Annotated in this window: 104 protein-coding genes and 1 pseudogene (1 of these 105 running past the window's edge); 39 read left to right on the top strand and 66 right to left on the bottom strand. The window is 65.2% G+C overall.

What is annotated here, in order from left to right; translation table 11 throughout:
* A protein-coding gene (locus tag AWB78_RS07840; RefSeq protein WP_062603874.1) for a Zn-dependent hydrolase crosses the window boundary here: on the bottom strand, positions 1 to 453 show its beginning. It extends 828 nt beyond the left edge of the window; 453 of the gene's 1281 nt are visible here — the first part of the coding sequence; the start codon lies at positions 451 to 453; its stop codon lies off the left edge, out of view.
* A 376-nt stretch (positions 454 to 829) separates the two neighbouring features.
* On the opposite strand from AWB78_RS07840, the gene AWB78_RS07835 reads away from it, so the two are divergent.
* Positions 830 to 1537, top strand: a complete 708-nt coding sequence (locus AWB78_RS07835) for a TetR/AcrR family transcriptional regulator (protein ID WP_062603870.1) — start codon at positions 830 to 832, stop codon at positions 1535 to 1537.
* 190 nt (positions 1538 to 1727) lie between these two features.
* On the opposite strand, the gene AWB78_RS07830 is transcribed toward AWB78_RS07835, so the two are convergent.
* The 17 genes from AWB78_RS07830 to AWB78_RS07750 all read right to left on the bottom strand — a co-directional run bounded on the left by AWB78_RS07830 (position 1728) and on the right by AWB78_RS07750 (position 18056).
* The gene (locus AWB78_RS07830; protein ID WP_062604029.1) at positions 1728 to 2051 is read right to left on the bottom strand and encodes a DUF4148 domain-containing protein; all 324 of its coding nucleotides are present in this window, start codon (positions 2049 to 2051) and stop codon (positions 1728 to 1730) included.
* A gap of 333 nt (positions 2052 to 2384) precedes the next feature.
* The gene (gene hutG / locus AWB78_RS07825) at positions 2385 to 3188 is read right to left on the bottom strand and encodes an N-formylglutamate deformylase (RefSeq protein ID WP_062603869.1); all 804 of its coding nucleotides are present in this window, start codon (positions 3186 to 3188) and stop codon (positions 2385 to 2387) included.
* Positions 3189 to 3197: 9 nt separating this feature from the next.
* Positions 3198 to 4589 (bottom strand): formimidoylglutamate deiminase, encoded by a 1392-nt coding sequence (locus tag AWB78_RS07820; RefSeq protein WP_062603867.1) that lies wholly within the window; start codon positions 4587 to 4589, stop codon positions 3198 to 3200.
* A 56-nt stretch (positions 4590 to 4645) separates the two neighbouring features.
* Entirely contained in the window at positions 4646 to 5224 is a 579-nt protein-coding gene (locus tag AWB78_RS07815) for a HutD/Ves family protein (RefSeq protein WP_062604024.1), read from the bottom strand.
* On the bottom strand, positions 5221 to 5916 hold the full coding sequence (gene hutC / locus AWB78_RS07810; protein ID WP_062603865.1) for a histidine utilization transcriptional repressor HutC: 696 nt from the start codon (positions 5914 to 5916) through the stop codon (positions 5221 to 5223). Before hutC ends, AWB78_RS07815 begins: the two co-directional genes overlap by 4 nt.
* Positions 5913 to 7442, bottom strand: a complete 1530-nt coding sequence (hutH, locus tag AWB78_RS07805; RefSeq protein ID WP_062603863.1) for a histidine ammonia-lyase — start codon at positions 7440 to 7442, stop codon at positions 5913 to 5915. The genes hutC and hutH overlap by 4 nt, the downstream gene beginning before the upstream one ends.
* A gap of 128 nt (positions 7443 to 7570) precedes the next feature.
* On the bottom strand, positions 7571 to 8047 hold the full coding sequence (locus AWB78_RS07800) for a GNAT family N-acetyltransferase (RefSeq protein ID WP_062603861.1): 477 nt from the start codon (positions 8045 to 8047) through the stop codon (positions 7571 to 7573).
* Between the two features lie 154 nt (positions 8048 to 8201).
* A complete protein-coding gene (gene crcB / locus AWB78_RS07795; RefSeq protein WP_062603859.1) occupies positions 8202 to 8579 on the bottom strand; it encodes a fluoride efflux transporter CrcB in 378 nt (125 codons plus the stop codon).
* Between the two features lie 33 nt (positions 8580 to 8612).
* On the bottom strand, positions 8613 to 8831 hold the full coding sequence (locus AWB78_RS07790) for a hypothetical protein (protein ID WP_062603857.1): 219 nt from the start codon (positions 8829 to 8831) through the stop codon (positions 8613 to 8615).
* Positions 8832 to 8920: 89 nt separating this feature from the next.
* Positions 8921 to 9745 (bottom strand): M55 family metallopeptidase, encoded by an 825-nt coding sequence (locus AWB78_RS07785; RefSeq protein ID WP_062603855.1) that lies wholly within the window; start codon positions 9743 to 9745, stop codon positions 8921 to 8923.
* Positions 9742 to 10767: a P1 family peptidase gene (locus AWB78_RS07780; RefSeq protein ID WP_062603853.1), complete on the bottom strand. Its 1026-nt coding sequence runs from the start codon at positions 10765 to 10767 to the stop codon at positions 9742 to 9744. The genes AWB78_RS07785 and AWB78_RS07780 overlap by 4 nt, the downstream gene beginning before the upstream one ends.
* Positions 10764 to 11669 carry a glutathione ABC transporter permease GsiD gene (gene gsiD / locus AWB78_RS07775; RefSeq protein WP_062603852.1) on the bottom strand — a complete coding sequence of 302 codons (906 nt, stop codon included), beginning with the start codon at positions 11667 to 11669 and terminating at the stop codon, positions 10764 to 10766. The genes AWB78_RS07780 and gsiD overlap by 4 nt, the downstream gene beginning before the upstream one ends.
* Before the next feature lie 7 nt (positions 11670 to 11676).
* Positions 11677 to 12597, bottom strand: a complete 921-nt coding sequence (gene gsiC, locus AWB78_RS07770) for a glutathione ABC transporter permease GsiC (RefSeq protein WP_062603850.1) — start codon at positions 12595 to 12597, stop codon at positions 11677 to 11679.
* A gap of 49 nt (positions 12598 to 12646) precedes the next feature.
* On the bottom strand, positions 12647 to 14197 hold the full coding sequence (gsiB, locus tag AWB78_RS07765; RefSeq protein WP_062603849.1) for a glutathione ABC transporter substrate-binding protein GsiB: 1551 nt from the start codon (positions 14195 to 14197) through the stop codon (positions 12647 to 12649).
* A gap of 33 nt (positions 14198 to 14230) precedes the next feature.
* Positions 14231 to 16123 carry a dipeptide ABC transporter ATP-binding protein gene (locus tag AWB78_RS07760; RefSeq protein ID WP_062603846.1) on the bottom strand — a complete coding sequence of 631 codons (1893 nt, stop codon included), beginning with the start codon at positions 16121 to 16123 and terminating at the stop codon, positions 14231 to 14233.
* On the bottom strand, positions 16120 to 17085 hold the full coding sequence (locus tag AWB78_RS07755) for an isoaspartyl peptidase/L-asparaginase family protein (protein WP_062603845.1): 966 nt from the start codon (positions 17083 to 17085) through the stop codon (positions 16120 to 16122). The genes AWB78_RS07760 and AWB78_RS07755 overlap by 4 nt, the downstream gene beginning before the upstream one ends.
* Entirely contained in the window at positions 17082 to 18056 is a 975-nt protein-coding gene (locus AWB78_RS07750; RefSeq protein WP_062603843.1) for a MurR/RpiR family transcriptional regulator, read from the bottom strand. Before AWB78_RS07750 ends, AWB78_RS07755 begins: the two co-directional genes overlap by 4 nt.
* A 210-nt stretch (positions 18057 to 18266) precedes the next feature.
* Between AWB78_RS07750 and AWB78_RS07745 the strand changes: the two genes are divergently transcribed.
* Together AWB78_RS07745 and AWB78_RS07740 are read left to right on the top strand one after the other, a co-directional pair.
* Positions 18267 to 19532: a mechanosensitive ion channel family protein gene (locus AWB78_RS07745; RefSeq protein ID WP_062603841.1), complete on the top strand. Its 1266-nt coding sequence runs from the start codon at positions 18267 to 18269 to the stop codon at positions 19530 to 19532.
* Positions 19533 to 19709: 177 nt separating this feature from the next.
* Positions 19710 to 20702 carry a LysR family transcriptional regulator gene (locus AWB78_RS07740; RefSeq protein WP_062604021.1) on the top strand — a complete coding sequence of 331 codons (993 nt, stop codon included), beginning with the start codon at positions 19710 to 19712 and terminating at the stop codon, positions 20700 to 20702.
* Between the two features lie 13 nt (positions 20703 to 20715).
* Here AWB78_RS07740 and AWB78_RS07735 read toward each other — a convergent pair whose 3' ends face one another.
* On the bottom strand, positions 20716 to 21012 hold the full coding sequence (locus AWB78_RS07735; RefSeq protein WP_062603839.1) for a YciI-like protein: 297 nt from the start codon (positions 21010 to 21012) through the stop codon (positions 20716 to 20718).
* 151 nt (positions 21013 to 21163) lie between these two features.
* Between AWB78_RS07735 and AWB78_RS07730 the strand changes: the two genes are divergently transcribed.
* Positions 21164 to 21400 carry a hypothetical protein gene (locus tag AWB78_RS07730; RefSeq protein ID WP_062603838.1) on the top strand — a complete coding sequence of 79 codons (237 nt, stop codon included), beginning with the start codon at positions 21164 to 21166 and terminating at the stop codon, positions 21398 to 21400.
* Between the two features lie 138 nt (positions 21401 to 21538).
* Positions 21539 to 23353: an OmpA family protein gene (locus tag AWB78_RS07725; protein WP_062603836.1), complete on the top strand. Its 1815-nt coding sequence runs from the start codon at positions 21539 to 21541 to the stop codon at positions 23351 to 23353.
* Positions 23354 to 23441: 88 nt separating this feature from the next.
* Here AWB78_RS07725 and AWB78_RS07720 read toward each other — a convergent pair whose 3' ends face one another.
* On the bottom strand, positions 23442 to 23939 hold the full coding sequence (locus AWB78_RS07720; protein WP_062603834.1) for a hypothetical protein: 498 nt from the start codon (positions 23937 to 23939) through the stop codon (positions 23442 to 23444).
* Positions 23940 to 24144: 205 nt separating this feature from the next.
* Between AWB78_RS07720 and AWB78_RS07715 the strand changes: the two genes are divergently transcribed.
* The gene (locus tag AWB78_RS07715; protein WP_062603832.1) at positions 24145 to 24396 is read left to right on the top strand and encodes a GlsB/YeaQ/YmgE family stress response membrane protein; all 252 of its coding nucleotides are present in this window, start codon (positions 24145 to 24147) and stop codon (positions 24394 to 24396) included.
* A 59-nt stretch (positions 24397 to 24455) separates the two neighbouring features.
* Here the strand turns inward: AWB78_RS07715 and hutI are convergent, their stop codons facing one another.
* The 3 genes from hutI to AWB78_RS07700 all read right to left on the bottom strand — a co-directional run bounded on the left by hutI (position 24456) and on the right by AWB78_RS07700 (position 27971).
* Complete coding sequence (gene hutI / locus AWB78_RS07710) at positions 24456 to 25676, bottom strand: imidazolonepropionase (RefSeq protein WP_062603830.1); 1221 nt, start codon at positions 25674 to 25676, stop codon at positions 24456 to 24458.
* Positions 25673 to 27349: a urocanate hydratase gene (hutU, locus tag AWB78_RS07705; protein WP_062603829.1), complete on the bottom strand. Its 1677-nt coding sequence runs from the start codon at positions 27347 to 27349 to the stop codon at positions 25673 to 25675. The genes hutI and hutU overlap by 4 nt, the downstream gene beginning before the upstream one ends.
* Before the next feature lie 157 nt (positions 27350 to 27506).
* Complete coding sequence (locus AWB78_RS07700) at positions 27507 to 27971, bottom strand: Lrp/AsnC family transcriptional regulator (protein WP_062603827.1); 465 nt, start codon at positions 27969 to 27971, stop codon at positions 27507 to 27509.
* 130 nt (positions 27972 to 28101) lie between these two features.
* Here AWB78_RS07700 and AWB78_RS07695 point away from each other — a divergent pair, with 130 nt between their 5' ends.
* Positions 28102 to 28728, top strand: a complete 627-nt coding sequence (locus AWB78_RS07695) for a LysE family translocator (RefSeq protein WP_062603825.1) — start codon at positions 28102 to 28104, stop codon at positions 28726 to 28728.
* 15 nt (positions 28729 to 28743) lie between these two features.
* Here AWB78_RS07695 and AWB78_RS07690 read toward each other — a convergent pair whose 3' ends face one another.
* The gene (locus AWB78_RS07690; RefSeq protein WP_062604020.1) at positions 28744 to 29967 is read right to left on the bottom strand and encodes an ROK family transcriptional regulator; all 1224 of its coding nucleotides are present in this window, start codon (positions 29965 to 29967) and stop codon (positions 28744 to 28746) included.
* Positions 29968 to 30190: 223 nt separating this feature from the next.
* Here AWB78_RS07690 and AWB78_RS07685 point away from each other — a divergent pair, with 223 nt between their 5' ends.
* Complete coding sequence (locus tag AWB78_RS07685) at positions 30191 to 30400, top strand: hypothetical protein (protein WP_062603823.1); 210 nt, start codon at positions 30191 to 30193, stop codon at positions 30398 to 30400.
* A gap of 28 nt (positions 30401 to 30428) precedes the next feature.
* On the opposite strand, the gene AWB78_RS07680 is transcribed toward AWB78_RS07685, so the two are convergent.
* From AWB78_RS07680 to AWB78_RS07670, 3 genes are all read right to left on the bottom strand, one after another.
* Complete coding sequence (locus AWB78_RS07680; protein WP_062603821.1) at positions 30429 to 33398, bottom strand: putative bifunctional diguanylate cyclase/phosphodiesterase; 2970 nt, start codon at positions 33396 to 33398, stop codon at positions 30429 to 30431.
* Between the two features lie 154 nt (positions 33399 to 33552).
* Positions 33553 to 34329 carry a hypothetical protein gene (locus tag AWB78_RS07675; protein WP_062603819.1) on the bottom strand — a complete coding sequence of 259 codons (777 nt, stop codon included), beginning with the start codon at positions 34327 to 34329 and terminating at the stop codon, positions 33553 to 33555.
* Positions 34330 to 34882: 553 nt separating this feature from the next.
* Positions 34883 to 35305 carry a hypothetical protein gene (locus tag AWB78_RS07670; RefSeq protein ID WP_062603817.1) on the bottom strand — a complete coding sequence of 141 codons (423 nt, stop codon included), beginning with the start codon at positions 35303 to 35305 and terminating at the stop codon, positions 34883 to 34885.
* 303 nt (positions 35306 to 35608) lie between these two features.
* On the opposite strand from AWB78_RS07670, the gene AWB78_RS07665 reads away from it, so the two are divergent.
* On the top strand, positions 35609 to 36862 hold the full coding sequence (locus AWB78_RS07665; protein ID WP_232477633.1) for an EAL domain-containing protein: 1254 nt from the start codon (positions 35609 to 35611) through the stop codon (positions 36860 to 36862).
* Positions 36863 to 36865: 3 nt separating this feature from the next.
* On the opposite strand, the gene pip is transcribed toward AWB78_RS07665, so the two are convergent.
* Positions 36866 to 37855, bottom strand: a complete 990-nt coding sequence (gene pip, locus AWB78_RS07660) for a prolyl aminopeptidase (RefSeq protein WP_062603815.1) — start codon at positions 37853 to 37855, stop codon at positions 36866 to 36868.
* Between the two features lie 137 nt (positions 37856 to 37992).
* On the opposite strand from pip, the gene AWB78_RS07655 reads away from it, so the two are divergent.
* Positions 37993 to 38706, top strand: coding sequence for a lysophospholipid acyltransferase family protein (locus AWB78_RS07655; protein ID WP_062603813.1), 714 nt, complete (start codon positions 37993 to 37995; stop codon positions 38704 to 38706).
* A gap of 7 nt (positions 38707 to 38713) precedes the next feature.
* On the opposite strand, the gene AWB78_RS07650 is transcribed toward AWB78_RS07655, so the two are convergent.
* Together AWB78_RS07650 and pcaQ are read right to left on the bottom strand one after the other, a co-directional pair.
* On the bottom strand, positions 38714 to 39082 hold the full coding sequence (locus AWB78_RS07650) for a response regulator (protein WP_063958951.1): 369 nt from the start codon (positions 39080 to 39082) through the stop codon (positions 38714 to 38716).
* A gap of 192 nt (positions 39083 to 39274) precedes the next feature.
* Complete coding sequence (gene pcaQ, locus AWB78_RS07645; RefSeq protein ID WP_062603809.1) at positions 39275 to 40213, bottom strand: pca operon transcription factor PcaQ; 939 nt, start codon at positions 40211 to 40213, stop codon at positions 39275 to 39277.
* A 115-nt stretch (positions 40214 to 40328) separates the two neighbouring features.
* Between pcaQ and pcaH the strand changes: the two genes are divergently transcribed.
* The 3 genes from pcaH (at position 40329) to AWB78_RS07630 (ending at position 42048) form a co-directional block, all read left to right on the top strand.
* Entirely contained in the window at positions 40329 to 41030 is a 702-nt protein-coding gene (pcaH, locus tag AWB78_RS07640) for a protocatechuate 3,4-dioxygenase subunit beta (RefSeq protein ID WP_062603807.1), read from the top strand.
* A gap of 6 nt (positions 41031 to 41036) precedes the next feature.
* Positions 41037 to 41645 carry a protocatechuate 3,4-dioxygenase subunit alpha gene (gene pcaG / locus AWB78_RS07635; protein WP_062603805.1) on the top strand — a complete coding sequence of 203 codons (609 nt, stop codon included), beginning with the start codon at positions 41037 to 41039 and terminating at the stop codon, positions 41643 to 41645.
* Positions 41646 to 41742: 97 nt separating this feature from the next.
* Positions 41743 to 42048: a DUF2288 domain-containing protein gene (locus tag AWB78_RS07630; protein ID WP_062603803.1), complete on the top strand. Its 306-nt coding sequence runs from the start codon at positions 41743 to 41745 to the stop codon at positions 42046 to 42048.
* Between the two features lie 22 nt (positions 42049 to 42070).
* Here AWB78_RS07630 and AWB78_RS07625 read toward each other — a convergent pair whose 3' ends face one another.
* Entirely contained in the window at positions 42071 to 43153 is a 1083-nt protein-coding gene (locus tag AWB78_RS07625) for an AI-2E family transporter (protein WP_062604016.1), read from the bottom strand.
* Positions 43154 to 43324: 171 nt separating this feature from the next.
* Between AWB78_RS07625 and AWB78_RS07620 the strand changes: the two genes are divergently transcribed.
* Complete coding sequence (locus AWB78_RS07620; RefSeq protein ID WP_062603802.1) at positions 43325 to 43849, top strand: OmpA family protein; 525 nt, start codon at positions 43325 to 43327, stop codon at positions 43847 to 43849.
* Here the strand turns inward: AWB78_RS07620 and AWB78_RS07615 are convergent.
* From AWB78_RS07615 to AWB78_RS07605, 3 genes are read right to left on the bottom strand one after another with little or no spacing between them, the layout of a single operon-like run.
* The gene (locus tag AWB78_RS07615; protein ID WP_062603800.1) at positions 43846 to 45843 is read right to left on the bottom strand and encodes an acetyl/propionyl/methylcrotonyl-CoA carboxylase subunit alpha; all 1998 of its coding nucleotides are present in this window, start codon (positions 45841 to 45843) and stop codon (positions 43846 to 43848) included. The two genes, AWB78_RS07620 and AWB78_RS07615, sit on opposite strands and share 4 nt — an antisense overlap.
* 13 nt (positions 45844 to 45856) lie before the next feature.
* Positions 45857 to 47464 (bottom strand): carboxyl transferase domain-containing protein, encoded by a 1608-nt coding sequence (locus AWB78_RS07610; protein WP_062603799.1) that lies wholly within the window; start codon positions 47462 to 47464, stop codon positions 45857 to 45859.
* Positions 47465 to 47474: 10 nt separating this feature from the next.
* On the bottom strand, positions 47475 to 48656 hold the full coding sequence (locus AWB78_RS07605; protein WP_062603797.1) for an isovaleryl-CoA dehydrogenase: 1182 nt from the start codon (positions 48654 to 48656) through the stop codon (positions 47475 to 47477).
* Between the two features lie 162 nt (positions 48657 to 48818).
* Between AWB78_RS07605 and AWB78_RS07600 the strand changes: the two genes are divergently transcribed.
* Entirely contained in the window at positions 48819 to 49541 is a 723-nt protein-coding gene (locus AWB78_RS07600; RefSeq protein WP_062603796.1) for a TetR/AcrR family transcriptional regulator, read from the top strand.
* Positions 49542 to 49548: 7 nt separating this feature from the next.
* Here AWB78_RS07600 and AWB78_RS07595 read toward each other — a convergent pair whose 3' ends face one another.
* The 3 genes from AWB78_RS07595 to AWB78_RS07585 all read right to left on the bottom strand — a co-directional run bounded on the left by AWB78_RS07595 (position 49549) and on the right by AWB78_RS07585 (position 52742).
* Positions 49549 to 50445, bottom strand: coding sequence for a ferritin-like domain-containing protein (locus tag AWB78_RS07595; protein WP_062604014.1), 897 nt, complete (start codon positions 50443 to 50445; stop codon positions 49549 to 49551).
* Positions 50446 to 50530: 85 nt separating this feature from the next.
* Positions 50531 to 51943, bottom strand: coding sequence for an MFS transporter (locus AWB78_RS07590; protein ID WP_062603794.1), 1413 nt, complete (start codon positions 51941 to 51943; stop codon positions 50531 to 50533).
* A gap of 112 nt (positions 51944 to 52055) precedes the next feature.
* The gene (locus AWB78_RS07585; protein ID WP_062603791.1) at positions 52056 to 52742 is read right to left on the bottom strand and encodes a TetR/AcrR family transcriptional regulator; all 687 of its coding nucleotides are present in this window, start codon (positions 52740 to 52742) and stop codon (positions 52056 to 52058) included.
* Positions 52743 to 52881: 139 nt separating this feature from the next.
* On the opposite strand from AWB78_RS07585, the gene AWB78_RS07580 reads away from it, so the two are divergent.
* From AWB78_RS07580 to AWB78_RS07570, 3 genes are all read left to right on the top strand, one after another.
* On the top strand, positions 52882 to 54408 hold the full coding sequence (locus tag AWB78_RS07580) for an MDR family MFS transporter (protein ID WP_198399234.1): 1527 nt from the start codon (positions 52882 to 52884) through the stop codon (positions 54406 to 54408).
* A 193-nt stretch (positions 54409 to 54601) separates the two neighbouring features.
* The gene (locus AWB78_RS07575; RefSeq protein WP_062603789.1) at positions 54602 to 55396 is read left to right on the top strand and encodes an ABC transporter substrate-binding protein; all 795 of its coding nucleotides are present in this window, start codon (positions 54602 to 54604) and stop codon (positions 55394 to 55396) included.
* 221 nt (positions 55397 to 55617) lie between these two features.
* On the top strand, positions 55618 to 56733 hold the full coding sequence (locus AWB78_RS07570) for a succinylglutamate desuccinylase/aspartoacylase family protein (RefSeq protein WP_062604010.1): 1116 nt from the start codon (positions 55618 to 55620) through the stop codon (positions 56731 to 56733).
* Positions 56734 to 56742: 9 nt separating this feature from the next.
* On the opposite strand, the gene AWB78_RS07565 is transcribed toward AWB78_RS07570, so the two are convergent.
* Positions 56743 to 57111, bottom strand: coding sequence for a nuclear transport factor 2 family protein (locus AWB78_RS07565; RefSeq protein WP_062603787.1), 369 nt, complete (start codon positions 57109 to 57111; stop codon positions 56743 to 56745).
* 237 nt (positions 57112 to 57348) lie between these two features.
* Here AWB78_RS07565 and AWB78_RS07560 point away from each other — a divergent pair, with 237 nt between their 5' ends.
* Positions 57349 to 58545 (top strand): porin, encoded by a 1197-nt coding sequence (locus AWB78_RS07560; protein ID WP_062603785.1) that lies wholly within the window; start codon positions 57349 to 57351, stop codon positions 58543 to 58545.
* A gap of 139 nt (positions 58546 to 58684) precedes the next feature.
* Here AWB78_RS07560 and AWB78_RS07555 read toward each other — a convergent pair whose 3' ends face one another.
* Together AWB78_RS07555 and AWB78_RS07550 are read right to left on the bottom strand one after the other, a co-directional pair.
* The gene (locus AWB78_RS07555; protein WP_062603783.1) at positions 58685 to 59746 is read right to left on the bottom strand and encodes an alkene reductase; all 1062 of its coding nucleotides are present in this window, start codon (positions 59744 to 59746) and stop codon (positions 58685 to 58687) included.
* A gap of 54 nt (positions 59747 to 59800) precedes the next feature.
* On the bottom strand, positions 59801 to 60094 hold the full coding sequence (locus tag AWB78_RS07550; RefSeq protein ID WP_062603781.1) for an ArsR/SmtB family transcription factor: 294 nt from the start codon (positions 60092 to 60094) through the stop codon (positions 59801 to 59803).
* Positions 60095 to 60286: 192 nt separating this feature from the next.
* Here AWB78_RS07550 and AWB78_RS07545 point away from each other — a divergent pair, with 192 nt between their 5' ends.
* Both AWB78_RS07545 and AWB78_RS07540 read left to right on the top strand, forming a co-directional pair.
* The gene (locus tag AWB78_RS07545; RefSeq protein ID WP_062603780.1) at positions 60287 to 60691 is read left to right on the top strand and encodes a DUF6232 family protein; all 405 of its coding nucleotides are present in this window, start codon (positions 60287 to 60289) and stop codon (positions 60689 to 60691) included.
* A gap of 110 nt (positions 60692 to 60801) precedes the next feature.
* The gene (locus AWB78_RS07540) at positions 60802 to 61116 is read left to right on the top strand and encodes a hypothetical protein (protein WP_062604008.1); all 315 of its coding nucleotides are present in this window, start codon (positions 60802 to 60804) and stop codon (positions 61114 to 61116) included.
* 13 nt (positions 61117 to 61129) lie between these two features.
* Here AWB78_RS07540 and AWB78_RS07535 read toward each other — a convergent pair whose 3' ends face one another.
* The 6 genes from AWB78_RS07535 to AWB78_RS07510 form a co-directional block, all read right to left on the bottom strand.
* Complete coding sequence (locus AWB78_RS07535) at positions 61130 to 63583, bottom strand: glycogen/starch/alpha-glucan phosphorylase (RefSeq protein WP_062604006.1); 2454 nt, start codon at positions 63581 to 63583, stop codon at positions 61130 to 61132.
* Positions 63584 to 63835: 252 nt separating this feature from the next.
* Entirely contained in the window at positions 63836 to 64648 is an 813-nt protein-coding gene (gene phnV, locus AWB78_RS07530; RefSeq protein ID WP_062603778.1) for a 2-aminoethylphosphonate ABC transport system, membrane component PhnV, read from the bottom strand.
* 1 nt (position 64649) lies between these two features.
* Positions 64650 to 65579 carry a 2-aminoethylphosphonate ABC transporter permease subunit gene (locus AWB78_RS07525; RefSeq protein ID WP_062603776.1) on the bottom strand — a complete coding sequence of 310 codons (930 nt, stop codon included), beginning with the start codon at positions 65577 to 65579 and terminating at the stop codon, positions 64650 to 64652.
* Entirely contained in the window at positions 65557 to 66618 is a 1062-nt protein-coding gene (gene phnT / locus AWB78_RS07520; RefSeq protein ID WP_062603774.1) for a 2-aminoethylphosphonate ABC transport system ATP-binding subunit PhnT, read from the bottom strand. The genes AWB78_RS07525 and phnT overlap by 23 nt, the downstream gene beginning before the upstream one ends.
* Position 66619: 1 nt before the next feature.
* Positions 66620 to 67693, bottom strand: coding sequence for a 2-aminoethylphosphonate ABC transporter substrate-binding protein (gene phnS / locus AWB78_RS07515; RefSeq protein ID WP_062603772.1), 1074 nt, complete (start codon positions 67691 to 67693; stop codon positions 66620 to 66622).
* Between the two features lie 911 nt (positions 67694 to 68604).
* On the bottom strand, positions 68605 to 69360 hold the full coding sequence (locus AWB78_RS07510) for a DeoR/GlpR family DNA-binding transcription regulator (protein ID WP_062603770.1): 756 nt from the start codon (positions 69358 to 69360) through the stop codon (positions 68605 to 68607).
* 185 nt (positions 69361 to 69545) lie between these two features.
* Here AWB78_RS07510 and AWB78_RS07505 point away from each other — a divergent pair, with 185 nt between their 5' ends.
* A complete protein-coding gene (locus tag AWB78_RS07505) occupies positions 69546 to 69731 on the top strand; it encodes a hypothetical protein (RefSeq protein WP_062603768.1) in 186 nt (61 codons plus the stop codon).
* A gap of 90 nt (positions 69732 to 69821) precedes the next feature.
* Positions 69822 to 70706, top strand: a complete 885-nt coding sequence (locus tag AWB78_RS07500) for a DMT family transporter (RefSeq protein WP_062603766.1) — start codon at positions 69822 to 69824, stop codon at positions 70704 to 70706.
* 31 nt (positions 70707 to 70737) lie between these two features.
* Here AWB78_RS07500 and AWB78_RS07495 read toward each other — a convergent pair whose 3' ends face one another.
* From AWB78_RS07495 to AWB78_RS07455, 9 genes and pseudogenes are all read right to left on the bottom strand, one after another.
* Entirely contained in the window at positions 70738 to 71991 is a 1254-nt protein-coding gene (locus tag AWB78_RS07495) for a L,D-transpeptidase (RefSeq protein WP_062603764.1), read from the bottom strand.
* 206 nt (positions 71992 to 72197) lie between these two features.
* Positions 72198 to 72464, bottom strand: coding sequence for a hypothetical protein (locus AWB78_RS07490; protein WP_062604004.1), 267 nt, complete (start codon positions 72462 to 72464; stop codon positions 72198 to 72200).
* Positions 72465 to 72691: 227 nt separating this feature from the next.
* Positions 72692 to 73225 carry a hypothetical protein gene (locus tag AWB78_RS07485; RefSeq protein ID WP_062603762.1) on the bottom strand — a complete coding sequence of 178 codons (534 nt, stop codon included), beginning with the start codon at positions 73223 to 73225 and terminating at the stop codon, positions 72692 to 72694.
* Between the two features lie 151 nt (positions 73226 to 73376).
* On the bottom strand, positions 73377 to 76661 hold the full coding sequence (locus AWB78_RS07480) for an ATP-binding protein (RefSeq protein WP_082883257.1): 3285 nt from the start codon (positions 76659 to 76661) through the stop codon (positions 73377 to 73379).
* Between the two features lie 122 nt (positions 76662 to 76783).
* Positions 76784 to 78910 carry a catalase HPII gene (gene katE, locus AWB78_RS07475; protein ID WP_062603760.1) on the bottom strand — a complete coding sequence of 709 codons (2127 nt, stop codon included), beginning with the start codon at positions 78908 to 78910 and terminating at the stop codon, positions 76784 to 76786.
* A gap of 878 nt (positions 78911 to 79788) precedes the next feature.
* Positions 79789 to 81435, bottom strand: a complete 1647-nt coding sequence (locus AWB78_RS07470) for a S10 family peptidase (RefSeq protein ID WP_062604001.1) — start codon at positions 81433 to 81435, stop codon at positions 79789 to 79791.
* 123 nt (positions 81436 to 81558) lie between these two features.
* On the bottom strand, positions 81559 to 83133 hold the full coding sequence (locus tag AWB78_RS07465) for a S53 family peptidase (protein ID WP_062603758.1): 1575 nt from the start codon (positions 83131 to 83133) through the stop codon (positions 81559 to 81561).
* A gap of 364 nt (positions 83134 to 83497) precedes the next feature.
* Positions 83498 to 83692, bottom strand: a pseudogene (locus tag AWB78_RS48235) (DUF72 domain-containing protein); the annotation flags it as partial.
* An 8-nt stretch (positions 83693 to 83700) separates the two neighbouring features.
* Positions 83701 to 84123 carry a GFA family protein gene (locus tag AWB78_RS07455; protein WP_062603754.1) on the bottom strand — a complete coding sequence of 141 codons (423 nt, stop codon included), beginning with the start codon at positions 84121 to 84123 and terminating at the stop codon, positions 83701 to 83703.
* 86 nt (positions 84124 to 84209) lie between these two features.
* Here AWB78_RS07455 and AWB78_RS07450 point away from each other — a divergent pair, with 86 nt between their 5' ends.
* Together AWB78_RS07450 and AWB78_RS07445 are read left to right on the top strand one after the other, a co-directional pair.
* A complete protein-coding gene (locus tag AWB78_RS07450; RefSeq protein WP_062603999.1) occupies positions 84210 to 85538 on the top strand; it encodes a hypothetical protein in 1329 nt (442 codons plus the stop codon).
* Between the two features lie 4 nt (positions 85539 to 85542).
* Positions 85543 to 86058, top strand: coding sequence for an isochorismatase family protein (locus tag AWB78_RS07445; protein ID WP_062603752.1), 516 nt, complete (start codon positions 85543 to 85545; stop codon positions 86056 to 86058).
* 36 nt (positions 86059 to 86094) lie between these two features.
* Here AWB78_RS07445 and AWB78_RS07440 read toward each other — a convergent pair whose 3' ends face one another.
* Positions 86095 to 88017 (bottom strand): tetratricopeptide repeat protein, encoded by a 1923-nt coding sequence (locus tag AWB78_RS07440; protein WP_062603750.1) that lies wholly within the window; start codon positions 88015 to 88017, stop codon positions 86095 to 86097.
* Positions 88018 to 88472: 455 nt separating this feature from the next.
* Between AWB78_RS07440 and AWB78_RS07435 the strand changes: the two genes are divergently transcribed.
* The 6 genes from AWB78_RS07435 to AWB78_RS07410 all read left to right on the top strand — a co-directional run bounded on the left by AWB78_RS07435 (position 88473) and on the right by AWB78_RS07410 (position 93883).
* Positions 88473 to 89165, top strand: coding sequence for a (2Fe-2S)-binding protein (locus AWB78_RS07435; RefSeq protein ID WP_062603749.1), 693 nt, complete (start codon positions 88473 to 88475; stop codon positions 89163 to 89165).
* A gap of 11 nt (positions 89166 to 89176) precedes the next feature.
* A complete protein-coding gene (locus AWB78_RS07430) occupies positions 89177 to 90166 on the top strand; it encodes an FAD binding domain-containing protein (RefSeq protein ID WP_062603747.1) in 990 nt (329 codons plus the stop codon).
* Positions 90163 to 92385, top strand: a complete 2223-nt coding sequence (locus AWB78_RS07425) for a xanthine dehydrogenase family protein molybdopterin-binding subunit (RefSeq protein ID WP_062603745.1) — start codon at positions 90163 to 90165, stop codon at positions 92383 to 92385. Before AWB78_RS07430 ends, AWB78_RS07425 begins: the two co-directional genes overlap by 4 nt.
* Before the next feature lie 112 nt (positions 92386 to 92497).
* On the top strand, positions 92498 to 93085 hold the full coding sequence (locus tag AWB78_RS07420) for a nucleotidyltransferase family protein (RefSeq protein WP_062603743.1): 588 nt from the start codon (positions 92498 to 92500) through the stop codon (positions 93083 to 93085).
* A gap of 146 nt (positions 93086 to 93231) precedes the next feature.
* Positions 93232 to 93426, top strand: coding sequence for a hypothetical protein (locus AWB78_RS07415; protein WP_062603741.1), 195 nt, complete (start codon positions 93232 to 93234; stop codon positions 93424 to 93426).
* A complete protein-coding gene (locus tag AWB78_RS07410) occupies positions 93410 to 93883 on the top strand; it encodes a DUF2335 domain-containing protein (RefSeq protein WP_232477632.1) in 474 nt (157 codons plus the stop codon). Before AWB78_RS07415 ends, AWB78_RS07410 begins: the two co-directional genes overlap by 17 nt.
* Positions 93884 to 93889: 6 nt before the next feature.
* Here AWB78_RS07410 and AWB78_RS07405 read toward each other — a convergent pair whose 3' ends face one another.
* On the bottom strand, positions 93890 to 94600 hold the full coding sequence (locus tag AWB78_RS07405; protein ID WP_062603740.1) for a glycosyltransferase family 2 protein: 711 nt from the start codon (positions 94598 to 94600) through the stop codon (positions 93890 to 93892).
* Between the two features lie 246 nt (positions 94601 to 94846).
* Here AWB78_RS07405 and AWB78_RS07400 point away from each other — a divergent pair, with 246 nt between their 5' ends.
* From AWB78_RS07400 to AWB78_RS07385, 5 genes are all read left to right on the top strand, one after another.
* On the top strand, positions 94847 to 96334 hold the full coding sequence (locus AWB78_RS07400; RefSeq protein ID WP_232477631.1) for a UdgX family uracil-DNA binding protein: 1488 nt from the start codon (positions 94847 to 94849) through the stop codon (positions 96332 to 96334).
* Between the two features lie 132 nt (positions 96335 to 96466).
* Entirely contained in the window at positions 96467 to 96961 is a 495-nt protein-coding gene (locus AWB78_RS07395) for a hypothetical protein (protein WP_062603736.1), read from the top strand.
* 289 nt (positions 96962 to 97250) lie between these two features.
* On the top strand, positions 97251 to 97832 hold the full coding sequence (locus tag AWB78_RS07390) for a glycosyltransferase family 9 protein (protein ID WP_062603733.1): 582 nt from the start codon (positions 97251 to 97253) through the stop codon (positions 97830 to 97832).
* Positions 97833 to 97856: 24 nt separating this feature from the next.
* Entirely contained in the window at positions 97857 to 98018 is a 162-nt protein-coding gene (locus AWB78_RS47580) for a hypothetical protein (RefSeq protein ID WP_167390443.1), read from the top strand.
* Between the two features lie 147 nt (positions 98019 to 98165).
* The gene (locus AWB78_RS07385; RefSeq protein WP_062603731.1) at positions 98166 to 99707 is read left to right on the top strand and encodes a methyl-accepting chemotaxis protein; all 1542 of its coding nucleotides are present in this window, start codon (positions 98166 to 98168) and stop codon (positions 99705 to 99707) included.
* Positions 99708 to 99747: 40 nt separating this feature from the next.
* Here the strand turns inward: AWB78_RS07385 and AWB78_RS07380 are convergent, their stop codons facing one another.
* Both AWB78_RS07380 and pdxR read right to left on the bottom strand, forming a co-directional pair.
* Positions 99748 to 100944, bottom strand: coding sequence for a M20 aminoacylase family protein (locus tag AWB78_RS07380; protein ID WP_062603728.1), 1197 nt, complete (start codon positions 100942 to 100944; stop codon positions 99748 to 99750).
* Positions 100945 to 101084: 140 nt separating this feature from the next.
* Complete coding sequence (gene pdxR / locus AWB78_RS07375) at positions 101085 to 102572, bottom strand: MocR-like pyridoxine biosynthesis transcription factor PdxR (protein WP_062603726.1); 1488 nt, start codon at positions 102570 to 102572, stop codon at positions 101085 to 101087.
* Between the two features lie 128 nt (positions 102573 to 102700).
* Between pdxR and gabT the strand changes: the two genes are divergently transcribed.
* Positions 102701 to 103996: a 4-aminobutyrate--2-oxoglutarate transaminase gene (gabT, locus tag AWB78_RS07370; protein WP_062603724.1), complete on the top strand. Its 1296-nt coding sequence runs from the start codon at positions 102701 to 102703 to the stop codon at positions 103994 to 103996.
* 781 nt (positions 103997 to 104777) lie between these two features.
* The gene (locus AWB78_RS07365; protein ID WP_062603723.1) at positions 104778 to 106238 is read left to right on the top strand and encodes an NAD-dependent succinate-semialdehyde dehydrogenase; all 1461 of its coding nucleotides are present in this window, start codon (positions 104778 to 104780) and stop codon (positions 106236 to 106238) included.
* Positions 106239 to 106313: 75 nt separating this feature from the next.
* Here AWB78_RS07365 and AWB78_RS07360 read toward each other — a convergent pair whose 3' ends face one another.
* Entirely contained in the window at positions 106314 to 106913 is a 600-nt protein-coding gene (locus AWB78_RS07360) for a hypothetical protein (protein ID WP_062603995.1), read from the bottom strand.
* A 278-nt stretch (positions 106914 to 107191) separates the two neighbouring features.
* Between AWB78_RS07360 and AWB78_RS07355 the strand changes: the two genes are divergently transcribed.
* A complete protein-coding gene (locus AWB78_RS07355; protein ID WP_062603721.1) occupies positions 107192 to 108355 on the top strand; it encodes a metallophosphoesterase in 1164 nt (387 codons plus the stop codon).
* Between the two features lie 199 nt (positions 108356 to 108554).
* Here the strand turns inward: AWB78_RS07355 and AWB78_RS07350 are convergent, their stop codons facing one another.
* The 6 genes from AWB78_RS07350 to AWB78_RS07325 form a co-directional block, all read right to left on the bottom strand.
* Positions 108555 to 109055 (bottom strand): hypothetical protein, encoded by a 501-nt coding sequence (locus AWB78_RS07350; RefSeq protein ID WP_157697434.1) that lies wholly within the window; start codon positions 109053 to 109055, stop codon positions 108555 to 108557.
* A gap of 175 nt (positions 109056 to 109230) precedes the next feature.
* Complete coding sequence (locus tag AWB78_RS07345; protein WP_062603717.1) at positions 109231 to 110277, bottom strand: patatin-like phospholipase family protein; 1047 nt, start codon at positions 110275 to 110277, stop codon at positions 109231 to 109233.
* A gap of 62 nt (positions 110278 to 110339) precedes the next feature.
* The gene (locus tag AWB78_RS07340; protein ID WP_062603716.1) at positions 110340 to 110921 is read right to left on the bottom strand and encodes a hydrolase; all 582 of its coding nucleotides are present in this window, start codon (positions 110919 to 110921) and stop codon (positions 110340 to 110342) included.
* A gap of 36 nt (positions 110922 to 110957) precedes the next feature.
* Positions 110958 to 111440 carry a peptide-methionine (R)-S-oxide reductase MsrB gene (gene msrB / locus AWB78_RS07335; RefSeq protein ID WP_062603714.1) on the bottom strand — a complete coding sequence of 161 codons (483 nt, stop codon included), beginning with the start codon at positions 111438 to 111440 and terminating at the stop codon, positions 110958 to 110960.
* Positions 111441 to 111497: 57 nt separating this feature from the next.
* The gene (locus AWB78_RS07330; protein WP_062603712.1) at positions 111498 to 112259 is read right to left on the bottom strand and encodes an ABC transporter permease; all 762 of its coding nucleotides are present in this window, start codon (positions 112257 to 112259) and stop codon (positions 111498 to 111500) included.
* Positions 112256 to 113182 (bottom strand): ABC transporter ATP-binding protein, encoded by a 927-nt coding sequence (locus AWB78_RS07325; RefSeq protein ID WP_062603710.1) that lies wholly within the window; start codon positions 113180 to 113182, stop codon positions 112256 to 112258. Before AWB78_RS07325 ends, AWB78_RS07330 begins: the two co-directional genes overlap by 4 nt.
* Positions 113183 to 113226: the final 44 nt, after the last annotated feature.

Raw genomic sequence — 113226 nt, 5'->3', positions numbered from 1 at the left:
AACCATCGCCGGCGCGAAGCGCGAGCCTTCCTCGTTGGTCCAGATAACGACTTCGATCGGATGCTCCGTCTCGATGCCGCGATCGTTCAGCGAGCGGATCACTTCGAGGCCGCCGAGCACGCCGTAGATGCCGTCGAAGCGCCCGCCCGTCGGCTGGGAATCCGCATGCGAACCGGTCATCACCGGCAGCGCGTCGAGATTGCGGCCCGCGCGGCGCATGAACACGTTGCCCATCTGATCGACGCTCACCGTGCAGCCCGCTTCCTTCGCCCAGCTGACGATGAGATCGCGCCCTTCCTTGTCGAGATCGGTCAGCGCGAGACGGCAGACGCCGCCCTTTTGCGTCGCGCCGATTTTCGCCATCGTCATCAGGCTGTCCCACAGGCGTTGGCCGTTCACCTTGATGGACGTATCGAGACCAGCCGCCCTGATTGCATCCGTTACCACGTTCATGCGCCTCGCTCCTTACGATCGGATTTCGTATGTGAGTGACTTCGCTTCGTGCATGCCGGGCGCTTGCGGTGCGATGCTGCAGGCGCGCGGTGCACGATGTCTGTTCTGCGATGCATGATGCAAACGACGCGCTTCTTCGCTACTTCGAGCGCTCTTCAAATCCTGTCCGACTGGACAGGTTGTAGCCGATTAAAATAAGCAAATCAACGTCTTTCGTGCGCGGGCAAACACGGAGCGTACAAAGCGATTAGCGTGCCATTGCGATGCAGCATCGGCGGGCATTGGTTTCGATGGCGTTTTCGTCGCGATGCAGCGCCACATGCAGTCACGGCGCGATTGAGGCACGATGCGGCACACATGACAGAAGAATTCGACGATGAGACACGACGACGCGGCGAAGGGCATCACCGAAAGCGAGAACACTGCGCCGCCTTTGCGAAGGCGCAAGGCGCAGATCCGCGAGAGCAACGAAGCGCAACTGCTCGCGTGCGCCGAAGAAGTGTTCGCGGAAAAAGGACTGGAAGGCGCGAGCACGGCGATGATCGCCGAGCGCGCGGGTTTGCCGAAAGCCAACCTGCACTACTACTTTCCGACGAAGCTCGCGCTCTATCGCCGCGTGCTTGAGGATCTGTTCGAGGATTGGCATCGCGCGGCGGATACCTTCGAATGCAGCGACGATCCAGTTGAAGCCATCGGCGGCTACGTGCGCGCGAAGATGGAGTTGTCGAGACGGAGGCCGCTCGGATCGAAGGTGTGGGCGAGCGAGATCATCCACGGCGCGCATCACATGCAGGACATTCTCAACGAGCGTGTAAAACCGTGGCTCGATACGCGCGTGACCGTGATCGAAAGCTGGATCGCGCGCGGCCTGCTCGCGCCCGTCGAGCCGGACACGTTCATGTTCATGATCTGGGCGATCACGCAGCACTATGCGGATTTCGATGCGCAGATCCGCGCGCTGAAGGGCAAGCGCGCGCTCACGCGCAAGGCCTTCGATGAGCAGACGGAGGAAGTCGTGCGTCTCGTGATTCGCGCGTGCGGGGCGGTTTCGCCGCGCGTCGAAGAGAAACCGCTGGCGCAATAAAAACGCCGGCCGCTTTGATAGCGGCCGGCGTTCGTCTTGCTGCTTTACTACGTGCTTCTAAACTGCGACTACTTTTCTCGCAAATACTGCTTACTGCTTTACTGCTCTTTCTGACGCTTGCTGCAACTTCAACCGCTACTGCTCACTACTTCTACTGCCCTGCGTCACGAAGCTCCGAATCGAGCTTCGATCAACGACCGAAGTACACCGAGTTGCGATCCGACATCGACACATTGGCACGCGGCGCCGGAGCAGCCACACCCGATTGCGAAGTGCCGGCCGTCGAAGGACCGTAAGCCGACACGCCGTTCTCGGCGTTCACACGCGCCTGGGCGGCCTGAATGTTTTGCGGATAGTTCACGCGATCGGTCGACGGGTTGTAGCCGGCCTTTTCCAGTTGAACCAGTTCCGCGCGGACTTGAGCACGGGTCACCGGAGCGTTGTCCTGCGCGAATGCGAAAGTCGGAGCGGCCAGAGCGGTGGCGATGACGAGTGCGGGAACGAATGCCTTGATCATGATGAACCTCCAATAGTCTTGTTTTGAAATCGAAACTCAATCGGAAGCTTTTTAAGTGGTTTCTGATTTCGTTTCGCTTGAAGACAGTGTAGGAGCACGACGCCCTAGGGGAAACCCCGATTTTCACGAAACATAATTGTCTGGTTCGCAATAATGCGTTTCGTGGGCCGAAGCGCGGAGCCGCTTCGTCAAAGCTGCGTCATATCATCTAAAGCATTGTTTTTATTTGACTAATTTTGACGACGCCCGGCGCGCAGGACATCCGTAATCGATTGCAGGGCGAGGCGTCTTTACAGGATCGCCAGCCAATCGCCATATCCGCGCCAGCTTCTACGCAGTAGTCACATACGCGAGCGCGGCCGCCACCAGGTCGCGCAGCAGCGGTTGAACCGCGTTCGCCCTCGCCTCGTCGTAAGTAAACGGCGCCGATTCTTCCATGTAACTGACCTGCGTCAACTCGAGTTGAATCGCGTGAATGCCTGTCTCGGGCCGCCCGTATTGCCGCGTGATGTAGCCGCCTTTGAAGCGTCCGTTGGCCACCGTCGAATAGCGGCCGTCGCGCTCGACGATCCGTGCGAGATGCTCGGCAAGCCCCGGCGCCGCCGATGCTCCGTCCGCCGTGCCGAAGTTGAAATCGGCCAGACGTCCTTCGAAAAAGCGCGGCACGACCGAGCGGATCGAATGCGCTTCCCACAGCAACACGCGGCCATGCGCCTGCCGCAGCGCGTCGAGTTCGCCGGCGAGCGCATCGTGATACGGCTGCCAGTACATCGCGCGCCGCGCGTCGATCTGCTCGCGCGACGGCTCGTGGCCCGGCTTGTAGAGCGGCGCCTTGTCGAAGGTATCGAGCGGACAGAGTCCTGTCGTGTCGCGGCCCGGATAGAGATTCGCATCGTCGGGCGGACGGTTCAGGTCGATGACATAGCGCGCGTACTGCGGCGTCAGGATCGATGCGCCCAGTTCGCGCGCGAACGCATACAGCCGCTCCAGATGCCAGTCGCAATCCTCGGTGCGTTTTGCGACGGGCGTCATCTCGTCGGCGAGCGCGCAGGGAATCTGCGTGCCCCGGTGCGGTATCGAGATCAGGAGCGGCGCGCTGCCGCGCTCCAGCGTGAAAATCGAAGACTCGTTCATTTGATGACCTCAGCCCAGCAAGCCGCGCAAGGCGGCGCGATAACGCGTGAGCGCTTCGTCTTCCTGCGCGTGACGGCGAGCATCGACGACCTTGCGGCCGGACACGAAGACATCGCGGATCGGCGACTCGCCGTGTTCGCAAAACACCGCGCTCGACAGCCACGTCTCGCGTGCATGGCCGCCGATGCCCGGATGCGCGTCGTCGAGCACGAGCCAGTCGGCGCGCAAGCCCGGCGCGAGCGCGCCGACGGGCCGTCCGGTCGCGTGCGCGCCGCCGTCGAGCGCGGCGTCGAAAAGACGGTCGGCGGGACGGCTCTGCGTCGCCGATGCGAGCACGTTGCGCTGCCGCCGGCACAGGCGCTGGCCGTATTCGAGCAGGCGCAATTCCGAGCGCCAGTCCACGCCGACGTGACTATCCGAGCCGATACCGATGCGCCCGCCCGCATCGAGATAATCGTGCGACGGAAACACGCCGTCGCCGAGATTCGCCTCGGTCGTGAGGCACAGCCCCGCGACCGCGCCGCTCGACGCGAGGCGCGCGCATTCGTTCGCGTCGATGTGCGTCGCGTGCACGAGGCACCAGCGCTCGTCGACGTTGAACCGTTCGAGCAGCCATTCGACCGGCCGATGCCCCGTCGCCGCGACGCACGCCTCCACTTCGGCGACCTGCTCCGCCACGTGGATGTGCACCGGCGCGTGGCCGAAATGCGCGTCGAGCCCTTCGAGCACGGCCGCGAGCGATTCGCCCGACACCGCCCGCAGCGAATGCGGCGCGACGCCGTAACGACGCGCCCCGTTCTCGGGCCGCGCGCGGGCGAGCGTGTCGATGAGCGCGAGCAGCGTGTCGGGTGTGTTCAGGAAGCGGCGCTGATCTTCGCGCGGCGCGCCCTTGTTGAAGCCGCTGTATTCGTACAGCACCGGCAACATCGTGATGCCGATGCCCGCGCGCTCGGCCGCATCGACGACGCGCTCGGCGAGTTCCGCGCGGTTCGCGTAGGGCGCGCCATCGGGCGCGTGATGCACATAATGAAACTCGCACACGGACGTGTAGCCCGCCTTCAACATCTCGACATAGAGCCAGTGCGCGATATCCGCCAGCGATTCCGGTCCGATCCGCGCGGCGAAGCGATACATGAGATCGCGCCAGCTCCAGAACGTATCGGCGACGCTCGCGCGATATTCGGTGAGACCGGCCATCGCGCGCTGGAACGCGTGCGAATGCAGGTTCGGCATGCCGGGCACGACCGGCCCCTTCGCCCGTTCGACGCCGGCGGGCGCCGCGCTGTCCGGCGTGACGCGCACGAGCGTGCCGTCATCGTTCCATTCGATCAGCACGTCCTGCCGCCAGCCGTCGGCGAGGCGCGCGTGGTCCGCGAAGAATGCCCGATTCGCAGCGTTCATGTGTGTGTCTCCGTTTTTATGTCGATGCGCGGCTACTCGCGAGCCGTCCGCCGTCTTTACAACCTGTCGATACCGATCCGCAGCCACGACGTATCATCCGCCGCGTCGCATTCCAGCGCGGCTGCGCAATCGAGGCGCAGCGTGTCGCCTGTTTCGAGCGTATGGCGCGTGCCATCGGCGGCTTTGATGTCGATGCTTCCGCGCGCGCAGAAGATGAACGTCAGATCGTGTTCGGGCGTGATCGTGCCTGAACCGCGCCAGACGCTCACCGCCGCGCGAGCACGATCGCGGTGCACCATCACGTTGAAATCGCGCGTCGGGCCGTCGTTGAGCGTCGCGTGGATCGGCGTCTCGCCGGCGAAGCGCGCGATGGCGAGCGGTGCGTCGAGCGCATGCACGCGGCCATCCGCTTCCGTCAGACGCATGCCGGCGCCATCGAGCAGAACGAGCACGCGATCGACGCCCGCGAAGGTGGAGAACGCGCCATCCGAAGCGACATCCGCGAGCGACAGACGCCACGCGAACGCATCGAGCGACGCATCCGGCGGCTCCGCGGCAATCTCGCGCGTGACGCCGCCGCCGTTCTTCCACGGCCTGGGTATGAGGGAATCGGCGCGAATGATCGTCACGTTCAGAAATGCCCGGTGAATTGATAGCGGTCGCCCGGATGCCAGAGATTCGCGACCGACGCCACCGCATCCCGCGACCACGTGCGCCGATGCAGCAGCAGACACGGCTCGTGCTCCTTCATCGCGAGGGCGTGGCGAATTTCCGCCGATGGCACCGACGCCTCGATCCGGTACTCGACGCGCTGCAGCGGCGCGGCGGTCATCAGATACTGATTGGGCGTGATCGTCGTGAAATCCTGCCGCGCGTATTCCGGCGCGACCGCGGGATTCACGTAGCGCTCTTCCATCTGCACCGGCTCGTCGTTCTCGAAGTGCAGCACGCGCGAATGAAACACCGGGCTGCCGACCGTGAGATGCATCTCGGCGGCGAGCGCTTCATCGACGATCGACGCGCCCAGATGCAGCACATCCGCGCGATACGCATGACCGCGCGCGACGATTTCATCGGAAATGCTGCGAATCTCGACGAGCGTCGACGCGTATTTCGGCTGCGCGACGAAAGTGCCCGCGCCCTGCACGCGCGTGAGCACCTGTTCGGAGGTCAGTTCGCGCAGCGCGCGGTTCACGGTCATGCGCGCGACCTTGAACTCGCGCGCGAGCTCGTTCTCGGAGGGCACCTGATCGCCCTCCTTCCACTCGCCGATGTGAATGCGCTGGAGAATGTAGTCCTTGATCTCCTGATACGCAGGCGTGCTCATACAGGCTCTTCCGACGCGAACGAGAACGGGCTGTGCCGCGCGATCGCGCCTTCCTGCACGAGCGTCGCGATCGCGGCGATGTCCGGCGCGAAATAGTGATCGAGGTCGTAATGCGGCACGTGCGCGCGCAGCGTCTTCGTGACTTCGGCGAGCGGCGCGCTCGTCTGATGCGGCGCGCGCAGATCGACGCCCTGCGCCGCCGCGAGCAGCTCGATCGCGAGAATATTGGCCGTGTTGCTGGCGATGTCGCCGAGCTTGCGTGCGGCGAACGTCGCCATCGAAACGTGGTCTTCCTGATTTGCCGATGTCGGCAGCGAATCGACCGATGCCGGATGCGCGAGCGTCTTGTTCTCCGATGCGAGCGCGGCCGCCGTCACATGCGCGATCATGAAGCCCGAGTTGACGCCGCCGTCGCGCACCAGGAAAGGCGGCAGGCCGGAGAGCGTCGCGTCGATCAGGAGCGCGATGCGGCGTTCCGCGAGCGCGCCGATTTCCGCGGCGGCGAGCGCGAGGTTGTCGGCGGCGAACGCGACCGGCTCCGCGTGGAAGTTGCCGCCCGACAGCACTTCGCCGGTGTCGGGGAAGATCAGCGGATTGTCGGAGACGGCGTTCGATTCGATCAGCAGCACGTCGGCCGCGTGGCGCATCTGGTCGAGGCACGCGCCCATCACCTGCGGCTGGCAGCGCAGGCTGTACGGGTCCTGCACCTTCTCGCAGTCCGCGTGCGACAGGTTGATGCCCGAGCCCTTCAGCAGCGTGCGATACGCCGCGGCCGCCTCCATCTGCCCGCGATGTCCGCGCAGCTCATGGATGCGCGCATCGAACGGGACGACCGAGCCCGCGGCGGCATCGACGGACAGCGCGCCCGCGACGAGCCCGGTGCGGAACAGATCCTCGATCGCGAAAAGGTTGTACAGCGCGAGCGCCGCCGACGCCTGCGTGCCGTTGAGCAGCGCGAGGCCTTCCTTCGCCTGCAGCGTGAGCGGCTTCAGCCCCGCGACCGCGAGGCCGTCGAGCGCACTGGCGCGCTCGCCGCGAATCGTGACTTCGCCGATGCCGAGCAGCACCGTCGACATATGCGCGAGCGGCGCGAGATCGCCCGATGCGCCGACCGAGCCCTTCACCGGGATGATCGGCAGGACATCGGCGTTGAAAAGCGTGATGAGCGCGTCGATGACTTCGCGGCGGATGCCCGAATGACCGCGCCCGAGGCTCGACAGCTTGAGCGCCATCAGGAGCCGCACGACCGGACGCGACATCGGCTCGCCGACGCCCACCGCGTGCGACAGCACGAGATTCTTCTGCAGCAGTTCCAGCTGATCGGCCGGGATGTGCGTATTGGCGAGCCGCCCGAAGCCCGTGTTGATGCCGTAGGCCGGGTCGCCCTTCGCGGCGATCGCGGCGACGGCGCGCGCGCTGGCGTCGATCGCGTCGAAGCTGGCCGGATCGAGTTCCAGCGAATCGGAGCCTCGCGCGATGCGGCGCAGTTGCGGGAGAGTCAGTTTTCCGGGCGTGAGCTTGATCATGATTCGTCCTGTCTATACAAGTTAGACTCAAGTCTAAACGCGTAGACAGCACGAAACAAGGGGATATCCGGGATATCACTAGGATCTCCCGGCTGATACGGTGTATCTTGTCTATACAGATTTAACGGTTACAACAGCACTTTCTCCATCACGAACTGGACGAAGCGCTGCTCCCGCACGATCACGGCGCGCGCCAGCAGCATCGTGAAGCCGCAATACTCGAAGAAAGGCCGCCCGGTGACGCTGGAGTAAGTGTGCAGCGTGGTGATGCCGGCCTCGTCGGCTTCGGCTTCGATGCGCGCGAGCAGCGACGTCGCCACGCTTTTGCGCTGATGCCGCGGATCGACGAACATCATGTCGATGAGGCCGTTCTTCTCCATATCCGCGAAGCCCGCGAGTTCGCCGTCGACGAGCCCGACCCACGTCGGGCGGTTCGCACGCGCGAGCTCCCATTCATCGCGATCGGCTTGAGCCCAGGCTTCGATCTGCGCTGCGTTGTAATCGGCCGAGGCTGTTTCGCGAATGGCGCGTTGGAACAAATCGATCACACCGTCGAGATCGCTCGGTTTGTATGGTCTGACTTCGATGAGCGGAAGCCCTGGCATTTCATCACCTTCGTTGCTGTCAAATAGAAAAAACCGCTGCCGAGGCAGCGAGGGGCGAGCGTGGAACACGCGGAAAAATTGTTCGGAAATGATCTGGAAGCGGAGGCACGCAAACGTTCAAATCGCGGGGAACCGGATGCCGGGACGCGACCGGTCAGGAGGCCGCCGCCACGGTCGCGATGCCGAGCGCGGTCATCAGCAGCGACGCGCTAACGTGGATCGCGATTTCGGCGAGCGCCCAGCCGAGCCGCCCTTGCTGCAGATGCGCGACGACTTCGGCCGAGAACGTGGAAAACGTGGAAAGCCCGCCCATCAGCCCGGTGATGATGAAGAGCCGCCATTCGACCGAGAGATCCGGATAGCGCGCGAAGAAGGCCACCGCCACGCCGATGATATAGCCCGCGATCACGTTCGCCGCAAACGTGCCGAGCGGCAGATTCGGAAAAATGGCGTTCAGGCGCAAGCCGAGAACCCATCTGAGCAGCGAGCCCAGCCCGCCGCCGAGTCCCACGGCGATGATCGACAGATACATGAGTTGTGCGAAATCGGTTGGAAATTAACTACGTTATGCCTCGCGGGCGAGCCGGTCGATCAGCGCGCCGCGGCTCGCCTCGACGATCCAGCCCTGCTTGTGCCGGACGTGCGCCGCCCAGGTGCCGTCGCGCCGTTCTTCCCAGCAGCCGGCGTCATGGCCGTCGATGAACAGCGAGCCGCGAATGACCAGTTGCGGATCAGCGGGGTCGAGCACCTCGTCGTCATTGTGTTCGAGTTTCACCGTGTGCATGAGCGTCGTCTGTCAAAAGACGTCAAGACCAGAGCCGGTCTCGCGAGTGGCTCCATTCTAACGATACTCACAGCGCCCGGTTCAAACGCTCACCGTATCATGAAGGACATTGCCGAAAGGCAATTGAGTACTCGCACGATATGTTCGACCGACGGTGCATCGAAAGCGAGCGTCACGGCATCGATGCGTTCGAGCGTCGGCCATTGGCAGAAGAGATCGGCGAATGCGGTCGTTTGCACGCGCAGCTCGCAACGATGACCGGCGACGGGCGCACGATGCGCGCGGTCCGACGATGCCGCCGCCTCGATCGTTTCACGCGCGGCGAGCCGGATGGCCTCGCATGCCGCGGCGGGGGTTTCGGTGACACCGCTCGAATAGCCGTGCGCGGTCTTCACGCACAGAAAGCGCGCGCCGGGAAACGCGGGCAGCGTCTCGGCGCCGAATACGTCGTCGCCGGTCAGCAGCGCGACGCGCGCCCCACGCTCCTCGGCGAGCCTGCCGTAAAGACCGGCCTCGCCGACTTCCTCGCCGTCGAGCATGACGCGCGCGAATGCGGCACTGTTGATCGTATGCGCGAGAATGCCGCGGCTTTGCGCGCGCGCGTGATAGCCGATCATCAAGACCGCTTCCGGCGAGGCTTCCAGCCCCGCCATCATGCCGAGCGTGCGCGGCTTGCCGAGCACGACGCGCGCGCGCTGATCGAGCAGATCGGGCATGAGATTGCGAAAGCCGCCGTGCGAATCGTTGATCCAGACCTGCGACGCGCCGCCTTCGAAGGCGCCTCGCGCGGCAGCGTCGGCTTCGCGCGTCATCCAGCGGCGCGCCTGCTCGTATTCGGCATTGCCGGCGCGCGTCTGCTCCGGATGAAACACGCCCGCGATGCCTTCGATATCCACTGAGATCAGCACTTTCATGGTCGTTGCTTCAATGCGTCGTTGAGCGAGAGTCGCCGATGACCGTCGCGTCCGGCGACCGTTTCGGCGTTGAAGAGCGCATCGAGGATCGCCTGTTCGACGCTGTCGGCGGCGGCCTGAAAGAGCGGATCGAGCCGCGCGTCGCTGACGAGCGGCGGCAGCGCGATGAAGTCCGCATCGTGCGCCACGGTGTAGGCGGTGGTGAAGGCCAGCGCGATATCGCCGCTGCCGTGGCCATAGACCGAGCCGGTGCGCGCAAGGCCGGCGGCGGCGCGCGCCGCGAGACGGCGCAATTGCCGCGCGTCGAGCGGCGCGTCGGTTGCGAGCAGCATGATGATGGAGCCTTGCTCGGGCTTCTGACATGCGTCCCTTGCGGCGTGCAGCGTGCGACCTACCGCATCGCCCGCGATCGTCAGTTGCGCCAGGCGACCGAAATTGGCCAGCACGAGCGCGCCCGTCGTATGGACATGCCCGCCGATGCGCGCGATGCGCGACGCCGACCCGATGCCGCCCTTCAACTCGAAGCACGACATGCCGCGCCCCGCGCCCACCGCGCCGCGCCCGAAGTCCTCGCGGCATGCATCGAGCGCGCTCGCGTAATGCGCTTCATCGACGGCGAGCCCCTGCATGTCGTTGAGATAGCCGTCGTTGCATTCGAACACGAGCGGATTCACGCTCGGATCTTCACGACCGATGCGCGGGTTCGCCGCGATGGCCGCGCGAATCTGCGCATTCGCCACCGTGCCGACGCCGAACGTGTTGGTCAGCGCGATCGGCGTTTCGAGCACGCCGAGCTCTTCCACCTGCACGAGCCCGATGCTCTTGCCGAAGCCGTTGATCACGCATGCCGCGGCCGGCACCTTGCTGCGATACACGTCGCCGCCATGCGGACGAACCACGGTGACGCCCGTCTGCACCGCGCCCTGAGCGAGCGTGCAATGCCCGACCGTGACGCCGGCGACATCGGCGATCGTGCCGCGCGCGCCCGCTTCGAGCAAACCGATGTGCGGCGCCCGCATCATGGCCGGTCGAGCTTCGGATCGAGCGCGTCGCGCAGGCCGTCGCCGAGCAGATTGAACGCGAGCACCGTGAAGAAGATCGCCAGGCTCGGGAAGATCGCGACGTGCGGCGCCATCGCCATGTCGGCGCGCGCTTCGTTGAGCATCGCGCCCCACTCGGGCGTCGGCGGCTGCGCGCCGAGGCCGAGGAACGAGAGGCTCGCGGCCGTGATGATCGACGTGCCGATACGCATCGTGAAGTACACGACCACCGACGAAATCGTGCCGGGCAGGATGTGCCGCGCGAGGATCGTCCAGTCCGACGCGCCGATGCTGCGCGCCGCCTCGATATACGTGAGATGCTTCAGCGCGAGCGTATTGCCGCGCACGAGCCGCGCAAACGCGGGAATGCTGAAGATCGCGACCGCGCACACCACGTTCACCATGCCGTTGCCGAGAATCGCGACGACGCCGATCGCGAGCAGAATGCCGGGAAACGCGAACAGCACGTCCGCGATGCGCATCACGATGCGGTCCCACCAGCCTTCGTAATAACCCGCGAGCAGACCGAAGAACGTGCCGATGACCGCGCCGAGCACGACCGAGAGCAAACCGGCCGTCAACGAAATGCGGCTGCCCACGAGTATGCGGCTCAGTATGTCGCGGCCCAGCGAATCCACGCCGAACCAGTGCGCGGCGGACGGACCCGCGTTGAGCGCGTCGTAATCGAAATAATTCTCCGGATCGTAAGGCGCGATATACGGCGCGATGATCGCGATCACGACCAGCAGCAACACGAAAACAGCCGCGATCATCGCGACGTGCTGCTGCTTGAACTTGCGCCAGAACTCCGTCCACGGCGTGCGGACTTCGTGCCCTGCTGCTGCGGCAGCGGCGCCCCTGGCCTTGTCGGCGGTCACGCTCATGCGGTCCTCACTTGAAACGGATGGTCGGATTGATGATCGCGTAGAGCACGTCCACGATCAGATTGATCACGATGAACTCGAGCGAGAACAACAGCACTTCGGCCTGAATCACCGGATAGTCGCGCATCTCGACCGCATCGACGAGCAGGCGCCCGAGGCCCGGCCAGTTGAACACCTTCTCGACGACGATCGAGCCGCCGAGCAGAAAGCCGAACTGCAGGCCCATCATCGTGACGACGGGAATCATCGCGTTGCGCAGGCAGTGCTTCACGATGACCATCGGCTCATGCACGCCCTTCGCGCGCGCGGTGCGCACGAAGTCCTCGCCGAGCACTTCGACGAAGGACGCGCGCGTGAAGCGCGCCATCACCGCCGCGACCGCCGCGCCCAGCGTGATCGATGGCAGCACGTAGGCCTTCCATGTGCCGTCATCGACGATAGGCAGCCAGCCGAGCTTCACCGAGAAGATCTCCATCAGCAGCATGCCGAGCGCGAAGGCCGGAAACGAAATGCCCGACACGGCGAGCGTCATGCCCAATCGATCCGGCCAGCGGTTGCGCCACACCGCCGACACGATGCCGATCGCCATGCCGAAAATCACCGCCCACACCATGCTCGCGAGCGTGAGCCACAACGTGGGCATGAAGCGCTCGGCGATTTCCGTCGACACCGGCCGCTTGCTGCGTGTCGACATGCCGAAGTCGAAATGCACGACCTTGCCGAAGAAGTTGACGAGCTGCTGCGGCAGCGGCTTGTCGAGGCCGAGATCGGCGCGCACGAGCGCGACCGTCGCTTCGTCGGCTTCCGCGCCCGCGGCGAGACGCGCGGGATCGCCCGGCAGCATGTGCACGAAGAAGAACACGAGCACCGCGACGATGAGAAGCGTCGGCAAAAGGCCCAGCAGGCGTTTGGCGATGAAGTTGAGCATCGTGTGAAACTCGTTTGAAGCCGGGCCGCGCGGGCCCGGCAGACGTCCATCACTTGACCGCGATCTCGTCGAAGCTGAACGAGCCGTCAGGCATCACGTACGCGCCCGAAAGACGCTTGCTGCGCGCGTACACGACCTTTTCCGTGACGAGGAAGATCCACGGCGCATCGGCCCAGATGCGTTTTTGCGCATCCGTATAGAGCTTCGCCTTCTCGTTGCGATCCGTCGTGGCGAGCGCCTTCTGCAGATCCTCGTCGACCTGATCGTTCTTGTAGTACGCGGTGTTGAAGAGCTTCGGCGGGAACGAACCGCCGCTCAAGAGCGGCGAGATCGCCCAGTCCGCCTCGCCCGTCGACGACGACCAGCCGATATAGAGCATGCGAACCGGCGCCGTCTTCGGATCGGGCGCGCTCTCGATGCGCTGCACGCGCTGCCCCGCCTCGAGCGCCTCGACGGAAGCCTTCACGCCCACTTGCGAAAGCTGCTGCTGCACGAACTGGATGATCTTCTGCGCGGTCGTGTGGTTATAGCCCGACCACAGCACGGTTTCGAAGCCGTTCGGATAGCCCGCTTCCTTGAGCAGCTCGCGCGCCTTCGCGGGATCGTATTTCCACGGCCCGAGCTTCGGCGTCGCATAGTCGACGCCCGGCGGCACGACGCCTTCGGACGGCACCGCATAACCCGCGAATGCGACCTTCACGAGCGCTTCCTTGTTGATCGCGTAGTTCATCGCCTCGCGCACCTTCGGATTGTCGAAGGGCTTCTGCAGCGTATTCATGCTCACGTAACGCTGGATGATCGACGGCGCCGCGATCAGATCGACCTTCGGGCTCGCCTTGAGCGTCGCGGCCTGCTCGAACGGAATCGAGAACGCGAAGTCCGCTTCGCCCGTCTGCATGAGCGCGGCGCGCGTGTTGTTATCGACTACGGGCTTCCAGTCGATCATGTCGACCTTCGGCAAGCCCTTCTGCCAGTAGCCCGCGAACTTCTTCACCTTCATGTCGTCGGTCTGCTTCCATTCGACGAATTCGAACGGACCCGTGCCGACCGGATGGAACGCGATTTCCTTGCCGTACTTCTTCAGCGCGGTCGGCGAGATCATCACCGCCGACGGATGCGCGAGCACGTTGATGAACGCCGAGAACGGAATCTTCAGCGTGATCTTCACCGTATACGGATCGATGACTTCGGTCTTCTCGATCTTGTTGAAGAGGTTGTAGCGCTTCAGCTTGTTGTCCGGATTCGTTACGCGATCGAACACGGCCTTCACGGCCTCCGCGTTGAAATCGGTGCCGTCCTGGAACTTCACGTCCTTGCGCAGATGGATCGTGTAGACCTTCGCATCCGGGCTCGCCTCGTAGCTCGTCGCGAGCACGTTGCGGATCTTCATGTCCTTGTCGAAGCCGAACAGGCCCTCGTAGAACGACTTCGCGACCGCCTGCGAGAGCGTGTCGTTGGCGTCGTAGGGATCCATCGTCGTGAAGGTCGAGGCGACCGCCATCACGACGGTGCTTTGCGCATGAGCGGCAACCGGTGCGAGCGAGGTCAGCGCGGCGAATGCGCTTGCGGCGAGAATCGAGCGCAGTTTGAAGGACGGCATCGTTGGACTCCTTGGCTTGACGTCATGGTGTTATCAGTACGCGCCGCCTACGTGATGCTCGGCAACGTAATGGTCTGGTCCTACGGCTACGAGTTTCGCGACGACGGGTTCATCGCCGAGCTTGCGGATCGGGCTTGGAATCTCGTCGGCGGCGAGCATGCGCTTCGCGTGCCGGCGCGACGGATCGGCGACGGGCACCGCGCTCATCAGCTTGCGCGTGTACGGATGGCGCGGCGCGTCGAACACGGCGGCGCGCGGCCCGATCTCGACGATCTGCCCGAGATACATCACCGCCACGCGATGACTCACGCGCTCCACCACCGCCATGTCGTGCGAGATGAACAGATACGCGACGCCCAGTTCGCGCTGAAGATCGAGCATCAGATTGACGATCTGCGCGCGCACGGAGACATCGAGCGCGGAGACGGATTCGTCGGCGATCACGACTTTCGGGTTCAACGCGAGCGCGCGCGCAATCGCGATGCGCTGTCTCTGGCCGCCCGAGAATTCATGCGGATAACGCTGCGCGGCTTCCGGCGGCAAGCCGACTTTTTCCAGCAGCCAGTCGACGCGCGCCTGCGCTTCCTTGCCGCTCGCGACGCCGTGCACGAGCAGCGGCTCCATCACGGAGAAGCCGACCGTCAGACGCGGATTGAGCGACGCGAACGGGTCCTGAAAGATGAACTGGATATTGCGCCGCAAGGTCTGCAGCGCGTGGCCTTCGAGCTTGCTGATATCGCGCCCGTCGAATTCGATGGAGCCGCTCTGGCTCTCGACGAGCCTCAGCAGCGAACGTCCCGTCGTCGACTTGCCGCAGCCCGATTCGCCGACGAGCGCGAGCGTTTCGCCCGGCCGCAGATCGAAGCTCACGCGTTCGACCGCATGCACCGCCGCCGTCGTGCGCCCGAACAGCCCGCTCTTCACCGGAAAGCGCGTAACGAGATCGCGCACGCGCAGGATCGGCTTCGCGGCTTCGTCGACGGCGGGCTGCTTCTCCTTTTCCACCGCTTCCGATGGACGCAGCGCGCTCGCATCGTCCGGCGCGAGCTCGGCTGGCTCCACTTCGAGGATCGGGAATTTCGCGGGACGATCGGTGCCGCGCATTGCGCCGAGCGTCGGCACGGCGGCGAGCAGCGCCTTCGTGTACGCGTGCTTCGGCGCATGAAACAGCGCGTCCGATGGCGCTTCCTCTACTTTCTCGCCGCGATACATCACGAGCACGCGATCCGCGACCTCCGCGACCACGCCCATGTCGTGCGTGATGAAGATCACGCCCATGTTCATCTCGTCCTGCAGGCCGCGCACGAGTTGCAGGATTTGCGCCTGGATCGTGACGTCGAGCGCGGTGGTCGGCTCGTCGGCGATCAGCAGCGCGGGCTTGCACGAAAGCGCCATCGCGATCATCACGCGCTGGCGCATGCCGCCCGACAACTGATGCGGATAGCGCGCGAACACGCGCTTCGACTCGGGAATGCGCACGAGATCGAGCAGACGCAATGCTTCGGCGCGCGCCTCGGAATGGCTCTTGCCCTGATGCAGGGCGATGGCTTCCGCGATCTGGTCGCCGACCGTGAACACCGGATTGAGCGATGTCATCGGCTCCTGGAAGATCATCGCGATATCGGCGCCGCGCACGCCGCGCATCGTCGCCGACGATGCTTTCGCGAGATCGAGCATTTGCCCGTTGCGCCGGCGAAACGCGATGCTGCCCGACACGATGCGCCCGCCGCCATGCTCGACGAGACGCATCAGCGCGAGCGACGTCACCGACTTGCCCGAGCCCGATTCGCCGACGATCGCGAGCGTCTCGCCGCGATCCACGGTGAACGAGATGTTGCGCACGGCTTCGACCGTGCGCGAACGCGAGCGGAACGAGACCGAGAGATCGCGCACGTCGATGACGCGTGTATCGGGCAAGGTCATCATCGATAGATCGCCGTGACGGGCGCGTCGCCCACGCGCGCGAAACCGCGATACATGCCTTCCGTGTTGAACGGCAGCACGACGTTGCCTTTCGCATCGACGGCGACGAGACCGCCGCGCCCTTCGATGCGCGGCAGCTTCTCCATCACGACATCGCTCGATGCTTCTTCCAGCGAGACGCCGCGATACTCCATCTGCGCCGATACGTCGTACGCCGCGAGCATGCGGATGAACATCTCGCCGGTGCCGGTGGTCGACACGGCGCAGGTCGCGTCGTTCGCATAGCAGCCCGCGCCGATCAAGGGCGCATCGCCGACGCGGCCCGCCTGCTTGTTGGTGATGCCGCCCGTCGATGTCGCCGCGGCGAGATGGCCGTTTGCATCGAGCGCGACCGCGCCGACCGTGCCGAACTTCCTGTCCGGATCGATGGGATCGTTCTCGACGGCGAACTTCGTCATTGCATCGTGATCGAGCATCGTGCCCGATGTGCCGCGCGCCTTCAGCCATTGCTGATAGCGCGCTTCCGTGTAGAAGTACGACGGCTCGACGAATTCGAGCCCCTGCGCCTCGGCGAACGCTTCCGCGCCCGCCCCCGTGAACATCACGTGGTCGCTCACGTCGAGCACGCGGCGCGCGGCGAGCACCGGATTCTTCACGCGCGTCACGCAACTGATCGCGCCGGCTTCGAGCGTCGCGCCGTCCATCACGGAGGCATCGAGCTCGTGCGTGCCCGCCGCCGTGAACACCGCGCCATGACCCGCGTTGAAGAGCGGACAGTCTTCGAGCAGGCGCACCGCTTCGGTCACCGCGTCGAGCGCGCTGCCGCCATCGGCCAGGATGCGTTCGCCCGCGCGCAGGATGTCCGCAAGCGCCGCGTGATAGCCCGCTTCCGTTTCGGTGTTCATCGCGCTTCGCAGGATCGTGCCCGCGCCGCCGTGGATCGCAATGACTGGTCTGGCGTTCATGACTCGCGTGACTCCGTGTGAGTGTGTCGTTTGGCGGCCGTGCGGCGAGTTGCCTGAACCGGTCGCGCATCGTTTGCAATCGAAGGCGCGACGAGCCACGGCAGCACGAATTCGGTCAGGCCCGATGCCGCCTCGACGGAACGCTTCGCCCGATGCGCGACCGCATCGCAGAGTGCCTCGATGACGGCGAGCACCGCGGTATCGCAATTCGCCGCGAGCCGGCGTTCCGCGCGGATCGCGAGCACGAGGTCCGCGACTTGCGCGAGCGGCGACGCGGCGCTGTCCGTGAGCGCGACGACGCGCAGGCCATGTTCGCGCGCGAGCCGCGCGAGCGTGATGGTGTCGTCGACATAGCGAGGAAACGCGATCGCGATGAGCACATCGCCGCGTGACGCCGTGAAGAGCCGGCGCGCCGCGTGCGACGGTCCGCCCATCAGCGCGAGCGACTGCACGTTCGCGCAATATGGCGTGAGGCCGTGCTCCATGAGTCCTGCGAGAAACGCGCTCGCGCCGTAGCCGACCACGAAGACGCGCGGCGCGGCGAGGACCATGTCGACGATCGCCTCGGCCTTCGCGCCATCGACGGATGTCTGCGCGAGCCGCAGATTCGCCGCCGCCTGCGCGAGCGATGCATCGAAGACTTCGGCGCCGCTCGCGGGCGATTCGAGCGCGGTGCGCAAACGCTCCACCGGCGCGATGGTCGCCTCGAAACCGCGCACGAGCGCCTCGCGAAACGCCGGGTAGCCGGAGAAGCCGAGCGCGCGCGCAAAGCGGTTCGCCGTCGCCACCGACGCGCCCACCGCGCCCGCCAGTTCGTCGATGCGCATCGTCGCCGAGCGGAACAGGTTCGCCAGCACGAACGCACCCATGCGCCGATGGATGGGCGTGAGCGTCGGCATGGCCGCGGCGATGCGCACGGAGATCAGATCGTCGGCGCTCGCGGGCGCACGAACCGATAGCGAACGGGACATGAAATGCGCTGCCCTCTCGTTGCGATGAAACGCGATGAAACTATATTTACTCGAAATCCCGCCCAAAAAAAATTCATTTTCATCGAACTCGGGTTTTCGATAAGGCGCACGGGGCGGGCGCGTCCCGTGCGTCGCACGCGCACGATCATGCACAATACTGGGCGCAGCGCGCCGCCGGAGCGCAGGCGCTTTCAGTCTCCACCGAACCGTATGAATTTCGACTTCCTTCCCGATCCGCTGCCGCAGCAACTCGCCGCTCATCCGTGGGCGCAGGTCGCCGCAGGCCTCGTCCTACTCGCGCTGATCGCGCTCTTCGTGCAATGGGTGGTCGCGCGCATCGTGCTCTATGTCGCGCATCGCCTGCTCGTGCTCGCCGGACATCAGAAGTGGGATCGCGCGTTCATCGAGCATCGCGCCTATCACCGGCTGTGGTATGCGGTGCCGTTCGCGACGGTCGCGCTCGGCATCGACGACGTGCCGCGCATCGGGCACTGGGCCGCGGTCATCGGGCGCGTCGCGCATGGCGGCGCGTGGATCTGCGTGTTTCTCGCCGCGGGCAGCGCGCTGTCCGCATGGCAGGACGTCTATGCGGAAAGCAAGGAAGCGCAGACGCGCTCGATCAAGGGCTATATCCAGATCGGCAAGCTCGCGCTCGCGCTCGTGTGCGGCGTGCTCGTGCTGTCGATCCTGATCGACCGCTCGCCGCTCTGGATGCTCTCCGGTCTCGGCGCGCTCTCCGCCGTCCTGCTGCTCGTGTTCAAGGACACGTTGCTGTCGCTCGTCGCGAGCACGCAGCTGACGTCGAACGACATGCTGCGCATCGGCGACTGGATCGAAATGCCGCAAGCCGCCGCCGATGGCTTCGTGAAGGACATCGCGCTGCATACGGTCAAGGTGCAGAACTGGGACAACACCGTGACCACGGTGCCTACTTACAAGCTCTTTTCGGAGAGCTACCGCAACTATCGGCACATGTTCGAATCGGGCGGGCGGCGCATCAAGCGCACCTTGCGCATCGACGCGCAATGCGTGCGCTTCCTCACCGAAGAGGAAACCGCGCGCCTGAAGCGCTTTCGCCTGCTGCACGATTATCTGGAACAGAAGCAGACGGAAGTCGAGCAGGCGAACCGCAATCTCGGCGAACTCGCCAACGAGCCCGCGAACCGGCGGCGGCTCACGAATATCGGCACGTTCCGCGCGTACGGGCTCGCGTATCTGCAACGCCATCCGGAGATTCGCCAGGACATGGCGATCATGGTGCGCATGATGGAGCCGGAATCGCAGGGCATTCCGATCGAGGTCTACTGCTTCACCGCGACGACCGCGTGGACGCAATACGAGCGCATTCAGGGCGATGTCTTCGATCATCTGCTGTCGATACTTCCGGAGATGGGACTGCGGCTCTATCAATCGCCTTCAGGCGCCGACATGACCGGTTTCGCGGGCCGTCTGCGCGGCGAAATGCCGACGCTGTGATTTCACCGTCAAAAAGAATCAGGCAAGAATCCGCCAGTTTTGTGTATTCACGTTGACGCTTCCCGTCCGTACGATCTAACCATCGCCGATGCGCCTTTTTTCCGCAGCTTCAACGCCGCGGTGGCGTCGTTTTTTCTGGCGCATCGCCATTCAATCGTCATAAAGGGAAAACTCAACGTGATCGATCGCGTCCATGCCATGCGTGTCTTTACGCGTGTCGTCGATACGAACAGCTTCACGCGTGCGGCCGAGTCGCTCGGCATGCCGCGCGCGAGTGTTTCGACGACCGTGCAACAACTCGAAGCGCTAGTCGGCGTGCAACTGCTCGCACGCACGACACGGCGCCTGAATCTCACCGTCGACGGCGCCGCCTATTACGAGCGCTGCGCGCAGATCCTCGCCGATATCGACGAGCTCGAATCCGGTTTCGGCGCGGGCGAGGAGCGCCTGCGCGGACGCTTGCGCATCGAGATGCCGGATACCGTCGCGACGTCGATCGTCGTGCCGGCGCTGCCGGAGTTTCACGCGCGTTATCCGCAGATCGAGCTGTCGATCGGCATCGGCAACCGCAATGTCGATCTCGTCGGGGAAGGTGTCGATTGCAGCGTGCAGCTCGGCGAATTGCCCGATTCGGGACTGGTCGCGCGCCGCCTCGGCATGCTCGAACAGGTGACGTGCGCGAGCCCCGCGTATCTGGAAAAGCACGGCATGCCGCAGTCGCTCGATGAGCTCGCGCGGCACGTCGCGGTGAACTGTCTCTCGGAGAAGAGCGGGCGCCCCGCCGACTTCGATTTCGATGTCGACGGCAAACCCGTCACGATGAAGATGCGCGGCTTCGTGCAGGTCGCCGACGAGCACGCGTATCTGGCGTGCGGCGTCGAAGGCCTCGGGCTGATCCAGCCGCTGCGCATCGCGGCGCAGCCTTTCCTGCGCTCGGGACAATTGCGCGAAGTGCTGCCGCAATGGAAGTCGCCGCCGCTGAAGGTGTCGGTGGCGTTTCTGAAGAGCCGCCAGGCGACGCCGCGCGTGTCGGTGTTCGTCGACTGGCTCGCGGCGCTCTTCGAGCGCTCGCAAAAGATCGACGATACGCTCACGAGCCTTTATCGCTCGGCGCAGCGCCGCGGCCCCACGCGCCGGGATCGTCCCGAGGAAGAAACCGCCGACGCGTGATTGCTGCCTCGCGCTAGCGCACGGGCGTGGCCGCGTTCGCGCCCACGACCGTGTTCCACTTGCGCACTTCCCACCGTTCGACCAGCCCGTTCGTCACGTACGGATCGTTCTTCGCGAAGTCTTCGGCGGCGGCGGGCGAGTCGCCGTGGAAGAGCAGCATCGCGCGATCGGTGGGCGCATCGAGCGCGCCCGCGAGCACGATGTCGCCCCGCTCGACGGCCGCCCACGCCAGGGCGAGATGCGCGTCGCGAAATTGCGCGCGGCGCTCCAGATAGTCTGGACAGAGTTCGTAGATCAACAGGTAGTGCATCGCCGTCTCCTTTTTAGTGAAACAATCCCGGGCTCGTCGAGCTAGTTTGTCCTAATTTCGAGATCGAAATTAAGAGTTCAATCGGAAGCCTCTGATCGTCTTACGATAGCCTATCGAAGATCATGTGCTGGTATCCAAAAAGGACTCCACCATGAACCGCGATCAACCTCCCTGCAACACCTGCGTGAAGCACGATTGCCGCACCTGCGCGTGGACGTCGCCGCTCGATGCATCGTACCGCACGCTCATCCGCTCCCATTCCCTGCTGTCGCTCGTCGCGCTCGCCGTGAACCGGACCGAGCCCGCGCCGGCGGAGCCGTCATGGCTCTGTATCGCCGGGAAGCGCATCGTCAAGTTCTTCTCGGATATGAGCCCGCGGGCACGTTGAAGCAGCATGCAAGTCGCATCGCCGCAGCGTTTTCGTAAAGAAGTTTGCACGCATCTTTTTAGGATAACTGTGCAGATAGAATGCGCTGCACTTTTGCGCTTGCGTTAAGCGTTCATGTAGAAAGGAAAAAGACAGTCGATGAGCATCAATCTGGTCCAGGCGGTCAATTCCGCGATCTCGGAAAGCATCGCGGAGCAGCTATCGCAACAGTTCGGCATTCCCGGTGCCATCGTCCGGCAACTGGCGGCGCGCCTCGCGCCCGGGCTCGTCGCGTCGCTGATGGACCGCACGACGCTCATCCCCGGCGCGCAGTCGGTGCACGCAGTCATCATGCAGCCGGAAACCAACGCGCATGTCGCCGATCAGCTCTCGAAGCTGATCGCCACGACCGGCGGCCTCAAGCAGCTCGAAGCCAACGGCCACATGCTCGCCGCGCTCGCGACGGGCCAGCGTGTCGATGCGCTGACCGACGCCGTGTCGGCCGAAACCGGCGTTCCCACGCAAGCTACATCGGCGCTCGCGGGCATCGTCGCCGCCGTGCTTTTCGGCATCATCAAGCGGCATTTTCTGCTCGCGCAGTGGAACCTTCCGCACCTGCCCAGGCTGCTGCGCGATCAGGTCGGCGAGATCAACACGTCGATGTCGAATGCGGTCGCGGCGGCCATCGGCGTCGGCAACACCGAGGGCTTCACCAGCTGCATCACGCCGCGGCTCGACACGGTCGCATCGAGCCTGGCCCAGCGTCATGAAGGCGATATCGCGGTAGCGGCCGCGCCCGTCGCAAAACCTGCGATGGAGAGCGCACCGGTCTCCAGACCCGCGCCTTCCGCGCCGCCGTCGGCGCCCCCGATGCGCGCACCGTTGCGCAAGCCCGCGCCGAAACGTTCGAACAACTGGGTCTGGCTGCTGTTCCTGGTGTTGGCCGCAATCCTCGCGTTTGTTTACTATCGCGGCATCACGCAAGGCGCAAGCGTCGACCTGAGCGCCGCGCCAGGCACGCAGCCCATCGCGAGCGTGGCAGCACCGGCTTCCGTCGCAGCGCCATCGGCCACGCAGGCCAGCAACGACGCGCCGCTGGCCGCGTCCGCCACCGCGATTGCGCAAGCCACCGACGCGCCCCCGGCGCAGACCGCCTCGGCACCGGCCATCGCACCCGCCGACTGGAAAGACGCGCAGTTGCTGTTCAGCGTCAACACGTCAGGTGTTCCGTCGATCGAAGCGACGGTCGGCACCGAAGCGGAAAAGAAGCATCTGCTCGACGCACTGTCGGCGCGTTTCGGGAAAGCCTATGGCGCGGACGTTTCCATCGTTCCGGAAACGCGTCCGTCGACGTGGCTTTCGCGCCTGAACGACTTCATCCCGCTCATGTCCGTGCCCGGCGCGGAAGCCAAGATCAGCGGCTCGCGAGTGGAGCTGAGCGGCACGGCCGCGAACGCCAGGCTCGGGTGGGCGGAGCGCCTGAAAGGCGCGCTCGGCGGCATGTTCCAGGTCGCGGCATTCGACGTGGACGGCGCGGTCGCCACCGCGGCGCAATCGTTTCGCAGCGCGATGAAGAGCCTGCTCGCCACGGACACGCCTTGCTCCGGCGACAAGCTGACGCGCGTGCTCGACCTTCAGGTCGTCAATTTCGCGCGTTCGAGTGCGCAAATTCCTGACAGTGCGAACGGCACGCTCGGCGAGACGGCGCAACTGCTCAAGAGCTGCGCGGCCAAGGGCTCGATGGTCAATCTCGAGATCGCCGGCTATTCGGATTCGCAAGGCGCCGCGGCGGCGAAGCTGGAAGTGTCGAAGGAACGCGCCCAGGCGGTTCGTGCGTTCCTGGTGCGAAACGGCGTGCCGCCGCAGACGCTCACCGCCGCGGGTTACGGCGACGCCAACCCGGTCGCGGACAACGAAACCGCAAGCGGACGTTTCGCCAATCGTCGCATTGCGTTCGTCATCAAGAAGGGTTGAACGTGTGATCGGCGTTCGCCATTCGTTATAACGCCGTCGCGCCAAAACGCGACGGCGTTTTCATTTGCGCACGCGCTTTCAGCGCGGCTCAGCCATTCGAACCCGGCTTGACGAAATCATTCTCGGCCCAGCGCTCCGCGCTCGCCTTGCTGAGCTTGAACGCGGGCGACACGCGCACGTGCGCGAGCTGCGCGCCATACGCATCGAAGGCTTTGAGATTGGCGTAGGGATCGTCCTCATCGGGAACGATCTCCAGCGTGACGGTGATGTCCTCGCCATGCACGTCGATGGTGACGTTCTTGTTCAACATGGCGTGACGCTGCTGCTCATGCCGGCGCAGCACTTCCGACGCCGTCTTGACCAGCGTGCGGAACGCCGCCGCATCGAGCGGCTTCGGGTTCTTCTTGTCACGGCCCATGGTCCACGGGCCGACGAGCGCGGGCTCCGCTTCGCCCGCCTGGATCATTTCGACGGCCCAGCCGTCGTCGTCCTCGTTCTTGATCACGCGCGCGGTCCAGCCGTCGTCGCGCCAGAGGCGGTCTTCGTGGATCGCGTCGTCGGTAGAGGGGAATTCGGAATCGGTCATATCGTGGCAATGCGCAAACAGTAGGCAACGCGACGAATTTTACCTTGACGCATGCACGCGGCATCGTTCGTGCTATCGCATTGGCCGAACGGCCAGTGTCATACCCAAATGCATTGCGCCGTGCTACTTTGAATGTACCGGGACCAGCCGGAAGTCATCAGAAACGCAGCCAAGAAGCAGCAAACCTCAGTCAAGGAGCAACCGCATGCTTGCATTCATCGGTACTTTGATCGTCGGACTCGTCGTCGGTCTGATCGCGCGCGCCATCAAGCCGGGCGACGACAACATGGGCTGGATCATGACCATCGTGCTCGGCATTGCCGGATCGCTGATCGCGGGTTACGTCGGCCGCGCGCTCGGCTGGTATCAGCCTGGACAGCCGGCCGGATGGATCGCCTCGGTGATCGGCGCAATCATCCTGCTCGTCGTCTGGGGAATGATCCGCAAGCGCACGTAGCGCGTCGCCGTTTCTCTTTTGGGCACGACACCTCGTCCGGTTTCGGACGAGGTGTCGTTTTATCGGGCGATGCGCGCGAAATCGATCTCCACACCGCCGCGCACGACGCGATTGCTCAACGCGCCGCCGAGCCAATAGGACAGCTCAGCAGGCCTGCCGATTCGCCAGGCGACGAAATCGGCTGCCTTCCCTGCTTCGAGCGACCCGTGCGTCGATTGCAAGCCGAGCGCGCCGGCCGCGTGAATCGTCACGCCGGCGAGTGCTTCCTCCGGTGTCATGCGGAACAGCGTGCAGCCCATGTTGAGCATCATGCGCAACGACAGCGCCGGCGATGTGCCCGGATTGAGATCGCTTGCGAGCGCGATCGGCACGCGATGCCGCCGCAGCGCCTCGATGGGCGGCAACTGCGTCTCGCGCAACAGGTAGAACGCGCCCGGCAATAGCACGGCGACGGTGCCGGAATGCGCCATCGCGATGACATCGTCTTCGGTCATGTATTCGAGATGGTCCGCCGACAACGCCCGATAGCGCGCCGCGAGCGACGATCCATGCAGCGACGACAACTGCTCGGCGTGCAGCTTCACGGGCACGCCCAGATCGCGGGCGCATTGAAACACGCGCTCGACTTGCTGCGTCGAAAACGCGATGTGCTCGCAGAACGCATCGACGGCATCGACGAGGCCTTCGGCGACGAGCGCCGGCAGCACGTCATCGCAGACATAGGCGATGTAGTCATCCGCGCGATTCGCGTATTCGGGCGGCAACGCGTGCGCGGCGAGGCAGGTCGCGCGCACCGTCAACGGCAGCGCTTCGCCGAGCCGCCGCGCGACCGCGAGCATCTTGCGTTCGTTGACGAGATCGAGCCCGTAGCCGGACTTCACTTCGAGCGCGGTGACGCCCTCGCGCATCAGGCCGAGCGCGCGCGCCTTGGCCGCTTCGAACAACGCGTCCTCGCTGGCTTCGCGCGTCGCGCGCACCGTGCTCGCAATGCCGCCGCCGCGCGCCGCGATCTCCGCGTAGCTCACGCCCTGCAGCCGCTCTTCGAACTCGCCGCTGCGATCGCCGCCGAACACGAGATGCGTGTGGCAGTCGATCAGCCCCGGCGTCACCCACGCGCCTTCGAGATCGACACGCTCGCCATCGCCGATATCCGGCGCCGCCGCGCGCGGCCCGATCCATTCGATGCGCGCGCCGTCGGTCAGGATCGCCGCGTCTTCGATGATCGAATACGTGCCGCCGGCCATCGTCGCGGCGTGGCAGTGTTGCCAGAGCTTTTTCATCGCTTGTCGATCATCGGCAGATCGAGACCCTGCTCGTGCGCGCATCGAACCGCGATGTCGTAGCCGGCATCGGCGTGACGCATGACGCCCGTCGCCGGATCGTTGTGCAGCACGCGCGCGATGCGCGCATCGGCCTCGCGGCTGCCATCGCACACGATCACGACGCCCGCGTGCTGCGAAAAGCCCATGCCGACGCCGCCGCCGTGATGGATCGACACCCACGTCGCGCCGCTCGCCGTATTCAGCAGGGCATTGAGCAGCGGCCAGTCGGACACGGCATCGGAGCCGTCCTGCATCGCTTCGGTTTCGCGGTTCGGGCTCGCGACCGAGCCGGAATCGAGATGATCGCGGCCGATCACGACCGGCGCCGACAGTTCGCCGTTACGCACCATCTCGTTGAACGCGAGGCCGAGCTTCGCGCGCAGGCCGAGCCCGACCCAGCAGATGCGCGCCGGCAAGCCCTGGAAGCTGATGCGCTCGCGCGCCATGTCGAGCCAGCGATGCAGATGCGCATCGTCGGCGATGATTTCCTTCACCTTCGCATCGGTCTTGTAGATGTCCTCGGGATCGCCCGACAGCGCGGCCCAGCGGAACGGCCCGACGCCGCGGCAAAAAAGCGGACGGATATAGGCCGGCACGAAGCCCGGAAAATCGAACGCGTTCTGGACGCCCTCTTCCTTGGCCATCTGGCGGATATTGTTGCCGTAGTCGAAAGTCGGCACGCCCTGTTCTCGGAACGCGAGCATCGCGCGCACGTGCTCGGCCATCGATTGCTTCGCCGCCTTCACCGTCCCCGCCGGATCGCTCTGCGCGCGGTCGCGATACTGCGCCCAGGTCCAGCCTTTCGGCAGATAGCCGTTGAGCGGATCGTGCGCGCTCGTCTGATCGGTGACCATGTCCGGGCGCACGCCGCGCCGCACGAGCTCGGGCAGCACGTCCGCCGCGTTTGCACACAGCGCGATGGAAATGGCGCGTCCTTCGGACGTGTAGCGCTCCATGCGCGCGAGGGCGTCGTCGAGATCGGTTGCCTGTTCATCGACATAGCGCGTCTTCAGACGGAAGTCGATGCGGCTCTGCTGACATTCGATGTTGAGCGAGCAGGCGCCCGCGAGCGTCGCCGCGAGCGGCTGCGCGCCGCCCATGCCGCCGAGCCCGGCCGTCAGCACCCAGCGGCCCTTCAGATCGCCGCCGTAATGCTGCCGTCCGGCTTCCACGAACGTCTCGTAGGTGCCCTGCACGATCCCCTGGCTGCCGATATAGATCCAGCTGCCCGCGGTCATCTGGCCGTACATCGCAAGGCCTTTCGCGTCGAGCTCGTTGAAGTGCTCCCAGTTGGCCCAGTGCGGCACGAGGTTCGAATTCGCGATCAGCACGCGCGGCGCGTTTTCGTGCGTCTTGAACACGCCGACCGGCTTGCCCGACTGGACGAGCAGCGTCTCGTCCGCTTCGAGGCGCTTGAGCGTCTCGACGATCTTGTCGTAGCACGCCCAATCGCGCGCCGCCCGGCCGATGCCCCCGTACACGACGAGTTCCTTCGGATTCTCGGCCACTTCGGGGTCGAGATTGTTCATCAGCATGCGCAGCGGGGCTTCGGTCAGCCAGCTCTTGGCGTTGAGCTGCGTGCCGCGCGGCGCGCGGATTTCGGTGTCGCGAAAACGGGAGGATGAAGTCACGGATTGCTCCTGCGCATCAAGAAAAGAGAGTGTCGACGATCGCGGACGATGAGCCGCGTCAAGTTGGTCTCATGTTCTTGTATATACAACTTGCGTTGTATTAGGGGAATCCCGAGGCTTTTCCGTGCTTGCCGTGACGTTTCTTGTATAGACAATATCAGGGCAGCGGCAATCCGCTGTCCCGCTTGACCTCCCGCAGCGAAAGCATCGATTCGACGGCCGTCACGCCGGGCAGGGTGCGCAGCACGTCGCGCATGAAGATGCCGTACTCGTCGAGATCGCGCGCGACGATCTGGAGCAGATAATCGGCCGTGCCGGAAATGTTGTGGCACGACACGATGCGCGCGACGCCCTGAATCTCGCGCTCGAAGCGATCGGACAATGCGCGGTCGTGCACGCTGAAGCGCACCTGCGCGAACGCGACGACGCCGAGTTCGAGCGCCTTGCGCGACAACATCGCGCGATAGCCGTCGATAGAGCCATCGTTTTCGAGACGCTTGAGCCTGCGCGCGCACGGCGTCTCGCTCAGGCCGACGCGCTCGGCGAGTTTCGCGACGGGCATCCGGCCGTCCTGCTGAAGCGCGGCGAGCATTGCGCGGTCGATACGGTCGAGTTCGGTCATGAAGCTTTCCTCTTTGATATTGACGAAATCTAGCGGAAAGCCGTGGACAACGTCCAGCTACCGAGGAAAAAAGCCAGAAAACGCCTCATCCGAAGTGGCACGATGAAGCCTTCGAAACAGGAGCTTCATCATGGTCTCGGCACACTTGCTTTGGGTTTTCATCGGCGCGCTCGCGGTCGTCTACGCGCTGCCGGAGCCGGACATGGCGCTCGTGCTCCAGACGAGCGGCACGCGCGGCTTCCGGCATGGTCTCGCCGTCGCAGGCGGACTCGCCACCGCGCGCGCGACTCACGTGACGCTCTCGGCACTCGGCGTCGCCGCGCTCCTGCGTTCCGCGCCGTGGCTCTATGACGGCGTGCGCATCGCGGGCGGACTGTATCTGTCCTACGTGGCGATTCAGATTTTTCGTTCGCCCGCGTTCGGGCTCGATGCGGCGCCCGGCCAGCCCGCCGCCGCCACGCTGCGTTCCGCCTACGCGAAAGGCATTCTGAGCAGCATCCTCAATCCGAAGGCGCTGCTTTTCTGTTCCGTGCTGCTGCCGCAATTCGTGCGTCCGGAAGCGGGCCCTGTCTGGTCGCAAGTGCTGGAACTGGGCGTGGTGCTCGTCGCGGTCGGCCTTATGTTCGACCTCTCGCTGGCGGCGGGCGCGGTGCGGATTTCCGGCTGGCTGCGCCGTCATCCGAAAGCGCAGACCGTGCAGCGCTGGACGTTTTCCGCCGCGCTGCTCGCGTTCGCCGCGCGGCTGTCGCTGGACTGAACGAGCGCCGCGCGATCAGGCTTCGAGCGGCTTCAGGAAGAGCTCGTGCTTCGGCGCGAAGTGCGCGTAAAGCGGCAGGATCGCGCCGCCCATCGCGCGGGCGTCGGGGCCGATCAGGCCTTCCACCAGACGCGGACGCGTCATGCCTTGCCAGTCAAAGGCGGCGAGCGCGTCTTCGGTGCGGCGGATCACGTCGCGCAACAGGTTGCGGTCGATCTCGCCGTCGATCACCACCGCGTCCAGATCGAGCAACGCGGCCGACGATGCGATGCTCATCGCGAGCGCCGGGCACGTCTTGTCCATCCACGCTTCCGATAGCGCTCGCAGTTCGGGGGAAAGCGCGCGCTCGTCGTGCGCGGCGGCGGCCGGCGCACCCGCCGCGGCGAACGCCTTCTCGAGCACATACACGGACGCCGTATTGAGCAACTGCCCCGCGTGATGCCCGTTTGCGGCGCCGGTCAACGGAAACGAGCCGATGGCGCCCGCGTTGCCGCCCGGCCCCGCGTGCAGCCTGCCGTCGATGACGAGTCCGCCGCCGATGAACGTCCCGATGAACACGTACAGAAAATTGCGCAGCCCGCGCCCCTGCCCCATCACGAGTTCGGCGGCGCACGCGGCCGTCGTGTCCTTGGCGAATTCGACGGGCAGCGCGGTCATCGCCTGAATGCGTTCACGGATGTCGATGTCGTTCCACGCCGCGAGCGCGTCGGGCGGCGTGTCGAAGAAATCGCGCCAGCCGCCGAGCCACAAAGGCGCCGCGACGCCGATGCCCGCGATTTTCGACGCACCGTCCTCGAGCGCGGCGACCACGCGCGCGAGCCGCTCCTCCAGCGCGGGAAAGAGCGCATGAGGATCGGGATACGGATATTCCAGCGTCTCGCGCGAGCGCACGTTGCCGGCGAAGTCCATCGACAGCACGTCGAGACTGCGCCGCCCCACTTTCACGCCGATGGAAAAGGCGCCGTCCGCGCGCAGCGAGATCGGCACCGAAGGCTGACCGATGCGCCCGCGCACGCGCGAGCGCGGCTCCTTTGCGAGCAGGCCGTCCTCGATCAGGTGATCGACGATCAGCGAGACCGTCTGCATCGACAGGCGCGTCAGACGCGCGATATCCGCCTTGGGCAACGAACCGTGCAGACGGATCGCCTGCAGGACGATGCGCTCGTTGAACTGGCGCATGCCGAGCTGATTCGAGCCGACGGAATGCACCGAGGCTTTGCGCGCGGGCCGTTCAGACATCGGCCACGGCCTCGCGGATGAGGCGTGCGCGCCGGACATGGGTCATCGTTCGTCCCCGTTCGATCAGATCCACTGTTTTATTGAGTAAAGACACCCGGGCCGATTTTATCAAGCGCATGTGCGGCACCGTTCGCGGAATGCCAAGCGATTATTTTTCGCGATTTCTGGTCGGTTATGTTCAGCGGGAGATTCTTCGCCAATCAGCCTCCGCCTTTGAAAACAAATGAGCACACTCGAAGCCCTTCATGCGATCGTCAATGACGAAAGCGCGCCGCAGATCATCCGCGATCACATCGTCGATTCGTTGCAGTTCGCGCTGCGCAATCACCCCGGCTATTTCACGCGCAAGGAAATTCAATGGCTCGCGCAATGGGACGACACGCGCATTCCCATCGCGGCGGCGAAGATATTGAACGAGATGAAAACGGTCTGAGACGTTGCGGCGCCTCAGGCGCGCGGTTTCAGTGCGTGCCTGAAGCGCGCGCGTGCCATTCGTAGTCGAACACGTTCGTCTGCGCCGGCTCCGACAGACATTCGACGAAAGCGATCACTTCCGGATCCTTCACGAAGCTCGCGGCCGAGCTCGCCGCGAGAATCGCGGAACTGTCCTGCGGCCGCGCGACGAGGAAACCCTGCACATAATCGACGCCGATCTCCTGCAGCGCGCGCAAGGTATCGATGTCCTCGACCCACTCCGCGACGCTGCGCATGCCGAGATTGCGCGCGAGCGCGACGATCGCCTCGACGATCGCGATATCGGCCGGATGCGCGCACATCGAGCGCACGAATTCGCCGTCGATCTTGAGCGCATCGGCGGACAGCGCCTTCAGATACTTGAACGACGTATAACCCGCGCCGAAGTCGTCGAGCGCGATCTTGCCGCCCATGTCGTGCACGCGCGCGATGAAGCGCTGCGTGTTCTCCAGATCGTGCAGCGCGACGCTCTCCGTGATCTCCAGGCACAGGTAATGGACGATCGACTGATAACGCGCGAAGAGCGCGAAGATGTCCTCCATGAACTGCTCGTCGTTCAGCGACCCGCCCGACAGATTCACGCAGACGAACTGCGTGCTGGCGAGCTGATGCTGATGCACCTCGATCCATTCGAGCAGTGTCGAGATGACCCAGCGGTCGATCGCGGCGATATTGCCCGATTCCTCCGCCGCGACGATCACCTTGCCCGCGGGCAGCGTCGTCCCGTCGGGCGCGCGCATGCGCAGCAGCACTTCGAAGTTGAGCGATTCGGTGGGCGCCGAAAGCGACATGATCGGCTGCATCACGAGGAAGAGCCCCTGCGGCAGGCGATTGCGCCCGAGCGTCTCGACGAGCTTCAGCTCCTCCGCGCGCTCCTCGAACGCGGCCGCGCCTTTGCGATACGTAACGAGATGCGTGTGCGCGACTTTCTTCGCCTCGCGGCATGCGCGATCCGCGTGCGCCAGCGCGTCCTGCACGCGCACGCCCTGCGAGCATTCGACGAGACCGATCGACGCCTTCACCTGGAACGCGCGGTTGCCGACCTGATACGGCGCGTCCGAAAGAATCGCGATCAGCTCGCGGCATTGCGCGATCGCATCCTCGATCGACGTGTCGTGCATCACGCATACGAATTCGTCGCCGCCGATGCGGCCCACCGGATAGCTGCCCGCGAAGTGTGCGCGCGTGCGTGCCGCGACCTGGCGCAGCACTTCGTCGCCGCAGCGATGTCCGAAGAGATCGTTGACGAGCTTGAAGCGGTCGAGATCGACATACGCGAGCGCCCACGGCAGCGTTTCCTCGCTTTGCGCGGAAATCGCCTTCTCGATGCCGCGCCGGTTCAGCGACGCGGTGAGCGGATCATGCTCCGCCAGAAAGCGCAGCCGCTCGACGGCCCGGGACCGTTCGGTCGTATCCTGCAGCGAGCCTTCGATCCAGCCGTTCGAGCGGATTGCCTTCAGCAGATAACGCCGCTCGCCGGTGCCGCGCGCGGGCGAACCGCCCATTTCCAGTTCGCCGTCGCTGCCTTTCGACGCCAGCGCCTGCAACGCGCCCCACGCGCCCGCCTCGAAGTAGTCGTTCCAGTGCCGCACCTTGTAGTCGGCCTTTTGCAGATCGAGCATCGCGCGCAACGCGGGGTTGGCGCGCACGAAGTGGCCGTCGGCGTCGAGCGTGAAGAGGCCGATCGGCGTGACTTCGTAGGTGTTGCGCAATTCCATCTGCGCCTGTCGGCGGAAATCGCGTTCGGCGCGCATCTGCTCGGCGATCGCGAAGGCGGCCATCATGCTCGACGACAGCGCGGCCATCACCGTATTGACGCCGCCGACGAGCACCTTCAGCCCGAAGGCCGCGCCGAGCACTTCCGAGAATGTCGCGAACAGCACGACGCCGAGTGACGCGACATACCACATGACGGTGCGCGAGCGCGCCATCCACACGAGCCGCGCGAGGAAGAACAGCAGCACGCAAATGCCGAAGCCCGCGATGATCCACAGCGCGGGGATGAAAAGCGCATACGGCAGCGCGAGCGCGGCGCCGAGCAACACGATGCCGACGTACTGGATCACGCGCAGCAGCCAGCGATAGCCGACCACGCGCAGCTCGCGCCGGAAGAGCTGCTGAAAGAGCGCGGCGGTCAGCAGGTAGTACGCGGCAAACGTGACCTGCCGCAACGGCTGCAGGAAGTCCGATGGCAGCACGCGGCCGAGCCATTGCATGTCCCAGCCCATCGCGTTCGCGCAGAGGCGCAGATTGCCGACGAGCCACACCGCGAAAATCACGTAGGTCCATTCGTGATTGATGAGCGCGGTGACGAACACGAATACCGCAAGCGTCAGCAAGCCGCCGGCGATGAGACCCGAGCTTTCCTGAAAATCGAGCGCGGAATTGCGCAGGCCTTGCCATTCCCACGCGTTCGCGTTGATTTGCGCGGGACCGGAAAATGTGCCCCGGCAGAGAATGTTTTCGGTTTGTTTTAGCCGGCCGACCTGAATCGAAAAGCCCGCTTTCACTGCGCGCATCTCGCCGCTCACGCCGTCGCGATCGGCCTGGCCGAGCGGCGCGAGCGTATTCGCGTTCCAGCAGGCAAGCGTTTGCGCGTGCCGCGACGGCAATTCGACGATCGTCGACGAATCCGCGCTCATGCTGGGCGTTGCGAAACTGAACCACACCGGCTTTTCGGAAAGACGCGTGCTGTAACTTCGAACGGGCGTGGCGCCTTGCAGCACTTGAAGCGCTTCGGCGGGCGCCATGATGCCGGTTTTATCGGCGACGACGCGCAATTCGAGAGCAAGCGCGCCGCGCGATTCATATTGGCGCGGCAGGAAATAGAGCGTGGCGATCGTACCGAGCAAAATCAGAAAAGGCACGGCATAAACGGCGACCGCGTACAGCGCGTCGTCGATCCACGAGCCCGTGCGTCTGTATCTCGATAGGGAAGCTGGAATAACCGACGCCATACCTGGAAAAACCCCCGTTTGCGCCCGACGCGAAATGCGCCGGCGCGGGCGGCGACAGAGCCATTGGAAAACCCCGTTCACCGTCGCTTTGGCCAACCGGACCGCGGAGCGGTCCGGTTTATCGCTATTACCTTCCTGACGTTCGTGCCTTTTTTTATCTGCCGTAGGCCATCAGCGGAGCCTCCGGGCATCGTACCGGTTCCCAGTCAAAAGATAAATCTACAGAATGCAAATCGATATCCGGGTGGTGAGTATTCACCATGTAGTTGAACAGCGGATGACGGGCTTCTTCCCAGCGCTGGCGCGCCGCGGCGACATCCTTCGCCAGCACGCGATGCGGCAGGCCGCCCACGTGGGACATCGGCAGGAATTCGTTGACGCCAAAAACATCCTTGAAGAGCATCGCCTCGTACTCCCGATCCAGCGGCGTGCGCGCCGTGATCACCATGTAATCGATCTCGTGCAGCTCGCAGAACATCCACAGCGCCTTGCACAGCGCCACTTTCACCACGCGCCCCACCATGCCGCCCGCGACGCCGAGACGCGTCGCTTCCGCGAGGCGGCTCGTCCCGAGATGATCCGGCAGACGCACCGACTGCTCCACCGCGAGGGGGGCATACGCATTGGTCTGAATACGCATGGTGCCGAGCGGTGCGCCGTCGAGCTTGGATTCCGCCAGCAGCACGGCGGTGCCGCGATCGCGGTCGGAGGACTCGATCGTCATCGTTTCGGCGAATTCGGGCAGATGCCGCCCATAGGCCGAACGTCTGATGCTCACGGCTTTTTGCAGTCCCGCATCATCGCGGACGATACGGATAGTAAACGGCATGCGCTCGGATTTCTGAAGCGCGGGCACGACCGTGAGCGTTGGGCGGATCGCCGATTCGGATTGGTTAGCGGCGGCACTGTTGGCAAGGTTCAGACGTTCCATTTGTAAACCCCATTTTTTCTTGGCGATTGGAAAGGGCCGCGCGTAAAGGAGATTTATTGGTTGGTTCCTTTACACGGGCGTATCGAGCCTCTCACGAAGACCAATAGCGGGGTGCGCGCTTGCCGCTGTTCCACAGCAAAATTCAGGCTAAAGCAGTGGAAGAAAGCTTCTAATCGGCGAAACCGCTCGCCGGGTAGTCGCCGCACAACCAATATATGCATATGTCCTACAGGAATATGCGAGCCCGATCAGGGTAATGAAACGAGGGCGAGCAGCCACCCATCGACGCGAGAGGCAATCCAGAGAATAACGTTCGCCGAAGCGGCGCGGAGCATCGCGTAAACGTTGGAAAACGCAGAAAAAAAAGGAGTCGGTAACGTTTGCTTACATGCGGCATTCGCAGAATCTGTGAATGCGAAACCGCAAAATCTGGGATTCGAGCGCCTGCCGGCGGCCAAATGAAAAACGGGCGTCCTTGCGAAAGGAAGCGCCCGCGCTAACACGACATAATCATGTCGGCCGTGTGAAATCGCCGGAGCGAATTAAAAATTAATCAGTCGTCGTCGTCGAGCCAGGGGATATCGACGTCGGTGATGAATGCCACCATCGCGAGCGGCCGCCCTTCCTGCCGTCCGATATTGCCGTCCGCGCGCTGCCATTCGCAGCGGAAAATCGTGGCCGGCGTATCCGCGAGCAGGGTGATCGTGCGAATCTCGTCCGGATCGTTCTCTTCGACCGGCCCGTCGAGCGACACGAGCAACTGCTGCGGCCACACGCCGTCGGCGGGATCGTAGATCTTGTCGCCGTCGTGAATGACGACGTGCGCCTCGACGCCGATCGTCGCGGATGCCTCCACGATCATCTTGCCCAGTGCGCGCAGCACCGCCGTGGCGCGCCCCGAGTTGGCCTGACGGATCGCGAGATCGCCGCGCGTCAGCGCCTGCTCGAGCTTGGGATTGGTTTTCTGTTGCGCCATCTATCTCTCTCACTTGGTTCGTTGCATCGTTCGACGAGCCGGGTCCAGCCTAACTTGTACCAGATCGCAGCCTCCTCGCAACAACAAAGATAGATCGTGCGGGCGGCGGCAGCAAACCGGACGACGCCGAACGGCTCTCGACGTATGGACGAGCGGGCCGCTCAAGTTTGCGCACGATCGGCCGATATTGTGCTCATTCCCACCGAAACGTGTGACTGCCGTGCCGTTCCTCGACCTCTGTCCTCTTGGCGTTCGTCTGCCGGCGCGCGCTTTCCGTACGCCGACTCCGGGCGCCGCGCAGGCGTGCCCGGCCGCCGCCTGAACGTGCTGAGCGGACGCCCGGACATCGTCGACGGCATCGCGCTGCGCACGCATCTGCAGCCGATCTTCAGCCTGCCGCATCAGCGCGAAGTGGGCTACGAGGCGCTGTTGCGCGGCGACGCGGGCGGCGATGCGCTCGTCGGCGCGTTCGATCTCTTCGGACGCGCGATCGTCGCGGGCACGCTCACCGAGCTCGACCGCATGAGCCACCTCACGCATCTGAGGAACGCGGCGCCGATGCTGCCCGCCGCGCACTGGCTCTTCCTCAACGTCAATCCCGCGACCTTCATCGATCCCGGCTACGCCGCGCGGCTCGCCTCGGCCGCGCGCGAAGCCGGCCTCGCGCCCGAGCGGCTCGTGATCGAAGTGCTCGAATCCGGCGGCACGGACGTCGACGATCTGGCGCGCGCGACGCATGCGTTCCGCGCGCAGGGCTTTCTCGTCGCCGTCGACGATTTCGGCGCGGGGCATTCCAACATCGACCGGCTGCTCACGCTGAAGCCGGACATCGTCAAGCTCGACCGCAGCCTCGTGCGCGCCGGCAGCACGCCGCCGCGCGCCCCCATGCGCGACGCGCTGATGCCGAAGCTCGTCGATCTTCTGCACGAATCGGGCATGTTCGTGGTCGCGGAAGGCATCGAGACAGGCGACGATCTGATGCTCGCGGCGCGCTCGAATGTCGATTTCGTGCAGGGCTATCTGTTCGGCATGCCGTCGGCGCAGCTTGCCGGGCGCGGCACCGCGACGCCGCTCTTCGAAGACGTGTTCGACGCGCTCGCGCGGATGCGCCGCACCGAGCGCCTCGCGAGCGATCTGCTCCTGATGCCTTATCGCTCGAACCTGACGCAGGCCGCGAGGCGCTTCGCGTCGGGCGCGACGACCGAAGCCACGTGCGCCGATCTGCTCGCGCTGCCCTGCACGCTCAGTTGCTTCTTCCTCGACGCGGGCGGCCGCGAGTTCATGCCGGGCCTCGCGGGCGCCGCCGCGAAAGCGCCCAGCGAACGGTTCGCGCCGATCGCGGACCCGTCGGCCGGGCGCTGGGACAATCGCCCGTATTTCGTCGATGCCTACGCGAAGCCGCAGCAGGTGATCACGAGCGCGCCGTATCTTTCGGTGACGGGCACGTCGCTTTGCGTGACGCTCACGATCGCCACGCAGCGCGCGGCCAGGCCCGTCGTGATCGGCATGGATCTCGACTGGCGCAGGCTGATCGAAGCGGCGCCCGCGATCTTCTGAGCGTCAGGCGGTCGCGGTTCTCGTCTGCGTGATCACGTTCGCGAGCGCCGCCGCGCCCGCGCGCAATGCCGCGAGATTGCCCGGCTCGAACGTCCAGTGCCCCGACGCATCCGCGACGGCCAGCTCCGCGCCGGGCCAGCGCGCGGCGAGTTCGAGCGCCTGATCGGCCGGGCAGACCATGTCGAAGCGGCCATGCACGATCCGGCAAGGCAGATGCGCGATGCGCGCGACGAGCGGCAGGAGCGGCATCGGCGGCAGCTCGTTCGCCATGTAGTGACGCTCGAGCAGCGCCATCGAGATCGCCGCCGCGTTCGCTTCCGCGCTCGGGCGCTTCTCTGCTTCCGCGGGCTCCTTCTCCGGCTTGTTGACGACGGAGAGCGTCGTTTCGTATTGCGTCCACGCGCGCGCGAGCCGCGTGCCCGCCTCGTCGAAGCGCGCGAGCGGCGCCTCGGTCATGCGCAGAATGTCCTGCGCGTTCACCGGACGCTTGCCGCAGGCCGCTTCGATCGCATCGAGAAACGCGCGGTGCGCCTCGGGGAACACGCGGCGCACGTCCCAGAGAAACCAGTCGATGTCCTCGCGCCGCGCGAGAAACACGCCGCGCAGCAGAAAGCCCGTGCAGCGCTCCGGATGCGCGACGCCGTACGCGAGGCCGAGCGTCGTGCCCCACGAGCCGCCGAAGATCGCCCATTGCTCGATATTCAACGCGACGCGCAGCTTTTCCATATCGCCGACGAGCGCATCGATGCCGTTGTGCTCCAGCTTGCCGAAGGGCTTCGACTTGCCGCAGCCGCGTTGATCGAAGAACACGACGCGCCACTTGCCCTCTTCCAGCACGTCCGCCCACTTCACGTTCATCGCGCCGCCGGGGCCGCCGTGCACGACGAGCATCGCGGGCGCGTCGTGCGGTCCCTGCGCGCGCCAGTAGATCGAGTGACCGTCGCCCACGTCGAGCATGCCTTCGTCGAATTGCACCGGCGATTGATTGTCCATTGCTCCATCCTTGCTGAATGTGTTTCGTCGGGCTCCATTGTTGCATCGCTTCGATGACACCGCATGATGCGCCGCCCCGATACGCTATGCTTGCGGCTTCCTTCCGTCGTCACCCCTCTGTCATTCAGCGAATCCCGATGCGCAGCACCCTCGTCAAGTGGCTCTTTGCAACCTATCTGCTCGGCAGCGGCACCGTCTGGTCGATCCTGATCCTGCCGCTCTTTCCGTTCGTCGGCCGCAACGGGCGCTACCGGCTCGCGAAGCTCTGGTGCCGCGCGATGGTCGCGATGATGCGCGCGATCACCGGCGTCACGTGCTCGATCGAAGGGCTGGAGCATTTGCCCGACGGACCGTGCATCATCCTGTCGCGGCACGAATCGACGTGGGAAACCCTCTCGTTCATGGCGCTTTTTCCGCGCCGCATCAGCTTCGTGTTCAAGCACGAGCTCATGAACATTCCGTTCTTCGGCTGGGTGCTGCGCGGCCTCGACATGGTGAGCCTCGACCGCGGCTCGATCCGTCAGGCGCACACCGCCGTGACGCGCGAGTGCGCGGCGCGACTGAAGAAAGGCGATTCGGTGGTCATTTTTCCGGAAGGCACGCGCGTCGCGCACGATGCGCCGCTCAAGCTCGCGTCGGGCGGCGTGCGCCTCGCCTGCGCGACGAAGGTGCCGGTCGTGCCCGTCGTGCACGATGCGGGCAAGGTGTGGCCCGCGAAGGGCTGGCCGGATCGTGGTGGACATATCCGCGTGATCGTCACGCCGTGCCTGCCGCTCGACTGCGAGATTCCGCAGGAGTTGAACCAGCTCGCGCAGACGCAGATGGACGAGGCGCTGGCCGAATTGCGCTAGACGCGGGTCAGTAGAGCGGCTTCTTTTTCGCGGCGCACAAGCGATTCACCGCCGCGATCAGCGTCCCCATATCGACGGGCTTGCGCAGGTAGCCGTCATAGCTCACGAACGCGGGCGGATTCGGATGCCCGGAAATCATCAGGAAAGGAATGTGCGCGAGCGCCGCGTCGTTCTTCATCGTCTGGCAGAGCAGCGCGCCGCCCAGGCCCGGCATCATCCAGTCGGACACGACGATGTCCACCCGCTGCTCGCCGAGTATCGATAACGCTCCGTTGCCGTCGAACGCGCATAAGACATTGCAATCCTCGCCTTGCATGCAGAGGGTCCAGGCTTCGATGGTGGCGCGGTCGTCGTCGACGAGCAGTACGGTCTTCATTATTGGGATGCGGCGCGTCTGTTGCGGGAAACGTCCAGGACAACGGCTGCGAACGACCTCGTATGTGACCGCCGCTGCACGCGTTTGTTGCAGTCACTTCGTTCACGCCATTTTCGTCATAGTATTTCTTCCGCGCGAAATCTGCGCGGTAAATGCTCCTTCAGCAACTTGCGCGCCGCTCGCGCCCACCGGTCATTTGCGCCCGGCGCGCGAACGGCCGGCTTCGCGCAGCGCGTCGACGAGCGTTTCCTCGACCGGCGTGCGCGCCGCGTCGTTGCGGCGAATCAGGCCGATGGGCTCGTCGGTGCCCGCGAAGGGCATCGGCAGCGCGGTGAGCAGCCCGAGCGCGATGTCCTGCTCGACCGCGCCCGCGGGCACGAACCACACGGCGTCGTTGTTCATCGCGAGCGAGCGCCCGAGCGACACCGACAAGGTCTCCACGAGCGCCGTCAACGCATGCGCGCCGAACGCGGTCAGCACGCTTTCAGCCGACTGACGAATCAGCGTGCCGAACGGCGGCACCACGATCACGAAGCGCGCGAGCAGCGCGGGCGTGAGCGGCGTCTCCAGGGTCAACGGATGCTCGCGCCGCACGACCACCGCGAGCGGCTCGCGATAGATCTGCTCGAAAGAAAGCCCGTGCATCGCTTCGGGCTCGGACAGCCGCCCGACCACGAGATCGACATCGCCCGCCTTCAGCTTCTCCAGCAGGAGCGCGTTCGAATCGGTCCACACGGAAAGCGACACTGCCGGCCACTGCTGCCGGAACGACGTCAGCGCGGGCGACAGCAGCACGGGCGCCACCGTCGGGAGAATGCCGACCGCAATGGATCCGGGCATGTCGCCGCGCTCGCGCAGCAACATATCGACGCCTTCCCGCAACGACGCCACGCACGCGCTGGCGTGCGGCGCGAACAGCCGGCCTTCGCGCGTGGGCACCGCGCCGCGCCGCCCGCGCTCGAACAGACGCACGCCTAGAATGGATTCGAGCTCGCCGATCGTTTTCGACACCGCGGGCTGCGTGATCGACAAGCTGTCGGCGGCGCGCTGCACGCTGCCGAGCTGCGTGACGGCCAGAAAACACTGCAGATGCCGGAACTTGACGCGGGTGTTGGTGAAGTCGGTATCCATGACGATCCGTTATGCAAGATGGCACGAAACATCATTTTCCATAACTTGCGTCGTTCTATAAAGTAGCCGTCAGAAACATCCTATTCAACTTCCACAAATACAGGAGACAGTCGACATGACCTCCCCCATCCTCACACCGCGCGATTGGGAATCCCATCCCGCGTATCTGTCGCCGGGCTACAAGTCGTCGATCCTGCGCAGCCCCGGCTTGCCGCTGATTCCGCTGAAGGAAAACCTGCGCAACCGCCGCGTGCCGGTCTACGGTGCTGACGATCTGGGCGTGCTCGACAACGACCTCACCCGCAATGCCGCGAAGAACGGCGATCCGCTCGGCGAGCGCATCATCGTGACGGGCCGCGTGCTCGACGAGGGCGGCCGTCCGGTGCGCAACACGCTCGTGGAAGTGTGGCAGGCGAACGCCGCCGGCCGCTATGTGCACAAGGCGGACCAGCACGATGCGCCGCTCGACCCGAACTTCCTCGGCGCGGGCCGCTGCCTGACCGACGACGAAGGCCGCTACCGCTTCATGACGATCAAGCCGGGCGCGTATCCGTGGGGCAATCACCCGAACGCGTGGCGTCCGCAGCATATCCACTTCTCGCTCTTCGGCGAATATTTCGGCTCGCGTCTCGTCACGCAGATGTACTTCCCCGGCGATCCGCTGCTCGATCTCGATCCGATCTACCAGGGCATTCCGGAGCACGCACGCCAGCGTCTGGTGTCGTCCTTCTCGATCGACACGACGCAGGAAAACTATGCGCTCGGCTACGAATTCAACATCGTGCTGCGCGGCCCGGACCAAACGCCGACGGAGTAATCGAACATGACCACGCTGAAACAGACCCCCTCGCAGACCGTCGGACCGTACTTCGCTTACGGCCTCGTGCCGGAGCAGTACAACTTCGACCTGAAGAGCCTTTTCACCGCATCGGCGGCGGACCGCGAAGTGCCGGGCGAGCATATCTCCGTCGTCGGCAACGTGTACGACGCCGAAGGCAAGCCCGTCAACGACGCGCTGATCGAAATCGCCCAGGCCGACGCAAACGGCCGCTACGTGCAGACCGTGCAGGAAGCGCGCGAATCGGGCTTCCGTGGCTTCGCGCGCTGCGGCACGGGCACGGACCCGAAACTGCGCTTCATCTTCGACACGGTGAAGCCCGGCGCCACCGACGACGACACCGCGCCGCACCTCGACGTCATCGTGCTGATGCGCGGCATGCTGCTGCACGCGTACACGCGCATCTACTTCGAGGACGAAACCGAAGCCAACGCGAAGGACACCGTGCTGCAAAGCGTGCCGGCGGAGCGCCGTCAAACGCTGATCGCGAAGCGCGAAGCGGGCGCGTCGGCCAAGCCGGGTTCGTCGGGCGCGATCTATCGCTTCGACATCCATCTGCGCGGCCCGAACGAGACGATTTTCTTCGACCTGTAAGGGTTGTCGCGCGTCTCGCAACGGTCGACTGAAACGAAGGCGTCCGGCACTGCGCTATAGTGTCGGACGCCTTTCGTTTTTTTCTCCGCTTCTTCTCATGTCCGACGCTCCCACGCCCAGCCCGCTCTACGTCAAGCTCCTCGGTGAAACCGCCCAGATCGGCTGGTCCGAGCTGGAACGCTTTTTCGCTCAAGGCAAGCTCATCTGGGTGAAGGGCGATCTCGATCTCGTGAGCGTTGCCGAAAGCCTCGCCAGCGACGACACGCAACAGGTCACGCAATGGCTTTCCGCCGGCTTGATCGAACGCATGCAGGCCGAAACCGCGACCGATCTCGCCGCGCGCGATCCGGAACTGTGGGCGGTCGTCCTGTCGCCGTGGGTGTGCGTGCAGGAACGCCGCTGATCCGGGCGGCGTTATCGTCGCTTCAATCCCGCACCCATTCCACCCACAGCACGACGAGAATCGTCATCAGCGCCGGGCCGATGAAAAGCCCGATGAGCCCAAACGTCTCCGCGCCACCGAGAATCCCGAACAGCACCAGCAAAAACGGCAGCCGCGTCGAGCCGCCGATCAACACCGGCCGCACGAAGTGCTCCGCCACGAACACGACGATCAATCCGAACGCTGCGACGCACGCCGCCGCGATCATCGCGCCCTGTGCGAGCAGCCATAGCGATGCGCCAAGAAAAACGATCGGCGCGCAGAACGGCAGCATCGCCGCGACGGCGGTCAGCATGCCGAGCAGCGACGCGTGCGGCACGCCCGTCACCGCATACGCAACGCCGAGCAGCGCGCCCTCGCCGAGCCCCACGACGACGAGTCCGACCACGGTGCACCGCACCGATTCGGCCATGCGCCGCACGAGCGCGGCACCGTCCGAGCCGAACGCGCGACGCGAGCCCATGAGCAGTTGCTCGCCGAGCCGCGAGCCCGCCAGGAACACGAAGAAGAGCGTCATCAGCATGAAGCCGAACTCCACGAGGCCATGCACCACGCGCCCGCCGAAATGCCGCGTCATCGCGACGACCGTCGCGCTGTGCAGATTCTTCACCGCGGGCGAGGATTCGAGCGGCGTCGAAAGATTCGCCTGCCACCAGCGCGCGATTTGCTGCAAGCTCGTCGGCAGATGCTCGATGAACGCGGGCATCGGAACGCCCGTGCGCAGCACCTCGTGGATCCAGCCGAGCATGTCGTGCGCTTCGGCCGCCGTCTGCGCCGCGACGATGAAAAACGGCACGACGAACAACAGCCCGATCGCCGCCGTCAACGTCACCGCGAGCAGGCTGTGACGCCGGCTGAAGACCGGCCTTCGTTCGAGCCAGCGGAACGCGGGCCACAATGCGATGGCGATCACGCTCGCCCACACGACGGCCGGAATGAACGTGCGCGCCGTGTACAGCGCGATCAGCACGAGCACCACGTGGAGCGTCGCGGAAGCCGTGCGCTGCATCTTGCGTGTGCGCGCGGCGGAGTCCGGTGTCGTGTCGTTGCGCGGCTGGATCTGCATGGGGGCATGAACCTCGTGATGATCGATGAGTCTGACGCCTGACGCGCCCGCCTGCATTGTAATCACGCACGAACCGTTCCACTCGATGCGCAGTCATGCATCGTTGTTTTACAGAAGGCACGTTTCGCCGTCCCTATAATCAGGGTTCGACATCGACGCAGAGATCTTGCAATGAAAGGGAAAGCTTCACGGGCAACGGCTCTGGCGTGCGTGTCGTTCACGCTGCTCGCCGGCTGTTCGTCCGGTCTCAACCGCTCGAAGGAAGAGCAGTTGAACGCGCAATACGGCATCACGATGTTGCCGGTGAATGGTGGCGTGGAGATGCGCCTGCCCGAGGCGCCGCTGTTCGATATCGATGCATCACGCATCCGCAGCGCTCATTCGCCGATGCTCGACCGGGCGGCCGAGATCCTCAAGCGCAGCATGCGGCCTATTCTCATCGAAGGCCACACGGACAACGATGGCACGCTGGCCTATAACCGCGCGCTGTCCGAGGCGCGCGCGAACGCCGTCGCGCAGGCGCTGATCGCGCGCGGCGTTCCCGCCGAGCGCATCACGACCAAAGGCATGGCGTATCTGAGGCCGATCGCCAGCAACGACACGGCGCAAGGCCGCGCGTTGAACCGGCGCGTGGAGATTCTCGTGCGCGCCGAGAGCGAAGAGACGCTGCTCGGCGCGCCGGCGAAGAAGCGTTAAGCGGCCTGCTCCACTTCGAGCACGAGCAACTGCGAGCCGTCGGCAACCTGATCGCCGACTTCGAACAGAATCTCGCCGATCTTGCCCGTGGCGGGCGCCACGATCGTGTGCTCCATCTTCATCGCTTCCATCACCATCAGCGGTGCGCCCTTTTCCACCGACGCGCCCGTCTCCACGAGCACCGCGATCACCTTGCCGGGCATCGGCGCGGTGAGACGCCCTTCGTGCTCGGCATCGCCCGCGTGGGCCATCAGGTTCTGCCACTCGAACTGGAACGCCGCGCCTTCGTGGAAGACGTGGAAGACGTCGCCATCGGTGAAGACGTGGCCTTTGATCAGCGCATCGTCGAGCTGGACCGCGAACGACGTCTCGCCGCTATGCGACCAGTCGAAGCGCCCGCTGTCCTCGTCGAGCCGCAAGCGCTTCTCGCCGTTCTTCGTGAAGACGACCTTCAACGCCTCGTCCGTATCGAGCGCGCGCCAGTTCAGATCCTGGCTATAGCCGCCCGCCATGCGCCAGTGCGACAGCGCATCCCACGGCGAAAAGCCATGCGCCTCGCCGCCCTCGCGCGTGAGCAGCGCCGCGCACGCGAGTGCGAGCGCCTTCTTGCGCGACACGTGTGTCGGCGCGAACAGCGCGTCGTGGTGACGCTCGATCAGGCCTGTGTCGAGATCGCCCGCGCTGAACGGCTCGCTCTTCACGATGCGCTGCAGGAACTCGACGTTGGTCGATAGCCCGACGATCTCGCATTCCGCGAGCGCGCGCGCCATGCGAGCGAGCGCATCGCGACGGTCGCGGCCATGCACGATCAGCTTCGCGATCATCGGATCGTAGAACGGCGTGATCGCATCGCCCTGACGCACGCCGCTGTCGACGCGCACGTCGCCGTCGATCGAAAACTCCACCGCGTGCGGCATGCGCAGATGCTTGAGCGTGCCCGTCGACGGCAGGAAGCCGCGCGACGGATTCTCCGCGTAGATGCGCGCCTCGATCGCGTGACCGGTCACCTTCAGCTCGTCCTGCTTCAAAGGCAAGGGCTCGCCCGCCGCCACGCGCAATTGCCATTCGACGAGATCGAGGCCGGTGACCATCTCCGTCACCGGATGCTCGACCTGCAGGCGCGTGTTCATCTCCATGAAGTAGAACTGGCCGTCCTGCGTCATGATGAACTCGACCGTGCCCGCGCCGACGTAATTCACCGCGCGCGCCGCCGCAACGGCGGCTTCGCCCATCGCGCGGCGGGTGGCGTCGTCGAGACCGGGCGCGGGCGCTTCTTCCAGCACCTTCTGATGCCGGCGCTGCACGGAGCAGTCGCGATCGAAGAGATAGACCGCGTTGCCGTGCTTGTCCGCGAACACCTGCACTTCGACGTGACGCGGACGCAGCAGATACTTTTCGATCAGCACGCGATCGTTGCCGAAGCTCGACGCCGCCTCGCGCTTGCATGACGCGAGCGCGGCCGCGAAATCCTCGCTCTTCTCGACGACGCGCATGCCCTTGCCGCCGCCGCCCGCGCTCGCTTTCAAGAGCACCGGATAGCCGATGCGGTCCGCCTCGCGCTGAAGCAGCGACGCATCCTGATCGTCGCCGTGATAGCCCGGCACGAGCGGCACGGACGCCGACTGCATCAGCGCCTTCGCGGCGGCTTTCGAGCCCATCGCGCTGATCGCCTCGACGGGCGGCCCGATGAACACGAGCCCCGCCTTCTCGCACGCGTTGGCGAAGTCCTCGTTCTCCGACAGAAAGCCGTAGCCGGGATGAATCGCCTGCGCGCCGGTTCGCTTCGCCGCATCGACGATGCGCTCGATGCGCAGATAACTTTCCGATGCCGCCGATCCGCCGACATGCACCGCTTCATCGCACACGGCGACGTGCTTGGCTTTGGCATCGGCGTCGGAATACACGGCGACGCTGCCGACGTTCAGGCGCTTCGCGGTCGCCGCCACGCGGCAGGCGATTTCGCCGCGGTTCGCAATCAGTATTTTGTTGAACATGGCTTCCCCGTGATTACATCCTGAAGACGCCGAAGCGTGTTTCTTCGATAGGCGCGTTCATCGTCGCGGCCAATCCAAGGCCCAAAACATCGCGCGTCTGCGCGGGATCGATCACGCCGTCGTCCCAGAGGCGCGCGCTCGCATAGTACGGATGCCCCTGCGCCTCGTACTGATCGCGGATTGGCGCCTTGAACGCTTCCTCTTCCTCCGCCGACCACGTGCCGCCCTTTTTCTCGATGCCGTCGCGCCGCACCGTCGCGAGCACGGATGCGGCCTGCTCGCCGCCCATCACCGAGATGCGCGCGTTCGGCCACATCCACAGGAAGCGCGGCGAATACGCGCGGCCGCACATGCCGTAATTGCCCGCGCCGAACGAACCGCCGATGATCACCGTGAACTTCGGCACCTTCGCCGTGGCCACTGCCGTCACCATCTTCGCGCCGTTGCGCGCGATGCCTTCGTTCTCGTACTTGCGCCCGACCATGAAGCCCGTGATGTTCTGCAGGAACACGAGCGGAATCTTGCGCTGTGCGCACAGTTCGATGAAGTGCGCGCCCTTCAGCGCCGACTCGGAAAACAGAATGCCGTTGTTCGCGACGATGCCGACCGGATGCCCCCAGATATGCGCGAAACCGCAGACGAGCGTGGTGCCGTAGCGCGCCTTGAACTCGTCGAAAGCGGAATCGTCGACGATGCGCGCGATGACTTCGCGCACGTCGAAGGGCTTGCGCGTATCGACGGGGATCACGCCGTAGACGCTCCGCGGGTCGTAGCGCGGCGGCTGCGGTTCCTTGAGCGCGAGCGTCGGCGTCTTCACGCGATTCAGATTGCCGACGATGCTGCGCGCGATGCCGAGCGCATGCGCGTCGTTTTGCGCGAGATGATCGGCGACGCCGGAAAGACGCGTATGCACGTCGCCGCCGCCCAGGTCTTCGGCGCTGACTTCTTCGCCCGTCGCCGCTTTCACCAGCGGCGGGCCGCCGAGAAAGATCGTGCCTTGATTCTTCACGATGATCGATTCATCGCTCATCGCGGGCACGTATGCGCCGCCCGCCGTGCACGAACCCATCACGACGGCGATCTGCGCGATGCCCTGCGCCGACAGATTGGCCTGGTTGTAGAAGATGCGGCCGAAGTGATCGCGGTCGGGGAACACGTCGTCCTGATTCGGCAGGTTCGCGCCGCCCGAATCGACCAGATACACGCACGGCAGGCGATTCTGCTCCGCGATTTCCTGCGCGCGCAGGTGCTTCTTCACGGTGACGGGATAGTACGTGCCGCCCTTCACGGTCGCGTCATTGCACACGACCACGCACTCCTGCCCCGCAATGCGCCCGATGCCCGTGATGATGCCCGCGCCCGGCGCGTCGTCGTCGTACATGCCGTACGCCGCCAGTTGCGAGAGTTCGAGAAACGGCGTGCCGGGATCGAGCAGTTGCGCGATCCGGTCACGAGGCAGCAGCTTGTTGCGCGACACGTGACGATCGCGCGCGGCCTGCCCGCCGCCTTCCGCGATCTTCGCGATCTTCTCTTTCAGGTCCGCGACGAGCGCTTCGAGCGCCTGCGCATTGGTGCGGAATTCCTCGCCGCGCGGATTCAGCTTCGATTCGATGATCGTCATGACGCGCGCCTCAGGCCGTTTCGGCAAAGAGTTCGCGGCCGATCAGCATGCGGCGGATCTCGCTCGTGCCCGCGCCGATCTCATAGAGCTTCGCGTCGCGCCACAGGCGGCCGACCGGATACTCGTTGATATAGCCGTTGCCGCCGAGCACCTGAATCGCTTCGCCGGCCATCCACGTCGCCTTTTCGGCGGTGTAGAGAATCACGCCCGCGCAGTCCTTGCGCACCTGCCGCACGTGATCGGAACCGAGCGTGTCGAGCTGACGGCCGACCGCATAGAGATACGCGCGGCACGCCTGCAGCGTCGAGTACATGTCGGCGACCTTGCCCTGGATGAGCTGGAATTCGCCGATGGCCTGACCGAACTGCTTGCGGTCGTGGATATACGGCACGACCGCGTCCATGCACGCGAGCATGATGCCCGTCGGGCCGCCCGCGAGCACGGCGCGTTCGTAGTCGAGGCCGCTCATCAGCACCTTCGTGCCGCCGTTCAACTGACCGAGAATGTTCTCCTTCGGCACTTCGACGTTCTCGAACACGAGCTCGCCGGTATGCGAGCCGCGCATGCCGAGCTTGTCCAGCTTCTGCGCGACGGAAAAACCCTTCATGCCCTTCTCGACGATGAACGCCGTGATGCCGCGCGGACCGGCTTCGATATCCGTCTTCGCATAAACGACGAGCGTGTCGCAGTCCGGGCCGTTGGTGATCCACATCTTCGTGCCGTTGAGCACGTAGTGATCGCCCTTCTCCTCGGCGCGCAGCTTCATGCTGACGACGTCCGAGCCCGCGTTCGGCTCGCTCATCGCCAGCGCGCCGATGTGTTCGCCGGACACGAGCTTCGGCAGATACTTGCGCTTCTGCGCTTCCGTGCCGTTGCGATGAATCTGGTTCACGCAGAGATTCGAATGCGCGCCGTACGACAAGCCCACTGACGCCGATGCGCGCGAAATCTCTTCCATCGCGACCATGTGCGCGGTGTAGCCCATGTTCGCGCCGCCGTATTCCTCGGAGACGGTCATGCCGAGCACGCCCAGATCGCCGAATTTCTTCCACAGGTCCATCGGGAACTGGTCGCTATGGTCGATTTCGCCCGCGCGCGGCGCGATTTCCTTCGCCGCGAAATTGGCGAGCGAATCGCGCAGCATGTCGATATCTTCGCCCAACGCGAAATTCAGGCCGGGTACGTTGCTCATGGGTCGTCTCCTCCAGATGCGATGTTTTGGGTGCACCCTGAAATTTGAGTTTTACTCACACAGGGCATCAAACCACGGAATGGGGCAATTTCACGCTCAAATCGTCTAGTCGTCAATAGATTTTTGAGCTACGCTCACATTTATTTCCGACGCCTTCCCGCCATGTCCACGCAAACCAGCACCAGCCGCCGTACGCCAGCGGGCATCAAATCGCAGCAGCGCGTGAAGGACATCCTGCAGGCAGGCCGCGACGTCTTCGCCGAAAAGGGCTACGACGCCGCCACGAGTGCGGAGATCGCGCAGCGCGCGGGCATTTCCGAAGCAACCGTATTCAGCTATTTCAGCGGCAAGCGCGAGCTGTGCGCCCGCGTGATCGCGGACTGGTACGACGAAATCATCGATGCCTTCGAAACCGGCCTGCCGCGCGACGGCTCCGTGCGCCAGCAGTTCGCGTTCATCGTCAGGACGCATATGCGGCTGATGCTGATGAATGGCACGGGGCTGTGCGCGCTGGTGCTGTCGGAAGGCCGCACGAAGCAGCATGATCTGTCGGACACGTTGACGGAATTGCAGCGCCGCTACACCGCGCCGCTGATGGACGTCCTCGCGCGCGGCCAGGCGCTCGGCCACGTGCGCGATGACGTGCCGCTGCGCCTCTTGCGCTCGCTCGTCTTCGGGCCGATGGAGCATGTGCTGTGGGACGCGACGCTCGCGAAGCGTCGCCTGAGTCAGACTCAGATCGAGACGACGGCGAACGAACTGGTGCACGTGCTGTGGGCGGCGCTGCAGCCGCCGAATGCGCAACTGGCGGCGCTCGCGCAGTTTCGCCAGGATGTCGAGGAAGCCGCGCGCCGTTTCGACGCGGCATCGAAACCGGCGGAGTGAAGCCGCCTTATTTCTTGACGAAGCGCAGCGCGAAACGCGCGAGTTTCGGCACGGTGACCGGACGCAGCAGACGCGCGTCGTAGCCGCCCATGCGGCGATCGTTTTCGGTGAGGCATAGTTCGATCAACGAGCGCACCGATACATCGCCCGCCACCGAGTCGCCCACATTCGCGGGGAAATTCGCGTCCTGCGCGGCGCCACTGTTGTCGAAGCCGCGCGCGAGCGAGATGCGGTCGCGGATCAGCGAGAACCAGACGCTCGCGGTCTTCGCCAGAAACCACGGCCTGCGATACCAAGGCAAGCTGCGCCGATACCACGCGACCCAGTTCGCGAAGAACAGAATGTGGCGCGCCTCTTCCTGAATCACCGGCTCGAAGGTTTCGACGAGTTCTTCAGGAAAATAGCCCGACTGCCGCGCCGCCTCGAAAAGACCGAACGCGAAGAAACTGTCGATGCATTCGCTGTAGCCCGTCAGCATCCATGCGCGCAGCGGATCGGCGGGCGCGGGATACGGCGGTTCCGGCGCGAGCGTGATGCCGTACGCCTCGACCAGCTTCGACAACACCAGCTTGTGCCGCGCTTCCTCGCCGCCGTTCATGCGCAGCGCCTCGCGCAACTGGGGATCGCCGACGGTGCCCGCGTAGGTCGCGACGCGAATTGACGCGCGGCCTTCCGTCTGCACCGCGATATCCCAGATGGGCAGGGACGTCACGCGCTTCAACGCGGCCGGGTCCAGCTTCGGCCAGTCGATGACGGCGGGCTTGTACGGGTTGTGCGTCGTCAGCAACATCTCGCAGAACATGCGCTTGTGCAGGTCCGAACCGATCGGAATTTTCCCCGTCGACCGGTACGTCCAGTTGCGCATCGCATGATCTGCTTCGACTGTGTTGAGCGTGTCGGACATATTCGAATTTCGGCCGCCGATTGTGTGCGTCCTGCGGATTCTGGCATACGGAATGCTGAATCGCATCATCGCGCGCATTTTTTCGCTAGTGCGAGATCTTCTCCAGCGCGAGATCGCGCGTTCTCGGCCCCATCGCGCCGATCGCGGCCATCACGATCAGCATCGCCGACGCGATGAACACGAACACGCCCGTCGTGCCGAAGCTCTTCAGCACGCCCGCGATGATGAACGACGTGAAAATCGCCGAGAAACGGCTCCACGAATACACGAAACCGACCGCGCGCGCCCGGATGCTCGTCGGAAAAAGTTCGGTCTGATAGGCGTGGTAGCTGTACGACATGATGTTCGCCGACAGCGTGAGGCCGACGCCCATCGCGATCAGAAAGGCCGCGTCGCCCGACTGGCTGAACGCGAGTCCGCAGACGATATTGACCGCCGCCATCGCGACGATAGCCGTCTTGCGCTCGATCTTGTCGGCGATGGCGAGCCCGATGATCGGCCCGACAGGCGCGGCGATCGCGATGATGCTCGAGTACATGAGGCTCGATGTCACCGTGATGCCCTGCTTGACGAGCAGCGTCGGCACCCAGTTCGCGAAGCCGTAGAAGCCGACCGTCTGAAAGACGTTGAAGATGATCATCATCAGCGCGCGTTTGCCGTAGGGCGGCTTCCACATGTCGGCGAAGGCGCCGCGGCCGTGCGCGGTTTCGACCGCGGCTTCGGGCGCCGGCAGCGGTTTGCCGTATTCGCGCGCCACTTTTTCTTCGAGCGCGGTCATCACGCGGTCGGCTTCGGCGAGGCGTCCTTTCTGCGCGAGCCAGCGCGGGCTTTCCGGCAGCGCGCGCCGAATCCACCAGACGAAAAGCGCGCCATGAGCGCCGATGATCACGACCCAGCGCCAGCCGTCGATGCCGAACGGCGCGCGCGGCACCAGCCGATACGCGAGGAACGCGACCACCGGCACGGCCATGAACCCGATGGCCTGTTCGCACGCGAACGCGCGCCCGCGAATATGCCTGGGCGCGAGCTCGGAGATATAGGTGCCGATCGTCACCAGTTCCACGCCGATGCCCACGCCGGCGACGAAGCGCCATAGGTTCAGGCCCGCCGCCGTGTGTTGGAACGCCATGACGAGGTTCGCGGCGGTGTACCACAGCAGCGAATACGTGAAGATCGCGCGGCGGCCGAAGCGGTCGGCGAGAAATCCGCAGGCGATCGTGCCGACGAACAGGCCCGCGAACAGCGACGCGATGAAGCTCGCGACGCCCGTCATGCCGAACAAACCCGTGGTGGTCGATGTGAGGATGCCGCTTTTGACGAGGCCCGGCGCGACGTAACCGGAATACAGCAGGTCGTAGAGCTCGAAGAAGAATCCGAGACTCAGGAGCACGATGAGCGTCCAGACGGAGCGCGTGGCCGGCAGCCGGTCGAGCCGGGCGGAAATGCTGCCGGCGGTGACGGGAAGCGCGTGTGCATGCGCCGCGTGGGGTGTTGCCATCGGGTTGTCTCCTCTTGGGGCGGTGCGCGGCGCCGCTTCGAACGGCGCAGGGCGCAGGGCGAGGGACGGATTTTAAACGGTTGGGTAATTACGATGATCCCGACCACCCTCCTTACGGCTGAATCCCGTTCATCAACAACGCCACGACGTGCCGGGCGAGCTGCTCCGAAGTCACCGCCCGATCTCCGACCGCGCGCCAGCGCGACGTCGCGAGCGGAAACACCGTCAGCCCGAACAGCGACGCGAACACGAGCGACGGCTCCAGCGCCGGATTCAGCTTGCCTTCCTTTTGCCAGCCGGCGATGCGCTCGATCGCGCGCTCCTTGTGCTCATCGCCGAAGCGCTCGGCCATGCGCTGCCGCAGCAGACCTCCCTCACTGACCATCTCGCGCACCCATAGCGCCGCGAACCACGGATTTTTCTCGACCGTCACGACGAGCGTCTCCACGAACGCGCGCAAGGTATCGACGGGCTCCGATTCCGGATCGTTGAACACGCGCGCGAGCTCGACGCGCAAAGGCGCGAAGCGCTCGTCGATCAGCATGTCGAGCAGCTGATCGCGCGTCTTGAAGTAGTAATGCACCATCGCCGGGGTGACGCCCGCCTCGCGCGCGATCGCGCCGAGCGTCGTCTCGCCGATGCCCTGCCGCGCAAACAGCTCCAGCGCGATATCCAGCAATTGCGCGCGCGCCTGCTCGCCGTGCGCCCCGCTCGGCCGGCCGGGCCGCCGCCCTGGCTTCTTCTGTGGCGCGGGGCCTTCGGACGCGCCCGCGCCCGGGTCCAACACATCGTTTGCCATATGGAAATTTGACTGGACTTTGTACGTCGCCTATATTAACTTTCGTGTTAATTAAATTCAATCCACGCGATTCGCGGCCCTTCCGCCGGTGACGAATCCAAACTTTTGCTCACGGCGCCCTCACGCCGTCTCAGCCGAAATGACATCTTTGCATCAAACCGCCGGCGCGGGCGCGAAAGCGTCCGACGAAACCGGCATCGCATCGAAACCGCCCGTCGGGCTGCTGTTCACGGCGCTGCTGCTCGTGATGCTGCTCGGCGCGCTCGATCAGACGATCGTGTCGACCGCGCTGCCGACCATCGTCGGCGAACTCGGCGGGCTCGACAATCTCTCGTGGGTCGTCACGTCCTACCTGCTCAGCTCGACCATCGTCGTGCCGCTCTATGGCAAGTTCGGCGATCAGTTCGGCCGCAAAATCGTGCTTCAGGCGTCGATCCTGATCTTTCTCGCCGGTTCGATCCTCTGCGGCGTCGCGCAGAACATGACGCAGCTGATCGCGCTGCGGGCGCTGCAAGGCCTCGGCGGCGGCGGGCTCATGGTCGTCACGATGGCCGCCATCGCCGACGTCATCCCGCCCGCCGAGCGCGGCCGCTTCCAGGGCCTCTTCGGCGGCGTGTACGGCCTCGCGACGGTCGTCGGTCCCCTGCTCGGCGGCTTTCTCGTCGAGCATCTGTCGTGGCGCTGGATTTTCTACATCAACCTGCCGCTCGGCGTGATCGCGCTCGCCGTGATCCAGCTCGTGTTCAAGCCGCACACCGCGCACGTCGATCATCGCGTGGACTACATGGGCGCGGGCTTTCTCGCGGCCGCGCTCACCTGCATCATTCTTTTCACGAGCGAAGGCGGCACGCTCCTGCCGTGGACCTCGCCGCAGCTCTGGTGCACGCTGTTGCTCGGACTCGTGTGCATCGGCGGCTTCGTCTACGAGGAACGGCTCGCCGCCGAGCCCATCATGCCGCTCTCGCTGTTCAAGGAGCGCACCTTCGTGCTGGCGGGGCTGATCGGCTTCATCGTCGGCTGCGCGCTGTTCGGCGCCGTCACCTTTCTGCCGCTCTATCTTCAGGTGGTGAAGGGCTCGACGCCCTCCGGCGCGGGCCTGCAGATCACGCCGATGATGGGCGGCGTGCTGCTCTCGTCGATCGTGAGCGGGCGCATCATCAGCAGGATCGGCAAGTATCGCTTCTTCCCGATCGCGGGCACGGCGCTCGTCGCCGTCGCGATGCTGCTGCTTTCCACGCTCAGCCTCGACACCCCGCTCGCGGTCATGAACGCCTACATGGCGCTGCTCGGCCTCGGGCTCGGCATGGTGATGCAGGTGCTCGTGCTCGCGGTGCAGAACGTCGTCGAATTCCGGCTGATGGGCGTGGCAACGTCCAGCGCGACGCTGTTCCGCTCGATCGGCGGCTCGGTCGGCGTGGCGGCGTTCGGCGCGATCTTTTCAAACAGCCTGCGCTCGCGTCTCGAAGCGCTCCTGCCGCCCGGCACCGAACTGCCGCAGTCGCTCGGGCCGCAGGCGGTCGCGCACCTGCCCCCCGCGCTGCGCGACGACTATCTGCATGCGTTCGCGGGCTCGATGCACACGGTCTATCTCGTCGCCGCGTGCGTCGCGTTCATCGCGTTCGCGCTGTCGTGGTTCCTGAAAGACCATCCGCTGAAGAAACGCTGAACGCGAGGAAACGCTCTAAAGCCCCTGCTATCGGGGCTTTTACTAGCACCCTAAAAATTTTGGCTTGGTAACCTTCTGCCGATTCTGCTCGGACACGATCCGCGGAATGCCATGCGCCGGCGCCCAACGACGCGCCGGACCACCGGATACGAGACCTTCCGGGCTGAACTGACCACCTTCTGGAGTTAAAACAGTGAAGAAACTGCTCGCGGCACTGACGATGTCCCTCCTCGCCGCCACGTCGCTCACGGCCGTGACGCCGGCGCTTGCCAAGGATTATTCGACGATCCGTTTCGGCGTCGACGCAAGCTATCCGCCGTTCGAGTCGAAGGGCTCCGACGGCAAGCTGGTCGGTTTCGACATCGATCTCGGCAATGAGATCTGCGCGCGCCTGAAGGCGAAGTGCGTGTGGATCGAAAACGACTTCGACGGCATGATCCCGGCGCTCAAGGCGAAGAAGTTCGACGGCGTGCTCTCGTCGATGTCGATGACCCCGCAACGCGCGGAGCAGATCGCCTTCTCGAGCAAGCTCTTCAACACGCCGACGCGCCTCGTCGCGAAAAAGGGCAGCAATATCCTGCCGACGGCCGAGAGCCTGAAGGGCAAGAACGTCGGCGTCGAACAGGGCACGATCCAGGAAACCTACGCGAAGACCTACTGGGCCGCGAAGGGCGTGACGGTCACGCCGTACCAGAACCAGGACCAGGTCTACGCCGACCTGATCTCGGGCCGTCTCGACGCCGCGCTGCAAGACGCGGTGCAGGCCGAACTCGGCTTCCTGAAGACGCCGCGCGGCGCGGGCTTCGACTTCGCCGGCCAGAACCTCGACGATCCGAAGACGCTCGGCAACGGCGCGGGCATCGGTCTGCGCAAGGAAGACACCGAGCTGAAGGCGAAGATCGACAAGGCGATCGCCGACATGATCAAGGACGGCACGTACAAGAAGATCGAGAAGAAGTATTTCGACTTCGACGTGTACGGCGGCTAAGCCACGCCCAGGCCTGACAGGCTGACGAAACGGGCTCCGCGCTCAAGGGCGCGGAGCCCGTTTCCTTTTCGGACGCCGGCCGCGCGCGGGCCTTCGGCCTCCCGCCGCGCCGATTTCGGCTAAGATCGAACGTCCGGTAGGACGCCGACGGAAGGAGACGCCGCGGCGCCCGGCAACTTCCAGAGAGGCAAGACCCGCGCATTCGCGTGCGCGCGACCAACATGCAAACCAGAACTCATTCCCTGATCTCGCCGACGCTCGGCACTTCCCGCACCATCACGAGCTTTCATTACGGCCCCGGCGGCGGCCAGAAGATCTATATCCAGTCCTCGCTGCACGCGGACGAACTGCCCGGCATGCTCGTCGCGTGGCGGCTGCGCCGTCATCTCGCCGAATTCGAAGCGGCGGGCAAGCTGCGCGGCGAAGTGGTCGTCGTGCCGGTGCCCAATCCGATCGGCCTGAACCAGAATCTTCACGGCAATCTGCTGGGACGCTTCGAAGCCAACAGCGGCGTCAACTTCAACCGCAATTTCTACGATCTCGCCGGGCTGATCGCGCCGCGCATCGAAGCGCGCCTCGGCGCCGAAAGCGACGCGAACAGGCTCGCCGTGCGTGCCGCGATGAAGGAAGCGCTCGACGAGCAGACGCCGCACACCGAGCTCGAATCGCTGCGCCTCGCGCTGCAAAAGCTGTCCTACGACGCCGATGTCGTGCTCGACCTGCACTGCGACCTCGACGCCGCGCTGCATCTCTACACCAATCCGGAAATCTGGGACGAAGTCGAGCCGCTCGCGCGCTACCTCGACGCGAAGGCATCGCTGCTCGCGCTGAATTCCGTCGGCAATCCGTTCGACGAAATCCACAGCTTCTGCTGGTCGGATCTGCGTCAGCGTTACGGCGAGCGTTTTCCGATCCCGAACGGCGGCCTCTCGGTGACGGTCGAGCTGCGCAGCCAGCACGATGTCTCCTACGAGCTCGCCGAACAGGACGCGCAGGCGATCGTCAACTATCTGATCCATCGCGGCGTGATCGATGCCGACGTGCCTTCGCTGCCGCCGCTCCGGTATCCGGCGACGCCGCTCGCGGGCGCCGAGCCGATCGTCGCTCCGGTGTCGGGCGTGCTCGTGTTCCGCGCGCAAGTGGGCGCGTTCATCGAAGCGGGCGCGCCGATCGCGGACGTGATCGATCCGATCACGGACACCGTCACGACGCTCAAATGCACGACGTCCGGCGTGATGTACGCGCGGCATATCACGCGCTTCGCGACCGCCGGGCTGGAAGTGGCGCGCATCGCGGGCGCGAAGGCTTATCGCACGGGGTCGTTGCTGTCGGCCTGAGCGCGTTTGTCAGAATGGCGCGAGGCCGCATTGCGCGGCCACGACGCGCCACGTTCCTCCGATCTCTCCCCACGTTCGCGTGTAGCGCAAGCTGCCCGCGAACGGCGCGCCCGCGAAGGTCCCGGAAATCGCGACACGCGTGACCACGACGGCAAAGCCGCCGTACACCCTCACGCTCTGATCCTCCACGTCCAGCTTCTCGATGCGCTGCATGCCGTAGCGATGCCCGTTCAGATCGTCGGCTTTGGTCCAGACCTTGCCGGTCGCATCCACGAAGCTCAGGTCATCGGCCAATAGCGCGTCGAGCGCGTCCACGTCCGACGCCACCATCGCCTTCTTCAGGCGCTCTTCCAGTTCGCGGATTCCTGCTTCGTCCATGATCGTCCTCGCGGTGAGAGAACCGTGAGCATCGCATCGGACGGGCCGCATGCACAAGCGCGGGCATTGCGCCAGCCCTGTTGCACGCGCGACACACCGCAAGCCGCTCGAAAGCACTGTCACATTTCTTTCTTCAGCGCTCGCTACATTTGCGCCCGTCGCAGCCACGCGCCGTCAGAGCGCGACGCATCAGACACCGTCGACAACCACACCGCGTATCAACTCACGGAGCTTGTTTTGAAGAAGAATCTCTTGGCGACCGCCGCGCTCGCCGCATTTGCCGCCCTCGCCGCCACGTCCGCTCAAGCGCAAAGCAGCGTCACGCTGTACGGCATCATCGACGCGGGTATCAGCTACGTCAACAACAGCACGCAGACCGCGACGCGCGCCGGCGATTCGCTCGTCAAGTACGACGACGGCGTCGCGCAAGGCAGCCGCTGGGGCCTGAAGGGGTCGGAGGACCTCGGTGGCGGCCTGAAGGCGATCTTCACGTTGGAGAACGGCTTCAACAGCGGCACCGGCACGCTCGGCCAGGGCGGCGCGATGTTCGGCCGTCAGGCGTATGTCGGTCTCGCGAAGAACGACGTCGGCTCGCTGACCTTCGGTCGTCAATACTCGTTCTCGACCGATTACCTCGGCAGCAACTACTCGATCGGCGGCCAGACGCTCGCGGGCAACTACGCGTACCACATGAACGACGTCGACCAGCTGACGTCGAGCCGCATCAACAACGCGGTCAAGTTCAGCAGCGCGAGCTTCTACGGCGTGACGTTCGGTGCGATGTACGGCTTCTCGAACCAGGCAGGCGCGTTCGCCGGCACGCCGAACACGACCGTCGGCACGACCACGACGGCAGGTTCGTCGCGTGCATACAGCTTCGGCCTGAACTACAAGGCAGGTCCGTTCGGCATCGGCGCGGCGTACACGGACATCCGTTACCCGGCAGCGGCATCGCCCGCATTCAGCACGGCTGTCGCGAACATCCAGACGATGGGCACGGCCAACGCGGGCAAGGATCTGCGCACGTTCGGCATCGGCGCGAACTACGCGTTCGGCGCCGCGACCGTCTTCGGCCTCTGGACCAACACGCTGTTCGAACCGATCAACGGCGCGAGCTCCAAGCTCAACGCGTTCGATATCGGCGGCAAGTACGCGTTCACGTCGGCGCTGTCGGCCGGCCTCGGCTACTCGTACCTGAACATGACGGGCAACCAGACCGGCCACTGGAACCAGATCGACGCGAGCGTCGACTACGCGCTGTCGAAACGCACCGACGTGTACGCGCTCGGCATCTACCAGAAGGCGTCGGGCTCGAACCGCGGCGTGGAGAACCAGGCGTCGATCGGCTCGTCGTCGTCGAGCTACTTCGGCACCTCGGGCCTCGGCGAGAACAACCAGCTCGCGTTCCGCGTCGGCGTCCGCCACAAGTTCTAAGCTTCGGCTGCCGAGCTGAAATGCAATCGGGCCGCGTCGAGCGGCCCGATTTTTTTGCTTCAGGTTCCTTGCGGGCCCGTCGGCGCACCAGCAAAAACAGCGGCCGAAGCCGCTGTTTTCGCATGATGCAGACCGCGCCTTACTCCGCCGTTTCGAGCAACGGATAGTCCGTGTAGCCCTTCGCGCCCGGCGCATAGAACGTCGACGTGTCCCAGTCGTTGAGGCCCGCGTCGACCTCGAAGCGGCGCACGAGGTCCGCATTCGCGATGAACGGCTTGCCCCACGCGACGGCGTCCGCATCGCCGCGCGCGATGATCGCTTCGGCGCTCGTCTTCGAGAAGCCTTCGTTGACGATAAACACGCCGCCGAACGCCTTCTTCAGTTGCGGTCCGAGGCTGTCCGCGGCTTCATGCTCGCGCGCCGCGATGAACGCGACCTTGCGGCGGCCGAGTTCGCGCGCCACGTAGCCGAAGGTCGCGGCGCGATCGCTGTCGCCCATCGTGTGCGAATCCGCGCGCGGCGCAAGGTGCACGCCGACACGATCCGCGCCCCACACGTCGATGCACTGATCGACGATCTCGAGCAGCAGACGCGCGCGGTTTTCGATCGAGCCGCCGTAAGCGTCGCTGCGCTGGTTGGTGCTGTCCTGCAGGAACTGGTCGAGCAGATAGCCGTTCGCACCGTGCACTTCCACGCCGTCGAAGCCCGCGCGCTTCGCGTTCTCCGCGCCCTTGCGGAAGGCCGCGACGACGCCCGCGATTTCATCGAGCTCGAGCGCGCGCGGCGTCACGTACGGGCGCTGCGGACGCACGAGGCTCACGTGCCCGTCCGGGGCGATCGCGCTCGGCGCGACCGGCACATCGCCATTCAGGAAGACCGGGTCGGAAACGCGGCCCACGTGCCAAAGTTGCAGGAAGATCTTGCCGCCCGCGTCGTGCACGGCCTTCGTGACGAGCTTCCAGCCTTCGACTTGCTCGTCGGACCAGATGCCCGGCGTATCGGCATAGCCGACGCCTTGCGGCGTCACCGAGGTCGCCTCGCTGAGAATGAGACCGGCCGATGCGCGGTCCGCGTAGTACTGCGCCATCAGCGCATTGGGCACGCGCTCGACGCCCGCGCGCTGACGGGTGAGCGGCGCCATGATGATGCGGTTCTTGAGCGTGAGTGCGCCAACTTTGAGCGGATCGAAGAGAGTCGACATGAATTGGTGTCCTAATGAAGTTGAAAGCAGACTTTCACCCTACGGCAAGCAGGCTCAAAGATTCCCGATGGAATCGCGGAACGCCTGAATGACCGCTTCGTCGCGCCTGAAAAAAACCCACTGTCCAACGCGCTTGGTGGTGACGAGCCCGGCTTTGTGCAAGGTCGCGAGATGCGCCGAAACGGTGGACTGCGACATGCCGCAGCGCCCATCGATCTGACCCGCGCAAACACCATGCGACCACGGCAGTTCCTGGTTAGGGAAATGCCGCTCCGGCTCCTTCAGCCATTCGAGAATCTCGCGGCGAAGGGGGTTGGCGAGGGCTTTGTGAATTGCGTCGATGTCCATTTCGTTGCTCGTGCGTCTGACGGACGGAACCTGGAAGCAGCTTTCCGAATCGTCTTGTTGCGAAGTATATATCGGAAATTTCCGATATGCAAACCCCGCAGCGTATCCATCAACCCGCGGCATGCCGCTGCGCCGCGCGGTCTGGTAATCTGCGCGGTTTCATCAGCCGCAAAAGAAACAAAGCAAACCATTATGGATACTCCTTTCAACGAACGCGGCGTGACGCTCTCGCGCGCCGGCCTCTCGGCCTCGGGGCAGATGATTCCGCTGCGCGATCTGCGCGCCGCGCGCGTCGTGATGATTCCGCGCCAGAAGCCGCTGCCCATCATCATCGCGCTGATCGGGCTCGTCGTGCTCGGGGCGGGCATCGTGAGCGGCTCGGGCGCGGCGCTCGTGCTCGGCGTGATGATCGGCGTCGTGGGATACCTGACGTGGATCACGCAGGACGTGATCTATCAGTTGATGGTCTCGACGCCCGACGGCGAACGCGAAGTGCTCATCACGAAGGATCAGGCATTCGCCGACAAAGTCGCCGCGCTCGTCGGCGAAGCGGTCGTGAAGCACGCGGCAGGCGCGGCGGCGAAACCGCAGGCGTGATCTTTATACGGCGTTGATATCGCGGCACACGACTTTATCGCCGCGTTTAGGTGCGCGACGATAAAGTGGACACGTTGCCACTTCGGGCCGCCATCGGGCGGCTGTCATCGATGTACCGCACATCCGATCTTTCCGTCCTTCCCCATGCACTCAACGGCGGCTCGCCGCGCCGCCGCGAAACGCACCACTGCCTCGCGTTCGATCTGACCGTGCCCGGCCTGAGCTCCGCACCCGCACGCGAACTGCTCACGCACGCGTTCGGCGCGCACGTGCGCGCGCACGTCGTCGCGACGAGCCGCCGTCGACACTGCACGACGCTCCATGTGGAAACCGACAGCGAGGACGTGAACGCGGTGATCGGCAAGATCACCGCGTGGTTTCCTCACGCGACGCTCGGCCGGGTGATTCGCATCACGCGGCGCTGAGCGCTCGACCGCTTCACGTCACCTGCAAGGTCTCGACGTGCCAGATTTCGCGCGCATACTCCGCGATCGTGCGATCCGACGAAAAGATGCCCATGCCCGCGACATTCTCGATCGCGCTGCGGGTCCACGCGTCCTTGTCGCGGAACTTGAGATCGACCTCGGTCTGCGTCTTGTCGAAGCTGTCGAAGTCGGCGAGCACCATGTAGTGATCGCCCCAGTCCACGAGCGTATGGAAGATGTCGTAAAAGCGATGCGGCTCTTCCGGCGAGAAATGCCCGAGGCGAATCTGATCGAGCGCGATCTTCAGCTCCGCGTTCTCCTCGTAGATCTGGCGTGGCCGATAACCCGCCGCGCGCAGCGATTCGATCTCATCGGTCGTATTGCCGAAGATGAAGATGTTGTCGCGCCCCACGGCATCGCAGATTTCGATGTTCGCGCCATCGAGCGTGCCGATGGTCAGCGCGCCGTTCAGCGCGAGCTTCATGTTGCCGGTTCCGGATGCCTCGGTGCCGGCCATCGAAATCTGCTCCGACAGATCCGCCGCCGGAATGATCAGCTCGGCCACCGAGACGCCATAGTTCGGAATGAAGCCCACCTTGAGACGGTCGCCGACGAGCGGGTCCGCGTTCACCTTCTTCGCGACATCGTTGATGAGCTTGATGATGTTCTTCGCCATCTTGTAGGCCGAAGCCGCCTTGCCCGCGAACATCACGACGCGCGGCGTCCAGTCCTTCTCCGGATTCTCGCGGATGCGGTTGTAGCGCACGATCACATACAGGATGTTGAGCAGTTGCCGCTTGTATTCGTGGATGCGCTTCACCTGAAGATCGAACAGCGCTTCCGGATTGATGATCGCATTGGCCTCGCGCTTCGCGCGCTCCACCAGTCGAAGCTTGTTGGCGAACTTCGCGTCGTGAAAAGCCTTGCAGAACTCGGGATCGTCGCGCCATTCGCGCAGACGGCCGAGCTCGAAGAGATCGGTGCGCCAGCGCGGCCCGAGCCGCTTGTCGATCAGCGCGGACAGCGACGGACTCGCCTGCGCGAGCCAGCGGCGCGGCGTGATGCCGTTCGTCACATTGGTGAAGCGCTCCGGATACATGCGCGCGAAGTCGGAGAAGATGTTCTGCACCATCAGTTGCGAGTGCAGCTTCGACACGCCGTTCACCTTGTGGCTCGCGACGATCGCGAGATGCGCCATGCGCACGCGGCGCTGGCCGTATTCATCGACGAGCGAGATGCGGCGAATCAGATCGACATCGCGGCCGAACTTCTCGGTGACCTGCTTGAGGAACTGCGCGTTGATCTCGAAGATGATCTCGAGATGCCGCGGCAACAGACGCGCGAGCATCTCGACGTCCCACGTTTCGAGCGCTTCGGGCATCAGCGTGTGGTTCGTGTAGGAGAACATCTGCTGCACGAGCTTCCACGCCTTGCCCCACGGAAGATGATGCCGGTCGACGAGCAGACGCATCAGCTCCGGAATCGCGAGCACGGGATGCGTATCGTTCAGATGCACCGCGACCTTCTCCGCGAGACGGCCGAAATGCGTGTGCGTGCGCTGATAGCGGCGGATCAGGTCCTGCATCGTCGCGGAGACGAAGAAGTATTCCTGGCGCAGACGCAATTCACGGCCGGCCTGCGTCGAGTCGTCGGGATACAGCAGACGCGAGACATGCTCGGACGTGTTCTTCGCCTCCACCGCGCGGCGATAGTCGCCCTGATTGAACGCGGACAGATCGAACTCGTCGGTCGCGCGCGCGGACCACAGGCGCAGCGTGTTCGTGGCGGTCGTGGCGAAGCCGGGGATGACCGTGTCGTAGGCCATCGCGTTCACGTGCTCGGTGTCGATCCAGTCGGTGCGGTCCTCATGCTGCACGGTGCGGCCGCCGAAGTGCACGGTATAGACCACTTCCGGCCGCGGAAACTCCCACGGATTGCCCGCGCGCAGCCAGTAATCGGGCATTTCGACCTGATTGCCGTCGACGATCGTCTGCCGGAACATCCCGTAGTCGTAACGGATGCCGTAGCCGAAGCCCGGCACGCCGACGGTCGCCATCGAATCGAGGAAGCAGGCCGCGAGACGGCCGAGGCCGCCGTTGCCGAGCGCGGCGTCCGGCTCCAGTTCTTCGAGCGCTGCGAGATCGACGCCGAGTCCCGCGAGCGCATCGCGCACTTCATCGTAGATGCCTAGCGCGAGCAGCGCATTGCTGAAGGTCCTGCCGATGAGAAACTCCATCGACAGGTAATAGACGCGTTTCACGTCCTGTTCATATTGAATCCGCGTGGTACGCATCCAGCGTGCGACGAGGCGGTCGCGCACTGCCAGTTCGGCGGCATGGAGCCAGTCGCGCGGCTGCGCGGTGACCGCATCCTTGCCGACGCCGTACATCAGGCGGTTCGAGATGGAGCGCCGAAGCGCATCGACGGTACTGTTGAGCTGGTCGAATTCCAAGTCGACGGATGTCATCGGAACCTCCGGTTTTTGCGACATATGCAACGACCGCGAAAGCACGACGGGAGTTCAAACCGCACGCCCCAAAATGGCGCCTCGCTCCGGTCACGCGGGTGCGGCCGTGCCTGAATGTGCAGGTTACGCCAGTTTTATTTATTTTGGTATGACAAGGCCGAAAGGAATGAGGGCCCGCGAATTGCTGATCAGCGCTCACCGATGCCGCGCATCGAGCGATTTGATTCGCCATCCTGATGGTTTGCGCACGAGTCAACGACGCGGCGCACGCGCGGCGATCAGCAGGAGCGCGGCGAGCGAGACGGCCAGCAGAATCAGCGACAGCGCCGACGCGGGCAGATAGTAGCCGCGATTGACCTGCCCCACGACGACGATCGGCACCGTCGCGAAGCCCGGCGGATAGACGGTCAGCGTCGCGCCCAGTTCGCCGAGCGACAGCGCGAAGCCGAGCGCGAGGCTCGCGCGGATCGCGGGCACGAGTTGCGGCAACACCACGCGCGCAAGCACCATGCGCGGCGGCGCGCCGAGACTCGCGGCGGCTTCGCGCAGCGTCGTCAATTCGGGGCGCAGCGCGGCCGCCGCGCACCGGTAGCAAAACGGCAGCACGAGCGCGAGTTGCACGAGCACGACGATCGCGGCCGATCCCGACAGATCGAGCGGACGCTTGTGATACGCGATCAACACCGCGAGCCCGAGCACGACGCTCGGCACGCCGCTGCCCATCATCGCGACGGCATCGACGAGCGCGCCGAGTCCGCGCCGGCCGCGCCCTTCCAGCGCGAGCGCGAGCCACAGGCCGAGCGCCGTGCCGAGCATCGCGACACCGAGGCCGACTTCGAGGCTCGTCGTCACCGCATCGAGGTCGCTCGATGAAAGCCGCGCGAACCAGCGCAGACCGAAGCCATCAGGAAGAATCGTTCCCGACCAGTGCGATGCAACGCTCGACAGCGCGACCACGACCACCGGCAACACGAAAAGCCAGAAGCAGAGCAGCGCGACGAAGCCCGTGAACGCGATGCGAAGCAACGCGCCGGGTGTGAAGCGCGACGAAACCGAAAGCTGCATGTCAGCGTCCTCCCGAGCGACGATCGACGCGCCGATACAGCGCGTAGAGCGACAGCGACATCAGCAGCATCACGACCGATCCCGCCGCCGCCGTGGGCAGATCGAGATCGACGGTCGCGGCGCTGTAGATTGCGATCGGCAAGGTGATCAGATGCGCGCTGCCGAGCACGAGCAGAATGCCGAACTCGTTCAGCGTGAGCAGGAAGCACAGGATCGTGCCGGCCGCGATGCCCGGCCACGCGAGCGGCAAGACGACCTTCGTGGCGACCATCCAGCCATCGGCGCCTAGGCTCTTCGCCGCTTCGACGAGGCGCATGTCGAGCGTCGCGTACGACGCGAGCGTCGGGCGCACGACGAACGGCGCATAGAACACGACTTCCGCGAGAATCACGCCGCCGATGCCGAATAGGAAATCGAGCGGCGCCGTATCGAGCGAAAAGAGCCGTTGCAGGCCGATGCTCACCGAGCCTTGCGAGCCATAGAGAAAGATCAGCGTGAAGGCGACCAGAAACGATGGAAACGCGACGAACAACTCCAGGAAGCGCGTGAGCAGGCGCGCACCCGCGAACGGCCTGAAGAACAACATCGACGCGAGCGCGACACCGAGCAGCGACGCGATGCTCGCGCTCGCGAAGAGGATGCCGAGCGTCATGCCGATCATGCCGCGCGTTTCCGGATTGCCGAAGAACGCGGTGTATGCATGCAGCGTGAAGCCGTGCGGCCCCGTCACGCTCAGCATCACGAGCCGCGCGAGCGGATACACGACGAGCGGCCCGAGCACGAACACGAGAATGAAGAGCAGATGCCACTGTCCCTTGCGCTCGCGGCGTTTCGCTTCTTGCGCATGCGCGGCGAACTGCGCGGAAAGATCCGCATCGCCGATGCCGCCTTCGTTGCGCGCGACGCTGTCAGGGACGAACAAGGACGACATCGTCAGCCTCGAAGCGAAGTGAAACGCGCGTGCCTTTGTCGGGCATGCGTGAATGGCCGCGCTGCGTCGTCACGAGCACGGGCTCGCCGGGCAACGCATCGAGCGCGACGGAAATCGAAAGCGCCGCGCCATACCATTCGACCGACGCGATCGTGCCATGCAGCGGGCCTTCGCCGAGCGGCACGATCATGAAGCGCTCGGGACGAATGCACGCGAGACGCTCGCGGTCGTCGTGCCGCGCATCGCCGACGGGATACACCACGCGCGGCGGCAGGAGATTGGCCGCGCCGAGATAGCGCGCGACGAAGGCATCGTTGGGGGCGTCGTAGAGTTCGCGCGGCGCGCCGAGTTGCGCGATGCGGCCGTTGCGCATCAGGAGCGTGCGATCGGACAGCACGAGCGCGTCGTCCTGATCGTGCGTCACGCAGACGATCGTCAGGTTCGGCAAGCGTTCATGCAGCGCCTTCAATTCGCTGCGCACCGACGCGCGCAGGTTCGCATCGAGCGCGGACAGCGGTTCATCGAGCAGCAGCACATCCGGCTCGATGACGAGCGCACGCGCCAGTGCGACGCGCTGCTGCATCCCGCCGGACAATTGCGCCGGCATGACGTGACCCGCATCGGCGAGTTGCACGAGCTTGAGCGCATCGGCGACGCGTCGTGCTATTTCGCTCGTCTTCAGCTTGCGTGCGCGCAGGCCGAACGCGACGTTATCGAACACGGACAGATGCGGAAACAGCGCATAGCTCTGGAACAGCAGCCCGAGATTGCGTTGATGCGGCGGCACGTGCGTGAGATCGCGGCCCGCGATGGAGAGCGTGCCCGCGAGCGCATCGGCCTTGACGAAGCCCGCGATGAAGCGCAGCAGCGTGGTCTTGCCGCAGCCGCTTCGGCCGAGCACCGTCAGGAACTCGCCGCGATCGATGTGCAGCGAAAGATCGTCGAGCACGGTGCGCGCGCCGAAGCGCACCGTGAGGCGATCGATGTTCACGCCCGGCGTGCGATGAACGTCGGGCGCTTCTTGAAGAACGGCGCTCACGTTACGACTTCGGCTTGAGGACTTCGGTCTGCTTGCCCGAGTTGCCGATCACTTCGGTCTTCCAGCGCTCGGTCCAGCCCGCCTTCTTCTGCATGACTACGTTCCAGTCGACGGGAATCAGCTTCACGCCCGAGATGGCGTGCTTCACTGCATCGCCGTTCTTGCCGGCGAGCGGCACGTCGGTGCGGCCCGGGATGCCGTAGATATCGGGCACTTTCGCCTGCACATCGGACGACATCAGATAGTCGATCAGCTTCTTCCCCGCCGCCTGATTCGGCCCGCCCTTGATGAGGCCGATTGCATAGGGCAACTGGAACGTGGTCGGCGCTTCGCCGGCCTTGTGCGAGAGGAAGAGCGGCTTGATCGAGAGGCCGCCGTTCGCGGCGTCGTCGAGGTCCATTTGCAGGTCGCCGTTTGCGAAGGCGATTTCGTTACGCGAGAGCAGCACGTCGAGATAGCCCGTGCCCTTGGTGTGGAACTTCGCGCTTTGCTCGAGTGACTTGAGGTATTCGAAGGCTTTGTCCTCGCCCATCAGCGCGGAGGTGAGGATGATGACGGCCATGCCGTCGCCGGCCGTAGCCGGATTCGAATAGGCGATCTTGCCCGCGTAGTTCGGATGCAGCAGATCGGCGAAGGTTTTCGGCGCTGTCTTCGTGACTTCCGGGTTGATCGCGAACGAGAAGTAGTTGTTCACGAACGTGCCCCATGCGCCGTCCTGCGCTTTCGCGATCGCGGGCACGTTCTTGTAGTTCACGCTCTGATATGGCTGCAGGAGGCCGCCTTGCTGCGCTTGCTGAATGAACGGCGGCAACGTGACCAGCACATCGGCTTTGGGCGAATCCTTTTCGACGGTCGCGCGGTTCACCACTTCGCCGCTGCCCGCCGTGACGATGTTGACCTTCACCCCTTCTTTCTTTTCGAATGCGGGAAGCACGTCCTTGTAGAGATTCTCGAGGCCGTCGGCGGTGTAGAGGACGACGGCATCGGCGGCGTGGGCGGGCATCGCGGCAAGGATCGTGACAGCGGCGGCGAACGCCGGCAGCACGTTGCGCGCGAGGCGGAAATCGCGGGTCATGGTGGGTTCTCGTTTTTTGGAGTGGTGGATGGTCGGGTGCGGCCTTCCGAACCGAAGGATTGCAGAGATCTGTGACATCGACGTGAAGGCGCCACGGTTCGCCACGTATCGGCACATTTCGCCAAATGTGTTGGGCTTTTTTTTGGTTTGCTTGCGAATCTGTGGACTTCCCGTTTTCGTGTCGGTCTATTTGCACTGCCCCTGTGCGGGGCGGCAGTCACTTTCTTTGCTGCTGCAAAGAAAGTAACCAAAGAAACAGCTATCCCCATCCAAAGTACTTCACACCGGCCCCGGCACAGAAGCACTCTCGTGGTCCGGCAGTAGCGAGTGCCCTCACAAAACTCCCCGGGCTTGGATCGCGCACGGTCTGACAAGCTAGAACCTTGAGGGTGCTGGTTCAGCAGCAGATAGCTCCGGCACAGCGCTACGCGCTGCCGAAGGGTATGCAAGGGAAACCGACGGAAGGCAAATGCGGTGAGATGAAAGGATTAGCAAAGAAGCGCGCGCAGCCCCGATTGACCGGTCGGCCGCGAAGCGGGCCGGAGCTATTTGGCGCCTTACCAGTTAGTCAAGCGGCGCGATGAGACAGACCGTGCGCGATCCAAGCCCGGTTAGGCCTATGAGGGCACTCGCTACTGCCTGACCACTTGCGAAGTTCTGTGCCGCGGCCGGCCTGAAGTGCTTAGGCTGGGGAAAGCTGCTTTCTTTGGTTACTTTCTTTGCAGCAGCAAAGAAAGTGACTGCCGCCCCGCATAGGGGCAACGCTAATAGACCGACGCGAATTCAGGATCGCACGGGGGAATAAACCAGGCGACTGCCGCCCCGCACAGGGGCAACGCTAATAGACCGACACGAAATCGGGAAGTCCATAGAAGCCCAAGCAAACCCCAAAAAAAACCGCAAGCAAAGAACTAAGCCACAACCACCTCCACCCCACGAGAAGCAATAACCCGCCGAATAGCCTTATCAGGCGCAGCCTCGGTAACAAGATACCGCACCAACTCGAGCCCTCGAATCCTCACCGGCGTGACCAACCCAAACTTCGACCGATCGGCAACAACGACAGCACAACCCGCAGAAGCAATCATCCTTCCGCGCACTTCGGCGGCGAGCCGCGAGTAATCGGTGAGATGCCCATCGACCGTAATCCCTCCCGCTCCGATGAAAGCAAAATCCGCGTGATACTGCGCAAGCTGCTGGATCGTATCCAGCCCGAACGTCGCGTCTTCGAGATCGGCGATCTCACCGCCAAGCACATTCACGCGATTGCCGTTGCGCCGCGCAAGCAGCGTCGCAATACGCCAGTCATTGGTATAGACCGTCAGCCGATGCCGCTCCGCAAGCGCGCGCGCCACCGCCTGCGTCGTGCTCCCCGAATCGATGATGAGCGACGCCCCATCCGGCACGAACGCCGCCGCGCGCACACCGATCGCGTGCTTCGCCGCCGCGTTCTCCGCTTCGCGCACATCGACATGCGGCTCGCGCCGATCGACCGACAACGCGCCGCCATGCGTCGTCGTCACGAGGCCGCGTTCGGCGAGCGTGTTCAGATCGCGCCGCACAGTCTCGCGCGACACCGACAACGCGCGCACGAGATCGGCCATCGCCAGCGCGCCATGCTTGTCCAGCTCGGAAAGAATGTACTGGTAACGTTGTTCGGCGAGCATCGTTCGATAAAGGAAAATGGAAGCGAGGCGGCGTGTGGAGTTTAGCGGCCTTATGTGGCATTTCCTTGGCAGGCGCAACGCGTCAAGCCATATCGCGCAACGTATTCTTTCCGCAGCGTGCGCAATCGACATGCGCGCGTCCGCTAGACTCTCTCGCTCCGCTCGATCTTCGAAAAAGGCATCCGATGTACAAGAAAGGCGTGGTGATCGAAATTCAGTTTCCCCCCGAACGTCTGAACGACGCCGCGGGCGATCCGTACTGGATCGATCTCACACTCGACGAAGCAAAGCGCTTGCATGCGCAACTATCGCGACGCTTCGCGAGCGATGCCCGTGCGAATCAGCCACTCGACACCTTCACCATCGAATGACGCGCCCTTGCCGGCGAGTGCACGGATAGACAAGACGCACGCACGTCATCGGACCGATACTGCGGCATCTCCTCTCGCCACATGCGTCACATGGTTTCGATTCTCGCCGCGCCCGTCTTCGTGTTCCTCTGGTCGACAGGCTTCATCGTCGCGCGGGCGATCACGCCCTACGTCGATCCGAATCTGTATCTGCTCGCGCGCTTTGCCGGCACGGCGCTGCTGTTTTTCGCGATCGCCGCCGTCATGCGCACGCCCTGGCCCAGGGGCCGCGACATCGGCCGGCATCTGTTCGCCGGCGCGCTCCTGCAAGGCGTCTATCTCGGCGCGGGCTACTGGGCGGTCGCGCAAGGGCTCGGCGCGGGCATCATGGCGCTGCTCGGCGCGCTCCAGCCGCTTCTGACCGCCGCCGTCGCCGCGCGGCTCTTCGGGGAACGGCTCTCGCCGCGCGCTTGGAGCGGGTTCGTGCTGGGCCTCGTCGGCGTGGCGCTCGTGCTCGCGCCGAAGATCGCCGCGAGCGGCGCGCATATCGATCACGCGTCGAACGGACACGCGCCGCAATGGCTCGTCGTGACGATCGCGGTGCTGGCCGTCGTCGCGATCACGGCGGGCACGCTCTATCAGAAGACCTCGCTCGCGCATGCCGATATCCGCAGCGCCAGCGCGCTGCAGAACGCGGGCGCGGCCATCGTCGCGCTGATACTCGTGCTCGCGCTCGACGAGCATCGCTTCATTGCATCGACGACGACGTGGCTCGCGCTCGCATGGGGCATCGTGATGCTTTCGGGCGTCGCGACCACGCTGCTCGTGTGGATGGTCCGCCGTGGCGATGCATCGCGCGCGACCGCCCTGCTCTTTCTCGCGCCGCCGCTTGCCGCGCTCGAAAGCTATGTCGCATTCGGCGAGACGCTCGACGGGGTGCAACTCGCGGGCTTTGCGGTCGCGCTCGCGGGCGTGCTGCTCGCGCGCGCGAAATAGAAGGCGCGCAAAGCAGCGCGTCGACGGAAACTCAGTCGGCCGTCTCCGCGCCCGCCGGAATGTGCGCGCGCACCGCCTTGCCCGGACCCGGCGACCACGCGGGCCGCGTCTTCCTGCCCGTATCGACGACGACGACGTAATGTCCCGCCCACGGCGTCGTCTTGCGCGTGGACTTCAGGACCCACATCGACTGGCCTTCGGCGACGCGCGCCTCGTATTGCGCATCGATGATGCCGTGGTGATCGAAGAACGTATTGAGCGTCGACGGAATGCGCACACAGCCCTTCGAATGCCGCATACCGAGCAGCGGCTCGAGCTTCTCGGGATCGGTGGCGTGCATCTGGAAGCGCATCGGCGATTTGCCGCCCTTGCCCCAGCCGCGCTCGCCGTCGGCCCAGCCGAAATCGTAGATGCGCATGTCGCGCGCGCCGTAGCCGCGGATGTTGAACTCGTTCAACGTGCCCTCGGCGCGAAAGTCCATGTTGCCCGGCACGTGCTGGAACACGCCGAGCGGCGTGACGAAGTGATCGAAGGTGCCGGGACGGCCCGTCGAGACCGGCGACGCGCCGATCATCGACCACGCATCGCCCGCCTTCGCACGGAAGTAGACGAAGATCGCCTGGACGTTCGCGCTGCGATCGACCAGCACGACGAACTCGTTGGCGAGATCGCCGCGGCCGTCTTCTTCGAGCACGTGTTGCAACAGGCGGCCATAGGCCTGCTGATCCGCGACGGGCACCGTCAGCCGCCTGTCAACCTCCTTCGCGTAGGTCTGCCGCATCGCGTAGGCGCCCGTCGGCGGCATGCCGGTGCGCTGCGCGAGGTTCGGCTCCGGTGGCTCCGGTGGCAAGGGCACCTCGGGCGCCTGCGCTTCCGATGCCGCACTCGCAGCACTCGCAGCCGATGCCGCACTCGCCGCCGAGGCGGCGGAAGCCTCCGAAGCCGCCGACGCACCCGCAGCCTCCGATGACGGTCGCGCGGGCATCGGCACGGGCATCGCGGGAAGCGCGCGCGCGGGTGCGCTCGCGCCCTGCGGAATGCTGGCGCTCTGCGGCATCGGCGGAATGGGCGTGCGGGGCGCCAGAGGCGCGACGGGCCGCGCAGTCACGCTGCCCTGCGCCACCGTTCCCGATGCGCCCGATGCACCCGACGCCGCCTGCTGCGCGTGCGCCGCTGTTGCAATCGCAATCGAAAGAAGCGCGCCAGCCGCCGCGCTCACGAGAAACCTTGCGCCGAACGGCGTCTTGTTCGTCTTGTTCGTCTTGTTCTTGCCTGCCTGCTGCATCGATTCGAATGATCCCCTTTGCCTTCGGACAGCGGACGATCCACCGGATCGGCCGATTCGAGCGGCGCATGCGCGAAGCCGCGGCGCGCATCGACAAAAAAGCCGGTGCGCACGAGGCACCGGCTTCGCCGCTACATAACGTTCGTCAGGGCAGGCTCAGCAAAGTTCATTCCGGCGCGCGCGACGAGGCACGCGCGGTCGATGCGTCAATGCAGGCGGGTGGACGCGTCGCCGGAAGCCGAGGCGCGGGCGCGCAAGGGCAAGTCGCGAAAGCGCTGATGGCACAGCCGTTGCGCGATGGCCTCGCCGATGTAAGGCACATCGGTGGCGAGCTTCGCGGTCGCGTAGGCGTCGGCGGTGCCCGCGCCGTGGACCTCGATATCGCTCGCAAAGCCGCCGAGCTCGTGTTCGAGAAAACGCCGCACGTCGCGCGCGGCGCAGCGTTGGGGAAGATTCCAGACGAGCAGGTTCATCTTCGTCACCTTCCTGCGCGCACGCGCACGCGCTCATGGCGCGACTTCGCCATCATGCGCGCCGCGAGCGTGCCGACAACGAACAGGGACACATAAGCGAACATCATGGCAACTCCACGGCCAATTTCGAGATAGCTCCATACTAATCCCGTAGACCGCGCGCGTGCCGCGACATTCCGCCTTTTTCAATAGATGTTCTAAATCGGACGGATGCGCGGAACCAATCGTCAGAAGCCGCTGCACGTCATGCTGGAAAGGTTCGGATACCGGTTGGGCCAGTCGCCCGACATCGCCGTCTGCGCGTCTTTGAGGGTGATATCGCCCGTGCAGACGCAGCGCTTCAGATAGACCGCGAGCCGCTCCTTGCGGCGCTGTCCCGCGCTGCCTTCCCAGCGGCGCAAATCGAGATTCGCGGGCGAGTTGGGCGAGCCGCCGAGCAGCACCGGCATGCGGTGATCGAGCGCGTATTCCGCCGCGAACGATGCGTCGATGCTGCGCTGCTTCAAGAGACGCTCTTTCTGGCGCATCTGGATTTCGAAGGACGGCAGCACGCGATCCACGTAGCCCGGCACACAGATCGTATCGACGATGGTCGTCTGCGTGACGCGCGCATCGAGCCATTCGGCGCGTTGCGCGCGCGACGTGCCCGGCATGAACGCGAACATCGCGCAGCAGCATGCCAGCACCGCGCGCGCGGTCCGGCCGGTGCAGAGCGCGCCCGGCTTCGATTCCTCGATGAACCCGTTGTCCCTTCGATTCATTCCTCTATGCGCCATCCATCGCGGCCGCGATCGCCGCATGTTATCGAGATGATCGGAGGTTCAATTAAAACACACGAAACGCGCGTTGCACGGGAAGCTTGATCGCGAATGTCGAAGCGCGTCATGACGACGCATCGGATGGGAAAGCGCATCACGCGACGCCGCCCGCGAGCGCCGCGTCGAGGGCGGCATCGAGCGCCTGTCCCGCCGCGACGAATGCCGCGAACGATGCCGCGATGCGGGCGTCGTCCTCGCCGTTGCGGTCCTCGTCGATCGCGCGCTCGCAGTCGCGCTGCAACGCGACGCACGCGCGCACGAACGGCGCCGCGCCGATCACGGCCGCCGCGCCCTTCATGCGATGCGCGATGTCGCGCAGGCGCGCGTGATCGCAGTCGTCGAACGCGGTGTGCGCATCGGTGAGATCTTGCGCGTTGGCAGTCTTCAACGTGACGACGAGCGCGCCGGCCTGGTCGCCGAAACCGGCAAGCAGCGCGCGGTCGAACACCGGCGCTTCGGCTTCGGCCGGCCGCGCGCGCGGCGGCGACGGCGGCGCACGGCCGGACACGTCCCGGTCACGCGTGGCGGCGAGCAACGCGTCGCGCAGATCGTCGAGACCGAGCGGCTTCACGAGACACGCGGTCATGCCCGACGCGACCGCCCGCGCCGCCGCCCCCGGCTGCGCGTTCGCGGTCAGGCCGACGATCGGCACGGCGCGCTTCGCCGGATCGTTCGGCGCGTCCCGCGCTTCCTCGTCCCGGATCGCGCGCGCCAGCTCCTCGCCGCTCATTTCGGGCATCGAGCAGTCGGTGACGATGACGTCGAACGCGCGCGGCCCGGCCCGCCAGCGCGCGAGCGCGCTCTTGCCGTCGACGGCCAGTTGCGCCGTGCCGCCGAGCAGCCGGATCTGGCCGTCGAGCACGATGCGGTTGGCCGGATGATCGTCGACGACGAGCACGGAGAGGCCCGCGAGCGATCCGGCGGCCGCGCTCGCCGTCGCGGGCCGCGCATCGGCGGGCGGCGCGACGGCATCCGCGACCGGAAAATCGATCCGCACTGTGAAGCGCGTGCCGCGCCCGGGCTCGCTCGACAACTCGATCGCGCCGCCCATCATCGTGACGAGCCGCTTGCTGATGGTGAGGCCGAGTCCGGTGCCGCCGACGCTGCGCGCGCGGCCGTCGTGCGCCTGCACGAAGGGTGTGAAGAGCATGGCCTGCTTGTCCGGCGCGATGCCGATGCCCGTATCCGACACCGCGAGCGTCACCGCGCGCCGGCCCTCGTGCGGCGGCGCGACGCCGTACTCCAGCGTGACCGCGCCGACATCGGTGAACTTGATCGCGTTCGACAGCAGATTACCGACGACCTGCCGCAGGCGCTGGGCATCGGCGAGGATCCAGGCCGGGGCGCCATCGGACAGACGCTTCACGACGAGCGCGACGCCTTTCGCGCGCGCGGCGGGCTCGTAGATGGCCGCGACGCCCGCGATCCACGCATCGACGTCCAGCGGCGCCGGCGCGAGCACGAGCCGCTCGGCCTCGATCTTCGCGACATCGAGCAGATCGTCGATCATGCCGAGCAGATCGCGCGCGGCGCGGTGCGCGGTCGAGAGTGCGCGCTCGGTCGCGGCGCGCTCGCCGGGCGCGCGCAGTTCGATTTCGAGCAGGCCGAGCACGGCGTTCATCGGCGTGCGGATTTCATGGCTCATCGTCGCGAGGAAGGTCGATTTCGCGCGATTCGCCGTTTCGGCCTCTTCCTTCGCGGCGCGCATCGCGTTCTCGGCGGCGATCCGGCGCGCGATCTGCACGCGCAGCGTCAGCGCCCAGCCCGCGAGCACGAGCAGGAACGCGGCGCCGAGCAATGCGCCGAACTCGACCTGCGGACGGCGGCGCTCCCACAGCATCTCGGGATGTTCGGAGAGCTTCCAGCGCGCGCGGATCGCCTCGAGTTCCGGAGGCGGCAGACTGGCGATCGCGCGATCGACGATGCCGCGCAGCACCGGCTCATTCGTCGCGACGATGAGACCGCGCGGCACCGGCTGCGTCGACAGCACGCCGCTCAGCACGAGCTCGCCGCGATAGGGATTGCCGACCGCGTAGTTCGCGAGGGCCAGATCCGCGACGGTCGCGTCGGCCTCGCCCTTTGCCACGGCGCGGAACTGCCCTTCGAACGCACGCGTGGGGACGAACCGCGCGCCCGGCGCGTGCTTTGCCAGGAGATCGTGCAGCAGGGAAGCGTTCGGCAGCGCGATGCGCTTGCCCGCGAGCGCGGCGGCATCGCGCAGCGGCGGCTGACCGGCCGCGGTGACGATCGCCAGAATGCCTGTGCCGGTCGGCACGGTCGCGACGCCGCCGGGCATCGCCGACGCATCGCCCGCGCCGTACGGCAGAATCGCCGACGCGCCGCTTTGCAGGTCGGCCTTCAACTGCTCCGCCGTATCGCGCACGCGGGCCTCGAAGCGCAAGCCGGTGACGCGCGCGATCGCATCGAGAAGATCGACCGCGGCGCCCGCCGGCCGGCCGCGCGAATCGCGGAACGTCAGCGGCGCGCCCTGCGCGAGCATCGAATAGCGCACCACGGGATGCGCGCGGACCCATGCGCGCTCTTCGTCGGTGAGCTCGATCGGCTTCTCCAGCGTGACCGCGGACGCGCCCGGATTCCAGCGCGCGTGCTCGACGAGCATGAATGCCGGCGGCAGCGCGGCGAGCGCATCGTCCACCCGCTTGCGCAGCGCGAGCGCGTCCGGCCGGTTCGGCGCGAACGCGAAGCGGTACCCGTCTTCGTCGAAGGCCGCGACGCCGGTGATGGTCAGATTCGGCAAATCGAAATGCGTGATCGTGTACGCGGCCGCGGTCATGTCGCCGACGAAGGCGTCGGCATCGCCGAGCGATACGGCGAGCAACGCGCCGATCAGATCGGCATGGGCGGCCGGCTGCATCGACGGATACGCGGACTTCAGGCGCGCCGGCGAGGTCTGTGCATCGACATAGGCGAGCCGGTGCGTCGGCGCGCGTTTCTCGAGCGGCTCGACGAAGACCTGCTTGATCGGCAGATACGGACGGCTGTAGTCGAGCGCGCCGCCGCTGTCCTCGCCGGTCGCGCCCGTGGCCATGTCGATATCGCCGTGGACGAGCGCCGCGATCAGCGCGGCGCGGGTCGGATAGAGGCGCCAGTGCGCTTCGGCATCGAGCGCGGCGGCGACGGCCTGCGCATAATCGACCGAGATGCCGCGCGGCTCCGGCATGCGCCGGCCGCTTTCATAGGCCATGTCGAGCGGCGGCGTCGTGCCCGCGACCGCGCCGATCACGATGCGCCCTTGCGCGTGCGCCGCCGTCGCGCAAAGCACGCATGTCAGGATGACGGCGAAGCGCGCCGACCACGCGCGCCATCGCGCCAGCCCGAACGGCGCGGCGTTGCCAGGATGTCTCGCACGATTGAACAAGCCGCACTCCCCGTATAGCGTGCGGCTAGTTTCTCAAAAAGGCTGGAGTCCGTATATATGGCCGGGCGCGACGTGGTGGCCTATCGTTGCGAAACGCGAAACGACGCGCGCGGCCCTGAGGATCAGGCCGGCACCGACTCGGCCTTTTGCGCGCGCGACCACACGCGATGCTTGCTCATCGCTTCGATGAACGCCTTCATCACCTGCTTGACGTCGCTGCCGACCGCGACGCCTTCCTCGCCGTTCGGCAGATGCGCGGCCGCGAGCACGTCCTCGCCCTCGCCGATGGCGCCGATCGCCTTCAGGTGCTTGAACGCCTCGAGCACGAAGTGACGCGCGTCGCCGGATTCGGACAGCATCTTCGCGCTGTCCTTGCCGCCCGCGACGATCACGCCGTCGAACATGATCGACGGCATGCCGAGAATGGTCGCATCGGCCTCGACGCCTTGCGCGGGCGAGCCGAGCGTCGGCGAGATGACCTTCGCGTGCGCGCCTTCGGCCTTGAGGGCGTCCTGCACGGCCTTGATGCTGGCGGCATCGGCGCCCTGCGCGGCGAGGATCGCGACCTTGCGCGTCCTGATCGAGGGCTTCGTCTTCGCGACGATCGACAACGCCGGCGATTCCTGCACCGACGACTTGCCGAGCTCGTCCGCGCCCGCGCTCTTCTTCGGCGCGGGCAGGCCGAGATTCGCGGCGACGCGGGCGGCGAGGGTTTCGTCGATATTCGCGAGGATGCCCAGCTGGCGCTCGCGGATGGTCTTGCGCTCCACCTTGCTCAACTCGAACGAATACGCGCCGACGATGTGATCCTTTTCCGGATCGGTCATGCTGTTCCAGAAGAGCGTGGCCTGCGAGTAGTGATCCTGGAACGACGGGCTGCGCACGCGGATCTTCGAGCCTTCGACGCGCTGCGTGTAGCTCTCGAAGCCGCCGCCCGACGCGGCCGGATCGGTTTCCTTCGGCCAGCCGCCGTCGATGGAATTCGGCTCGTAGGACGCCTGCCCCTTGTCGATCGTCTGGCGATGCATCGCGTCGCGCTGGCCGTTGTGCAGCGGCGCGAGCGGACGGTTGATCGGGATTTCGTGGAAATTCGGGCCGCCGAGGCGGCTGATCTGCGTATCGGTGTAGGAGAAGAGACGCCCTTGCAGGAGCGGATCGTTGGTGAAGTCGATGCCCGGCACGATATGCCCCGGACAGAACGCGACCTGCTCCGTCTCCGCGAAGAAGTTGTCGGGATTGCGATTCAACGTGAGCTTGCCGATCATCTTGAGCGGCACGAGCTCTTCGGGAATGATCTTGGTGGGGTCGAGCAGATCGAAGTCGAACTTGTGCTCATCCTCTTCCTCGACGATCTGCACGCCGAGCTCCCATTCGGGATAGTCGCCGTTGTCGATCGCTTCCCACAAATCCCGTCGATGGAAGTCCGAGTCCTTGCCCGCGAGTTTCTGCGCTTCGTCCCACAGCAACGACGCCGAACCGATGGTCGGCCGCCAGTGGAACTTGACGAAGCGGCCTTTGCCTTGTGCGTTGATGAAGCGGAACGTATGGATGCCGAAGCCTTCCATCGTGCGCAGGCTGCGGGGAATCGCGCGGTCGGACATGGTCCAGAGCACCATGTGCGCGGATTCCGGCACGAGCGAGACGAAGTCCCAGAAGGTATCGTGCGCGGAGGCGCCTTGCGGCATTTCGTTGTGCGGCTCGGGCTTCACGGCGTGGACGAAGTCGGGGAACTTGATCGCGTCCTGGATGAAGAACACGGGCATGTTGTTGCCGACGAGATCGAAGTTGCCTTCCTCGGTATAGAACTTGACGGCGAAGCCGCGCACGTCGCGCACGGTATCGGCGGAGCCGCGCGAGCCTTGCACGGTCGAGAAGCGCACGTAGACGGGTGTTTCCTTCGACGGGTCTTGCAGGAACGCGGCCTTGGTCAGATCGGCTTGCGATTCGTAGACCTTGAAGACGCCGTGCGCCGCCGAGCCGCGCGCGTGGACGATGCGTTCAGGAATGCGTTCGTGGTCGAAGTGCGTGATTTTTTCACGCATGATGAAGTCTTCGAGCAGCGACGGGCCGCGTTCGCCGGCGCGCAGGGTGTTCTGGTTATCGGCAATCTTGACGCCCTGATTGGTCGTGAGGGCTTGATTGGTGGCGTCGGTGCGGAAGGTTTCGAGGGCTTCGGTTTTCTTGTTGGTATTGCTCTGCGAAGGGGTGCGGGCGACGCCGGTCGCGGGTTGCTGCTTTTTTGTTGCCATTTTGAGGGGAACTCCGGTTGGGGTGAGGTTTTGCGCTCACTGCCGCAATTGATGTTCCCACTCGGGGGGTGGTTCTTTTTGCGCAGTTTTTTCGCCGGATCCCGTTTTCGTGTCGGTCTATTAGCGTTGCCCCTGTGCGGGGCGGCAGTCACTTTCTTTGCTGCTGCAAAGAAAGTAACCAAAGAAACAGCTATCCCCATCCAAAGTACTTCACACCGGCCCCGGCACAGAAGCACTCTCGTGGTCCGGCAGTAGCGAGTGCCCTCACAAAACTCCCCGGGCTTGGATCGCGCACGGTCTGCCACATCGCACCACTTAACTGACCGGTAAGGCGCCAAATAGCTCCGGCCCGCTTCGCGGCCGACCGGTCCATCGGGGATGCGTGTGCTTCTTTACTTACGCATCCATCTCACTGCATCGGTGGTTCGTTGGTTTCCCTTGCATACCCCTCGGCAGCGCGTAGCGCTGTGCCGGAGCTATTTGGTGCTGAACCAGCGCCTTTTAACAACTAGCTTGTCAGACCGTGCGCGGTCCAAGCCCGGTTAGGCCTATGAGGGCACTCGCTACTGCTGGACCACGTGCCATCTTCTGTGCCGCGGCCGGCCTGAAGTGCTTAGGCTGGGGATAGCTGTTTCTTTGGTTACTTTCTTTGCAGCAGCAAAGAAAGTGACTGCCGCCCCGCACAGGGGCAGAGCTAATAGACCGACGCGAAAACAGGATTTCACGCACGCCCGCACCCGAGCATAAACCCAGGCGACTACGGCCCTGCCCAGGGGCAACACAAATAGACCGACACGAACACGGGATCCGGCGAAGAAATAAAGCGCGAGCAAACCACACCCGCGCTGCAAAAAGCCGCAAAAGAGACCCAAACGCCGTCAGGCGCCATCCACCGGCGATAAAGCCCCCAACTTCACCGCAGTAGTCTTCTGCAAAGTAATGATCCGGCTCATAGCCGCATGATTTGCCGTAGCCTCGTCGTACATCTTGGCGAGATCCGCCTTGAGCTGCGTCCTCGACCCGCCGTCGAGATACACCATGTGCCCCGACGGATAGAACGTCGCCGACAGATTCTGCCGCACGGTCTTGTCGATCAGCGGCATCTGCTGCAAATCGATGACCGTCTGATAGAACGGCGTCACGAAGTCATACATCCCGTTCGCGGCAAGCACCTTCAGATCCACGTTCAACGCCATCACCGCGGCGAGATCGCCCGCCGTGTAGAGGATGATGTTGCCCTTCGAATCGACGCCCTTCTGTGCGCCCGTCGGGTCCGTATGCTTGAAGTCCCAGTTGAGGAACGCCTGATCGTTCAGATCGGTGAACGAAGAAGTCGACGTGAACTTCAACTGCTCGTTCAGATAGCTGTTCCACATCGTCGTATAGACGCCGCTCACCGCGGTCATCGTCGGATCGTTGCCGCCCGAGTTCGGGTCGATCTTGCCCGCGATGCCCGTCGAGATCGCCGTCACGCGGCCATCGTAAGAACCGAGCGATTCGCCCTTCGACTTCAGCAGCGTCGTCAGGAACAGCGAGTTGCCCCGGCTGTCGTAAGCCGCGATATCGAGACTCCACGCAAGCAGCGTCGCCTTGTCGATGCCCGTGTACTCGGACAGCTTCTCGACGACTTCATCGTCGGTCTGCGGAAACTTGCGCAGCGCATTCAGATAATCCGTGCGCGAAAATTCCGCAACTTCCTCCGCAAAGTTCAGCAGACTGGTCGGCGTCGGATGCACGCCGAGCTTCTTGTGATACCACGCGTCCGCGGCGGCCGTCGGCAGTGCGCCGACCGGATTGCCCGCCTGACGGTAATCCAGAATGGACGATTGCAGCGTCACACCGTTCAGGTCGATGCCATCCTCGTGCAGCTTGTACGCCAGCACGCAGCTGCGCGCCGTGCCGTACGACTCGCCGAACAGGAACTTCGGCGAATTCCAGCGGTTGTTCTTCGTCAGATAGCGCTTGATGAACTGCGCGATCGAGCCCGCGTCCTGATCGACACCCCAGAAATCGCGGTTCTTGTTGGGCGCGATAGCAGCCGAATAGCCCGTGCCGACCGGATTGATGAAGATCAGATCGCTGCGGTCGAGCAGGCTGTCCGGGTTGTCTTCCATCTGATACGGCGCGGGCGGCGTGAAGCTCGGCATCGCCGTCTTGATGCGGCGCGGCGCGAACGAGCCGAGCAGCACGAACACCGACGACGAGCCCGGCCCGCCGTTATAGAAGAACGTGAGCGGCCGTGTTTCCTCCTTCGCGCCGTCCTTCGTGAACGCGACATAGAACATCTTCGCGTCCGGCTTCGAACTGCTCGGATCGACCGTCACGAGATGGCCGACCGTCGCCGTATAGGCGATCTTCGCGCCGCCGACCGTCACGCTGTGATGCGTGATCGCCGCGTTCTCGTCCGCCTCGGTCGCGGCGACCGAGTCGTCGGGGCCGTTGCCATACGCGACCGGATCGAAGTACGGCTGATCTTTCTTCGCCGTCGTGGTCTTCTTCGGCGCTTTCTTCGCGGCGGCCGCCATCGCCGGTTCTTCCGCGCTTGCGGGTTTGTCGCTCGCTGCCAGTGGATCGGAGTTCATCGTCGTCGCTCCAGAATCGTCGTCGTGGTTGTTGTTCACTGTCTTACGCCTTGCTGCAATCTCGTTTCAGCGCTTCGCGGGCTTGAGCAGCGCCGCGATCTTCCCGCCGTCCGGGCTGCCCATTCCGGTGCACGCGTCCCAGCCGGCCGCCGCCGAAAAGCTGCCGTTGTTGCCCTCCGTGATGTCGCGCAACGCCGTCTGCGCCTTGTAGAGCTTCGGATTGACGAAGCCCGCCGGCGATTGGTTGAGCGCGTTGATGCGGGCGATCAGCGCGGCCCACAGCGGCGCGACCGCGCTCGTGCCGCCGACGACCGTGTCCTCGCCGTCGATCAGCACTTCGTAGCCGGTTTGCGGCGATGCGTCGCCCGCCACATCGGGCACGCCGCGTTTCGCGAGCGCCGCCTGCCTGCCGTTGCGCGTGACCGACAGCCCCTCCTGCCAGACCGGCAACGCGAATTCGCCGGAGACGCCGCCGCCTCCCGAGCCGCCCTGATCGCCGTCGTTCCATACGACTTCCTTCGTGATGCCGGTGCCCGACGCCGCCAGGCTCGTGCCGCCGCAGCCGAGCACGTACGGGCTCGACGCGGGAAAGTCGACGTGATCCGCGCCGTCGCCGACGCCATCGGACGAGCCGCTGTCGCCCGATGCCGCGCAGACCGTCACGCCGAGCGCGGCCGCGCTTTGCAGCACGTCGTTGAAGGCGCTCATCGATTGCGACGACCACATCGACTCCGGCCCGCCCCAGCTGATCGAAATCACGGACGGCTTGTTGGCGGCATCGTGCAGCGCGCGATTGACGGCATCGACGAAACCGGCGTCGCTGTTCGGGGCGAAGTACACGGCGATGCGCGCGCCCGGCGCAATGGCGCCCGCGATCTCGATGTCGAGCGTCACTTCGCCGTCCGGGCCGTTCGGATTGCCCGTCGGCGCGTTCTTCGCGTTGTCCACGCCGATCGCCACCACGTTCGGCGCCTTCACGCCGAGCTTCGAGAAATACGCGGAGAGATCGCTGTCGCGATAGCCGCCGCCCAGCTCGATGATCGCGATGCACTGGCCGGCGCCGTCGCCATCGGGGAAATCGTAGAGGCGCGCGAGATCGACCGGCGTGAACGACGCGGGCGTCGCGCCGCGCGCGGGCCTGAACGGCGGGCGGAAGCGGAAATGCGGACGCGCCTGCGGCTTGCTGTCGAGGCCGAGCACGGCGGTGACGGCGTCGTGCATCTCGTCGGGCACGTTGACCGGCCCGCTGCGTCCGCGATATTCACCGATGTTGTGATGTTGAAAGCGTTCGAGCTTCACGTCGAAAGCTTTCTGGAACTGGTCGATGCTGCCCTTCAGCACGACGCTGCGCGTTTCCGTTTCGGCGCGCACGACCGTCAACCCGTATTGTTTGGCGAAGGCCTTGACCTTCTCGATGTCTGCGTCGGAGGCGGTGAAGCGCTTGTCGAATTCCTCGCGCGAGACGGCTTGCGCGGGCGCCTCGCCTTCGTCGATGCGCGCCATCATCTGTTTGAAGCCCGCTTCGTCCTTGCGCCGCAGCATCACGATCACTTCGATCTGCTGGGAAGGATCGCAGTCGCCGATGCATTTCGCGCCTTCGGGATGAATCTTGTCGCTGCCGCTGACCGGTTGCTTCGTCATGGTATCGATGCTCCTCGTTGGCCTTGAAGTTCAAAGGTTCTCGATCCTGCCGCTCTCGCGCATCCCGGCGCGCGTGTTTCAGTTTCCGCAGCGCACGCCACTTATCGTCTTATTTTCCGGGCGCGATTGCAATTGCTCGGACCGTTGATAAGAGAATGCAGTTCCGGCGGGACAAAGCGTGTCCCGGACTTCAACGACCTGTCTCGATCTGCTGTCCGGCCGAAGGCGCGAGTCCGAGGCGCACCATCAGGCGGCGCGCGTCGAAAGGCGTCCGCACTTTCTGGTCGTTGTCGAAGTAGCAGAAGACATCGCGGGCGCCGCGCGGGCGCGGTTTCGCCGATGAGATCAGGCGCGCGTCGTCGGCGGGCGTCGCGTCATGCCACGCGCGATAGCTCGCCACACTTTGCAGCGAATAGTGCGATCCGTTGATCTCGACAGTCTGGACCGCGCGCGACGCGAAATCGAGCTCGCGGGCCTGCGCGAGCTTCTGCGGATAGAACACGCCGCGCCAGCCCGCATAGCGCCAGCCCGATATGCCGATGCGGATGCGTCCCGGCATCGCGCCGCCTAATGTGGACGCTCTTTGTCGTATTCCGGGCGCACGCCCTGCGGCAGCCACGGCTCGCGATGCCTGCACCACAGTTCGTAGTCCGGCTCGAAGAGACCGGTTTCGTCGAACGCGCCGATGGGTAGATCGACTTCATCGCGCGTCGTGAACTCCATATAGGCGACCGAGCCGCACAGCGGGCAGAAGTGCCGCCGGCCGTCGTCCGAACTGCGCCAGGTCGACAGGCTTCCGCTCATCGTCACGTCGCCGCGCGCGTAAATCGCATAAGCTCCAAAGGCGGAGCCGTGCACTTGCCGGCACGTCATGCAATGGCACATGCCGACGCGCATCGGTTTTCCCGTCGCGCGAAAGCGAAACGCGCCGCATGCGCAGCCGCCTTCATGAATCGCTGTCGTCAGCTCATCGTCCCTTTGAACGTTCATCGATCTCTCCCGTAAATGCGCCGCCACGCGGGCCCGCCCGCCTCGCGGTTTGTTACGATAACCCTTCACGATCGGAGATGGCACTCATGAGCACATCGAGCACGGCCGGCACCACAAACACACCAAACACCACCTTGTCTCTCCTCAAGCTGCTGCCCGGCGCCGGATCGGAGTTCGGTCCCGCCGCGTCCGATCTCGTCGCTCACGTGCTGTCGCATGACCGCTTCGATCCGCCGGCGAACACGAACCTGCCGCGCGAGACCTTCCGCGGCGTCACCGTCGACGACGCCATGTCCGACGAGTACACCTTCCCCCTCGGGCGCACCGGCCAGTCGATCGTGCTGACGGGCTATCGCATCGCGGCGGGTTTCATCGCCGAACGCGCCGCCGACGAATGGCTCGAGCTCGCGCACAAGCAACGCCTCGCAAAAGGCTTGCCCGCCGCGCCGCAGGGCAGCGAGCCGCACCTCTCGCCCGATCCCGCCGAAGCCGATCAGCTCCTCGACCGCGCCTACGAATGCGCGCAGCGCATCCTCGATCCGGTCGCGGGCGAGCCGGTGCTCTCGCTCTTCGAGACGCACTATCGCGGCGGACGGGAGTTTTTGCGCCTCACCTGGGAAGGCTTGCCGGAAGACCTGGTGCCCGAATCGCGGCGGCCGCTCGCGGGACTCGCGGCATCGAACGGCGAGCGCCGCGAGAAACGCGACTACGATCCCTATGGCCTCGACGGCGCCGACGATTACGACGTCGACCGGCCGCTCGCGTATCGCGAGAAGATCGGACCGTTTCTCTTCACGATGACCTATCGCCACGAGTATCCGCAGGTCGACGACGAGCGCCTCGGCACCGCGTTCGCCGTGTTCCACGAGGCGGGCAGCGACATCGTCGCGGCGGCGGTCAGGCTGCAGCTCGTCAAGGTGCCGCCGCTCACGAGCAGCGCCGATCTCGTCTATACGCTCGACACCTATTCCGGCGAGATGCTCTCGCTCGCGCTCGCGGCCACCGAGGCGCTCGGCCCGGAAAGGCTGTGCGAGGTCTTCAACGCGCATCGCGTGATCTACATCAGCCTGTGGGAAGTGCGCAAGCCGTGGCGCGGCGAGGGCCTGGGCGTCGCGCTGCTGCATCAGGCGCTGGAGCGCCTTCCCGTCGATGTCGATGGCCGGCCCAACGCGCTTTGCGTGGCGCCCGAGCCGTATCAGACGGACATGCGTCACTTCGAGCAACTGCCCGGCGTGCTGCGCGACGAACTGAAGACGCCGGCAAAGCGCCTCACCGCGCACCTGACGAACTGGCTCGAACGCTCGAAGCTGCCGATCGCCACACACTTCTTCGTGCCGATGGCGAGGCACGCGGGCATCGGCTCGGCGGGCGAGAACGCGCGGCTCATCGACCGGATCATGGAAAGCGAGGCATAGCACGGTGCTCGTCATCGTCGACATGCAGGCGCGGCTGCTGCCGCATCTCGACGGCGGCGAGCGTCTCGCCGGGCGCGTCGGCACGCTGCTTCGCGCGGCGCATCTGCTCGACGTGCCGGTGGTCGTCACGGAGCAGAATCCGCGCGGGCTCGGCGGCACCGTCGATGCATTGCTCGATGACATCCGCACCGCGACCGTGATCGAGAAGCACACCTTCGATGCGACGCTAGCGCCCGCTTTCGTCGCCGCGCTGCCGCCCGCGCCCGCGACGCTCTGGATAGCCGGCGCGGAAGCGCATGTGTGCGTGCTGCTGACGGTGCTCGGCCTGCTGCGGCTCGGCTATCGCGTGGAGTATGTGGCGGACGCGGCCGCATCGCGCCGCGCCGAAGATCGCGCCGTCGCGCTCGCGCGGGCGCAACAGGACGGCGCGCGTCTCACGAGCGTCGAAACCACGATCTTCGGCTGGCTCGGCAGTTGCCGGCATCCGCGCTTCAGAGACGTGCTCGCGCTCGTCAGATGATCGGATCGCCGCGGCGGCTTCGGCATCGACAGACGGTTAGTTGCCGGCATCGAATCGCGACAGCTCCGCCGCGACGCGCCCGATCACTTCTTCCCAGTTGCCCGGCTGCGCCTGCCTGAAAAGCCGCGCCGACGGATACCACGGCGAGTCGTCGCGATCTTCCAGCCAGCGCCAGCACGCGTTCGAGCCCAGCAAAATCCACGTGGGCCTGCCGAGCGCGCCCGCCAGGTGCGCGACGGCCGTATCCACCGTGATGACGAGATCCAGCGAGGCGATGAGCGCCGCCGTGTCGTTGAAGTCCTCGACGCTGTCCATCGGGTCGAGTGGGCGGCTCGACCATGGAAGCGCGTCGATCTGCGCCCGCGCGCCCGGACCCTTTTGCAGGCTGACGAACGCGAAACCAGGCAACGCGGCGAGCGGCGCCAGCACACGCGCGTCGAGCCAGCGCCGGCTGAATGTCCCGAACCGGTCGGGCAAGTGCGGACGCGGCTCGCCGGCCCAGACGAGCCCGATCTTCGGCGCGCCCTCCGGCAGACGTTCACGCCAGAACGCGACGCGCTCCCGCGACGGCCGCAGATACGGCAGCGGCGCAGGAATGGTATCGAGCGCGGTGCCCATCAGCATCGGCAGGCTCATCATGAAGCACCAGTAATCGGCGGGCGGCAGCGCATGCAGATCGGCCTGGGCGATGCAGATATCCACGGCGTCCATCGACCGGATCAGGGCGACGAGCGCCGGCGGGCACACGACCATCAGTCTCGCGACGCCCTGCGCCTTCACGAGCAGCAGATAGCGGCAGAACTGGAGCGTGTCGCCGAAACCCTGCTCCGCCATCACGACGAGGGTTTTGCCCGCGACCGGCTCGCCGCGCCATCGGGGACAAGCCAGATCGGGCGGCCGGATGTGTGTCTGCGGCAGACGTTCGCCATAGCGCGTTTCGAAGAGCGGCCAGCCGCGTTCGTAATCGCCGGCGCGCAGGAGCGTCGTCGCGAGATTGAGGCGGGCATCGTCGGCGTTCGGGTCGATGTGCGATGCCTGCCGAAACAGCGCCTCGGCTTCGCTCAGGCGGCCCCGGTGCTCCTTGAGCAAGATCCCCAGGTTGCCGAGCGCGGCGGGAAAATCCGGCCGGATCGACAGCGCCTGCCGGTACGCGGCCTCGGCTTCGTGCAAGCGATCCCAGCGGCCGGACGCGCATTGCTCGTAGATCGCGTTGCCGAGGTTGAAGCATGACTCGCTCATGTCCGGACGACACCCGAGCGCGCTTCGATAAGCCGCTTCGGCTTCCTCGCATCGGCCGAGCGCCTCCAGCACGCCGCCCAGATTGTTGTGCGCGCCCGCGAGATCGGGTCGCAGCGAAACGGCCTTGCGATACGCGCTCTCCGCTTCAAGCAGGCGGCCGGATGCCGTAAGCACGTTGCCGAGGTTGTAGTGCGCGTCGGCCCAGTCGGGACGGGCGGCGAGCGCGCGTTCGAGATGCGTCCGGGCTTCGTCCAGACGCCCGAGCCCGTGCAGCAGATTGCCGAAGTCGTTGTGCGCTTCCGCGTAATCCGGATGCGCAGCCAGTGCCAGCCGGTAAGCCGTCTCCGCTTCGGGCCAGCGCCCGGCCCGCGTGTGCATCGCGGCGAGATGGAAGTGCGCTTCGGGAAAATCCGGGCGAATCGCGAGCGCATCGCGGTACGCGCTTTCCGCGTCCGTGAAACGCTGCCTCTCTCTCAGGAAATTGCCCAGATTGGCACGCAGACCGGCGTCCAGAGGACGCGCGGCGATGGCCCGGCGCCAGAATGCTTCGGCTTCTTCATGCAGTTGCATGCGATACGCGCAGACGGCGGCGAGATTGAGCGCGTCGGCATCGGCGCCATCGGTTCGAAGGAGCGGCGCGAGCGCGCTCGACGCGTCTGCGTAACGTCCCTGCGAATAGTGAGAAAGCGCGACGTGATAAAGACTCGAATGGGACGCCATACTGGATTTGCTCGACAGCCAGACGCGCCATTTTGAAGCGTCGCGCCGGTCGAAGGGTCACAAAAGTGCGCTGAAGCGCCACGCGGGCCGCGAAACAATCGCGATACTTGCGCGCAGCTTGCAGGCATCCCGCCCGGATTTACGCGCGCATGCAGCATTTACTTGCATGGCCGCGCATGAACCGCGGAGTCATGCCGCCGTGCGAACGGCTTCGCCGCATGGCACCGTACTTGCTCGCCTCTACCCGTCGCGGAGGGTCGAACGTTCGGTCGGCTTACAGTCGGCCGACTGGACATATCCGCGTCCTGCGCATCACGCGCGTCTTCACGCATCACCCGAAAGACTCGAGCATCGGCGCTCGCACATCGAGGTCGCAGTCGGTCGCGAGCCGGAGCCCACGGAGATTCGAGCCTCGGGCGGCGCCCTTCCGAACGAGCGAGGAGCAACCGATCGCCATGTCCCCAGTCAATCAGCACGTCGCAGACGCGAACGATGCGGCTCAGAAGCCGTCGCGCCGGCGTTTTCTCCAGTCGGCCGCAGCCGCCGCGGCTGTCACCGCGGCGCCGCTCGCCCATGCGCAACAACAGGCCGCCGCGACGCCCGCCGTGGCGCCGCCGCCCGCCGCCGCCCCGACGATGCCCGTGAAGCTCACTATCAACGGCCACCCGTACGAACTGCAGGTCGAGGCGCGCACGACGCTGCTCGACGCCTTGCGCGAATACGCCGGGCTGACCGGCACGAAGAAAGGCTGCGACCGCGGCCAGTGCGGCGCGTGCACGGTGATCGTGTCGGGCCGGCGCATCAACTCGTGTCTGACGCTCGCGGTGATGCACGACGGCGAATCGGTCACGACCGTCGAAGGCCTCGCGCCCGACGGCGACACGCTCGCGCCGATCCAGCGCGCGTTCATCGAGAAGGACGCCTTCCAGTGCGGCTACTGCACGCCGGGACAGTTGTGCTCGGCCACCGCGCTCATCGCCGAATATCGCGCCGGCGATGCCAGCGCCGCGACGGCCGACGTGCGCTTTCGCCCCGCGCAACTCTCCGACGATGAAATCCGCGAGCGCATGAGCGGCAACATCTGCCGCTGCGGCGCATATCCGAACATCGTCGCGGCGGTGAAAGCCGTCGCGTCGGGCAACGCCTGAAGGAGACGCACATGGACGCGATCTCCTATCAGCGCGCCGCCGACATCGGTTCCGCGCTGTCGGCGGCGAGCCAGCCGGGCACGATGTTCATCGGCGGCGGCACCAATCTGCTCGATCTGATGAAAGGCGGCGTGATGCGGCCGATGAAGCTCGTCGACATCACGCACATCGATGCGTTGAACGGCATCACCGCGCTGCCCGACGGCGGCCTGCGCCTGGGCGCGCTCGTGCGCAACAGCGACGCGGCGAATCACGCGTGGGTGCGCGAGCGTTATCCGCTGCTTTCGCAGGCGCTGCTCGCGGGCGCATCGGCGCAACTGCGCAACATGGCGACGGTCGGCGGCAATCTGATGCAGCGCACGCGCTGCCCGTACTTCTACGACACCGCCTTCCCTCAATGCAACAAGCGCGCGCCGGGCAGCGGCTGCGCGGCCATCGACGGCAACACGCGCATGCACGCGATTCTCGGCGCGAGCCGTACTTGCATCGCGACGAACCCGTCCGACATGAGCGTCGCGCTCGCGGCACTCGATGCCGTTGTGCGCGTCACCGGCCCGAACGGCGAGCGGGCGATTCCATTCGCGGAGTTTCATCGTCTGCCGGGCGACAGGCCCGATCTCGACACGACCTTGCAGGCGGGCGAGCTGATCACATCCGTCGATCTGCCGCCGCCGCTCTTCGCTGCGCACTCGAAGTATCTGAAGGTGCGCGACCGCGCGAGCTATGCGTTCGCGCTCGTGTCCGTCGCGGCTGCGTTGCAGATGGACGGCAACACCGTGAAGAGCGCGCGCATCGCGTTGGGCGGCGTCGCGCACAAGCCGTGGCGCGCGAACGCGACCGAGCGCGCGCTCATCGGCAAGACGCTCGACAAGCCGACGCTGCAGACCGCCGCCGCGCTCGCGGTGCAAGGCGCACAGCCGCAGCGCGACAACGCGTTCAAGGTCGCGCTCGCGCAGCGCGCGATCGTGCGCGCGGTTCAACAGGCCGGAGGTGCCGCATGACTGTCATCGGAAAACCGCTCGATCGCACCGACGGCGTGCTGAAGGTCACGGGCCAGGCGCGCTATTCGGGCGACGCCACCGACGCGAAACTCGCGCACGCGGTACTCGTCACGAGCACGGTGGCGAAGGGCCGCATCGCGTCGATCGACACGAGCCGCGCGCAAGCCATGCCCGGCGTGCTGCTCGTGATGACGCATCGGAACGCGATGCGCCTGCCGAACAACGGCGTCCCCGACGCGCAGCCGCCCGCCGTGCGCAAGCTCACGCTGTTGCAGACGAACGAAGTGCGCTACAGCAACGAGCCGGTGGCGGTAGTCGTCGCGGATTCGCTGGAACATGCGCAAGGCGCGGCGCGTTATGTCGACGTGCGCTACGAAGCCGCGATGCCGAATGCCGATTTCGAGCGCGCGAAGGTTTCCGCCTATCAGCCAGAAAGGATGATGGGCCGCGCGATCACGACGAAGCGTGGCGACGTCGACGCGGGTTTGAAGCAGGGCCCGACGCGCCTGAACGCCGTCTATACGACGCCTTACGAGCATCACAATCCGATGGAGCCGCACGCGACGCTCGCCCGCTGGGACGGTCCCAACCTCACGCTCTACGACGCGACGCAAGGCGTCTCCGGCGCGAGAAGCGCGGTGGCGAAGTTCTTCGGCATCGCCGAGGACAACGTGCGCGTGATCTGCCCGTTCGTCGGCGGCGGCTTCGGCTGCAAGGGCTCGGTGTGGTCGCACGTCGTGCTGGCGGCGATGGCGTCGAAGCAGACCGGGCGGCCCGTCAAGCTCGTGCTGGAGCGTCCGCAGATGTTCGGCATGATCGGCAACCGGCCGTACACCGAGCAGCGCATCCAGGTGAGCGCGCGCGACGACGGCATCATGACCGGCATGCGTCACGACGTGATCTCGACGACCTCGACCTTCGAGGACTGGACCGAAAGCTCAGCGATCGTCTCGCGCATGCTGTACGCGGTGCCGAACCAGTCGACGTCGCACAAGCTCGTGAAGCTCGACATCGGCACACCCACTTTCATGCGCGCGCCCGGCGAGACGAGCGGCTCGTTCGCGCTCGAAACGGCGATGGACGAAATGGCGTATCAGCTGAAGATGGACCCGCTTGCGTTCCGCATCAGGAACCACGCGAACATGGAGCCGCAGGAGAAGAAGCCCTGGTCGGAGAAGTCGCTGCTCGAATGCTATCGACGCGGCGCGGAGAAGTTCGGCTGGTCGAAGCGCAACGCGGCACCGCGCTCGATGCGCGAGGGCAATACGCTCGTCGGCTGGGGCGTGGGGACGGCGACGTATCCGGCGAACCGCAGCGAGGCATCGGCGGTTGCGCGCATCCTGCCCGACGGCACCGCGATGGTCGCCTCCGGCACGCAGGATCTCGGCACCGGCACCTACACGATCATGACGCAGGTCGCCGCCGACGCGCTCGGCTTTCCGCTCGATTACGTGCGCTTCGCGCTCGGCGATTCGTCCTTGCCGAAGGCGCCGGTGTCGGGCGGTTCGCAATCGGCGGCGAGCGTGTCGCCGGCGGTGCGGGCAGCGTCGATGCAGGCACGAGACCAGCTCATCGCGATGGCGCTCGCGGATCGCGGCTCGCCCGTCGCGGGGCTCGCGCGCGAGGACGTGATCGTGAACAACGGCTGGGTCGTGAGCGTGTCGAATCCGGACCGGCGCGATCCGGCGGCGGCGATCATCGCGCGCAACGGCGGCCGCGCGATCGAGGCCGTCGCCACCGCCCGCCCCGGCGACGAGAAAAAGCAGTACGCGTTCCACTCGTTCGGCGCCGTGTTCGCGGAAGTGCATATCGACGCGGACCTCGGCATCGTTCGCGTACCGCGCATCGTCGCGGTGTACGACGTCGGCACGCTGCTCAACGAGAAAACGGCGCACAGCCAGTTGATGGGCGGCATCGTGTGGGGCGTGGGCTCGGCGCTCTTCGAGAAGAGCGAGCTGGATGTTCGATACGGGCGTTACACCAACGCGAATCTCGCGGAGTATCACGTGCCAGTGAACGCGGACATCGGCATGCTCGATATCTCCTTCGTCGGTCAGCCCGATCCGTATATCAATCCGCACGGCGCGCGCGGGATCGGCGAGATCGGCATCACGGGCGTCGCGGGCGCGCTCGGCAACGCGGTGTATCACGCGACGGGCGTGCGCGTGCGCGATCTGCCGATCACGCTCGACAAGCTCCTGCCGCCGACGATGGCGTGATGCGCAACCACGCACGCGGCGGCGGCCATGACCGCCGCGTGCTTTTTTCGTGCTTGCGGCGATCTTCGATGCGCCGCACAATTCCGGTTCGATCCCCACACGATGAGCCGCGATGAGCTATTCGTCGAACGCGACCGGCATCCTGCTGGCGGCGGGTCTCGGCACCCGCTTCGACCCGTCCGGCCTCCACAACAAGCTGCTTGCCGCCTTGCCGGGCGGCGCGCCCGTCGTGTTCCAGTCGGCGCGCAGGCTGCTGGCGGTCGCCGCGGAAGTCATCGCGGTCGTGCGTCCGGGCGCCGAAAAGCTCGCCGATGTTCTCAACGAAGCCGGCTGCAATGTCATCTTCAGCGCCGATGCCGAGCGCGGCATGGGCGCGACGCTCGCCGCCGCCGTGCGCGCGACCTCCGAAGCCGATGGCTGGCTCGTCGCCCTGGGCGACATGCCGTGGATCGAGCCGGCGACCTACGAAGCGGTCGCCCGTCCGCTCGACGAAGGCGCATCGCTCGTTGCGCCGTTTTATCGCGGCACGCGCGGGCATCCGGTCGGGTTCGGCATCGCGCATCGGGACGCGCTCGCCGCGCTCGACGGCGATGCGGGCGCGCGCGGCATCTTTTCGACGCAGACGCCGTTCATCGTCGAAGTCGGCGATCCGAATGTGCTGCGCGATATCGATCTGCCGGGCGATCTCCGGCACGATTGAAAACGGCCTGCCCGCGCGCTGCTGGAATGTCTGAAAAGCGCCTGGCCGTTCGGTCTAATTGCTTCGGATCATTAAGCAAATGGTAGGATAAATTTCACTCGCGACCGTCCGGTTGCGCAGCGGACAATCCTTCCACGGAGCATCACATGAAGATCTGGAGCGAAGTGCGGCGCGTTGCACATGCGCTGGCGGGCGCGTTTTCCATTTGTCCGCCTACCGACTATCGGTCGGCGTATCCGCGCAGGTCCGCTGAGGAAATGATGGATCGCGCATGGGAGCGAACCATGTCGGGCCTGCACGGCGCCATCGAAGGGTACGGGCAGCGTGAACGAAATCGCTAGGGACAGCAAGGTCCGGTACATTGCCGAACCGGTCCCGGCAGACGTCGCGGAGCCGGTCATCGCGGCCGGCAAGGCATCGGTCACGGTGGCGGTGCAAACGCACTCGTTTCGCGGGCCCATGCCGCCGCCGGAGCATCTCGCCCAATATGACCGCATCGTGCCGGGTGCGGGGCGGCTGATCGTCGAAGAGTTTCAGATGAACAGCCAGCACGCCCGGGAAATCGAAACCCTCGGTTTGCGCGGGTCGATCCGCAAGGACATCCGCGCGCAGTTCATCGCGGGATTCCTCGTGCTGATCGGTTTCGGACTCGTCTATGGACTCGCCGAGCACAATCACGACGGCGTCGCCATCGCGGTTGCAGTTACGCTGCTCGTCAGCGTGTTGACAGCCTTTTTGACCGGCACGGTGATGCGCGGAAAAGGCGACGCCGGAATCAAGGAAGCAGTCGACAATTGACCGCCCTCAAGCCGCGATCGCAACCGTATCGGCCGAATCGGCGGCGTCGGTGCTGATCGGCATATAGCTACTGCTGACGTCCAGCAAGGTCGCGCCGAACCCTTTCCTCGCGCGAAAATCCGTCCGCGCGCTCGTCACCACGCGCGGCGAAGCGCTCCATTCGATTCGTGCGCCGGTCGCCAGCAACGCCTCCACGAGCGCCACGTCCTCGCTCGATTCCAGCGGCGGAAATCCGCCCGCTCGCAGATACGCGTTCGCCGATACGCCCAGGTTCGCGCCATGAATATGCCGATGCCCGTCCGCGTCGGTATAGGTGCGCCCGAAGTGCTCGCGCACCGCGCCGATATGCGGCGACCAGTCATGCACGCCGATCACGCCGCACACCGCGTCCGCGCGGCAGTCGAGCTGGCGCACGAGCCAGTCTTCGGCGACGGTGGTATCGGCGTCCGTGAAAGCGAGCCAGCGCGCGCCCAGCGCGAGCGCCCGGTCTGCGCCGCATGCGCGCGCCATGCCGACATTGCGCGCGTCGATGCGCGTCACGTCCGCGCCCAGCGCCCGCGCAATGTCGCCGGTGTCATCGGTGCAACTGTCGAGCACGACGATCACGCGCACCGCTTCGCCGAGCAGCTGGTGATGATCCGCTGCGCGGCGCGCGGCCGCCACGCACGCGCCGATATGCGCCGCTTCGTTGTGGGCAGGGATGACGATGGCAAGCATGTCGGCTCCGTAGATCGATGTGGTCCGGCGGCCATCCCCAGCAGGCGACTGAGCAATCGACAAGGCAATCGATGACCGCGATGGATCGATTTCAGCAATGACCGTTCCCATGTCTCATCGCCTGAAACGCGTCGCGTAAAGGGGCACGAACGTCCCTAAATAGTTGCCTAGAAGCAGCTCGGATCGCTAGAATTACTGTATGGATATACAGTACTTTTCTGATTCCGTTCGCCGATGAAAAGCGTCATGCTCGATCCGTCGTTTGCCGCCTGGCGCACCGAAGCGCGCAATCTCCTCATGGAGGGTGCGCGCCCGGAAGACGTGCTATGGCGCGAAACCGATGCATCGGCCACCGTGTTCGGCTCCATCGCCCCTCTTCCACCCGGCTCGGCGGATCCGAACGCGAAGAAGCCGGTCAGGATCGCGCGCGAGTTTCTCGCCATGCTCGAAACGGCGGCGTGTTATCGCACGCCGGACCGCTGGCAGTTTCTCTACAAGGCGCTGTGGCGCTGGACGCAGGGCGACCGCGCGATCGCGTCGGCAGATGACGCGGACGGCTATCGGCTGCGCCGGATGATCGAAGTGGTCGAGGCCGAGGAGCGCGAGATGCGCAAGGTGCTGCGCTTCCGGCATCGCGATTCGTCGCTCGGGCCGCCCGAGTTCATCAGCTGGTTCGAGCCGGTGCACGATCTGCTGGAGCACGCCGCCATGCATTTCGCCACGCGCATGGGCAACGCCACGTGGATGATCGCCACGCCGCACGGCGCCGCCTTCTGGGACGGCGCCCTCTTGCGCGTGGACCGCACCAGCGAGCCGGAAGAAAAGCCGATGGATTTCGGCGACACCGCGATGAGCGGCGAAGCCGTGAGCGGCGACGCCATCGAGGCGCTCTGGCTCGCGTACTACGAGAGCACCTTCGCGCCGGCGCAGGAGAATGCCGCCGAAATGGCGTCGCACATGCCGGTGCGCTACTGGAAAAGCCCGGAGAACGCACGCACCGACCCCGCGCTGATTTCCCGCGCCGACCCTTACTCGCGGCGCGACCGCGATCCTCGCAACGTGCCGTCCGAGATGGAAGTCGCCATCAACACGGATCTGGAGCCGATCAAGGGCACGATGCTCACCGCGCCGCCGTCGCTCGACGCGTGCAAGCGCTGCGCGCTCTGGCGCAACGCGACGCAGGCCGTGCCGGGCGTCGGGCCCGCCGATGCGCGCGTGATGCTCGTCGGCGAGCAGCCGGGCGATCAGGAAGACCGCGAGGGCAAGCCGTTCGTCGGCCCGGCGGGCAAGCTGCTCGACGAAGCGCTCGCCGAGGCGGCGATCGCGCGCGAATCGCTTTATCTGACCAACGCGGTGAAGCACTTCAAGTGGGAAGCGCACGGCGAGGAACGCGCGCATCTTGCGCCCGCGCAGCGCGAGCGCGAGGCCTGCCGCTACTGGCTCGACGAAGAACTGAAGCGCGTCGCGCCGAAAGTCGTCGTCGCGCTCGGGGCGACGGCGCTGAAGGCGCTCACGGGGCATCGCACGGCGTTGTCCGAGTATCTCGGCAAGACCATCGAGCACAAGGGGCACATCATCGTGCCGACCTATCATCCGTCGTATCTGATGCGTCTGACCGACGACAACATCCGCGCCGAAGTGTTCGGGACGATCGTCGAGGCGCTCGTCTTCGCGCAGCAGATCGCGGACGGCGTCGCGACCATCCGCACGCCGGTGAAGGACCGCACGCGCTGAGCGCGCGGCCGAATGCAACAGGAAGAAACAGGAAGCAACAAGACGAAAGCGCCGTCAACGTTCCTGTAAGCCGCGCGTTAAACCGGTGTCGCGCCGCTCCGGCGCTCACCGATGGGTCTTAACCACATCTCCATGGCCGCTCTCCCGCTCGAAGAACTCCGCCGTCAACAATCCCTCATCGCGCTCGTGCCGAAATCGGCGGGGCAGTTGAAGACCGAACGCGAGCGCATCATCGCGCGCCTGCAACGCCTGCTCAACGCGACGATCGCGCTGGCGCTCGCCGGCGCGGCCGTGATCGCGTGGCTGCCGTTCTCGCCGGTGCCGCACGAATTCCGCTTCGGCGCGCAGGAAGTGCTCGCGGTCGCGGTGTTCGCGTCGTGCCTGTTCATCCTGCACGAGCGTGCCGAACTCGAACTCGGCCTCTACGACTACGAACCGGTCGAGCAGACCACGCAAGGCGAATTGCGCGCGCTGCTGCATCGCGTGCCGGAAGGCGCGTCATACCAGGAAGCGCTCGCCGCCGACAAGCGCACCTTCGTCACCGGCGAAGTCGACGGCATCCGCCGCCGCGCCGAGGCGTTCACGCCGAAGACGCTGCCCGCCGACGACGGCAACGGCGAAACCTGAGCGCCGCGCGCGTCGCGCAAAACGCACGATCGAGCCGCCGCCTCGCCCTCGCGAGGCGGCGGCTTTTTTACATCGGCGATGAAAGGCGCGGCGCCTTGACGAGCGCCGTCGCGCCTCCTTCAATACGTGACAGATGCCGCAACCGCCGCTCAAACTGTCACGGTTCCGGATGCAATCTGTCCCGGCGGCGCGCGCTTTCCCGCAAGACGGGCCCGACATCGCGCCGGGCACGGCGGGTGCTTGCCACGCGGAACACCGAAACGAGGCCACGCCAATTGCAGGAGCCAGGATGCGAGCCAATCCCCTTTCCACACTGAGCGACGACCTCGCGACCGCGCTCGTCCCCGACGCACCGAGCGCCTCGCCGGCCATGCCATCCGATGCCGAGTACGACGAACTCGCCGCGTTCCACGGTATCGAGCGCGAGCGTCTCGTGCTGATCCATCCGGGCAGCCATCGCGCGGCGCCCGCGTGGCCCGCCGAGCGTTACGCCGATGTCGCCGACCAGCTCGCCGCCGACGGCTGGCAGATCGCCATCGTCGGCGACGCGCCCGATCCCGAGCGCACCGCCGGCGTGCTCGGCGCGATGCAGACGGCCGCGCTCTTTCTCGCGGGCGCCGTCGCGCCGGCCACGCTGCCGCGCCTGATCGCGAACGCGCGTCTGCTGGTCTCCGACGATGCCGCCGCTTCATCACCCGTCGCCGCTGCCCGCGCGCTCGGCACGCCGCATATCGTCCTCGAAGAGCATCCGCGCGACACCGGCAGCGACGCCATCGCCGCACGGGCCCGCGCCGCGCTCTCGAAAACCGGCGATGCGCATCCGGGCGAGCCGTTCACGCTGCATATGCCGGCGGCGCACGAATCGGCATAGACGATCCACCTTTCGGGGGACATCATGAAATTCGACATGCAGACCAATCCCGTTCCGGACCCCGTCGCGGACCCGAACCGCGATCCGGAAGCCGATCCGCTCACGCCGCCTTCGCCGGGGCATCGCCCGGACGAGCCGCAGCATCCCGACGCGCCGCCCGACAAGGACCCGATCCGGCGGCTCTGAGCTTCGCGCTTCGATCGGACGAATACCCTACGGGTATTCCCCGCCCTACATTCCGCCGCCGCGCCTGCCGTAAAGCGGGCAAGCGGCGGCATGCACCGCCGCTCATGACAGACAACGCAAAGAGGCGACGGGCGCAACATGAACAGAATGACGTTGAACAGGAAGCTCGGCTCGCTGATCGCCGTGCTGTGGATCGGCTTGATCGCGATCGGGATCATCGGGGCGTGGCAGAACCGGACGTCGATGATCGACGACCGCAAGGAGCAGTTGAAGACCCTCGTCAACGAGGCGCACGCCATCACCGCGCACTACGCGGCGCTCGCCGCGAACAAGAGCCTCACCGAAGAGGAAGCGAAGAAGCGCGCGCTGGAAGTGGTCGGCGCGATCCGTTACGGCACGGACGGCTATCTCTCGATCAACGACTCGCATCCGAAGATGGTGATGCACCCGATCAAGCCCGCGATGAACGGGCAGGATCTGTCGACGTACACCGATCCGGCGGGCAATCGCCTGTTCGTCGATATCGTCAAGGCCGGCGATCAGCCCGGCGGCGGCTTCATCAGCTATCTGTGGTCGAAGCCGGGCAGCGACAAGCCGGTGCCGAAGCTCTCGTACTCGCAGCGCTTCGCGCAGTGGGACTGGTATCTCGTCACCGGCATGTACATGGACGACGTGCAGAGCGCGTTCTATGCGAGCGCGCTGCGCTGGCTCGCGATCACCGCGCTGCTCGGCGGCATCGCGACGGCGGCGATGCTGATCGTCCTCTCCAGCATCCGGCGCAATCTCGGCGGCGAGCTGGAGCTCGCGGTCGGCGCGGCGCATCGCATCGCGCGCGGCGATCTGACGAGCACCGTCGATGTTCGTCCGAACGACACGACGAGTCTCCTGCACGCGCTCGGCGTGATGCAGCGGGGCCTCGTCGAGACCGTTTCGCGCGTGCGCAATGGCACCGAGAACATCAACGTGGGCGCGTCGGAAATCGCGGCGGGCAATACGGACCTCTCGCAGCGCACCGAGGAACAGGCGGCGGCGCTCGTGCAGACCGCATCGAGCATGGACCAGATGACCGCCAACGTGAAGAACAACGCCGAGAGCGCGGCGCAGGCGGCGCGTCTCGCGGAGCAGGCGGCGGACGTGGCGACGCGCGGCAGCGGCGTCGTCGATGACGTGATCGACACGATGACGCGCATCACCGCAAGCTCGCAGCAGATCGGCGACATCATCGGCGTGATCGACGGCATCGCGTTCCAGACGAACATCCTCGCGCTCAACGCGGCGGTGGAAGCCGCCCGCGCGGGCGAACAGGGACGCGGCTTCGCGGTCGTCGCGGCCGAAGTGCGCAGCCTCGCGCAGCGCTCGGCCACGGCGGCGAAGGAAATCAAGGCGCTCATCGAGACGTCGACGCAGACGGTGCAGCAAGGCGCGTCGCTCGTGACGAACGCGGGCGCGACGATGACGGAAATCGTGCAGTCGGTGCGCCGCGTGAACGAGATTCTCGACGAGATCAGCCACGCGTCGCGCGAGCAGAGCGCGGGCATCGAGCAGGTGAACCGCGCGGTCGTCGAGATGGATCAGGTGACGCAGCAGAACGCCGCGCTCGTCGAGGAAGCCGCCGCCGCCGCACATTCGCTGAAGGATCAGGCGGATATGCTGCGCGAGGCGATCGGCAGTTTCAGGCTGCCGGCCTGATGATCGAACGGCGCGTGAGAACATCACGCGCCGTCTTGCCTTATTGCGCCAGGAAACGCTCGACCAGACGCGCCCAGTACGCCGCGCCGACCGGCAGATTCTTGTCGTTGAAGTCGTAATGCGGGTTGTGGACCATGCAGCCGTCCTCGCCCGCGCCGTTGCCGATGCGCAGGAACGAGCCCGGCCGCTCCTGCAGCATGAAGGCGAAGTCCTCGCTGCCCATCAGCAGATCCGCATGCGCGACGACGTTCTGCTCGCCGACCAGCTCGCGCGCGACCTGAATCGCAAATTCCGTTTCCGCGTCCGAATTCACGACGACCGGATAGCCTTCCAGATACGTCACCGTCGCTTTCGCGCCGTAGCTCGCGGCCTGCGATTCGACCAGTTCCCTGATGCGGCGCTTGAGCAGCTCGCGCACCTGCGGATTGAACGAGCGCACGGAAAGCTCCAGCGTCGCGCGATTCGGAATCACGTTGTTGACCGTGCCCGCGTGCATCGAGCCGACGGTGACCACCGCGGGCTGCGCCGGATCGATGTTGCGCGCGACGATCGTCTGCAGCGCCATCACGATGCTCGCCGTCACGACGACCGGATCGACGGACAGATGCGGACGCGCCGCATGCCCGCCGACGCCCTCGATGATGATCGACACCTGATCGCCCGCCGCCATGAACGGCCCCTTCCGGAACAGGAACGTGCCGGGCTGCGCGCCGGGATGGTTGTGCACGCCGAACACGGCATCGCAGTGGAAGCGCTCGAAGAGCCCTTCCTCGATCATCTTCTGCGCGCCGCTCGGCACGCCGTGCTCTTCCGCCGGCTGAAAGTACAGATGCACGGTGCCGTTGAAATTGCGCGTGCGCGCGAGATGACGCGCGGCGCCGAGCAGCATCGTCGTGTGGCCGTCGTGGCCGCAGGCGTGCATCTTGCCGTGCGTCTCGCTGGCGTAGGGCTTGCCGGTCTGCTCGATGATCGGCAGCGCGTCCATGTCGGCGCGCAGGCCGATGCTCTTCGCGCCGTCGCCCGCTTTCAATGTGCCGACGACGCCCGTGCCGCCGACGCCGCGCGTCACCTGCCAGCCCCACTCTTCCAGCCGATCGGCGACGAGTGCCGCCGTGCGCGTCTCCTCGTAGGACAGCTCGGGATGACGGTGGATGTCGTGGCGAATCTCGCGCAGCGACGGGGCGTCGTCGGAAAGATCGGCGATGACGGTGAAGCGTTGATCGGGCGAAGTCGTCATGGAAAAACCTTTGCTGAGTGAGTCGGGCGATGCCGTTAATCGGAAAACGGCGCACATGATCCTCCACATGCGCCGCGCTTTCCAGTTCCACGCACGATTTTTTCGCAGCGCGGCCACGAAAACGTGAAGTTTCGACCGGTTCAGCGCAGAAAACGGTCGATGACGCCCGCGAGCTTGTCGAAAGCCGGCGCGATTTCGTCGTCCGGCACGCATGCGTAACCGATCAGCAAGCCGGATTCCGCGTCCGGCCGATGCGCGTAATAGCCCGAGAGCGGCCGCACGACGATGTCCTCCGCGAGCGCGGCAGCGGCGAGCGCGCGATCGTCGACATCGTTCGGCAGCCTGAGCACGAGATGCAGCCCCGCATCGCCGCCGGCGATCGCGAGCCTGTCGCCGTAGCGCGCGGCGATCGTCGCGAGCATCGTGTCGCGGCGCTGGCCGTAGAGCGCGCGCATGCGCCGGATGTGCGACGTGAAATGTCCCTGCTCGATGAATTCGGCAAGCACCGCCTGCTGCAGCAGCTGCCCTTCGCGATAGAGCTCGGCGCTCGCCGTCGCGAAGCTCTCCGCGAGCGCCTCCGGCACGACGACATAGCCGATGCGCAGTCCCGGGAACAGCGTCTTGCCGAAGCTGCCGACGTAGATCACCTGGCCGCCCGAGTCCATGCCTTGCAGCGATGCGAGCGGGCGGCTGCCGTAACGGAATTCGCTGTCGTAATCGTCCTCGACGATCCAGCAGCGATGCTGCCGCGCGTATTCGAGCAGCATGCGGCGGCGCGCGAGGCTCATCACCATGCCGAGCGGATATTGATGCGACGGCGTGACGAGCATCAGCTTCGGCGGCGATGCGAGATCGGCGGGCGTCGGCGCGATGCCTTCCGCATCGACGGGAATCGCCTTCAGATCGAGCCCCGACACCTGCAGGACGCTGCGCACGCCCCAGTAGCACGGGTCTTCGGTCCAGATGGTGTCGCCGGAATCCGCGAGCAGGCGCGCGGCGAGATCGATCGATTGATGGATGCCCGTGGTCACGACGATCTGCTCCGGCGTGCAGCGCACCGAGCGCGACGTGCGCAGGTAGTGCGCGAGCGCGTGCCGCAATCCCGCGTGGCCGCCGCCGGGCGCGTAGGTCAGCAGATCGGGCAGCGGCTTGCGCCAGTATTTCGCGTGCAGCCGGTTCCACACGCGCGACGGAAAGCGCGACACGTCCGGCACGCCCGGCATGAACGCGCCGCCCTGACGCTTCGACACGCCCGCGCCCGCCAGCAGCCGCGCGCCACGCGCGGACAGCGCCGATTGAAGGCCGGATGGCGCGGCGGCTTCCCAGGGCGCGTCGTCGAAGAGGATTTCGTCGGGCGCGCTGTCGGCGACGAAGGTGCCGCGCCCCGTCGCCGACGACACGTAGCCTTCGAGCGCGAGCTGCTCGTACACCTGCGTCACCGTATTGCGTCCGACGCCGAGTTCCGCCGCGAGCAGCCGCGACGACGGCACTTTCGCGCCCGCCGCCAGTTCGCGCGTGAGGATCGCCTGCTGAAGGAGCCGGTGCAATTGCCGGTAGATCGGCTGGCCGTTCGAGCGGTCGATGCGCTGAGCGAGCCAGTCGGAGAGCACACTTGCGCGCGTGGACATCGAATTGGCTCCTATAGATTTATTGAAATGGCTCTGAACTTGAGGGCCAAATCTTACTATAGTCATCTTCAGGTTCAGCCGGCCGATGCGGCCACCCTCGACATGCGCCTCGCGCGAAGGAGATTCCTGTGAGCACCACCCTCAAAAACGCCGACCTGCAAGCCCGCAAGAATGCCGCGACCCCGCGCGGCGTCGGCGTGATGTGCGATTTCTACGCAGCGCGCGCCGAGAACGCGGAACTGTGGGATATCGAGGGCCGCCGCTTCATCGACTTCGCGGCGGGCATCGCGGTATGCAACACGGGGCATCGTCATCCGAAGGTCGTCGAGGCGATCCGTGCGCAGCTCGACTGCTTCACGCACACCGCGTATCAGATCGTGCCGTACGAGTCGTACGTGTCGCTCGCGGAGAAGATCAGCGCTCGCGCACCGAGCACCTATCCGAACAAGACCGCGTTCTTCACGACGGGCGCGGAGGCCGTCGAGAACGCGATCAAGATTGCGCGCGCGGCGACGGGCCGTCCGGGCGTGATCGCGTTCACGGGCGGCTTCCACGGCCGCACGCTGATGGGCATGGCGCTCACCGGCAAGGTCGCGCCGTACAAGATCGGCTTCGGGCCGTTCCCGTCGGACGTCTATCACGCGCCGTTCCCGAATCCGCTGCACGGCGTGTCCGTTCAGGATTCGCTGCGCGCGATCGGGCATATCTTCAAGGCGGACATCGAGCCGACGCGCGTCGCGGCGATCATTTTCGAGCCGGTGCAGGGCGAAGGCGGGTTCAACCCGGCGCCGGTGGAATTCGTGCACGGTTTGCGCGAGATCTGCGATGCGCACGGCATCCTGCTGATCGCCGATGAAGTCCAGACCGGCTTCGCGCGCACCGGCAAGCTCTTCGCGATGGAGCATTACGATGTCGCGACCGATCTGATGACGATCGCGAAGTCGCTGGCGGGCGGCATGCCGCTTTCGGGCGTCGTCGGACGCGCGGACATCATGGACGCACCCGCGCCCGGCGGTCTCGGCGGCACGTATGCGGGCAATCCGCTCGCGCTGGCGGCGGCGCACGCGGTGCTCGAAATCATCGACGATGAAAATCTTTGCGAGCGCGCGACGGTGCTTGGCGACAAGCTCAAGACGAAGCTCGACTCGCTTCGGGGCGATGTGCCGCAAATTGCCGATGTGCGCGGGCCCGGCGCGATGGTCGCGGTGGAGTTCTGCAAGACCGGTTCGCGTGAGGCCGATCCTACGTTTGCCAAGCAGGTGCAGGCGCGGGCGCTGGAGCGTGGGTTGTTGCTGCTCGTGTGTGGGGTTTATTCGAACGTCGTTCGGTTCCTGTTTCCGCTCACCATTCAGGATGCGGTTTTTGATGAGGCTTTGGGGATTCTTGAGGAGGTTTTAACTGAGGTTGTTGGCGCTGCGGCTTGATGCTTGGTGCTGTTTTTTCGCCGGATCCCAGTTTCGTGTCGGTTTATTAGCGTTGCCCCTGTGCGGGGCGGCAGTCACTTTCTTTGCTGCTGCAAAGAAAGTAACCAAAGAAACAGCTATCCCCAGCCTAAGCACTTCAAGCCGGCCGCGGCACAGAAGATTGCACGTGGTCCGGCAGTAGCGAGTGCCCTCATAGGCCATACCGGGCTTGGATCGCGCACGGTCTGACAAGCTAGTTGTTTGAGCACGCTGGTTCAGCACCAAATAGCTCCGGCACAGCGCTACGCGCTGCCGCTGGGTTTGCAAGGGAAACCGCCGGTGGGCGAATGCAGTGAGATGGAAGCGTTAGCACGGGAGTGCGCGCACGCCCGATGGACCGGTCGGCCGCGAAGCGGGCCGGAGCTATTTGGCGCCTTACCAGTCAGTTGAGCGGCGCGATGTGGCAGACCGTGCGCGATCCAAGCCCGGAGAGTTTGTGAGGGCACTCGCTACTGCCGGACCACGAACGATCTTCTGTGCCGGGGCCGGCATGAAGTACTTTGGATGGGGATAGCTGTTTCTTTGGTTACTTTCTTTGCAGCAGCAAAGAAAGTGACTGCCGCCCCGCATAGGGGCAACGCTAATAGACCGACGCGAAAACAGGATTTCACGCACGCACGCACGCACCCGAGAACAAACCAGGCGACTGCCGCCCCGCCCAGGGGCAGTGCCAATAGACCGACACGACCACGGGATCCGGCGACAAACAACACCCTACAACCCCACGAGGAATACCAAACCCATGAGCCTGAAAGAGCACCTAAACGACCCGACGCTCCTGCGCCACACAGCCTACATCAACGGTGAATGGCAACAATCCGACGATGGAAAAACGTTCGAAGTCATCGACCCGTCGAACGGCGAATCCCTCGGCACCGTCCCCCACATGGGCGCGAACGAAACCCGCCGCGCGATCGAAGCCGCCAACGCCGCCTGGCCCGCGTGGCGCAAAAAAACCGCCAAGGAACGCGCCATCATCCTGCGCCGCTGGTTCGACCTGATGATGGCCAACGCCGACGATCTCGCGCTCATCCTCACGACCGAGCAAGGCAAGCCGCTCGCCGAAGCAAAGGGCGAAATCACGTACGCCGCATCGTTCATCGAATGGTTCGCCGAGGAAGGCAAGCGCGTCGCCGGCGATACCCTCGCAACGCCCGCCGCCGACAAACGCATCGTCGTGACCAAAGAGCCGATCGGCGTCTGCGCCGCGATCACGCCGTGGAACTTCCCCGCCGCGATGATCACGCGCAAGGTCGGCCCGGCGCTCGCGGCAGGCTGTCCGATCGTCGTGAAGCCCGCCGAAGCGACGCCCTTCTCCGCGTTCGCGCTCGCCGTGCTGGCCGAGCGCGCAGGCATCCCGAAAGGCGTGCTCAGCATCCTCACCGGCGACCCGAAAGCCATCGGCGAAGAGATGACCAGCAATCCGATCGTGCGCAAGCTGTCGTTCACCGGATCGACCGCCGTGGGCCGTTTGCTGATGGCGCAAAGCGCGCCGACGGTCAAGAAAGTGACGCTCGAACTCGGCGGCAACGCACCGTTCATCGTGTTCGACGACGCCGATCTCGACGCCGCGGTGGAAGGCGCGATCGCATCGAAATATCGCAACAGCGGACAAACTTGCGTCTGCACGAACCGCTTCTACGTGCACGAGCGCGTCTACGATGCATTCGCGCAGAAAATGGCAGCGGCCGTCGGCAAGCTGAAGGTCGGGCGCGGCACGGAAAGCGGCGTGGCGCTCGGGCCGCTCATCAACGAAGCGGCCGTGAAGAAGGTCGAGTCGCATATCGAGGACGCGCTCGCGAAAGGCGCCGCGCTCGCGTCGGGCGGCAAGCGCCACACGCTCGGCCACGGCTTTTTCGAGCCGACCGTGCTGACCGGCGTCACGCCCGACATGAAAGTGGCGAAGGAAGAAACCTTCGGCCCGCTCGCGCCGATCTTCAGATTCTCGTCCGACGACGAAGTCGTGCGCCTCGCCAACGACACCGAATTCGGTCTCGCCGCGTACTTCTACAGCCGCGACATCGGCCGCATCTGGCGCGTGGCCGAAGCGCTCGAATACGGCATGGTGGGGATCAACACCGGCCTGATCTCGAACGAAGTCGCGCCCTTCGGCGGCGTCAAGCAATCGGGCCTCGGGCGCGAAGGCTCGCATTACGGCATCGACGATTACGTCGTCATCAAGTATCTCTGCATGGCGGTCTGATCGCGCGTTGCACGCTCCCGAACGCAAAAAGCCTCGACACTTCCGTGCCGAGGCTTTTGGCGATGTCTCGCCGAGTTAGTTCGTCGAAGTGGTCGGTGTCACTTGCACCGCCGTCGCGGACACGAACACAGCGTGGATCGTGTCACCCCTCTTCAGCTTTTCCGCCGCGAGATCCGGCGTGAGATCGAACGTCTCGGTGTGCCACGGGCCGCGCAGCGTGATCGTGCGCTTCTTGTTGTCAACGCTCTCGACCGTCGCCAGGACCTCGATCTGACGAGCGGCGTCGAAGCCCGTCACACCGTTCTTGCCCGACGTCGGCTCATAGGCGGCCGTATCGACACGTTCGCGCTCGCCGTTGCCCTTCACCTTTTCGGCGCTCACGAGCAGCGCGTTCTTGTAAAGCACGTCGACCTTGTCGCCGAGGTGCAGCTTGTCGAAGTTCGTGACTTCCTTGTTCACGAGCACGGCTGCATCACCGTGAGGGCCACGGAGCGTCAGCGTGCGGTTGGCGGCGTCGATGCCCACGATGGTTGCGTGAACGTGAATCGGATCGGCCAGACTGACGACCTTGTCGGCGGCCTTTGCGAGCGGATCGTTCTGCGCCATGGCGGAACCCGTCGACGCAACCATCGCCGACACAAAAATTGCCGAAACTGCACACAGCCTCAGGTTCATGGTGATGCTCCATATTTCCATTTATCGAAATTCGCAGTGCCAATCATTTCAAATTTCCTGTTGATCGGACACCACGGCAGCGACCGAAGTCGAATCGATTTATACCCCGTCAGCGCTCTGAAGCAAAAATCTCATACGATATTTGACGAATGGCTTTCTTCGGCCCGGCTCGACCCCTAAAGGCCATACAGGCGTCGAACCGGTAGAATCCGCTCCATATCCGGCGCGGGTGCACACTGCCCGCCTCCTTGCCGCTTCTTCGATCTCTCAGGGGCGCTATGCGACGCTCGGCTTTCTTTATCCGTTTCATCGGCATCGGCGTTCTGTTTCACCTGTATGTCGGCGTGCGGCTCATTCCGGACGCGCCCGTGGGCCTGCCGCTCAAGGTGCTGGCGGCGATATTGCTTTCGGTGTCGGTCATCGTCATTCCGCTTGGCATGGCGGCGCGGCAGATCGAACCGCAGTCGCTCGCCGATCGCCTCGCCTGGCTCGGGCTGACCGCGCTCGGCTTCTTCTCCTCGCTGCTTCTTCTGACCTTCGCACGCGACGTCATGCTGTTCTTCGTGCATCTCGCCGACTGGCTGCGCGGCGTGCCGGTCGGGTCGCCGGTGCTGGTCGCGTACAGCGCGCTCGCGGTGCCGCTCCTCGCGGTGCTGTTCTCCGCGATCGGCTTCTATAACGCGCGGCGGCGCGCGCCGGTCGTGAGCGTGGATGTGCCCATCGACGATCTTCCCGCCGCGCTCGACGGCTTCACGATCGCGCAGATCAGCGACATTCACGTCGGTCCGACGATCAAGCGTCACTATGTCGAGCGTATCGTCGCGGCGGTAAACGAGCTCGAGCCGGATCTGATCGCGGTGACGGGCGATGTCGTAGACGGCACCGTGCCGAATCTCGCCGACCACACGCGCCCGCTCGCCGGCCTCACCGCGCGGCATGGCGCGTTTCTCGTCACCGGCAATCACGAGTATTACTCGGGCGCGGACAAGTGGATCGCCGAATTCCGCCGCCTCGGTCTGACCGTGCTGCTCAACCAGCATGTCGTGCTGAATCACGATGGCGTGCAAGCCGTAATCGCGGGCGTCACGGATTTCAGCGCCGGCAGCTTCGATCCCGCGCATCGCAGCGATCCCGCGAAGGCGCTCAGCGGCGCACCCGACGATGCCACCGTGCGCGTGTTGCTCGCCCATCAGCCGCGCAGCGCGACGGCGGCGGCCGAGGCAGGCTTCACGCTGCAACTTTCGGGACACACGCACGGCGGCCAGTTCCTTCCGTGGAACTTCTTCGTGCGTCTGCAGCAGCCGTTCGTCGCGGGGCTCGTGAAATTCAACGGGCTTTGGGTGTACACGAGCCGGGGCACCGGCTATTGGGGACCGCCGAAACGACTGGGCGCGCCGTCGGAGATTACGCTGGTTCGTCTGGTTGCGTCGGCATCAGCATGACGACGCTGTGACGGCTCGAAAAAAAGACGCGCGGCGTGGGGAACGCCGCGCGTCCAGCGCTCGGGGGGAAGCGCAGCGTCCAGACGGAGACGAAAGGACGCGCTCGAACTGGCAGGCGGGGCCCCGCCAGCGAGTGATTAAAAGTAAGGGAACAGAAAAATCGAAACCACCAGATTTTTCTTAAAGAGTTGCACGCGATTCAATGCTTCCCGGATGACGCGTTCAGGACATCCACTCTGACGGCCGTGCCGTTTGCAAGCGTAGCCGCCTGACGCGCATCGCGCGTTCGCACCTCGATGGGAAGGCGATCGGCATCCGCGAGCATGACGACGCCCGTGGCGGGATCGATACTCGTCACCTGTGCCACGAAGCGCTTGTCGCCGGGGACGAACGCCTGAGGCTTCACATGTCCGACCGGCGTCAGCGCGACAGGCTGCAGCGCCGAGCTCTTGATGCGCGTACCGAGCGGCAGCTTGTCGAGATCGTGCATCTGCGGGCTCACGTTCAGGCGCGTCTCGACGCCCTGCGCATTCACCACCGTGACGCGACGCGACGCAGTATCGACAGACTTCACCTCGCCGATGATCTGAACGACCATTTCTCCTTCGATGCGCGGCGCGGCGCGATCGGCCTTCGCGGTCACGCCTCCCAGTGCGATCACCGAGGCTATGGCGGCCATTCCAAGCGTTTTGATTTTCATAGCAATGTCCTTGTCACGGGCTGTTGTCCGGGCTCTGCGCACGACATCGTTCGCATCGCAACCGCCCTTCCCAAATTACCCGAACGATTGTGCCCGCTAAATCGCAATGCACCATTCATGGGAGTGCGAAATTTTGTGCTCGATCGCTTCGCCGCGCGAAACGCCGCTCATGGCGCTATGACTTCTTCGATACCGCGGCCGGCGTCGTCGCGTAGACGCTCCTGTGCGGCGCGGTGCCTTCTCTCGGCCAGTCGGAGCGTGCATCGAAGAACCATTCGGCGCGCTCGCGTCCCTTGCGGATCAGCGCATGAATGAGCGCGGGATTGCGATCGAGCTTCGATGCGTAGTCGAGCGGACCGGGATAATCTTTCGCGTCGAGATGCATCTGCACGACGCGCACCTTGATCGGCTTGTAGCGCTTCGCGAGGGATTTGTCGGCCTTCAACAGATCGTTCACGCGCGTCGTGAAGTAAAGCTCCTGCCCGAGCGCGAGATTGCCGGCGAGCTCGTTGCGCCGGTCGATGATCTCGTTCATCGATTCGGGCAGCTCGCGGCGATGCTGCGGATTGATCTGCACGACCCAGATCTCGTCGGGCCGCATGTCGATGGCGAAGTCGGTGAATTCGCGCACCGGCGGATTGCTGCTGAAGAGGCCGTCCCAGCACATGCGCCCGTCGGCGGCGACCGCGCGATACAGCGGCGGCACCGCGGCCGATGCCACCAGCTCATCCTGATTCAGCTTGTCGCCGGGAAAGATCACGCGATCGCCGGTGCGCACGTCGGTCGCGCCGATCAGAAGCGTCGGCTTCGCGCGCCGCTCGGGTTCCGTCGGCAGCGATGCGAAGGGAAGATGCTTGGCGAGCAGCTCGCGCAGACGCTCCTCGGCGACCGGCGGATACAGATACGGACTGATTTCCGCATTGATGGGCAGGCGCGCGTACCACGTTCCGACCGCGTTGGCGACGATATCCGGTCCCTCGCGCGCCTCCAAATCCTTCCAGAAGGCGGCAAGGCGCTGCCTGGCATCGGCGGGGCCGCCGAGCAGCAAGCCCGCCCAGACGAGCGCGCTGCACATCGCGCCGCCGGACGTTCCGGACAGCGCGACCAGCTCGAACCGGTCGAAGCACTCGTCGCTCAGCAGCCGTTCGAGCACGCCCGCCGCGAACGCCGCATGACTTCCGCCGCCCTGACACGCGATCGCTACTTTCGGAATGGCTGCCATCACCGCACCTCGTCGCGCCCGTCGATATCGGACGTACGCTACAGGATAGGCGACGCGCGCCGCTATGCCAGTGCCGCCAGCACCTGTTCCGTCGAACGAATGCGGCCGATGCGCGGAAAGATGTAGCGGCAGGTCGATTCGTGCGTGTCGGCGTGCAGATCGCTCATCGCGTCCTCGACGAAAATCTGCTGATACCCGCGCTCGTGCGCGCCACGCGCGGTCGCGTCCACGCCGATGGCCGTCGCGATGCCGCCCAGCACGATCGTGTCGATGCCGCGCCGGCGCAAGTGCGAGTCGAGGTCGGTGCCGTAGAACGCGCCCCACTGCCGCTTGATGACGACGATATCCGACGCCTGCGCGTCCAGCTCGGCGCACAACTCGCTCCAGCCCGCGGGCTCCGGCGCTTCCTGCGCCTGGCCCGAGTCGGTGATCGGACGCAGGCCGCCCGGCGCATTCGGAAACGCCACCTTGACGAGCACGACCGGCGCGCCCAGCGCACGAAACCGGTCGGCGAGCGCACGCGCGTTCGCGAGCACGCTCGCGGCGTCGTGAGGCTGCACGGGCAAGGCGGCGATGCCCGCCTGCAAATCGATCAGCACGAGCGCCGTCTTCGCCGGATCGAGCTTGAATTCGAGTGCGTTCATGAGAAAGTCGCCAGAAAGATGAATGAGTGCGCAATGTCAGGCGTCGTCGTGCAGGAAGTCGAGCGCCGCGCCGTTCATGCAGTAGCGCAGTCCCGTAGGCTTCGGGCCATCGTCGAAGACGTGACCGAGATGCCCGCCGCAGCGCCGGCAATGCACCTCGTTGCGCATGTGGCCGGTCGCGTCCGCGTGCATCGCGACCGAGCCGTCGAGCGGCTTCCAGAAGCTCGGCCAGCCGGTGCCGCTGTCGAATTTCGCCGCAGATGAAAACAGCGCGAGGCCGCACCCCGCGCAGGCGTAGGTGCCGTTCCGGTGTTCCTTGAGCAACGGGCTCGCGAATGGCGGCTCGGTGCCGCCGCGCCTGAGCACGCGGAATTGCTCGGACGAGAGGCGGCGGCGCCAGTCCGCGCTGCTGTGATCGATTTCGTACGATCGGGCGGGCGCCGACGAGCCCGCGCCGCCCGCGAACGCGGCGGCCATCACACCGAGAAGATTGCGCTTCGTGCGTCTCATGATTTTCATCCGATGAACGCCCTCATGCTCTTGTTCGGCCAGCCGGGGCCCGGCCGGCGCGCCGCCCTACGATTTGAGCCGGTATCCCGTCTTGAAGATCCACGCGACGATCGCAATGAACACCGCGAGAAATACCAGCGTCATGCCGAGACTCACGCCGACTTGGACATCGGCGAGTCCGTAAAAGCTCCAGCGAAAGCCGCTTATCAGATAGACGACCGGATTGAACAGCGCGACGGTCTTCCAGAACGGCGGCAGGATGTTGATCGAATAGAAGCTGCCGCCGAGAAACGTGAGCGGCGTGACGATCAGGAGCGGAATGATCTGCAGCTTCTCGAAGCCGTCCGCCCAGATGCCGATGATGAACCCGAGCAGGCTGAACGTCACCGACGTGAGCAGCAAAAACAGGATCATCCAGACAGGGTGATCGATTCTGAGCGGCACGAACAGCCGCGCGGTCAGAAGAATGATCAGGCCGAGGATGACCGACTTGGTCGCGGCCGCGCCCACGTAACTCACGACGAGCTCGAAGTACGACACGGGCGCGGACAGCAGTTCGTAGATCGTGCCGGTGAACTTCGGAAAATAGATGCCGAAGGACGCATTGGCGATGCTTTGCGTCAACAGCGACAACATGACGAGGCCGGGCACGATGAACGCGCCGTAGCTGATGCCGTCGACTTCCGGAATGCGCGAGCCGATGGCAGCGCCGAACACGACGAAGTAAAGCGACGTGGAAATGACGGGCGACACGATGCTCTGCATCAGCGTGCGCCCGGCGCGCGCCATCTCGAAACGGTAGATCGCGCGAACGGCATATAGATTCATTTGGCTTCCCTGACGAGGCTCACGAAGATGTCTTCGAGCGAGCTTTGCGTCGTTTGCAGATCCTTGAAGCGCACGCCGGCTTCGTCGACGTGACGCAGCAGCGCGATGATGCGGCCCGGCTCGTCGTGCGCGTCATAGGTGTACGTGAGCTCGCTGCCGTCCGTCGATCGCGCAAGGCCGTAGGGCAACAGCGGCGCGGGCACTTCGGCGAGCGGATGCTCGAGCTGCAGCGTGAGCTTCTTCTGCCCGAGCTTGCGCATGAGCTCGTGCTTTTCCTCGACGAGCACGATCTCGCCGCGATTGATGACGCCGATGCGGTCCGCCATCTCCTCCGCTTCCTCGATGTAGTGCGTCGTCAGGATGATGGTCACGCCCTTCGACTGCAGCTCGCGCACGAGGCCCCACATGTCGCGGCGCAATTCGACATCGACGCCCGCGGTGGGCTCGTCGAGAAAGAGGATTTCCGGCTCGTGCGCGAGCGCCTTCGCGATCAGCACGCGGCGCTTCATGCCGCCCGAGAGCGTCATGATCTTGTTGTCCTTCTTGCTCCACAGCGACAGCGACTTGAGCACCTTCTCGATGTGCGCCGGATTCTTCGGCCGTCCGAACAGGCCGCGGCTGAACGACACGGTTGCCCAGACGGTCTCGAAGGCGTCGGTGGTGAGCTCCTGCGGCACGAGCCCGATCATCGCGCGCGCGGCGCGATAGTCCGTGACGATATCGTGACCGGCGACGGTGACCTTGCCTTCGCTCGGATTCACGATGCCGCAGACGGTGCTGATGAGCGTCGTCTTGCCCGCTCCGTTCGGGCCGAGCAGCGCGAAAATCTCGCCGCGACGGATCTCCAGGTTCACGTCCCGAAGCGCGCGGAAGCCCGACCCGTAGGTCTTGGACAGATTGGAAACGGTGATGATGGTTGGCATGGCACGGACGATAGCAGATACCGCGCGATCCGGCTTGAACGATG

It is taken from the genome of Caballeronia calidae (assembly GCF_900044055.2).
Classification (GTDB): Bacteria; Pseudomonadota; Gammaproteobacteria; order Burkholderiales; family Burkholderiaceae; genus Caballeronia; species Caballeronia calidae.
The sequence above is the reverse complement of the archived record's forward strand: the minus strand, read 5'-3'. Positions and strand labels throughout refer to the sequence as shown.

Bases quoted from the DNA above. Each gene is read 5' to 3' on its own strand.
- AWB78_RS07430 (WP_062603747.1), top strand. From the start codon at position 89,177: ATGGACGCGATCTCCTATCAGCGCGCCGCCGACATCGGTTCCGCGCTG.
- pcaQ (WP_062603809.1), bottom strand. From the start codon at position 40,213: ATGGATACCGACTTCACCAACACCCGCGTCAAGTTCCGGCATCTGCAG.
- AWB78_RS07395 (WP_062603736.1), top strand. From the start codon at position 96,467: ATGGCCGCTCTCCCGCTCGAAGAACTCCGCCGTCAACAATCCCTCATC.
- AWB78_RS07625 (WP_062604016.1), bottom strand. From the start codon at position 43,153: ATGCAGATCCAGCCGCGCAACGACACGACACCGGACTCCGCCGCGCGC.
- AWB78_RS07425 (WP_062603745.1), top strand. From the start codon at position 90,163: ATGACTGTCATCGGAAAACCGCTCGATCGCACCGACGGCGTGCTGAAG.
- AWB78_RS07630 (WP_062603803.1), top strand. From the start codon at position 41,743: ATGTCCGACGCTCCCACGCCCAGCCCGCTCTACGTCAAGCTCCTCGGT.
- AWB78_RS07755 (WP_062603845.1), bottom strand. From the start codon at position 17,085: ATGAACGCCAGACCAGTCATTGCGATCCACGGCGGCGCGGGCACGATC.
- AWB78_RS07490 (WP_062604004.1), bottom strand. From the start codon at position 72,464: ATGAACCTGCTCGTCTGGAATCTTCCCCAACGCTGCGCCGCGCGCGAC.
- AWB78_RS07760 (WP_062603846.1), bottom strand. From the start codon at position 16,123: ATGATGACCTTGCCCGATACACGCGTCATCGACGTGCGCGATCTCTCG.
- AWB78_RS07690 (WP_062604020.1), bottom strand. From the start codon at position 29,967: ATGTCTGAACGGCCCGCGCGCAAAGCCTCGGTGCATTCCGTCGGCTCG.
- AWB78_RS07485 (WP_062603762.1), bottom strand. From the start codon at position 73,225: ATGAATCGAAGGGACAACGGGTTCATCGAGGAATCGAAGCCGGGCGCG.
- AWB78_RS07505 (WP_062603768.1), top strand. From the start codon at position 69,546: ATGTACAAGAAAGGCGTGGTGATCGAAATTCAGTTTCCCCCCGAACGT.
- AWB78_RS07800 (WP_062603861.1), bottom strand. From the start codon at position 8,047: ATGCCAGGGCTTCCGCTCATCGAAGTCAGACCATACAAACCGAGCGAT.
- AWB78_RS07440 (WP_062603750.1), bottom strand. From the start codon at position 88,017: ATGGCGTCCCATTCGAGTCTTTATCACGTCGCGCTTTCTCACTATTCG.
- AWB78_RS07700 (WP_062603827.1), bottom strand. From the start codon at position 27,971: ATGACCGAACTCGACCGTATCGACCGCGCAATGCTCGCCGCGCTTCAG.
- AWB78_RS07355 (WP_062603721.1), top strand. From the start codon at position 107,192: ATGCGACGCTCGGCTTTCTTTATCCGTTTCATCGGCATCGGCGTTCTG.
- AWB78_RS07525 (WP_062603776.1), bottom strand. From the start codon at position 65,579: ATGTCGTCCTTGTTCGTCCCTGACAGCGTCGCGCGCAACGAAGGCGGC.
- AWB78_RS07345 (WP_062603717.1), bottom strand. From the start codon at position 110,277: ATGGCAGCCATTCCGAAAGTAGCGATCGCGTGTCAGGGCGGCGGAAGT.
- AWB78_RS07820 (WP_062603867.1), bottom strand. From the start codon at position 4,589: ATGAACGCTGCGAATCGGGCATTCTTCGCGGACCACGCGCGCCTCGCC.
- AWB78_RS07570 (WP_062604010.1), top strand. From the start codon at position 55,618: ATGCAAACCAGAACTCATTCCCTGATCTCGCCGACGCTCGGCACTTCC.
- AWB78_RS07330 (WP_062603712.1), bottom strand. From the start codon at position 112,259: ATGAATCTATATGCCGTTCGCGCGATCTACCGTTTCGAGATGGCGCGC.
- AWB78_RS07510 (WP_062603770.1), bottom strand. From the start codon at position 69,360: ATGCTCGCCGAACAACGTTACCAGTACATTCTTTCCGAGCTGGACAAG.
- pcaG (WP_062603805.1), top strand. From the start codon at position 41,037: ATGACCACGCTGAAACAGACCCCCTCGCAGACCGTCGGACCGTACTTC.
- AWB78_RS07585 (WP_062603791.1), bottom strand. From the start codon at position 52,742: ATGGCAAACGATGTGTTGGACCCGGGCGCGGGCGCGTCCGAAGGCCCC.
- hutG (WP_062603869.1), bottom strand. From the start codon at position 3,188: ATGAACGAGTCTTCGATTTTCACGCTGGAGCGCGGCAGCGCGCCGCTC.
- AWB78_RS07745 (WP_062603841.1), top strand. From the start codon at position 18,267: ATGAATTTCGACTTCCTTCCCGATCCGCTGCCGCAGCAACTCGCCGCT.
- AWB78_RS07385 (WP_062603731.1), top strand. From the start codon at position 98,166: ATGACGTTGAACAGGAAGCTCGGCTCGCTGATCGCCGTGCTGTGGATC.
- AWB78_RS07535 (WP_062604006.1), bottom strand. From the start codon at position 63,583: ATGACATCCGTCGACTTGGAATTCGACCAGCTCAACAGTACCGTCGAT.
- AWB78_RS07655 (WP_062603813.1), top strand. From the start codon at position 37,993: ATGCGCAGCACCCTCGTCAAGTGGCTCTTTGCAACCTATCTGCTCGGC.
- AWB78_RS07325 (WP_062603710.1), bottom strand. From the start codon at position 113,182: ATGCCAACCATCATCACCGTTTCCAATCTGTCCAAGACCTACGGGTCG.
- AWB78_RS07365 (WP_062603723.1), top strand. From the start codon at position 104,778: ATGAGCCTGAAAGAGCACCTAAACGACCCGACGCTCCTGCGCCACACA.
- AWB78_RS07670 (WP_062603817.1), bottom strand. From the start codon at position 35,305: ATGGCGCAACAGAAAACCAATCCCAAGCTCGAGCAGGCGCTGACGCGC.
- AWB78_RS07540 (WP_062604008.1), top strand. From the start codon at position 60,802: ATGTACCGCACATCCGATCTTTCCGTCCTTCCCCATGCACTCAACGGC.
- AWB78_RS07725 (WP_062603836.1), top strand. From the start codon at position 21,539: ATGAGCATCAATCTGGTCCAGGCGGTCAATTCCGCGATCTCGGAAAGC.
- katE (WP_062603760.1), bottom strand. From the start codon at position 78,910: ATGGCAACAAAAAAGCAGCAACCCGCGACCGGCGTCGCCCGCACCCCT.
- AWB78_RS07650 (WP_063958951.1), bottom strand. From the start codon at position 39,082: ATGAAGACCGTACTGCTCGTCGACGACGACCGCGCCACCATCGAAGCC.
- AWB78_RS07405 (WP_062603740.1), bottom strand. From the start codon at position 94,600: ATGCTTGCCATCGTCATCCCTGCCCACAACGAAGCGGCGCATATCGGC.
- AWB78_RS07605 (WP_062603797.1), bottom strand. From the start codon at position 48,656: ATGAGCAACGTACCCGGCCTGAATTTCGCGTTGGGCGAAGATATCGAC.
- AWB78_RS07435 (WP_062603749.1), top strand. From the start codon at position 88,473: ATGTCCCCAGTCAATCAGCACGTCGCAGACGCGAACGATGCGGCTCAG.
- AWB78_RS07715 (WP_062603832.1), top strand. From the start codon at position 24,145: ATGCTTGCATTCATCGGTACTTTGATCGTCGGACTCGTCGTCGGTCTG.
- AWB78_RS07380 (WP_062603728.1), bottom strand. From the start codon at position 100,944: ATGACGACTTCGCCCGATCAACGCTTCACCGTCATCGCCGATCTTTCC.
- AWB78_RS07545 (WP_062603780.1), top strand. From the start codon at position 60,287: ATGGATACTCCTTTCAACGAACGCGGCGTGACGCTCTCGCGCGCCGGC.
- AWB78_RS07350 (WP_157697434.1), bottom strand. From the start codon at position 109,055: ATGAAAATCAAAACGCTTGGAATGGCCGCCATAGCCTCGGTGATCGCA.
- gsiB (WP_062603849.1), bottom strand. From the start codon at position 14,197: ATGCCGTCCTTCAAACTGCGCTCGATTCTCGCCGCAAGCGCATTCGCC.
- AWB78_RS07735 (WP_062603839.1), bottom strand. From the start codon at position 21,012: ATGCACTACCTGTTGATCTACGAACTCTGTCCAGACTATCTGGAGCGC.
- AWB78_RS07500 (WP_062603766.1), top strand. From the start codon at position 69,822: ATGGTTTCGATTCTCGCCGCGCCCGTCTTCGTGTTCCTCTGGTCGACA.
- AWB78_RS07675 (WP_062603819.1), bottom strand. From the start codon at position 34,329: ATGGAACGTCTGAACCTTGCCAACAGTGCCGCCGCTAACCAATCCGAA.
- AWB78_RS07340 (WP_062603716.1), bottom strand. From the start codon at position 110,921: ATGAACGCACTCGAATTCAAGCTCGATCCGGCGAAGACGGCGCTCGTG.
- AWB78_RS07465 (WP_062603758.1), bottom strand. From the start codon at position 83,133: ATGACGAAGCAACCGGTCAGCGGCAGCGACAAGATTCATCCCGAAGGC.
- AWB78_RS07790 (WP_062603857.1), bottom strand. From the start codon at position 8,831: ATGCACACGGTGAAACTCGAACACAATGACGACGAGGTGCTCGACCCC.
- phnV (WP_062603778.1), bottom strand. From the start codon at position 64,648: ATGCAGCTTTCGGTTTCGTCGCGCTTCACACCCGGCGCGTTGCTTCGC.
- AWB78_RS07565 (WP_062603787.1), bottom strand. From the start codon at position 57,111: ATGGACGAAGCAGGAATCCGCGAACTGGAAGAGCGCCTGAAGAAGGCG.
- AWB78_RS07450 (WP_062603999.1), top strand. From the start codon at position 84,210: ATGAGCACATCGAGCACGGCCGGCACCACAAACACACCAAACACCACC.
- AWB78_RS07720 (WP_062603834.1), bottom strand. From the start codon at position 23,939: ATGACCGATTCCGAATTCCCCTCTACCGACGACGCGATCCACGAAGAC.
- AWB78_RS07580 (WP_198399234.1), top strand. From the start codon at position 52,882: ATGACATCTTTGCATCAAACCGCCGGCGCGGGCGCGAAAGCGTCCGAC.
- AWB78_RS07470 (WP_062604001.1), bottom strand. From the start codon at position 81,435: ATGGCGGCCGCCGCGAAGAAAGCGCCGAAGAAGACCACGACGGCGAAG.
- gsiD (WP_062603852.1), bottom strand. From the start codon at position 11,669: ATGAGCGTGACCGCCGACAAGGCCAGGGGCGCCGCTGCCGCAGCAGCA.
- AWB78_RS07415 (WP_062603741.1), top strand. From the start codon at position 93,232: ATGAAGATCTGGAGCGAAGTGCGGCGCGTTGCACATGCGCTGGCGGGC.
- hutC (WP_062603865.1), bottom strand. From the start codon at position 5,916: ATGAGCACGCCTGCGTATCAGGAGATCAAGGACTACATTCTCCAGCGC.
- AWB78_RS07695 (WP_062603825.1), top strand. From the start codon at position 28,102: ATGGTCTCGGCACACTTGCTTTGGGTTTTCATCGGCGCGCTCGCGGTC.
- AWB78_RS07780 (WP_062603853.1), bottom strand. From the start codon at position 10,767: ATGATGCGGGCGCCGCACATCGGTTTGCTCGAAGCGGGCGCGCGCGGC.
- AWB78_RS07495 (WP_062603764.1), bottom strand. From the start codon at position 71,991: ATGCAGCAGGCAGGCAAGAACAAGACGAACAAGACGAACAAGACGCCG.
- AWB78_RS07680 (WP_062603821.1), bottom strand. From the start codon at position 33,398: ATGGCGTCGGTTATTCCAGCTTCCCTATCGAGATACAGACGCACGGGC.
- AWB78_RS07595 (WP_062604014.1), bottom strand. From the start codon at position 50,445: ATGTCCGACACGCTCAACACAGTCGAAGCAGATCATGCGATGCGCAAC.
- crcB (WP_062603859.1), bottom strand. From the start codon at position 8,579: ATGTATCTGTCGATCATCGCCGTGGGACTCGGCGGCGGGCTGGGCTCG.
- phnS (WP_062603772.1), bottom strand. From the start codon at position 67,693: ATGACCCGCGATTTCCGCCTCGCGCGCAACGTGCTGCCGGCGTTCGCC.
- hutI (WP_062603830.1), bottom strand. From the start codon at position 25,676: ATGAAAAAGCTCTGGCAACACTGCCACGCCGCGACGATGGCCGGCGGC.
- AWB78_RS07685 (WP_062603823.1), top strand. From the start codon at position 30,191: ATGAGCACACTCGAAGCCCTTCATGCGATCGTCAATGACGAAAGCGCG.
- AWB78_RS07730 (WP_062603838.1), top strand. From the start codon at position 21,164: ATGAACCGCGATCAACCTCCCTGCAACACCTGCGTGAAGCACGATTGC.
- AWB78_RS07420 (WP_062603743.1), top strand. From the start codon at position 92,498: ATGAGCTATTCGTCGAACGCGACCGGCATCCTGCTGGCGGCGGGTCTC.
- hutH (WP_062603863.1), bottom strand. From the start codon at position 7,442: ATGATCAAGCTCACGCCCGGAAAACTGACTCTCCCGCAACTGCGCCGC.
- AWB78_RS07555 (WP_062603783.1), bottom strand. From the start codon at position 59,746: ATGTCGACTCTCTTCGATCCGCTCAAAGTTGGCGCACTCACGCTCAAG.
- AWB78_RS07360 (WP_062603995.1), bottom strand. From the start codon at position 106,913: ATGAACCTGAGGCTGTGTGCAGTTTCGGCAATTTTTGTGTCGGCGATG.
- AWB78_RS07400 (WP_232477631.1), top strand. From the start codon at position 94,847: ATGCTCGATCCGTCGTTTGCCGCCTGGCGCACCGAAGCGCGCAATCTC.
- pdxR (WP_062603726.1), bottom strand. From the start codon at position 102,572: ATGTCCACGCGCGCAAGTGTGCTCTCCGACTGGCTCGCTCAGCGCATC.
- msrB (WP_062603714.1), bottom strand. From the start codon at position 111,440: ATGAAAATCATGAGACGCACGAAGCGCAATCTTCTCGGTGTGATGGCC.
- pip (WP_062603815.1), bottom strand. From the start codon at position 37,855: ATGGACAATCAATCGCCGGTGCAATTCGACGAAGGCATGCTCGACGTG.
- pcaH (WP_062603807.1), top strand. From the start codon at position 40,329: ATGACCTCCCCCATCCTCACACCGCGCGATTGGGAATCCCATCCCGCG.
- AWB78_RS07600 (WP_062603796.1), top strand. From the start codon at position 48,819: ATGTCCACGCAAACCAGCACCAGCCGCCGTACGCCAGCGGGCATCAAA.
- AWB78_RS47580 (WP_167390443.1), top strand. From the start codon at position 97,857: ATGAAATTCGACATGCAGACCAATCCCGTTCCGGACCCCGTCGCGGAC.
- AWB78_RS07590 (WP_062603794.1), bottom strand. From the start codon at position 51,943: ATGGCAACACCCCACGCGGCGCATGCACACGCGCTTCCCGTCACCGCC.
- AWB78_RS07610 (WP_062603799.1), bottom strand. From the start codon at position 47,464: ATGACGATCATCGAATCGAAGCTGAATCCGCGCGGCGAGGAATTCCGC.
- AWB78_RS07390 (WP_062603733.1), top strand. From the start codon at position 97,251: ATGCGAGCCAATCCCCTTTCCACACTGAGCGACGACCTCGCGACCGCG.
- AWB78_RS07835 (WP_062603870.1), top strand. From the start codon at position 830: ATGAGACACGACGACGCGGCGAAGGGCATCACCGAAAGCGAGAACACT.
- AWB78_RS07455 (WP_062603754.1), bottom strand. From the start codon at position 84,123: ATGAACGTTCAAAGGGACGATGAGCTGACGACAGCGATTCATGAAGGC.
- AWB78_RS07620 (WP_062603802.1), top strand. From the start codon at position 43,325: ATGAAAGGGAAAGCTTCACGGGCAACGGCTCTGGCGTGCGTGTCGTTC.
- AWB78_RS07785 (WP_062603855.1), bottom strand. From the start codon at position 9,745: ATGAAAGTGCTGATCTCAGTGGATATCGAAGGCATCGCGGGCGTGTTT.
- AWB78_RS07550 (WP_062603781.1), bottom strand. From the start codon at position 60,094: ATGGACATCGACGCAATTCACAAAGCCCTCGCCAACCCCCTTCGCCGC.
- AWB78_RS07615 (WP_062603800.1), bottom strand. From the start codon at position 45,843: ATGTTCAACAAAATACTGATTGCGAACCGCGGCGAAATCGCCTGCCGC.
- gsiC (WP_062603850.1), bottom strand. From the start codon at position 12,597: ATGCTCAACTTCATCGCCAAACGCCTGCTGGGCCTTTTGCCGACGCTT.
- AWB78_RS07750 (WP_062603843.1), bottom strand. From the start codon at position 18,056: ATGTCCCGTTCGCTATCGGTTCGTGCGCCCGCGAGCGCCGACGATCTG.